The 111,412-nt window shown below is 59.0% G+C and carries 114 protein-coding genes, 2 tRNA genes and 4 pseudogenes (1 of these 120 cut by a window edge); 80 read left to right on the forward strand and 40 right to left on the reverse strand.

Going from position 1 to position 111,412, the window contains the following annotated elements:
• Positions 1–23: 23 nt before the first annotated feature.
• Together BHC62_RS06575 and gltX are read right to left on the reverse strand one after the other, a co-directional pair.
• Positions 24–99, reverse strand: a tRNA-Ala gene (locus tag BHC62_RS06575).
• Between the two features lie 147 nt (positions 100–246).
• A complete protein-coding gene (gltX, locus tag BHC62_RS06580) occupies positions 247–1,728 on the reverse strand; it encodes a glutamate--tRNA ligase (protein WP_070994530.1) in 1,482 nt (493 codons plus the stop codon).
• Between the two features lie 198 nt (positions 1,729–1,926).
• On the opposite strand from gltX, the gene BHC62_RS06585 reads away from it, so the two are divergent.
• Both BHC62_RS06585 and BHC62_RS06590 read left to right on the forward strand, forming a co-directional pair.
• Entirely contained in the window at positions 1,927–2,973 is a 1,047-nt protein-coding gene (locus tag BHC62_RS06585) for an HlyD family secretion protein (RefSeq protein WP_070994531.1), read from the forward strand.
• 49 nt (positions 2,974–3,022) lie between these two features.
• Positions 3,023–4,513, forward strand: coding sequence for an MDR family MFS transporter (locus BHC62_RS06590; protein WP_169851778.1), 1,491 nt, complete (start codon positions 3,023–3,025; stop codon positions 4,511–4,513).
• Positions 4,514–4,622: 109 nt separating this feature from the next.
• Here the strand turns inward: BHC62_RS06590 and uvrB are convergent, their stop codons facing one another.
• Positions 4,623–6,638, reverse strand: coding sequence for an excinuclease ABC subunit UvrB (gene uvrB, locus BHC62_RS06595; protein WP_029294101.1), 2,016 nt, complete (start codon positions 6,636–6,638; stop codon positions 4,623–4,625).
• A 343-nt stretch (positions 6,639–6,981) separates the two neighbouring features.
• On the opposite strand from uvrB, the gene BHC62_RS06600 reads away from it, so the two are divergent.
• On the forward strand, positions 6,982–8,178 hold the full coding sequence (locus BHC62_RS06600) for an amino acid aminotransferase (RefSeq protein ID WP_029294100.1): 1,197 nt from the start codon (positions 6,982–6,984) through the stop codon (positions 8,176–8,178).
• 152 nt (positions 8,179–8,330) lie between these two features.
• Positions 8,331–8,537: pseudogene (locus BHC62_RS06605) on the forward strand (hypothetical protein); the annotation flags it as partial.
• 85 nt (positions 8,538–8,622) lie between these two features.
• Here the strand turns inward: BHC62_RS06605 and BHC62_RS06610 are convergent.
• Positions 8,623–9,537 carry a LysR family transcriptional regulator gene (locus BHC62_RS06610; protein WP_070994532.1) on the reverse strand — a complete coding sequence of 305 codons (915 nt, stop codon included), beginning with the start codon at positions 9,535–9,537 and terminating at the stop codon, positions 8,623–8,625.
• Positions 9,538–9,641: 104 nt separating this feature from the next.
• Between BHC62_RS06610 and BHC62_RS06615 the strand changes: the two genes are divergently transcribed.
• Both BHC62_RS06615 and BHC62_RS06620 read left to right on the forward strand, forming a co-directional pair.
• A complete protein-coding gene (locus BHC62_RS06615) occupies positions 9,642–11,033 on the forward strand; it encodes an aldehyde dehydrogenase family protein (RefSeq protein WP_070994533.1) in 1,392 nt (463 codons plus the stop codon).
• 82 nt (positions 11,034–11,115) lie between these two features.
• Complete coding sequence (locus BHC62_RS06620) at positions 11,116–11,979, forward strand: sensor domain-containing diguanylate cyclase (protein WP_070994534.1); 864 nt, start codon at positions 11,116–11,118, stop codon at positions 11,977–11,979.
• Between the two features lie 46 nt (positions 11,980–12,025).
• On the opposite strand, the gene BHC62_RS06625 is transcribed toward BHC62_RS06620, so the two are convergent.
• From BHC62_RS06625 to BHC62_RS06640, 4 genes are all read right to left on the reverse strand, one after another.
• A complete protein-coding gene (locus tag BHC62_RS06625) occupies positions 12,026–12,973 on the reverse strand; it encodes an alpha/beta hydrolase fold domain-containing protein (protein ID WP_070994535.1) in 948 nt (315 codons plus the stop codon).
• Positions 12,973–13,413, reverse strand: coding sequence for a TspO/MBR family protein (locus tag BHC62_RS06630; RefSeq protein WP_029294087.1), 441 nt, complete (start codon positions 13,411–13,413; stop codon positions 12,973–12,975). The genes BHC62_RS06625 and BHC62_RS06630 overlap by 1 nt, the downstream gene beginning before the upstream one ends.
• A 262-nt stretch (positions 13,414–13,675) precedes the next feature.
• Positions 13,676–13,909, reverse strand: coding sequence for a hypothetical protein (locus tag BHC62_RS06635; RefSeq protein WP_029294085.1), 234 nt, complete (start codon positions 13,907–13,909; stop codon positions 13,676–13,678).
• A gap of 243 nt (positions 13,910–14,152) precedes the next feature.
• On the reverse strand, positions 14,153–14,854 hold the full coding sequence (locus BHC62_RS06640) for a hypothetical protein (RefSeq protein ID WP_070994536.1): 702 nt from the start codon (positions 14,852–14,854) through the stop codon (positions 14,153–14,155).
• A gap of 258 nt (positions 14,855–15,112) precedes the next feature.
• Between BHC62_RS06640 and BHC62_RS06645 the strand changes: the two genes are divergently transcribed.
• Complete coding sequence (locus BHC62_RS06645; RefSeq protein WP_070994537.1) at positions 15,113–15,931, forward strand: DUF2971 domain-containing protein; 819 nt, start codon at positions 15,113–15,115, stop codon at positions 15,929–15,931.
• Between the two features lie 1,360 nt (positions 15,932–17,291).
• On the opposite strand, the gene dapF is transcribed toward BHC62_RS06645, so the two are convergent.
• Together dapF and argC are read right to left on the reverse strand one after the other, a co-directional pair.
• A complete protein-coding gene (dapF, locus tag BHC62_RS06650; protein ID WP_070994538.1) occupies positions 17,292–18,107 on the reverse strand; it encodes a diaminopimelate epimerase in 816 nt (271 codons plus the stop codon).
• A gap of 114 nt (positions 18,108–18,221) precedes the next feature.
• A complete protein-coding gene (argC, locus tag BHC62_RS06655; protein ID WP_070994539.1) occupies positions 18,222–19,151 on the reverse strand; it encodes an N-acetyl-gamma-glutamyl-phosphate reductase in 930 nt (309 codons plus the stop codon).
• A 114-nt stretch (positions 19,152–19,265) separates the two neighbouring features.
• Between argC and BHC62_RS06660 the strand changes: the two genes are divergently transcribed.
• Positions 19,266–20,150: a LysR family transcriptional regulator gene (locus tag BHC62_RS06660; RefSeq protein ID WP_070994540.1), complete on the forward strand. Its 885-nt coding sequence runs from the start codon at positions 19,266–19,268 to the stop codon at positions 20,148–20,150.
• A gap of 114 nt (positions 20,151–20,264) precedes the next feature.
• Here BHC62_RS06660 and BHC62_RS06665 read toward each other — a convergent pair whose 3' ends face one another.
• The gene (locus BHC62_RS06665; protein WP_070994541.1) at positions 20,265–20,750 is read right to left on the reverse strand and encodes an ATP-binding protein; all 486 of its coding nucleotides are present in this window, start codon (positions 20,748–20,750) and stop codon (positions 20,265–20,267) included.
• Between the two features lie 201 nt (positions 20,751–20,951).
• On the opposite strand from BHC62_RS06665, the gene BHC62_RS06670 reads away from it, so the two are divergent.
• The 5 genes from BHC62_RS06670 (at position 20,952) to BHC62_RS06690 (ending at position 25,150) form a co-directional block, all read left to right on the forward strand.
• Entirely contained in the window at positions 20,952–22,007 is a 1,056-nt protein-coding gene (locus BHC62_RS06670) for an FAD-binding oxidoreductase (protein WP_070994542.1), read from the forward strand.
• A gap of 128 nt (positions 22,008–22,135) precedes the next feature.
• A complete protein-coding gene (locus BHC62_RS06675) occupies positions 22,136–22,822 on the forward strand; it encodes an MOSC domain-containing protein (RefSeq protein ID WP_070994543.1) in 687 nt (228 codons plus the stop codon).
• A gap of 90 nt (positions 22,823–22,912) precedes the next feature.
• The gene (locus BHC62_RS06680) at positions 22,913–24,172 is read left to right on the forward strand and encodes a hypothetical protein (RefSeq protein WP_070994544.1); all 1,260 of its coding nucleotides are present in this window, start codon (positions 22,913–22,915) and stop codon (positions 24,170–24,172) included.
• A gap of 114 nt (positions 24,173–24,286) precedes the next feature.
• Entirely contained in the window at positions 24,287–24,454 is a 168-nt protein-coding gene (locus tag BHC62_RS06685; RefSeq protein ID WP_070994545.1) for a DUF2986 domain-containing protein, read from the forward strand.
• 69 nt (positions 24,455–24,523) lie between these two features.
• On the forward strand, positions 24,524–25,150 hold the full coding sequence (locus BHC62_RS06690; RefSeq protein ID WP_070994546.1) for a glutathione S-transferase family protein: 627 nt from the start codon (positions 24,524–24,526) through the stop codon (positions 25,148–25,150).
• A 40-nt stretch (positions 25,151–25,190) separates the two neighbouring features.
• Here the strand turns inward: BHC62_RS06690 and BHC62_RS06695 are convergent, their stop codons facing one another.
• The 5 genes from BHC62_RS06695 to BHC62_RS06715 are packed head-to-tail and all read right to left on the reverse strand — an operon-like array spanning position 25,191 to position 31,880.
• Complete coding sequence (locus BHC62_RS06695; RefSeq protein WP_070994547.1) at positions 25,191–25,487, reverse strand: DUF3144 domain-containing protein; 297 nt, start codon at positions 25,485–25,487, stop codon at positions 25,191–25,193.
• A gap of 54 nt (positions 25,488–25,541) precedes the next feature.
• On the reverse strand, positions 25,542–26,237 hold the full coding sequence (locus BHC62_RS06700) for a tRNA (adenine(22)-N(1))-methyltransferase TrmK (RefSeq protein ID WP_029294044.1): 696 nt from the start codon (positions 26,235–26,237) through the stop codon (positions 25,542–25,544).
• Positions 26,234–27,691, reverse strand: coding sequence for an efflux transporter outer membrane subunit (locus BHC62_RS06705; protein ID WP_070994548.1), 1,458 nt, complete (start codon positions 27,689–27,691; stop codon positions 26,234–26,236). The genes BHC62_RS06700 and BHC62_RS06705 overlap by 4 nt, the downstream gene beginning before the upstream one ends.
• Positions 27,688–30,789, reverse strand: coding sequence for a MexW/MexI family multidrug efflux RND transporter permease subunit (locus BHC62_RS06710; RefSeq protein ID WP_070994549.1), 3,102 nt, complete (start codon positions 30,787–30,789; stop codon positions 27,688–27,690). The genes BHC62_RS06705 and BHC62_RS06710 overlap by 4 nt, the downstream gene beginning before the upstream one ends.
• Positions 30,786–31,880 carry an efflux RND transporter periplasmic adaptor subunit gene (locus BHC62_RS06715; RefSeq protein ID WP_070994550.1) on the reverse strand — a complete coding sequence of 365 codons (1,095 nt, stop codon included), beginning with the start codon at positions 31,878–31,880 and terminating at the stop codon, positions 30,786–30,788. Before BHC62_RS06715 ends, BHC62_RS06710 begins: the two co-directional genes overlap by 4 nt.
• Before the next feature lie 122 nt (positions 31,881–32,002).
• Here BHC62_RS06715 and soxR point away from each other — a divergent pair, with 122 nt between their 5' ends.
• From soxR to BHC62_RS06735, 4 genes are all read left to right on the forward strand, one after another.
• A complete protein-coding gene (gene soxR, locus BHC62_RS06720) occupies positions 32,003–32,476 on the forward strand; it encodes a redox-sensitive transcriptional activator SoxR (RefSeq protein ID WP_029294036.1) in 474 nt (157 codons plus the stop codon).
• 248 nt (positions 32,477–32,724) lie between these two features.
• Positions 32,725–34,023: an MFS transporter gene (locus tag BHC62_RS06725; protein ID WP_070994551.1), complete on the forward strand. Its 1,299-nt coding sequence runs from the start codon at positions 32,725–32,727 to the stop codon at positions 34,021–34,023.
• A 288-nt stretch (positions 34,024–34,311) separates the two neighbouring features.
• Positions 34,312–35,202, forward strand: coding sequence for a bestrophin family protein (locus tag BHC62_RS06730; protein ID WP_070994552.1), 891 nt, complete (start codon positions 34,312–34,314; stop codon positions 35,200–35,202).
• A gap of 137 nt (positions 35,203–35,339) precedes the next feature.
• Positions 35,340–37,199 (forward strand): DUF3857 and transglutaminase domain-containing protein, encoded by a 1,860-nt coding sequence (locus BHC62_RS06735; protein WP_029294030.1) that lies wholly within the window; start codon positions 35,340–35,342, stop codon positions 37,197–37,199.
• On the opposite strand, the gene BHC62_RS06740 is transcribed toward BHC62_RS06735, so the two are convergent.
• The gene (locus tag BHC62_RS06740) at positions 37,180–37,680 is read right to left on the reverse strand and encodes a DUF2938 domain-containing protein (protein ID WP_070994553.1); all 501 of its coding nucleotides are present in this window, start codon (positions 37,678–37,680) and stop codon (positions 37,180–37,182) included. The two genes, BHC62_RS06735 and BHC62_RS06740, sit on opposite strands and share 20 nt — an antisense overlap.
• Before the next feature lie 111 nt (positions 37,681–37,791).
• Here BHC62_RS06740 and BHC62_RS06745 point away from each other — a divergent pair, with 111 nt between their 5' ends.
• Positions 37,792–38,454 carry a metalloregulator ArsR/SmtB family transcription factor gene (locus BHC62_RS06745; RefSeq protein ID WP_070994554.1) on the forward strand — a complete coding sequence of 221 codons (663 nt, stop codon included), beginning with the start codon at positions 37,792–37,794 and terminating at the stop codon, positions 38,452–38,454.
• A gap of 20 nt (positions 38,455–38,474) precedes the next feature.
• Positions 38,475–38,912: an N-acetyltransferase gene (locus BHC62_RS06750; protein WP_029294024.1), complete on the forward strand. Its 438-nt coding sequence runs from the start codon at positions 38,475–38,477 to the stop codon at positions 38,910–38,912.
• Here BHC62_RS06750 and BHC62_RS06755 read toward each other — a convergent pair.
• On the reverse strand, positions 38,906–39,523 hold the full coding sequence (locus BHC62_RS06755) for a helix-turn-helix domain-containing protein (protein WP_029294022.1): 618 nt from the start codon (positions 39,521–39,523) through the stop codon (positions 38,906–38,908). The genes BHC62_RS06750 and BHC62_RS06755 overlap by 7 nt on opposite strands.
• A gap of 159 nt (positions 39,524–39,682) precedes the next feature.
• On the opposite strand from BHC62_RS06755, the gene BHC62_RS06760 reads away from it, so the two are divergent.
• From BHC62_RS06760 to BHC62_RS06775, 4 genes are all read left to right on the forward strand, one after another.
• Positions 39,683–40,819 carry an FAD-binding oxidoreductase gene (locus BHC62_RS06760; RefSeq protein WP_070994555.1) on the forward strand — a complete coding sequence of 379 codons (1,137 nt, stop codon included), beginning with the start codon at positions 39,683–39,685 and terminating at the stop codon, positions 40,817–40,819.
• 27 nt (positions 40,820–40,846) lie between these two features.
• Positions 40,847–41,230: a RidA family protein gene (locus BHC62_RS06765; protein ID WP_070994556.1), complete on the forward strand. Its 384-nt coding sequence runs from the start codon at positions 40,847–40,849 to the stop codon at positions 41,228–41,230.
• Between the two features lie 88 nt (positions 41,231–41,318).
• Positions 41,319–42,380: a hypothetical protein gene (locus BHC62_RS06770; RefSeq protein ID WP_070994557.1), complete on the forward strand. Its 1,062-nt coding sequence runs from the start codon at positions 41,319–41,321 to the stop codon at positions 42,378–42,380.
• A gap of 211 nt (positions 42,381–42,591) precedes the next feature.
• Positions 42,592–43,050 carry a GNAT family N-acetyltransferase gene (locus tag BHC62_RS06775; RefSeq protein WP_029294013.1) on the forward strand — a complete coding sequence of 153 codons (459 nt, stop codon included), beginning with the start codon at positions 42,592–42,594 and terminating at the stop codon, positions 43,048–43,050.
• Positions 43,051–43,142: 92 nt separating this feature from the next.
• Here BHC62_RS06775 and BHC62_RS28715 read toward each other — a convergent pair.
• Positions 43,143–43,504: pseudogene (locus tag BHC62_RS28715) on the reverse strand (integrase); the annotation flags it as partial.
• Positions 43,505–43,583: 79 nt separating this feature from the next.
• Here BHC62_RS28715 and BHC62_RS06785 point away from each other — a divergent pair.
• On the forward strand, positions 43,584–44,216 hold the full coding sequence (locus tag BHC62_RS06785; protein WP_070994558.1) for a hypothetical protein: 633 nt from the start codon (positions 43,584–43,586) through the stop codon (positions 44,214–44,216).
• A gap of 25 nt (positions 44,217–44,241) precedes the next feature.
• On the opposite strand, the gene BHC62_RS06790 is transcribed toward BHC62_RS06785, so the two are convergent.
• Positions 44,242–44,811, reverse strand: a complete 570-nt coding sequence (locus tag BHC62_RS06790) for a DJ-1/PfpI family protein (protein ID WP_029294009.1) — start codon at positions 44,809–44,811, stop codon at positions 44,242–44,244.
• A 15-nt stretch (positions 44,812–44,826) separates the two neighbouring features.
• Here BHC62_RS06790 and BHC62_RS28000 point away from each other — a divergent pair, with 15 nt between their 5' ends.
• Positions 44,827–45,087, forward strand: coding sequence for a hypothetical protein (locus tag BHC62_RS28000; RefSeq protein WP_143007497.1), 261 nt, complete (start codon positions 44,827–44,829; stop codon positions 45,085–45,087).
• A gap of 73 nt (positions 45,088–45,160) precedes the next feature.
• On the opposite strand, the gene BHC62_RS06795 is transcribed toward BHC62_RS28000, so the two are convergent.
• A complete protein-coding gene (locus BHC62_RS06795; RefSeq protein WP_070994559.1) occupies positions 45,161–45,646 on the reverse strand; it encodes an Lrp/AsnC family transcriptional regulator in 486 nt (161 codons plus the stop codon).
• Positions 45,647–45,970: 324 nt separating this feature from the next.
• Here BHC62_RS06795 and BHC62_RS06800 point away from each other — a divergent pair, with 324 nt between their 5' ends.
• Positions 45,971–46,393, forward strand: coding sequence for a DUF2000 domain-containing protein (locus BHC62_RS06800; protein ID WP_070994560.1), 423 nt, complete (start codon positions 45,971–45,973; stop codon positions 46,391–46,393).
• 197 nt (positions 46,394–46,590) lie between these two features.
• Complete coding sequence (locus BHC62_RS06805) at positions 46,591–47,211, forward strand: LysE family translocator (protein ID WP_029294003.1); 621 nt, start codon at positions 46,591–46,593, stop codon at positions 47,209–47,211.
• A 32-nt stretch (positions 47,212–47,243) separates the two neighbouring features.
• Here BHC62_RS06805 and BHC62_RS06810 read toward each other — a convergent pair whose 3' ends face one another.
• Positions 47,244–48,188 (reverse strand): LysR family transcriptional regulator, encoded by a 945-nt coding sequence (locus tag BHC62_RS06810; protein ID WP_070994561.1) that lies wholly within the window; start codon positions 48,186–48,188, stop codon positions 47,244–47,246.
• Between the two features lie 97 nt (positions 48,189–48,285).
• Here BHC62_RS06810 and BHC62_RS06815 point away from each other — a divergent pair, with 97 nt between their 5' ends.
• Positions 48,286–49,284: a cyclase family protein gene (locus tag BHC62_RS06815; protein WP_070994562.1), complete on the forward strand. Its 999-nt coding sequence runs from the start codon at positions 48,286–48,288 to the stop codon at positions 49,282–49,284.
• A 31-nt stretch (positions 49,285–49,315) separates the two neighbouring features.
• Entirely contained in the window at positions 49,316–49,735 is a 420-nt protein-coding gene (locus BHC62_RS06820; protein WP_070994563.1) for a RidA family protein, read from the forward strand.
• 39 nt (positions 49,736–49,774) lie between these two features.
• Here the strand turns inward: BHC62_RS06820 and BHC62_RS06825 are convergent, their stop codons facing one another.
• The 3 genes and pseudogenes from BHC62_RS06825 to BHC62_RS06835 all read right to left on the reverse strand — a co-directional run bounded on the left by BHC62_RS06825 (position 49,775) and on the right by BHC62_RS06835 (position 52,442).
• Complete coding sequence (locus BHC62_RS06825) at positions 49,775–51,910, reverse strand: TonB-dependent siderophore receptor (RefSeq protein ID WP_070994564.1); 2,136 nt, start codon at positions 51,908–51,910, stop codon at positions 49,775–49,777.
• Positions 51,911–52,024: 114 nt separating this feature from the next.
• Positions 52,025–52,243: pseudogene (locus BHC62_RS06830) on the reverse strand (ParA family protein); the annotation flags it as partial.
• A 123-nt stretch (positions 52,244–52,366) separates the two neighbouring features.
• A tRNA-Asn gene (locus BHC62_RS06835) sits at positions 52,367–52,442 on the reverse strand.
• A gap of 174 nt (positions 52,443–52,616) precedes the next feature.
• Between BHC62_RS06835 and BHC62_RS06840 the strand changes: the two genes are divergently transcribed.
• Positions 52,617–53,240: a hypothetical protein gene (locus BHC62_RS06840; RefSeq protein WP_070994566.1), complete on the forward strand. Its 624-nt coding sequence runs from the start codon at positions 52,617–52,619 to the stop codon at positions 53,238–53,240.
• 15 nt (positions 53,241–53,255) lie between these two features.
• Here BHC62_RS06840 and BHC62_RS06845 read toward each other — a convergent pair whose 3' ends face one another.
• Positions 53,256–54,488, reverse strand: coding sequence for a CaiB/BaiF CoA-transferase family protein (locus BHC62_RS06845; RefSeq protein ID WP_070994567.1), 1,233 nt, complete (start codon positions 54,486–54,488; stop codon positions 53,256–53,258).
• A gap of 281 nt (positions 54,489–54,769) precedes the next feature.
• Between BHC62_RS06845 and BHC62_RS06850 the strand changes: the two genes are divergently transcribed.
• The 4 genes from BHC62_RS06850 to BHC62_RS06865 all read left to right on the forward strand — a co-directional run bounded on the left by BHC62_RS06850 (position 54,770) and on the right by BHC62_RS06865 (position 59,201).
• The gene (locus BHC62_RS06850; RefSeq protein WP_070994568.1) at positions 54,770–55,627 is read left to right on the forward strand and encodes an IclR family transcriptional regulator; all 858 of its coding nucleotides are present in this window, start codon (positions 54,770–54,772) and stop codon (positions 55,625–55,627) included.
• A 67-nt stretch (positions 55,628–55,694) separates the two neighbouring features.
• Positions 55,695–56,849, forward strand: coding sequence for an acyl-CoA dehydrogenase family protein (locus BHC62_RS06855; RefSeq protein ID WP_070994569.1), 1,155 nt, complete (start codon positions 55,695–55,697; stop codon positions 56,847–56,849).
• Between the two features lie 206 nt (positions 56,850–57,055).
• Positions 57,056–58,330 carry an MFS transporter gene (locus BHC62_RS06860; protein ID WP_029293985.1) on the forward strand — a complete coding sequence of 425 codons (1,275 nt, stop codon included), beginning with the start codon at positions 57,056–57,058 and terminating at the stop codon, positions 58,328–58,330.
• A gap of 142 nt (positions 58,331–58,472) precedes the next feature.
• Complete coding sequence (locus BHC62_RS06865; RefSeq protein WP_070994570.1) at positions 58,473–59,201, forward strand: alpha/beta fold hydrolase; 729 nt, start codon at positions 58,473–58,475, stop codon at positions 59,199–59,201.
• A 141-nt stretch (positions 59,202–59,342) separates the two neighbouring features.
• On the opposite strand, the gene BHC62_RS06870 is transcribed toward BHC62_RS06865, so the two are convergent.
• On the reverse strand, positions 59,343–60,854 hold the full coding sequence (locus tag BHC62_RS06870) for a nucleobase:cation symporter-2 family protein (RefSeq protein WP_070994571.1): 1,512 nt from the start codon (positions 60,852–60,854) through the stop codon (positions 59,343–59,345).
• A 172-nt stretch (positions 60,855–61,026) separates the two neighbouring features.
• Between BHC62_RS06870 and BHC62_RS06875 the strand changes: the two genes are divergently transcribed.
• Together BHC62_RS06875 and BHC62_RS06880 are read left to right on the forward strand one after the other, a co-directional pair.
• Entirely contained in the window at positions 61,027–61,977 is a 951-nt protein-coding gene (locus BHC62_RS06875) for a LysR family transcriptional regulator (RefSeq protein WP_070994572.1), read from the forward strand.
• A 142-nt stretch (positions 61,978–62,119) separates the two neighbouring features.
• Positions 62,120–62,953: a nucleoside-binding protein gene (locus BHC62_RS06880; RefSeq protein ID WP_070994573.1), complete on the forward strand. Its 834-nt coding sequence runs from the start codon at positions 62,120–62,122 to the stop codon at positions 62,951–62,953.
• On the opposite strand, the gene punC is transcribed toward BHC62_RS06880, so the two are convergent.
• Positions 62,950–64,134, reverse strand: coding sequence for a purine nucleoside transporter PunC (gene punC, locus BHC62_RS06885; RefSeq protein WP_029293975.1), 1,185 nt, complete (start codon positions 64,132–64,134; stop codon positions 62,950–62,952). The genes BHC62_RS06880 and punC overlap by 4 nt on opposite strands.
• 122 nt (positions 64,135–64,256) lie before the next feature.
• Between punC and punR the strand changes: the two genes are divergently transcribed.
• Positions 64,257–65,174 (forward strand): DNA-binding transcriptional activator PunR, encoded by a 918-nt coding sequence (punR, locus tag BHC62_RS06890; protein WP_029293973.1) that lies wholly within the window; start codon positions 64,257–64,259, stop codon positions 65,172–65,174.
• Here the strand turns inward: punR and BHC62_RS06895 are convergent.
• Positions 65,166–66,332 carry an aspartate aminotransferase family protein gene (locus tag BHC62_RS06895; protein WP_070994574.1) on the reverse strand — a complete coding sequence of 389 codons (1,167 nt, stop codon included), beginning with the start codon at positions 66,330–66,332 and terminating at the stop codon, positions 65,166–65,168. The genes punR and BHC62_RS06895 overlap by 9 nt on opposite strands.
• 98 nt (positions 66,333–66,430) lie before the next feature.
• On the opposite strand from BHC62_RS06895, the gene BHC62_RS06900 reads away from it, so the two are divergent.
• The gene (locus BHC62_RS06900; protein WP_029293968.1) at positions 66,431–67,336 is read left to right on the forward strand and encodes a LysR family transcriptional regulator; all 906 of its coding nucleotides are present in this window, start codon (positions 66,431–66,433) and stop codon (positions 67,334–67,336) included.
• On the opposite strand, the gene BHC62_RS06905 is transcribed toward BHC62_RS06900, so the two are convergent.
• Positions 67,333–67,956, reverse strand: coding sequence for an HAD family phosphatase (locus BHC62_RS06905; protein WP_029293966.1), 624 nt, complete (start codon positions 67,954–67,956; stop codon positions 67,333–67,335). The genes BHC62_RS06900 and BHC62_RS06905 overlap by 4 nt on opposite strands.
• Before the next feature lie 209 nt (positions 67,957–68,165).
• Complete coding sequence (gene fabV, locus BHC62_RS06910; RefSeq protein WP_029293964.1) at positions 68,166–69,359, reverse strand: enoyl-ACP reductase FabV; 1,194 nt, start codon at positions 69,357–69,359, stop codon at positions 68,166–68,168.
• Between the two features lie 328 nt (positions 69,360–69,687).
• Between fabV and ppnN the strand changes: the two genes are divergently transcribed.
• The 4 genes from ppnN (at position 69,688) to BHC62_RS06930 (ending at position 72,331) form a co-directional block, all read left to right on the forward strand.
• Complete coding sequence (gene ppnN / locus BHC62_RS06915; RefSeq protein ID WP_029293962.1) at positions 69,688–71,061, forward strand: nucleotide 5'-monophosphate nucleosidase PpnN; 1,374 nt, start codon at positions 69,688–69,690, stop codon at positions 71,059–71,061.
• A gap of 173 nt (positions 71,062–71,234) precedes the next feature.
• Complete coding sequence (locus tag BHC62_RS06920; protein WP_029293960.1) at positions 71,235–71,492, forward strand: AbrB/MazE/SpoVT family DNA-binding domain-containing protein; 258 nt, start codon at positions 71,235–71,237, stop codon at positions 71,490–71,492.
• Positions 71,489–71,884 carry a PIN domain-containing protein gene (locus tag BHC62_RS06925; protein ID WP_070994575.1) on the forward strand — a complete coding sequence of 132 codons (396 nt, stop codon included), beginning with the start codon at positions 71,489–71,491 and terminating at the stop codon, positions 71,882–71,884. The genes BHC62_RS06920 and BHC62_RS06925 overlap by 4 nt, the downstream gene beginning before the upstream one ends.
• 72 nt (positions 71,885–71,956) lie before the next feature.
• Positions 71,957–72,331, forward strand: a complete 375-nt coding sequence (locus BHC62_RS06930; RefSeq protein WP_070994576.1) for a hypothetical protein — start codon at positions 71,957–71,959, stop codon at positions 72,329–72,331.
• A gap of 23 nt (positions 72,332–72,354) precedes the next feature.
• Here BHC62_RS06930 and BHC62_RS06935 read toward each other — a convergent pair whose 3' ends face one another.
• The 3 genes from BHC62_RS06935 to BHC62_RS06945 are packed head-to-tail and all read right to left on the reverse strand — an operon-like array spanning position 72,355 to position 75,241.
• On the reverse strand, positions 72,355–73,260 hold the full coding sequence (locus tag BHC62_RS06935; RefSeq protein ID WP_070994629.1) for a DMT family transporter: 906 nt from the start codon (positions 73,258–73,260) through the stop codon (positions 72,355–72,357).
• A 14-nt stretch (positions 73,261–73,274) separates the two neighbouring features.
• The gene (locus BHC62_RS06940; protein ID WP_070994577.1) at positions 73,275–74,246 is read right to left on the reverse strand and encodes a hypothetical protein; all 972 of its coding nucleotides are present in this window, start codon (positions 74,244–74,246) and stop codon (positions 73,275–73,277) included.
• Positions 74,247–74,248: 2 nt separating this feature from the next.
• Positions 74,249–75,241 (reverse strand): hypothetical protein, encoded by a 993-nt coding sequence (locus tag BHC62_RS06945; RefSeq protein ID WP_029293951.1) that lies wholly within the window; start codon positions 75,239–75,241, stop codon positions 74,249–74,251.
• Between the two features lie 123 nt (positions 75,242–75,364).
• On the opposite strand from BHC62_RS06945, the gene BHC62_RS06950 reads away from it, so the two are divergent.
• Positions 75,365–76,213 carry a LysR family transcriptional regulator gene (locus tag BHC62_RS06950; RefSeq protein WP_029293949.1) on the forward strand — a complete coding sequence of 283 codons (849 nt, stop codon included), beginning with the start codon at positions 75,365–75,367 and terminating at the stop codon, positions 76,211–76,213.
• 108 nt (positions 76,214–76,321) lie between these two features.
• Here the strand turns inward: BHC62_RS06950 and mqo are convergent, their stop codons facing one another.
• Complete coding sequence (mqo, locus tag BHC62_RS06955; protein ID WP_029293947.1) at positions 76,322–77,968, reverse strand: malate dehydrogenase (quinone); 1,647 nt, start codon at positions 77,966–77,968, stop codon at positions 76,322–76,324.
• Positions 77,969–78,458: 490 nt separating this feature from the next.
• Between mqo and BHC62_RS06960 the strand changes: the two genes are divergently transcribed.
• From BHC62_RS06960 to BHC62_RS06985, 7 genes are all read left to right on the forward strand, one after another.
• Positions 78,459–79,646: an MFS transporter gene (locus tag BHC62_RS06960; RefSeq protein WP_070994578.1), complete on the forward strand. Its 1,188-nt coding sequence runs from the start codon at positions 78,459–78,461 to the stop codon at positions 79,644–79,646.
• Positions 79,647–80,148: 502 nt separating this feature from the next.
• Positions 80,149–80,364: a hypothetical protein gene (locus BHC62_RS06965; protein WP_070994579.1), complete on the forward strand. Its 216-nt coding sequence runs from the start codon at positions 80,149–80,151 to the stop codon at positions 80,362–80,364.
• Positions 80,365–80,590: 226 nt separating this feature from the next.
• The gene (locus BHC62_RS27275; protein ID WP_071610005.1) at positions 80,591–81,847 is read left to right on the forward strand and encodes an N-6 DNA methylase; all 1,257 of its coding nucleotides are present in this window, start codon (positions 80,591–80,593) and stop codon (positions 81,845–81,847) included.
• Positions 81,848–83,530 (forward strand): zinc ribbon domain-containing protein, encoded by a 1,683-nt coding sequence (locus BHC62_RS06975; protein ID WP_070994581.1) that lies wholly within the window; start codon positions 81,848–81,850, stop codon positions 83,528–83,530. It abuts the gene before it with no gap.
• On the forward strand, positions 83,530–84,378 hold the full coding sequence (locus tag BHC62_RS27700) for a hypothetical protein (RefSeq protein ID WP_143007498.1): 849 nt from the start codon (positions 83,530–83,532) through the stop codon (positions 84,376–84,378). The genes BHC62_RS06975 and BHC62_RS27700 overlap by 1 nt, the downstream gene beginning before the upstream one ends.
• Before the next feature lie 1,143 nt (positions 84,379–85,521).
• On the forward strand, positions 85,522–85,860 hold the full coding sequence (locus tag BHC62_RS06980) for a hypothetical protein (RefSeq protein WP_070994582.1): 339 nt from the start codon (positions 85,522–85,524) through the stop codon (positions 85,858–85,860).
• 25 nt (positions 85,861–85,885) lie between these two features.
• Positions 85,886–86,566 carry an SOS response-associated peptidase family protein gene (locus BHC62_RS06985; protein WP_070994583.1) on the forward strand — a complete coding sequence of 227 codons (681 nt, stop codon included), beginning with the start codon at positions 85,886–85,888 and terminating at the stop codon, positions 86,564–86,566.
• A gap of 85 nt (positions 86,567–86,651) precedes the next feature.
• Here the strand turns inward: BHC62_RS06985 and BHC62_RS06990 are convergent, their stop codons facing one another.
• The 3 genes from BHC62_RS06990 to BHC62_RS07000 all read right to left on the reverse strand — a co-directional run bounded on the left by BHC62_RS06990 (position 86,652) and on the right by BHC62_RS07000 (position 90,501).
• Positions 86,652–87,632, reverse strand: a complete 981-nt coding sequence (locus BHC62_RS06990) for a hypothetical protein (RefSeq protein WP_070994584.1) — start codon at positions 87,630–87,632, stop codon at positions 86,652–86,654.
• Between the two features lie 62 nt (positions 87,633–87,694).
• Entirely contained in the window at positions 87,695–88,744 is a 1,050-nt protein-coding gene (locus BHC62_RS06995; RefSeq protein WP_070994585.1) for a phage portal protein, read from the reverse strand.
• Entirely contained in the window at positions 88,744–90,501 is a 1,758-nt protein-coding gene (locus BHC62_RS07000; RefSeq protein WP_070994630.1) for a terminase ATPase subunit family protein, read from the reverse strand. Before BHC62_RS07000 ends, BHC62_RS06995 begins: the two co-directional genes overlap by 1 nt.
• 155 nt (positions 90,502–90,656) lie before the next feature.
• Here BHC62_RS07000 and BHC62_RS07005 point away from each other — a divergent pair, with 155 nt between their 5' ends.
• The 28 genes and pseudogenes from BHC62_RS07005 (at position 90,657) to BHC62_RS07130 (ending at position 109,292) form a co-directional block, all read left to right on the forward strand.
• The gene (locus BHC62_RS07005) at positions 90,657–91,487 is read left to right on the forward strand and encodes a GPO family capsid scaffolding protein (protein ID WP_070994586.1); all 831 of its coding nucleotides are present in this window, start codon (positions 90,657–90,659) and stop codon (positions 91,485–91,487) included.
• Between the two features lie 40 nt (positions 91,488–91,527).
• A complete protein-coding gene (locus BHC62_RS07010) occupies positions 91,528–92,550 on the forward strand; it encodes a phage major capsid protein, P2 family (RefSeq protein WP_070994587.1) in 1,023 nt (340 codons plus the stop codon).
• 4 nt (positions 92,551–92,554) lie between these two features.
• Positions 92,555–93,256 (forward strand): terminase endonuclease subunit, encoded by a 702-nt coding sequence (locus tag BHC62_RS07015; RefSeq protein WP_070994588.1) that lies wholly within the window; start codon positions 92,555–92,557, stop codon positions 93,254–93,256.
• A gap of 98 nt (positions 93,257–93,354) precedes the next feature.
• A complete protein-coding gene (locus BHC62_RS07020) occupies positions 93,355–93,651 on the forward strand; it encodes a hypothetical protein (RefSeq protein WP_070994589.1) in 297 nt (98 codons plus the stop codon).
• Positions 93,648–94,109 carry a head completion/stabilization protein gene (locus tag BHC62_RS07025; protein WP_070994590.1) on the forward strand — a complete coding sequence of 154 codons (462 nt, stop codon included), beginning with the start codon at positions 93,648–93,650 and terminating at the stop codon, positions 94,107–94,109. Before BHC62_RS07020 ends, BHC62_RS07025 begins: the two co-directional genes overlap by 4 nt.
• Positions 94,109–94,315 (forward strand): hypothetical protein, encoded by a 207-nt coding sequence (locus BHC62_RS07030; RefSeq protein WP_070994591.1) that lies wholly within the window; start codon positions 94,109–94,111, stop codon positions 94,313–94,315. Before BHC62_RS07025 ends, BHC62_RS07030 begins: the two co-directional genes overlap by 1 nt.
• Positions 94,312–94,524, forward strand: coding sequence for a tail protein X (locus tag BHC62_RS07035; protein WP_070994592.1), 213 nt, complete (start codon positions 94,312–94,314; stop codon positions 94,522–94,524). Before BHC62_RS07030 ends, BHC62_RS07035 begins: the two co-directional genes overlap by 4 nt.
• Before the next feature lie 27 nt (positions 94,525–94,551).
• Entirely contained in the window at positions 94,552–94,905 is a 354-nt protein-coding gene (locus tag BHC62_RS07040) for a putative holin (RefSeq protein WP_070994593.1), read from the forward strand.
• Position 94,906: 1 nt separating this feature from the next.
• Positions 94,907–95,185, forward strand: a complete 279-nt coding sequence (locus tag BHC62_RS07045; RefSeq protein WP_070994594.1) for a phage holin family protein — start codon at positions 94,907–94,909, stop codon at positions 95,183–95,185.
• Entirely contained in the window at positions 95,182–96,027 is an 846-nt protein-coding gene (locus tag BHC62_RS07050; protein ID WP_070994595.1) for an N-acetylmuramidase family protein, read from the forward strand. Before BHC62_RS07045 ends, BHC62_RS07050 begins: the two co-directional genes overlap by 4 nt.
• Positions 96,024–96,227, forward strand: coding sequence for a hypothetical protein (locus BHC62_RS07055; RefSeq protein WP_070994596.1), 204 nt, complete (start codon positions 96,024–96,026; stop codon positions 96,225–96,227). Before BHC62_RS07050 ends, BHC62_RS07055 begins: the two co-directional genes overlap by 4 nt.
• Positions 96,224–96,667: an Rz-like lysis system protein LysB gene (gene lysB / locus BHC62_RS28880; RefSeq protein ID WP_070994597.1), complete on the forward strand. Its 444-nt coding sequence runs from the start codon at positions 96,224–96,226 to the stop codon at positions 96,665–96,667. Before BHC62_RS07055 ends, lysB begins: the two co-directional genes overlap by 4 nt.
• Positions 96,582–96,767: pseudogene (gene lysC, locus BHC62_RS28720) on the forward strand (Rz1-like lysis system protein LysC); the annotation flags it as partial. The gene lysB and the pseudogene lysC, both read left to right, overlap by 86 nt.
• Positions 96,764–97,246 (forward strand): phage tail protein, encoded by a 483-nt coding sequence (locus tag BHC62_RS07065; protein WP_070994598.1) that lies wholly within the window; start codon positions 96,764–96,766, stop codon positions 97,244–97,246. The pseudogene lysC and the gene BHC62_RS07065, both read left to right, overlap by 4 nt.
• Positions 97,236–97,694: a phage virion morphogenesis protein gene (locus BHC62_RS07070; RefSeq protein ID WP_070994599.1), complete on the forward strand. Its 459-nt coding sequence runs from the start codon at positions 97,236–97,238 to the stop codon at positions 97,692–97,694. Before BHC62_RS07065 ends, BHC62_RS07070 begins: the two co-directional genes overlap by 11 nt.
• A gap of 61 nt (positions 97,695–97,755) precedes the next feature.
• The gene (locus BHC62_RS07075) at positions 97,756–98,328 is read left to right on the forward strand and encodes a phage baseplate assembly protein V (RefSeq protein ID WP_070994600.1); all 573 of its coding nucleotides are present in this window, start codon (positions 97,756–97,758) and stop codon (positions 98,326–98,328) included.
• Complete coding sequence (locus BHC62_RS07080; protein WP_070994601.1) at positions 98,325–98,669, forward strand: GPW/gp25 family protein; 345 nt, start codon at positions 98,325–98,327, stop codon at positions 98,667–98,669. Before BHC62_RS07075 ends, BHC62_RS07080 begins: the two co-directional genes overlap by 4 nt.
• Positions 98,666–99,577 (forward strand): baseplate J/gp47 family protein, encoded by a 912-nt coding sequence (locus BHC62_RS07085; RefSeq protein WP_070994602.1) that lies wholly within the window; start codon positions 98,666–98,668, stop codon positions 99,575–99,577. Before BHC62_RS07080 ends, BHC62_RS07085 begins: the two co-directional genes overlap by 4 nt.
• Entirely contained in the window at positions 99,577–100,194 is a 618-nt protein-coding gene (locus tag BHC62_RS07090; RefSeq protein ID WP_070994603.1) for a phage tail protein I, read from the forward strand. The genes BHC62_RS07085 and BHC62_RS07090 overlap by 1 nt, the downstream gene beginning before the upstream one ends.
• Positions 100,191–102,116 (forward strand): phage tail protein, encoded by a 1,926-nt coding sequence (locus BHC62_RS28885; protein WP_083335414.1) that lies wholly within the window; start codon positions 100,191–100,193, stop codon positions 102,114–102,116. Before BHC62_RS07090 ends, BHC62_RS28885 begins: the two co-directional genes overlap by 4 nt.
• Before the next feature lie 3 nt (positions 102,117–102,119).
• A complete protein-coding gene (locus BHC62_RS07100; protein WP_083335415.1) occupies positions 102,120–102,572 on the forward strand; it encodes a phage tail assembly chaperone in 453 nt (150 codons plus the stop codon).
• Positions 102,573–102,703: 131 nt separating this feature from the next.
• Entirely contained in the window at positions 102,704–103,879 is a 1,176-nt protein-coding gene (locus BHC62_RS07105; protein ID WP_070994604.1) for a phage tail sheath protein, read from the forward strand.
• A gap of 57 nt (positions 103,880–103,936) precedes the next feature.
• On the forward strand, positions 103,937–104,452 hold the full coding sequence (locus BHC62_RS07110; protein ID WP_070994605.1) for a phage major tail tube protein: 516 nt from the start codon (positions 103,937–103,939) through the stop codon (positions 104,450–104,452).
• Positions 104,453–104,503: 51 nt separating this feature from the next.
• A complete protein-coding gene (locus tag BHC62_RS07115) occupies positions 104,504–104,839 on the forward strand; it encodes a phage tail assembly protein (protein WP_070994606.1) in 336 nt (111 codons plus the stop codon).
• Between the two features lie 8 nt (positions 104,840–104,847).
• Positions 104,848–104,967, forward strand: a complete 120-nt coding sequence (locus BHC62_RS27280) for a GpE family phage tail protein (protein ID WP_029293885.1) — start codon at positions 104,848–104,850, stop codon at positions 104,965–104,967.
• The gene (locus tag BHC62_RS07120; protein WP_070994607.1) at positions 104,957–107,578 is read left to right on the forward strand and encodes a phage tail tape measure protein; all 2,622 of its coding nucleotides are present in this window, start codon (positions 104,957–104,959) and stop codon (positions 107,576–107,578) included. Before BHC62_RS27280 ends, BHC62_RS07120 begins: the two co-directional genes overlap by 11 nt.
• Before the next feature lie 5 nt (positions 107,579–107,583).
• Positions 107,584–108,024, forward strand: a complete 441-nt coding sequence (locus tag BHC62_RS07125) for a phage tail protein (protein WP_070994608.1) — start codon at positions 107,584–107,586, stop codon at positions 108,022–108,024.
• On the forward strand, positions 108,021–109,292 hold the full coding sequence (locus BHC62_RS07130) for a phage late control D family protein (RefSeq protein WP_070994609.1): 1,272 nt from the start codon (positions 108,021–108,023) through the stop codon (positions 109,290–109,292). Before BHC62_RS07125 ends, BHC62_RS07130 begins: the two co-directional genes overlap by 4 nt.
• A gap of 328 nt (positions 109,293–109,620) precedes the next feature.
• Here the strand turns inward: BHC62_RS07130 and BHC62_RS07135 are convergent, their stop codons facing one another.
• Positions 109,621–110,400 carry a zinc ribbon domain-containing protein gene (locus BHC62_RS07135; RefSeq protein WP_070994610.1) on the reverse strand — a complete coding sequence of 260 codons (780 nt, stop codon included), beginning with the start codon at positions 110,398–110,400 and terminating at the stop codon, positions 109,621–109,623.
• Positions 110,401–110,481: 81 nt separating this feature from the next.
• Complete coding sequence (locus BHC62_RS27285) at positions 110,482–110,904, reverse strand: XRE family transcriptional regulator (RefSeq protein ID WP_256324280.1); 423 nt, start codon at positions 110,902–110,904, stop codon at positions 110,482–110,484.
• Between the two features lie 21 nt (positions 110,905–110,925).
• On the opposite strand from BHC62_RS27285, the gene BHC62_RS07145 reads away from it, so the two are divergent.
• Complete coding sequence (locus BHC62_RS07145) at positions 110,926–111,126, forward strand: DNA-binding protein (RefSeq protein ID WP_017477234.1); 201 nt, start codon at positions 110,926–110,928, stop codon at positions 111,124–111,126.
• A gap of 29 nt (positions 111,127–111,155) precedes the next feature.
• A protein-coding gene (locus BHC62_RS07150; RefSeq protein ID WP_070994612.1) for a YmfL family putative regulatory protein crosses the window boundary here: on the forward strand, positions 111,156–111,412 show its 5' portion. Its footprint extends 217 nt past the window's final position; 257 of the gene's 474 nt are visible here — the first part of the coding sequence; it begins with the start codon at positions 111,156–111,158; its stop codon lies off the right edge, out of view.

Below are 111,412 nucleotides of genomic sequence, written 5' to 3' on the forward strand. Positions count from 1 at the left end.
GGCCAGACCTTGAACCTGTAAATTGGTGGAGCTAAACGGGATCGAACCGTTGACCTCTTGCATGCCATGCAAGCGCTCTCCCAGCTGAGCTATAGCCCCTCATCGGTGAGGACGGGGCGAATCTTAATGGCGCTTTGAAAGGCTGTCAAATTTATTTTCAACAATTTCCAAAGTTTTTTGCCGGGATAACAATCACTTACCATCAAAACCCCGCAAAGCCGGGGTTTTGACCTCACCAACACCTGACTAGGCGATCGCGCCCAGCAGCTTTTCCCATTCCTTGTTTTCTTTCTTCGACACACCACCAAGCAAATCAAGGGCTTGGCGCAGACGGAAACGGGTCAGGTCCGGACCAAGGATTTCCATCGCATCAAGCACCGACACCGAACTGGCTTGCCCGGTAATCGCGGCAAACATCAGGGGCATCGCGTCGCGCAGCTTCAATTCCAGGGATTCGACCACGGCCTGGATAGTCGCGGTGATCGCATCCTTCTCCCACTGGCGCAGGCTTTCGAGCTTCCACAGGATCAACTGCATCAACTGGCGGACCTGGTCCCCCGAGAGCTTCTTGGACTCGAACAGCTTGGCATCCGGGTTCACGCCACCGGCAAAGAAGAAGCTGGCCAGAGGGGCGACCTGGCTGAACGTCTCCACCCTGCCCTGCACCAGCGGCGCGATCTTCATCATGTACTCGGGGTTCAACGCCCACTGCTGCACACGGCTGGCGAACTCTTGTACCGGCAGGTCACGCAACCATTGGCCGTTGAGCCACGACAGCTTCTCGATATCGAAGATCGGCCCGCCCAGCGACACGCGGGACAGGTCGAAGTTATCGACCATTTCCTGCAACGAGAACTTCTCGCGCTCGTCCGGCATCGACCAGCCCATGCGGCCCAAGTAGTTGAGCATCGCTTCAGGCATAAAGCCCATGCGCTCGTAGAACGTCACCGAAGTCGGGTTCTTGCGCTTGGACAGCTTGCTCTTGTCCGGGTTACGCAGCAGCGGCATGTAGCACAACTGCGGTTGTTCCCAGCCGAAGTATTCGTAGAGCAGGATCAGTTTCGGTGCCGACGGCAGCCACTCTTCGCCACGCAGCACGTGGGTGATGCCCATCAGGTGGTCATCGACCACATTGGCCAGGAAGTACGTCGGCAGGCCGTCGGTCTTCATCAGCACTTGCATGTCCATGCGATCCCACGGGATCTCCACGTCGCCACGCAGCATGTCCGGTACCACGCAAACGCCTTCGCTCGGCACCTTCATGCGGATCACATGAGGCTCGCCAGCGGCCAGGCGCGCGGCCACTTCTTCCTTGGACAGCAGCAGCGCGCGGCCGTCGTAGCGCGGGGTTTCGCCACGGGCCTGTTGCTCGGCGCGCATCTGGTCCAGCTCTTCAGCGGTGCAGAAGCACGGGAAGGCGTGGCCCATGTCGACCAGTTGCTGGGTGTACTTCTTGTAGATGTCGCTGCGTTCGCTCTGGCGATAAGGGCCGTGTGGGCCGCCCACATCCGGGCCTTCTGCCCAGGTAATGCCCAACCAGCGCAGGGCATCGAAAATCTGCTGTTCCGACTCACGGGTCGAACGCACTTGGTCCGTGTCTTCGATCCGCAGGATGAATTCACCGCCATGCTGCTTGGCAAAGCAGTAGTTGAACAAGGCGATGTAGGCAGTGCCGACGTGGGGATCCCCAGTAGGCGATGGCGCGATGCGCGTGCGGACGGTGGTCATGGCGGGTCTCGAATGGGCAATAAAGCTGAAAATAAAACAAGGGGCGAATGGTAACAGCCCCAAGCCCCCCGGCTCCAGCGTGGGCCGATCAACAAAGGGCATATAAGCCAAGGTTGGGGCTGGAACCTCGACATAGCTATTTGCCAGATCGTTAGCTGGCTATATTCCATTACCTTTTGTAACTGACACTGCGCCGCCATGCCTGCCCAACTCAAACGCCGCCTGTTTATCTTCCTGTTTATCGTCGCCTTGATCGCCGCGGGCTTCTTTGCCCATTGGTTCTTCAAGGGGCGCTTTTATGAAAGCACCGACAACGCCTACGTGCAGGGCGAAATCACCCGGATCTCCAGCCAGCTCGGCGCGCGCATCGCCGAGGTCAAGGTGGGCGATAACGAGCACGTGGAAAAAGGCCAGTTGCTGGTCATTCTGGAACAGGACGACTTCCTGCTGGCCATCGACCGCGCCAACGCGACCCTCGCCACCCGCGAGGCCGAACGCCTGCAGGCCACGAGCAAACTGACCCAGCAGGCCAGCCTGATCGCCGCCGCCGATGCCCAGGTGTCGTCCAGCCAGGCGACCCTGGGCCGCGCGCAGATCGACTTGTCCCGCGCGCAAACCCTGCGCAAACCCGGTTATGTATCGGAAGAACGCGTCACTACCCTGTCTGCCGACAACCACATCGCCCGCTCCCAGGTCGCCAAGGCCCAGGCCGACCTGCAAGGCCAGCGCCAACAGGTCAGCGCCCTGAACGCCGAGATCAAGCGCCTCGACGCGCAGATCGCCAATGCCCGCGCCGACCTGGCCCAAGCCGAGTTGAACCTGACCCGCAGCGAAATCCACGCCCCCATCAGTGGCCTGGTCGGTCAGCGCGCCGCGCGCAACGGCCAATATGTGCAGACCGGCGCGTATCTGCTGTCCATCGTTCCAGACCAAGACATCTGGATCCAGGCCAACTTCAAGGAAACCCAGATCGGCCATATGGCCCCAGGGCAAAAAGCCGAACTGATCTTCGATGCCTATGGCGACACCCCTATCGAAGCCCGCGTCGACAGTTTGTTCGCGGCTTCCGGCGCGCAGTTCAGCCTATTGCCGCCAGACAATGCCACCGGCAACTTCACCAAAGTCGTACAACGGATCCCGGTAAAACTTACGTTTGCCGCCGACAACCCGTTGCAGGGCAAGATCCGCCCCGGCATGTCGGTAACCGTCAAAGTGCAGATCCAAGACCCTGACCATGGCCGGTGATCAACTGCTGCGCCCGGTCGGCGAACCGACCCGGCGCGACTGGATCGCGGTGATGAGCGTGATGCTCGGCGCCTTTATGGCGGTGCTCGACATCCAGATCACCAACTCCTCGCTCAAGGATATCCAGGGCGCGCTGTCGGCCACCCTGGAAGAAGGCTCGTGGATTTCCACCTCCTACCTTGTCGCCGAAATCATCATGATCCCCCTCACCGCCTGGCTGGTGCAGTTGCTGTCGGCACGGCGCCTGGCGGTGTGGGTCTCGGTGGGTTTCCTGATCGCCTCGCTGATGTGCTCCATGGCCTGGAGCCTGGAAAGCATGATTGTATTCCGTGCCCTGCAAGGCTTTACCGGCGGCGCGCTGATCCCGCTGGCCTTCACCCTGACCCTGATCAAACTGCCCGAACACCATCGCGCCAAGGGCATGGCGATGTTCGCCATGACCGCCACCTTTGCGCCATCCATCGGCCCGACCATCGGCGGCTGGCTCACGGAAAACTGGGGCTGGGAATACATCTTCTATATCAACGTACCGCCAGGGCTGTTGATGATCGCCGGCCTGCTCTACGGCCTGGAGAAAAAGGCCGCGCACTGGGAGCTACTCAAAAGCACCGACTACATGGGCATCCTGACCCTGGCCGTGGGCCTCGGTTGTTTGCAGGTGTTTCTTGAAGAGGGGCATCGCAAGGACTGGCTGGAGTCGAGCCTGATCGTCAGCCTGGGCAGCATCGCGCTGTTGAGCCTGATCACTTTCGTCATCGTGCAACTGTCCAAGCCCAACCCGCTGATCAACCTGGGTATCCTGGCCAACCGCAACTTCGGCCTGTCGAGTATTTCCAGCCTGGGCATGGGCGTGGGGCTGTATGGCTCGATCTACCTGCTGCCGTTGTACCTGGCGCAGATCCAGAACTACAACGCCCTGCAAATCGGCGAAGTGATCATGTGGATGGGCGTGCCGCAGCTGTTCCTGATCCCGCTGGTGCCGAAATTGATGAAATACGTGTCACCGAAATGGCTTTGCGCGGTGGGATTCGGCCTGTTTGGTTTCGCGAGTTTTTCCTCGGGCGTGCTCAATCCAGACTTTGCCGGCAGCCAGTTCAACCAGATCCAGATCATCCGTGCCCTTGGCCAGCCGCTGATCATGGTCACCATTTCGTTGATCGCCACGGCGTACATCCTGCCTCAGGACGCGGGCTCGGCGTCGAGCCTGTTCAACATCCTGCGCAACCTGGGCGGGGCCATCGGCATTGCGCTGCTGGCAACCCTGCTGGATGCACGGACCAAGACCTACTTTGATTACTTGCGCGAGGCGATTGTCCCGACCAACCCGCAAGTGGCCGAGCGCATGGCGACACTGACGCAGACGTTTGGCAATGAAACGGCGGCGCTGGCCAAGCTCAGTGAAATCGCCCACCAACAGGCACAGATCATGGCCTATAACGATGCGTTTCACTTTGTCGGGTTGGCGTTGGCGGTGAGTATGCTGGCGATCTTTTTGACCAAGGCGTTGCCGGCTGGGCTCAAGGCGGGGGAAGCCCATTAGACCGAGGCGCCGCCATCGCAGGCAAGCCAGCCCCCACATTTGAATGTATTCACACATCCCAATGTGAGAGCTGGCTTGCCTGCGATGAGGCCCCAACAGTCAGCGCAAATCAGACCGCCAGCAACCGCTCACGCAACTTGCCAATCTCGTCACGCATCTGCGCCGCCGCTTCAAACTCCAGGTCCCGCGCCAACTGGTACATTTTCTCTTCCAACTGGCGGATCCGCTTGGTGATTTCACTCGGCGAACGCAGTTCGTTTTCGTACTTGGCGCTTTCTTCGGCGGCCTTGGCCATGCCTTTGCGCTTCTTGCTGCGCGAACCGGGCACGGTGGCGCCTTCCATGATGTCGGCCACGTCCTTGAACACACCTTTAGGGGTGATGCCATTGGCCAGGTTGAAGGCAATCTGCTTTTCGCGACGACGCTCGGTCTCACCAATGGCGCGCTCCATGGAGCCGGTGATGCGGTCGGCATACAGGATGGCGCGGCCATTGAGGTTACGCGCGGCACGGCCGATGGTCTGGATCAGCGAGCGCTCGGAGCGCAGGAAACCTTCCTTGTCGGCATCGAGAATCGCCACCAGCGACACCTCGGGCATGTCCAGGCCTTCACGCAGCAGGTTGATCCCCACCAGCACATCGAAGGTACCCAGACGCAGGTCGCGGATGATCTCTACACGTTCCACGGTATCGATGTCCGAGTGCAGGTAACGCACACGCACACCGTGGTCGGCCAGGTAATCGGTAAGGTCTTCGGACATGCGCTTGGTCAGCGTGGTGACCAGCACCCGCTCTTCCAGGGCCACGCGCTTGGTGATTTCCGACAGCAGGTCATCGACCTGGGTCAGGGCCGGGCGGATTTCGATTTGCGGGTCGACCAGGCCGGTGGGGCGCACCAGTTGCTCGATCACCCGCCCAGCATGCTCGGCCTCGTAGTTGCCCGGCGTGGCAGAAACAAAGATGGTCTGCGGGCTGATGCTTTCCCATTCGTCAAAGCGCATCGGCCGGTTATCCAGTGCCGAAGGCAGGCGGAAGCCGTACTCCACCAGGGTTTCCTTGCGCGAGCGGTCGCCTTTATACATGGCGCCGACTTGCGGCACGCTGACGTGGGATTCGTCGATCACCAGCAACGCATCTGCCGGCAGGTAGTCGTAGAGGGTCGGCGGCGGCGCGCCGGACTCACGACCCGACAGGTAGCGCGAGTAGTTTTCGATGCCGTTGCAGTAACCCAGCTCCAGGATCATCTCCAGGTCAAAACGCGTGCGCTGCTCCAACCGCTGGGCTTCCACCAGTTTATTGTTGGCGCGCAGGTATTCGAGGCGCTCGGCAAGCTCGGCCTTGATCCCTTCCATGGCATCCAAAAGGGTTTCACGCGGGGTCACGTAGTGGCTTTTTGGATAGAAGGTGAAGCGCGGCAGTTTGCGGATCACTTCGCCGGTCAACGGGTCGAAGGCCGACAGGCTCTCGACTTCATCATCGAACAGCTCGATACGGATCGCTTCGAGGTCCGATTCGGCCGGGTAAATATCGATCACATCACCCCGCACCCGGAAGGTCGCGCGGGCGAAGTCCATGTCGTTGCGGGTGTACTGCAAATCCGCCAGGCGCCGCAGCAAGGCGCGCTGGTCGAGTTTGTCGCCGCGATCGACGTGCAGCACCATCTTCAGATAGGTTTCCGGGCTGCCCAGGCCGTAGATGCACGACACCGTGGTGACGATGATCGCATCCTTGCGCTCCAGCAGGGCCTTGGTCGCCGACAGTCGCATCTGCTCGATATGGTCGTTGATCGAGGCATCCTTCTCGATAAAGGTATCGGAAGACGGCACATAGGCTTCGGGCTGGTAGTAGTCGTAATAGGAAACGAAGTACTCCACCGCGTTGTTTGGGAAGAACGCCTTGAACTCACCGTACAGCTGCGCGGCCAGGGTCTTGTTCGGCGCCAGCACCAGGGTCGGGCGGTTGATCTGTGCAATCACGTTGGCGATGCTGAAGGTCTTGCCCGAACCGGTCACCCCGAGCAGCGTCTGGTGCGCCAGGCCGGCCTCGATGCCTTCGACCATCAGGCGAATAGCTTCGGGCTGGTCGCCAGCAGGTTCAAAGCGGGTGACTAGTTGGAAATCCGACATAACGTACCTCTTGAAGTCACCCCAGACTGTAAACCCGTCGGGGACGAAAAAGACCACAGCCCGCAAAACTTCAGAGCAGGCAGTAGGAAAAAACCATGATAGCTGTAGAAGTGGAGGCGAATGTGACGGGTTTCAAGGCAAGCGCCCTACATGCCTGAGGCCATCAATGTTGCAATAAGACTAACGGTCGATAAATAAACCGAAAAACTTGGCTGAAAAGCCGTTTCGGCTGTCGCCGCGAGCGGTGTTGGCCTCTATACTAGCTCCCCGTTTGTGCACCGCTCTAGTGCATTCGGCTGGAGCGCGACACGTCCCTCCATTCCCCCATAGAGCTGCCGCAAAAATGAGCCTGTTCTCCGCTGTCGAAATGGCACCACGCGATCCTATCCTGGGCCTCAACGAAGCATTCAACGCCGATACCCGTACTACCAAGGTCAACCTTGGCGTAGGCGTTTACTGCAACGAGGAGGGGAAGATTCCACTCCTGCGTGCCGTTGCCGAAGCGGAAGCCATTCGCGTGGCGCAACACGCCGCCCGTGGCTACTTGCCGATCGATGGCATTGCCGCCTACGACCTGGCCGTGCAAAAGCTGCTGTTCGGCGAGCAATCACCGTTGTTGAGCGCTGGCCGTGTGATCACCGCCCAAGCCGTTGGTGGCACCGGCGCACTGAAAATCGGCGCCGACTTCCTCAAGCAACTGCTGCCCAACGCCGTCGTCGCCATCAGCGACCCAAGCTGGGAAAACCACCAGGCGCTGTTTGAAAAAGCCGGCTTCCCGGTGCAGACCTACCGCTACTACGACGCTGCCACCCACGACGTAAACCGTGCCGGCCTGCTGGAAGACCTCAACGCCCTGCCCGCCCAGTCCATCGTCGTGCTGCACGCCTGCTGCCACAACCCGACCGGCGTCGACCTGAGCCCGGCCGACTGGAAAGACGTACTGGAAGTGGTCAAGGCCAAGAACCTGGTGCCGTTCCTCGACATGGCCTACCAGGGCTTTGGCGACGGTATCGACGAAGACGCCGCGGCGGTGCGCTTGTTCGCCGAGTCCGGCCTGACCTTCTTTGTGTCCAGCTCGTTCTCCAAATCGTTCTCGCTGTACGGCGAGCGCGTGGGTGCACTGTCCATCGTCAGCGAATCAAAAGAAGAAAGCGCGCGCATCCTGTCCCAGGTCAAGCGCGTGATCCGCACCAACTACTCCAACCCGCCGACCCACGGCGCGGCGATCGTGGCGGCGGTGCTCAACAACCCGCAACTGCGCGCCCAGTGGGAAGCCGAACTGGCCGAAATGCGCCTGCGCATTCGTGGCATGCGCGAGCAGATGGTCAGCGAACTGGCCAAGGCTGCTCCGGGCCACGACTTCAGCTTCGTCGGTCGCCAGCGCGGGATGTTCTCCTACTCGGGCCTGACCGTAGAGCAAGTCACCCGCCTGCGCAGCGAATTCGGCATCTACGCCCTCGACACCGGCCGCATCTGCGTGGCCGCGTTGAACCAGGCGAACATCGATGCCGTGACCAAGGCGATTGTGCAGGTGCTGTAAGCCTGATCGCGAGGTACAAAGGGGAAGCCAGCGGCTTCCCCTTTTTTGTGCCTTGCCCCTGTAGGAGCGAGCTCGCTCCTACAAAAAGCTCAGCGCTGGCAAGGCAAGCCCCTTAGACTGAAGCACGACTGCCCTTTGCGATGAGACTTTCTATGAGAAACGACGACCTGGACCTGCGTGCCGACCGCGACGAACTGGACCACTTCACCCCGCGCACGCCTCAAGCCAAGCGGCAAAAAAGCCTGGTCCTGCAAGTCGCCCTGGGCGTCTTCCTCGGCGGTCTGGCCTTGTGGCTCGTGCAATTGGGCGCCACAGCGCTGATGGCCAAATTGGCGATGGGCACCCTGCAGTTCGGTGGCTGCCCCCCCACCCTGTGGCGAGCGGGCTTGCCCCGCGTTGGGCTGCGCAGCAGCCCCACTACTTAATTCAGGCAAAAACACCGCGCTAGGGGTTTAGGGCCGCTTCGCAGCCCAACGCGGGGCTAGCCCGCTCGCCACAATGGGTCCGCTCTTGGAGCAGTTGTACAAAACTGTCCAGGCTCTGTGACACCGTGCCCCGACGCCAGATCAACCAAGTGTTCAGCAGGCGGAACTCGTCCGCCAACGGCCACACGCTCACCGTGGTAAACCCCGGCATGCTCTCGAGCATGCTGCGTGGCATCAGCGCCAAACCCGCGCCGGCGCTGACGCAGGCGAGCATGCCGTGGTACGACTCCATCTCGAAAATCTTCCCCGGCACCGCGCCATCCTGGGAAAACCAGCGCTCAAAGTGGTGCCGGTACGAACAGTTGGAACGGAAGGTGTAGATGCTCTCCCCGGTCACATCCTGCCCACGGGTGATCGGCCCATGATGCAACGGCGCAATCACCACCATCTCTTCTTCAAACACCGCCACCCCCTCCAGGGTCGGATGCAGCACCGGGCCATCGACAAACGCGGCCGCCAGTCGGCCCGATAGCACGCCTTCGATCATCGTCCCCGAGGGCCCGGTGCTCAGGTCCAGTTCGACCTTGGCGTGTTTCTGGTTATAGGCGGCGAGCAACGCCGGGATACGCACGGCAGCGGTGCTCTCCAGCGAACCCAGGGCAAATGGCCCCTGGGGTTCCTCCCCCGCCACAGTGGCGCGGGCCTCTTGCACCAGATCGAGAATGCGCCGCGCGTAGCCCAAAAAATTCCAGCCGGCAGGCGACAGGCGCAGTCGACTTTTCTCACGGATAAACAGCTCGACTCCCAGGTCCTGCTCCAGTTGCTTGATGCGCGTGGTCAGGTTCGACGGCACACGGTGAATCAACTGCGCGGCGGCACTGATGCTGCCTTGCTCGGCTACGGCCTTGAAAATCTCCAGTTGCACCAGATCCAATTCATTCTCCAATCGTGAACGTATTGCTTAATATTATTCAGTTCACGGAAAAGATACAGCCCCGTACGCTGGGCACCTTCCCCAATGCTGCGCAGGACGGTGCCATGAACGCTATTTCTCACCAGACCCATGCCTTGTCGATCAACCCCGCCAATGGCCAAACCGTGGGCAGCTACCCCTACGAGTCCGCCGCGCAACTGGACGCCGCCCTCACCCGCGCCAGCACCGCCTTTGCCAATGGTCGCAACACGCCCGTGGCGCAACGCGCCCAATTGCTGCTGGCCCTGGCCGGCGCCCTGCGCGAGCAAGCCGAGCAGATGGCGCAAATGATCACCCTGGAAATGGGCAAGCCCATCGCCCAGGCCCGTGGCGAAATCGAGAAATGCGCCTTGCTGGCCGAGTGGTACGCCGCCCATGGCCCCGCCATGCTTGCACCGGAGCCGACGCTGGTGGACAACGGCAGCGCCCAGATTGAGTACCGCCCACTGGGCCCGATCCTCGCCGTGATGCCGTGGAACTTCCCGGTCTGGCAGGTACTGCGCGGCGCGGTGCCGACCATGCTCAGCGGCAATACCTACGTGCTCAAGCATGCGCCCAACGTGATGGGCAGCGCCTACCTGATGAAACAAGCCTTCCATAAAGCCGGTTTTGCCGAGGGGTTGTTCGAAGTGATCAACGTCACCCCGGACGGCGTATCCAAGGCCATCGCCGACCCACGCATCGCCGCCGTAACCCTTACCGGCAGCGTGCGCGCAGGTATCGCCATTGGCTCCCAGGCCGGCGCCGCGTTGAAAAAGTGCGTGTTGGAACTGGGCGGCTCCGACCCGTTCATCGTGCTCGACGACGCCGACCTCGACGCCGCCGTGCAAGCCGCGGTGATCGGCCGCTTCCAGAACTCCGGACAGGTCTGCGCCGCCGCCAAGCGCCTGATTATCGAGCAAGGCGTGGTCGAAGCCTTCACCGCCAAGTTCCTCGAAGCCAGCCGCCAACTGGTGATGGGCGACCCGACAGCGAGCGACACCTACATCGGCCCCATGGCCCGTTTCGACCTGCGTGACGAACTGCACGGCCAGGTCCAGGCCACCCTGGAAGAAGGCGCCACCCTGTTGCTCGGCGGCCATCCCGTCGAAGGAACGGGTAACTACTACGCCCCCACCGTACTGGCCAATGTCACCGACCAAATGACCTCGTTCAAACAGGAACTGTTTGGCCCCGTCGCCTCGATCATCACCGCCCGCGACGCCGACCACGCGGTCGCCCTGGCCAACGACAGCGAGTTCGGCCTGACCGCGAGCATCTTCAGCAGGGATCCGGCCAAAGCGCAGAAAATCGCCAACCAGTTGGAAACCGGCGGCATCTTTATCAACGCGTACAGCGTGTCCGATCCTCGAGTGGCGTTTGGCGGGGTGAAAAAGAGTGGGTTTGGCCGCGAACTGTCACATTTTGGCGTGCGGGAATTCTGCAATGCGCAGACGGTATGGGTAGATCGGCGGTAGGCCGATCGTCAAGATTCCTCATTGTCAGCTGGCGGGTTCAGGATATGATCAGGCCGGTATTTGAACCGGATTGCACTGACCTATGCCCGTGGACCTGCAAGCGCTCTATCCCAAACTGATCCATCTGATGCTGGATACGGTTTTCGTGGTCGACAGGGACAGCCAGATTGCATTTGTCAGTGACGCCTGCGAGGCGCTGCTCGGCTACCGTGCCGACGAGCTGACAGGGACTGTGATCACCGACTATATGCACCCTGAGGACCTGGCGGCCACCCGAGCCTCGATTATCCGGGTGATGAACGGCCAGCCCCATGTCGACTTCCGCAACCGCTATATCCGCAAGGATGGCGGCATCGTCCATATTCTGTGGGCAGCATTCTGGTCCGAGGACGTCGGCGCGCGGATCGGCGTGGCACGGGATATAACGGCCCTCACCCAGGCCGAGGAGGAACTGCGCTTCCTCGCCCATCACGACCCGCTGACCGCCCTGACCAACCGCTCGCTGTTCAATGATCGGCTGGACTCGGCCTTGCGCAATGCACGCCGACAGAACAGCACCCTGGCCTTGCTGTTCCTGGATATCAATGACTTCAAGGGCATCAACGATGTACACGGGCACGCCGCGGGCGACCGCGTGCTGTGCACCATTGCGCGGCGCCTGGAAAGCTGCGTGCGTGAGACCGACACGGTGGCGCGAATGGGTGGCGATGAGTTCACCGTGTTGTTGACCGACCTTCATTCAGAAGACGCCGTGGCCGAGAAGGTGCAGCAGATTCTCGCCATCATGGCCGCCCCCCTTGGCCCTGAATTTGGCCCGGTGAAGATGCCATCATGCAGTATCGGCGTGGCGCGCTACCCGGCTGAAGGGGAAGATGCCGACACCCTGCTCAGCTATGCCGATGGCGATATGTACCGGGTGAAAAAGCTCCACCGCGCAGCAGGCTGAAGCCAAGCCGCCCCGCCCTGCCAGGTCTCAGGACCGGCGTACACGCTTAACGATCCGACGCCTGGATCCTGGCGGTTATCCACGCGCGACCATGCGCAAGCACGCGCTCGGCCAACGCCACCGGAAAATGAATAAAGCCATGTGCCGACTCCGGCAAGAGATACGCCTGCACCTGCGCGGCCGCCCCCCAGCGCTCGGCGATGTCCAGGGTGTCATCCTTGAGCGGGTCCAACTCGCCGACAAACATCAACGCAGCCGGCAAGCCGGTAAAATCGCCATACAGCGGCGACAACGGCGGCTGCCGACGCGCCTCATCGCTCAAGCCCGGGGTCAGCAGGCGCAGTGCGTCGACCATCCCCGGACCATCGAGTAACAGCGTCTGCGGCCCGGCTGCGTGTACGCTCGGCGTGCCGGCCAAATCGTAGACGCCGTAATACAACAGCGTCCCGCTGACCCGCGCGAGCAGTTGCGGCCACTGCTTCAACGCCAGCAACGTCGCCGCGGCCAGATGGGCACCGGCCGATTCGCCCACAACAATCACCGGCAGGCCGGCAAACTCGTGCTCAGTGAGCAACCAGCGCGCGGCGCTCAGGCAGTCGTCCATCAGCCCTTCAATCGGTGTGTCCACGGCGAGCCGATAATCCACCGAAACCACCGCCACCTCGCACGCCCGCACCATGCCCAGGTTCAACTCATCATCCATCTGCGCATTGCCAATCACCCAGCCGCCACCGTGGATATCCAGGACCACGCCTTTGATTCTGCCGCTGGGCCGCAGAATGCGCACGGGCACTTGAACGCCATCTACACCCACCAACCGAGCCTCAGCCGCGGGCCCCTTCTTGATGTGTTGACTGACGCGCAATAACGCCTGGATTAATCGAGGGGTGACCCGATTGCGGATTTTAAAGCGCGGCAGCCAGGCAAGCTTTTTATTGAAGCGGCGCATTTGTGCCAGTTCAGGCGCACTGGCGGGCCAAGGCTCGTAGGCCATCAACGGTTACTGCGCAGGATCGAGAAATTCAACGCCGCGGCCACACACAGCCACGCCAGGTACGGGAACAGGATCAATCCAGTGATCAGGTCCAGGCGCACCGCCAACACCACCATGGTTGCCACGGTGAGCCAAAGCAGGGTGATAACCACCATCGCGGCGAAGATCCGATGCGCGCCGAAAAACACCGGGGTCCACAGCGTGTTCAATGCAATCTGCGCCGCCCACAAGGCCAGTACCGTTTGACTGCCAGGGATCAGGCTCAAGCGATAACCGGCCCAGGCCAGCAGCAGGTAGATCAGTGTCCAGGCCACCGGGAACAACCAGTTGGGCGGGGTAAAACGCGGCTTGACCAGGGATTCATACCAGGCACCAGGCTTGAACATGATGCCGGTGCTGGCGGCGGTGGCGCAGGCGAGCAGGAAGATAAAGAAGGTCATTGGCGGTCCCTATGTAGATGGCGCTCGCAAGTGGTGCCGAGCCTTTACCAATGACTCAAACCCGCCACCAAAAATTCAATGAACTGTAGAAACTCGTCCACCGTGCGCTCCCGGTTCCCGCTCGTAGGAGCTGACTTGCCAGCGATAACGCAGGACATCAGGTGTTCTGCGTCGCTCTCCGGTTTTTCGCTGGCAAGCCAGCTCCTACAAAAAGCGTCTGCCCACACAGGCGAGTGCGGGGGCTACGCATGCCCTGTATTGGCTAGCCCTTCAGTTCGCTGGCCCGATGACTCGCGGCGTCGTCATATGCCACATACAACGACTCGGCGATCTGGCTCTTGATGGCTTTGCTGGCCTCCAGCCCCAACACAAAGCCTTCGGCCTTGCCGCCAGCGCGGTTAAGGTCGTCGAGGGTGCTGGCGCCGGTAATCGCGTCCAACAACTTGCTAGCGTGCGGGCCTACGCCCTTGGGCAGGCTGATCTGGTCGATGCTCATTGCGCCGCCTTCGATGAGGTTGAGGATGGGCTGTTACGGGTAAACGAGGTCATTGGCGATACCTTGAGGGCTTGGGGCCGATAGCGCGTTTGGCCACTGTCGGGGTGGCATGGTAGACCGGTATGGGGATGAGGGGGCAGCTTTTGGCCGTTTTCAGTCGGTTGTCACCGGCAGAAATCGGCCAGAAGCGGACGCTCGCGACGGAACAAGCAGCATGCATCGGAGCCAGTATCACGCGTGAGGTTACTTGCGATCCCCCATGCGCCTTTTCACGCTGTAACAGTCATTAATATCGAGAGCCTTTTGATAGTATTTCGAGCGTTGTGCGCGGTTACTGTCCCCCTGTAACCGGTAAATCTCCGCTTGGTAGTCACGACTGCTGCCCCACTGCATAGCAAGGCCCACAGGTTGTTCCCGCTTGCACTCAAGCCTCACAACAGGCTGTGGAAAGTATTTTTCATAGATTGGCATGCTGGTCTCTGTGGCCTGCAATGCTGTTTGGTACAGGGTCGTGTCGGTGTACGCCAAACACCAGGATGAAATCTCAAGTGCCGGTGGAGCAAAGCCGTGAGCAAGGCTTTTTTCAAACAAGGGGCAAGCTTTCTCTTTTATGACTTCGCTCGGATACAGCATCACATAGATCAGTCCGAGACGATATTGGGCCACGGGATGATCAAGGGCGGCTGCCTGCTCAAGAAGAGTGATCGCTGGCTTTAACAGTGCGCCACCTTCATCGATCAGGGCCCAGGAGCGCGTCTTCTCTTCTGCGCTTGCTGTAGGAGTGTTAGCCGGTACTGCTTCGAGCTTGCTATTCGCCTGTTGTAGATACGGGACGGCCTGCTGATATAGGCTCTCACTGCGAGGATCGATATGAAACGTGCCGGCCATGCACAACTGTGATAGTAGGCACCCTGCTAGGGTGTAGCTCCAGCGATTAAGAAACATAGTTTTCTTCCTTGCGGCACACTATTTGAGAGCCGCGTAGCGTACTGATGATTTTCGCTAAAGACTACTTCCCGGCTTTTGATTCCCTTGTCTGATGGTGAAGAGCAATAGCGCGGTCTGGTCGTTTTACGCCGCCACGAGCGACTGCTCTTGGCCGATTTCTGCCGGTGACAACCGACTGAAAACGGCCAGAAGCGGACAGTGGACAGACTGATGGCTAAATAGTAGCGTCAGGTTTTTATCCAGGAAGTTAGACCCATGTCATTGCCGCTGCACCTCTACAAATACGAGCGTTTTACCGCACAGTCGCTTCAGAACCTGAAGGACCAAATAATCTATTTCGGTTCCCCGCTCGCTTTCAATGACCCTTACGACTGCGCGCTTTCACCGCTCATCAAGGAGCCAACTGACGCCGATGTTGAGAAATTGCGAAGCCATTACTTAGCGAAGCCCGAAATCGAAAATGGGATTCGGCGAGAGTTCGAGAAGGCATCTCCTGCTGAGCTTCGGAATATGCTCCTTCGCACAGGTCAAAAAACCTTAGATGACATGATCAAAAGGTTTCTGTCACAACGTGGGGTCAGTTGCTTTTCAGAGAAGAAGGACAACTTGTTGATGTGGTCCCACTACGGGGATCATTGCAAAGGGTTCTGCCTGCAGTTTTCAACCTTGGCCGATCCATTTCACAAGATTAAGAAGGTCCGCTACACACAAGACATGCCTATTCTCGACATCGTTCCAATCCTGTGCGGTGAAGACTCCGATCCTGTGTCCGATCTATATTGTACCAAAGCGATTGATTGGGCTTACGAGCACGAGTGGCGTGCTATTCATAGCCAAGCCGGCACGGCCTATCGGTATCCTTCCGAAGCACTTACCGGCATCTATTTCGGCCCAGACATGCCCCTCACTGCGATTGAGATCATCGCGTTAGTTCTCGCAGGACAAAATGAACACGTCCAGCTCTGGCAAGGTTCTCGTAGCAAGTCTAACTTCTCGGTTGAATTTCAGCCCATGAAATACATGTCACATCTGGAAGCAAAGCGGCTAGGACTGTTGGGGACAGCAGGTACTTAATCAGCCACTCAAATTGCACCTTCGAACCACGATATCTCCTACCCGCCCAACACATCAGTCTTCTTTCGCCAGAAGCAGTCCTTAAATCTCGGGGTGCCAGCGGCTTGACAGCGAAATTTCGTGGTGGACGAGTACATACCTGACCCCATTTTCCCTCACACCACTATAGTCCTTTTAACTAATATGACTTTCCGTGAACATCAGGTGGGCCTGCCGATACCCATGTCAGGAGGCCTTGGTCTGGTTGTCTCAGACCGTGCACAATTTCACATGGACTCATAGGTATCACCGACGACATGATGGCCTCCGCATTGACCGGGCCAGAGGTGGCTGAGCAATATGCGGCTATCGCCGCGGGGTGAATGGTCGTGGCTTACAGCGTCTCCTTAGATCGGCGCCTATTGTCGCTGACCCGCCGGCGCCACGGACTAACCACCCCCCCCAGCTGACTACCGCCTGCGCAATGCCGCTGTATGCCTCATGGAATGGTGAATGGGTAGAAGGGCGCCAGGGCTTCCAATGGCGCTGGATCATGCTGATCAAGGCCACCAGCGAATGCGGGGCCGGAGGTCGGCGCCCACCGCGCCCGAGGCGATGCTCGAATGACTCTGGGCGTGCTGTGCTACCTGCAACGTCGCACCAATGGGCGTAAATCAACAAACAGGTCTATCTTTAGATAACAAGTATATGCTGCCAAAGCTAATTCAATTTTTCACATAGCTAAAATTAAGCGTCTTATGTCTATTGAAAGTATTCATCAGAACCAATAAGCTGATTCTGCAACAACCAAAATAAATATTAACATCAAGGAGAAACGTTATGGCTCTTAAACCAGGCCCAAAGCCAATTGCCAAGTCAACCGGTGAACTTGATCAGCGTCGCCGTGATAACAAAGACACACCGGGAAACAAACCCGACTTAAAACCTAGCAAGTCCTCAAAAAAATAGGTTGTCGCTGGCAGAGGCTACTTTAATGGTAGCTTTTGTCATTGGAGCTTGTAGGGGGTGAATGCATAGCCTGTAATTTCGCCTTAGCTGATGATCATTACCCGCTCTATGAGCGCTATAACAAAATATCAAATATCATCATTGCTGCATAACCCGAGAGTTAAAATAACCGGGTTTTCTTAAGTATCCTCCAGGCTCGCTACGGACAATTTTTTCAACTCTACCGGTGACTAAATTACCCCTGATTCGCAAAGAAACTGAGAGACCGCTTTTTGCCGACTGTAGCCGGTCGAGAAAGACCGAAACCAACCAATAACAGACATTTAAAGCAGGGGGCAATAAATCTGTCCCGTCCCGTCTGTGCCTTGGCTTTCCCTCGGTCCCGTTCCCTCAGATAGCGGCCCACCTAAACTCAGATTTTCAACAGCGTATCCGTGATTATTCCTGAAAAGGTCGTCTCCACCGGCCCGGTGAGAAAGACTGGTCCCACGCCATCCCATTGAACCGTTACAGCTCCCCCGTCACATTCGACCTCAACGCAATTGTCTAAAAAGCCACGACGAATTCCATTGACCGCGGCGCCACAACAGCAGGAACCTGACCCCAGCGCAATGCCCCCTCCGCGCTCCCAAATACGCAACCGGATGTGCTCTGGGTCAATGATCTGGACGAAATGCACGTTCGTCCTGAGGGGAAACAAAGGGTTGGTTTCAATTACTGGCCCAATCGTCGCTATCTCAACGGCTGACAGGTCATCCACAAAATAGGTGCAGTGCGGATTTCCCATGCTACAAGCTGCTGGGTCACCGGCAAGTGGCAACACCGAAGTATCCATTTCAAGAGCCAGAGGAATATCCGACCAGTTGAAAAGCGGCTTTCCCATATTGACGGAAATGGCGCCGGTTGAAGTGCGTTCACAAGTCAGCAGGCCACGGTTGGTTCGCAGGGCTACCGACGTAATATCGGATTCGCGCATCAATATATCCGCCGCCCCCCGCGTTGCGCTGCCGCAAGCGTCCAGCGATGAGCCATCCGCATTCCAGAACATCAAGCGCGCATCTGCATCATCGCAATCGAGCATCACCGCGATTTGATTGAAGCCGATTCCTCGATTGCGATCGCCCAATAGCCCAGCCAAATTGCTTGCGATTGGATTGGGGGAAGTTCGCGAGTCTACGACAACGAAATCATCGCCATTGGCGTGCATTTTATGAAAACCCAGCGGCATAAATAGACCTGGCAGCGAGACATGATGCATTGAGGTTTTAGAGCGATCTATCCCTGGAGGAACACCCGCTCGAACATTCCAGCCGTAGACTCGAGAGCCCGTGGGTAGTCGCAGTCATGTTGCGGCAAGCATCAGATCCAGATTCTGCACCGCCGCTCCAGCGGCTCCCTTCCCGAGATTGTCAAACACCGCAGCCAACACAACCTGCCCTGTTTCATCATTTGCACACACCACCAATCGCAAACTATCAGTCCCGTTGAGCGCCTGAGGATCAAGGTGCGTCAACCCTTTGGCCTCCTGCATCGACATCACCTGTACATGGTGTGCATCGATGTAGTGCTGCGTAAGGCACGCATGCAGCCGCACCGCATCCACGCCCGGCGCCAACAACCGAAGTTGCAACGGTATGGTCAGCACGATCCCCTGCCGAAAAGCCCCATAGGCCGGCACAAACATCGGCCGTTCCATCAGACCGCTTTGCTGCTCAATCTCCGGAATATGTTTGTGTGCCAGCCCCAGGCCATAAACCTGAAACGCCGGCGCCTGCGATGCGCCCTCTCCCTCATGCTCTTGCACTCCGGCGCGCCCTTTTCCGGAATAGCCCGACACCGCATGAATGTTCGTCGGGAAGTCCCTGGGCAGTAGCCCGGCCTGCAGCAATGGGCGCAGCAGCCCTATCGCCCCCGTGGGATAGCAACCGGGATTGCTGACCCGCCGCGCCGTGGCGATGCGTTGGGCCTGCTGCGCGTCCATCTCGGCAAAACCATAGGTCCAGTCTGGATGAGTGCGGTGCGCCGAACTCGCATCGATCACCCGAACGGCGGGGTTTTCGATGCTCGCTACAGCGTCGCGGGCGGCTTCGTCGGGCAAGCAGAGAATCGCGATGTCGCAGGCGTTGATGATTTCGGCACGACGTTGCGGATCCTTGCGGTGTTCGGGGCTGAGGGTGATGAGCCGCAGATCGGTCCTGCCGCTTAAACGTTGGTGGATTTGCAACCCGGTGGTGCCTTGGTCGCCGTCGATGAATACAAGGGGGCTTGCCATGGAATGCTCTCGCACATAGGAAATCAGGAGCTGCAATCTTCAATCCGGGGCTAAGATAGGAAAAGTTGAATTTCCAAACGATGAAATTCAGTTTTTCTGAACAAGGAATGACTCATGCGCGAAATCAGCCTGGACCGTCTGCGCACGTTGGTGGCCATTGCCGACCTGGGTTCGTTTGCCGAGGCGGCCCGTGTGCTACACCTCGCGCCACCCACGGTCAGTTTGCATATCGCCGACCTGGAGTCGCGGGTTGGCGGCAAGCTGTTGTCGCGCACGCGTGGGCGCGTTCAGCCGTCGGCGATTGGAGAAACGCTGGTGGAACGCGCGCGGCGCCTGTTGGCGGATGCAGAGCAAGCGCTTGAGGACGTGCAGCGTCAGGTGCAGGGCTTGGCCGGGCGTGTGCGACTGGGTGCCTCCACCGGGGCGATCGCACAGCTGATGCCGCAAGCGTTGGAGACATTGAGCCAACGCCATCCCGCGATCGATGTGCAGGTCGCGGTGCTCACGTCGCAGGAAACATTGAAGAAGCTTGCCGAGGGCTCTTTGGAGATCGGTCTGGTCGCGCTGCCACAGACCCCGGTGAAGGGATTGCGGATCGAGCCCTGGCGGCGGGACCCGGTCATGGCTTTCTTGCCGGCACGCTGGGATTGCCCGGATGTGGTGAACCCTGGTTGGCTGGCCGCTCAGCCATTGATTCTGAATGACAACACCACTCGGCTTTCGCGCTTGACCTCGGAGTGGTTCGCCAGTGATGGACGACAGCCCACGCCGCGCATTCAACTGAACTACAACGATGCGATCAAAAGCCTGGTCGCGGCCGGTTATGGCGCGACGCTGTTGCCCCATGAAGCCTCAACGCCATTGCCCGATACCAGGATCGCCATGCGGCCATTACAGCCCTTGTTGTGGCGTGAACTCGGTATTGCCCACCGTGGTGGGGACGTCGAGCGGCCGACGCAACATGTGCTGGATGTGTTGTGGGGGTTGAGCGCGGGCTAGAGCAATGTTGTCGCTCTCGAACGTTGCAGCCCTGAGATGTCCACGAAAGCCCGGTCGATTCACGCTGGGGCAGAAGCGGACACTTCGGATGTCCTCTCCAGGCGCTGCTGCCCGTCAAAGGCGGTGGGTTTTAATCTGGAGTCCTTCATCCTCGTCCGGCGCCCGAAAGTAGCGAGTGATCAGATCGAACTGCGCATCTGTCGCAGAAAACTCATGTTCGGCGCGGCGGTTGCGCCTATGCAACCGGCCTCGACATATGTCCTCGTCCACCTCAAGGTAGTGGACACAATGGGGAACCTCGGCTGAGTCAGCGAGGCTGCGCAACCATCGTCGATCTTCAGGTGTGTTGGCGGGAAAATCCAAGACCACCGTCACGCCCGTATTGAGCATATCGATGACGAGCGGGCCCAGCACCTCTCTAATCTGACGTGACAGACGCACGTAATCGGTGACTGACTTGATCTGATCAGGGTAAAGCCGCGACAGCCAATTATCCTCACTCAGCAGGATCGCCGACTGTTCGGCTGCCAAGTTTTTGGCCAGCGTTGATTTACCGGATGCAATCTTGCCTGACATCAGATGAAGCACGGGTTTTGGCATAGGGGCGTCTCCTTGTCGAAGCCTGATGATGCTCATACAAAAGCATCGAAGCAACCGCAGATACCTCACCTTCCGCTCCGGGTCGTTTTCAGCCGGTCGCGCTCGGCATTGCAGGCGCCCTGTGCCCATTGTCAGTCAGTAAGCGTACTCCCCAACTGCCCACTGTCGTACCCTTCCCATGTCGACAAACCCGAGGTTGCCATGGAAAACAGCCCAGTCCACACAATCATCGTCATCGGTGCCGGTATCGTCGGCGCTTCCCTGGCCTATCACCTGGCCACCAGGGGCGCAAAGGTCACCCTGATCGAGGCCCAGGATATCGCCTGCGGCGTAACCAAAACCTCATTCGCCTGGATCAACACCACCCACCCAGCCCCCGACCCGATCGGGCAATTACGCGATGCAGCCATCCAGGAATATCATCGCCTCCAGGCCCAGCTCCCAGGGCTGGAGATCCGTTGGACTGGCGCCCTGACTTACGGTGCAGCACCTGTGCCTTCAGCCCGTCGCGTATGCCGTTCGCAGATTCTCGACCTTGAGCCCAACCTCAAGCATCCACCCGAACAAGCAACCTATGCCGCTGAAGAGGGTGCCCTGGATGCCGTGGCCGCCACCCACGCGTTGGTCAAAGGTGCCCAGGCCCATGGGGCCACGGTGCTCACCCAGACTCAGGTGCTGGGCTTTGCCACTCAAGGTGATCAGGTAACGGGGGTCGAGACGCCAAGGGGGTTTATTGCGGCCGATGTGGTCGTGCTGGCCGCGGGCACAGGCACTGCGAAGCTGGCTGAGATGCTCGGCGCCGAGCTCCCAATCAACGCCTCCCCGGCGATTTTCATCCGCTACAAGACCCACACCAGCCTGGTAAAAACCTTGATCTCCAGCCCTGAAATGGAAGTTCGGCACGCTGCGGACGGTACGTTGCTGGCGGCAGAGGATTACCTGGACGACACCCTGGACAACCCGCCAATGGCGATTGCACGACGCACGGCGCAAGCGATCCAGAATGAACTCCAAGGCGTGGTCAGCATTGAGCCTGAACTGGCCTGCGTCGGGCTTAGGCCAATGCCGGCCGACGGCATTCCCATCATCGGTTACCTGCCCCAGGTCGGCGGTGTGTACGTGTGCGCCATGCACCCTGGGGTGATGTTGGCGGCGGTGGTGGGACGTCTTGCTAGTGAAGAGATCATCGACGGCAAGGTATCCTCTGCGCTTGCTCCATGCCGTCCTGATCGATTTGTCCGTTGCCCTACCACCTAGGGCAACACCGCATTCTTGAAGATCGGTTCGCTGTGCAGCACGCGAACGCCTTCCGGGCCGCTTTCAAGCAGCCGGCGCTCGCCACCCGCGTTGATCTGTCGTGAACATCAAATACCGGAGGTCCCTGCATGAGTCTGCCCACTATCCGCCTCGACACCTTGCTCACCGGCCGCGTGCAGCCATTCACCCGCCCAGGCACCCAGAGCGCCATCGATAAACAGCCGCAACAGGGCCAACTGAAGGTCTCCACCCTGGGCCTTCACGGCGACGAACAGGGCGACCTGCGCGTACATGGCGGGGTGGAAAAAGCCATTCACCACTACCCGCTCGAGCACTACGCCCGTTGGGCCGACGAATTGGGCGCTCATCCCTTGCTCACGCAGCCGGGGGCCTTTGGCGAGAACTTCAGTACCACCGGCTGGAGCGAGCATGACGTCTGCCTGGGCGATCGGATTCGGGTCGGGACGGCATTGCTCGAGGTGTCCCAGGGACGCATGCCGTGCTGGAAGCTCAGCGACCGCTTCGCCGTCGCCAACCTGGCCCTGCGCGTGCAGCAATCGGGCCGCACCGGCTGGTACTACCGGGTGCTGGAGGAAGGCGTGGTGAGCGCGGGCGATAGCCTGCAACGGGTCGAACGGCCCTTTGCCGAGTGGTCACTGGCTCGTTTGTCCGCCGTGCTGTTCGACAAGCAAGTAGAGACCGAGTTGTTGCGCGAATGCCTGGCGCTGCCGCTGGTGCCGTCATGGCGGCGTACCCTGGAACGGCGCCTGGAAAAAGGCATGACCGAGGACTGGGGCCCGCGCCTGCAAGGTTGAAACGCAGCGCAAACACTGAGCTGCGTTGCCCCAGGCCAATAAATGTCTGGATAATGCCCAGCTCCCACGCCGATAAGGACATCCCCGCCAATGAAGTTGCCCACGCCTACGCTGCTGCTCGCCTCTGCCCTGCTGCTGCCGTCCCTGGCCCATGCCAGCGACGCCGCCTTGACCGACACGCTCAAGGCGTTCACCCAGTGTGACGCCCGTTTCTTCACCAGCCTGCACGCCCACGGCGACGCCTGGCAGGCCTATGCGCCGCTGGTGCGGGAGAAGAACACCACGTGGATCGCGGTTAAAAATCGCGCCAACGGCGAGGAAAATTCAGTGCTGGTCAGCGCCCCGCCGATCGCCGGCTTGAAGCTGTTGTCCTACTTTGACGAGAGCACCGACCTCGGCAAGTTGGGGCTCTACTATTACTGGGGCTTTGTGGTTGAAGGCGGTGTCGACGACGTCGCCAAACGCATCGCGCCACTGCTGGAACAACCTGGGTCGTTGCAAAAAAACAGCCCGGTGTACGTTCGCAGCGAGCTCAAGGTCGGCGACCAGTGGCAGGCCATGCCGCCCCAACCCGGCTCCGCGCCCGGCACGCGGCGGGTAGAGCGGGTGCTGCTGGTCGAGCCGGAAGGCAAACAGGGCACGCAATCGCGGGTCAGTTGTTCGCTGCAGGGTGGCGTGGACGGTACGTTGCTCGCCCGCTTGCGTCCGGACATTGCGCCGGCTGACTATCCTCGAACCGTGGCCGAAACTCATATCGACGATGTCGAGGTGCCGACCAGCGTGCTCCAGCGCCTTGATTCGCCGCTGCTGCAACCGAAGTTCAAGACGCTGACCTACACGTCCCAGTCCACCAAGGATGACGGCAGCAAGGATAGCCCGGTTTCCGAGACGTTCACCGCCCAGGGTGGCTTGCTGAAGAAGAAGGAGATCTACAGCGAGCGCTTCAACGTCGACCGCCTCACCCAGGCCGACCTGATCCAGTTGAAGTCGAAGATGAATGGCATAGGCGATGGGCGCGTACTGCTGACCCACGAAATCACGCTGGATATTCCGCCAACCTGGACCCCAGGCCAAACGCTGAGCGCGCGCATGACCATGGCTGATGTGCCGGCCAAGCCGACCGACACATCCCGCATCACGCCCTTGAACTGCGTGGTGGGCCAACGTTTTCCAGCGCGGCAGGTGTTTGCCAGCTTGACGGGCGACGCGATCAAACTGGAATGCGACCAGGGCGACTATAAAACCACACGCGCGTTTATCGAGGACTTGGGGCTCGCCATGACCCTGGAGTCAACGTCGGACAAAATCCATTACGTGTATGAATACACCGCGCTGGATGTAGTGCGTTAACCAACACATCAAACCCTTTGTGGCGAGCGGGCTTGCCCCGCGCTGGATAAATGGCAGCGCGAGCCCGCTCGCCATACTGATATCATCCAGGCATTAACGCGCTGAGTAGAAAGCATGAACCGTCGTAAGAAACTCAACCAGATTTTGAAAGCCAACGCCAAGAAGGCCAATGCCAAATTGGCCCCCAAGAGCAAAGACAAGTACATCAGCAAGGCCGACCGGTTGAAACTGGAGGCCGAAGCTGCCCAGGACACGCCGATTGCCTCTGACACGCCCAACTGATTCAGGGCACTCTAGGCCCGCGCAGCAGTCTGTTCCCAGACACCCCACTCTCGCCCGGCGGAGCCTCCCATGATGATTGTTCACCACCTCAACAACTCACGCTCGCAGCGCATTCTCTGGCTGCTCGAAGAACTCGGCCTGCCCTACGCACTCAAGTGCTACCAGCGCGACCCAAAAACCAACCTCGCGCCACCAGAGCTCAAGGCGATCAATGCGCTGGGCAAATCGCCGGTGCTTGAAGATGGCTCGCGTGTGGTGATCGAGTCCGGCGCCATTGTCGACTACCTGATCCGCCGCCATGGCCAGGGCCGCCTGCAACCGGACCCCGCCACAGACGCCTACGACACCTACGTGCAATGGCTGCACTTCGCCGAAGGCTCGGCGATGCTGCCGCTGATGCTCAACCTGTATGTCGGCCGCCTGGGTGAAGCCGGCGCGCCATTGCATCCGCGGATCGAGTCGGAACTGGCCAATTACCTGGGTTACCTGAACAACGCCCTGGCGCAGTCGCCGTACCTGCTGGGTGAGGAACTGAGCGGCGCGGATATCCAGATGAGCTTTATTGGCGAAATCGCCAAGGCCCAGGGCAAGTTGCAGGCCTACCCGAACCTCGCGGCATGGGTCCAGCGGTTCCAGGCCCGGCCGGCCTATCGCAAGGCGCTGGAACAGGGTGGGGAATATGCGTTTGCCAAGTAAACAGCCGGGTATTGAGTAAACGCCCGCCCTTAAATGACGGTCAGTTGTCTGGGGCCGTCATGTACTGGCTGAAATTGTTGATGTGATCATCCAGATTGTCTTCCAGCATCATCCGGTACTGGTCGCAGAAATACTTCAGCATCGCTTCCCGCGACTCGGCCATTTGTGCGCCGGACTTGAAGTTGCGCGCGCTCGCCCAGGCATTGAAACGGGTCGTGCCGAACATCATCGAGGCGCTGACCTGGCCAAGGTTCTCGAGGGTTTTCAGTTGCTCGTTCGACAGCTCGATATGCGCATCGGCACGGTCGTAGAAGGCTTGGTCTGTAGCGTCTGGCATGCGGGTCACCTGGGTCGGAGGATGGCGTATTGGAGCATTTCTGATGGTGGCGATCTACACCAGCAACTCGGTGATCCAGCGCACCTCCTGCGTCAGCTCCGCAACCTTCTGCTCAGGTAGCGCCTGTCGCGCCTCGGCCAATTGGTCCAGGGTCCGTTGCTTGTAGCGCAACAGGCGCTGCCACTTGCCCAGGAACGCCTCGCTGCGGGCCTGCATCTGCAGCGGGCCGAAGTACAGTTGCTCGGCGCTGTAGCTCACCGGCCCACTGCGCTCGGCGACGATGATTTCATAGTCGAAGCGATTTTCCCGCAGCAGCTCCTCGCAGAGGATGCGGTAACCGTTGTCCATCAGCCACAGGCGCAGCGGTTGTTCGCCGCCGTTGGGTTGCAGGATCAGACGCTCCTGGCCGCTGAGGTACAGCTTGCCGCGCTCAAGAATGTCGCGGATGGTCTCGCCGCCCATGCCGCAGATGCTGACCGTGTCGATCCGGTCTGCCGGCTCGATGGCCGCCAGGCCATCTGCCAGGCGCACGTGGATGTGCGATTCCTGGCCGTTGTCGCACACGGTCCGCTGGGCCGCGCGGAACGGGGTCAGCGCCACCTCGCCGGCCACTGCCGCGACGATGGCGCCCCGGTTCATCAACGCCACCGGCAGGTAGCCGTGATCCGAGCCGATATCAGCCAGGCGCGCACCGGCGGGTACCTGCGCCGCCACGCGTTCCAGGCGCATGGACAATGTGTTTTGGTTCAACTGCTGTTCCTTTTCAAGGCACCGTTGGCCTCGCTGAGGGCCGCAGGGTAAAGCCTCGGCGCCCGCCAGGCCAGCGCCTTGTACAAGTCCACCGCATTGCCATAGGACGCGGCCTGCGCCTGGGCAATGGCCTGGCGCAGGGTGAGCAGGTCGCGCTGGCTCTGCTGCACCGACAAGTAACTGCCGGAACCTGCGCTGTAACGCCGCTGCGCGATATCCAGCGCCGTCTCCACATGCCGGGCCGATTGCACCAGGTTGAGCAGATGCCGCTGGTGTTCGGCCAGTTGGGTAATGGCGCCCTCCACTTCTTCCACGGCCACCAACAGCACCTGTTCGAAGTGTGCGGTCTCCCGTTGCGATAGGGCCTGGGCGCCGCGCAGGCGTGCACGCACGGTGCCCAGGTTGAGTGCCGGCCAGGTCAAGCCCGGGGTCAATTCGAATGCCCGGGATGCGCTGCCCAGATCCCCATCGCGCAAGGCGAAGAAGCCGATAAACCCACCCAGGTTCAAGCGCGGATACAGGTCGGCGGTGGCGGCGCCCACGTCCTCGACGCGCGCCGCCAGCAGCCGTTCGGCCTGCAGCACATCCGGTCGATTGCGGATCAACCGGTCGACATCCCCCAGCGGCAATTGCCGCGCCAGTGGCCCCGGCGCCAAGGGGTCGAGGTCGACGCTGAAACTGCCCGGGCGCTGCCCCGACAACACTTGCAGCCGGTAAAGGCTACGTTGCAGCTGGCTCTGCAAGGGCGCAATCGTCGCCTGGGCGCGCAGCGCATTGCCCCGGGCACTCTCCAACTCTTCTGGCAGGCCACTCCCGGCCTGGCTTTGCGCCTCGGTCAGGCCCACGGTCACTTGCCAACTGCGCACGGCATCATGTGCCAGTTGCAGTTGCTGGCGCTGGCCCTGCGCCGCGTAATAGGCATGGGCCACTTGTGCGGCGATGCTCAGTTGCACCTGTTCAAGGTCGGCCTGCGAGGCCTCGGCCCGTGATTGCGCGGCGCGGTTCAAGTGGTCGAGGCGACCGAACAGGTCCAGCTCCCACTGCAGGTCCAGGCCGGCACGCCACGACTCGGACAAGCTGCGGCTCGGCCGCGCGCCCGTCACCGGCTGCTGCTCCAGGCTGCGCTGGTACGCCGCCGTGCTGGTGATGGTCGGCAGGCGCTGCAACGCTTGCTCGTCGACATACGCACGGGCCAACAGCAGGTTTGCCCGCGCTTGGCGCACATCGTGGTTGTGGGCCACGGCGCTCTCGATCAAGCGCGCCAGTTGGGCGTCGTCGAAGAAGGTCCACCAGGCGGCCAGCGGCTGCGCGGTTCCCTGGGCGAAGTCCTCAGCCTGCGGGCTGGCCAGCTGAATCGGCGCGATCTCGGGGGCGCGGTATTGCGGCCCCACCGAGCAGGCACCCAGGCAGGCCAGCGCCCCCAGCAACAACGGGTAATGGATAAATGTGTTCATGGGCGCACCTCGACATGCCCTGGCGCCAGGTGGCGTTCGGCATCCGCCAGTTGCCGCTGGCGCAGGCCCTGCACCCGATGATCGCGCGCCAGCCAGGCATAGATAGTGGGAAGGACAAACAGCGTAAACAGCGTGCCAACCAGCATCCCGCAGACGATCACCACGCCCAGGCCAAAGCGACTATTGGCCCCGGCACCGTCGGCGAACAGCAGCGGCAATACGCCGAAGGTCATCGCCGCCGTGGTCATCAGCACCGGCCGTAGGCGGATCTGCGCGGCGCGGATGATTGCTTCGGCGCGGTCGAGGTGCTCGCGCACCTGGATCTCATTGGCGAACTCCACCATCAGGATCCCGTGTTTGCTGATCAGGCCAATCAAGGTCACGAGCCCGATCTGCGTGTAGATATTCAGCGTGGCCCAGCCCAGTGCCAGCGGGATCAGCGCGCCGCAAATGGATAACGGCACGGTGACCAGAATGATCAATGGATCGACCAGGCTTTCGTACTGCGCCGCGAGCACCAGATAGATCACCACCATCGCGGCGAGAAACGCCCATACCAGCGCACTGCCCTCCTGCACGTATTGGCGTGACTCGGACTGCCAGTCATGACTGAACCCCGGCGGCAGTTCGCCGGCCAGTTGCTCCAGCAGAGCCACCGCCTGCCCCTGGGAAACGCCGGGCGCCGGGATGGCCTGCAGGGTGCTGGCGTTCTGCTGATCGAACTGCAACAGGCGGTTCGGCGCCACCGTGATATCCAGATGCACCAGGGCCGACAGCGGGATCAACTGGCCGTCTTCGGTCCGCACATACTGGCGGGCCAGGGCCTGGGGGGTCAGGCGCTGTTCTTCGGTGCTTTGCGTAATCACATCATACGAGCGCCCATACAAGGCGAAGCGGTTGATGTACTGCTCGCCCACCAGCACCGCCAGCGAGTCACCGATATCGCGCATGCCAATGCCCAGGCTCGCCGCCTTGGCCCGATCGACGCTGACTTTGACTACCGGGTTGTTGTAGTCCAGGTCGCTGTCGACCACGGCAAACAGGCCGCTGTCACGGGCCCGCTGCTTGAGGGTTTCCATGGTCTGGTACAGCACCGGGTAATCCAGGGCGCTGCGCAGCACCATCTGCACCGGCAGGCCACCGCTGGAGCCGGGCAGCGAGGCGACCTGGAAGGCAAAGATGCTGCTGCCTTCGACCTCGCCCACGGCCTGCTGCAACTGGGCCTGGACCTGCTCGGCCGAACGCTCGCGGGCCTGCCAGGCGCTGAGGTTGATCCCGCCGAAACTGGCCGCCGGCCCGTCGGTGCCATTGATGATCCAGGTGTCGGTGGTTTCCGGCAGGCTCTCCATGATCCGGTTGAGCTTGCTCGCAAAGCGTTCCGCGTAGTCGAGGCTGGCGTATTGCGGGGCCTTGATGGCGGTCAATATCGCCGCCTGGTCCTCGGGAGGCGCCAGCTCGCGCTGGGGCAAGGTGTACAACCACGGCAGGCTCAGGCACACCAGCAAGGCAACGCCGCCGCTGATCCAGCGCCGCGCCAGGGAGTAACCCAGCACCCGGCCATAGGTCGCGGCCAGCCCGCCAAACACCCGTTCAGCCCACTTGGCCATGCGCCCTTCTTGCTGCCCAGGCTTGAGCAGCAGCGAGCTCATCACCGGCGACAAGGTCAAGGCGACCACGCCCGAGACCATCACCGCCCCCGCCAGGGTCAGGGCAAATTCGCGGAACAACGTGCCGGTCAGGCCGCCGATCAGGCCGATGGGCGCGTACACCGCCGCCAGCGTCAGGGTCATGGCAACCACCGGCCCGGCGATTTCGCGGGCGCCAACCAACGCCGCGGCCACCGGGGTCAGGCCTTCTTCGATATGCCGGTGGACGTTTTCCACCACCACAATGGCGTCGTCCACCACCAGGCCGATGGCCAATACCATCGCCAGCAGGGTCAGCAGGTTGAGGCTGAAGCCGAAGAACAGCATCAAGGCCGCCGCCCCGAGCATCGACAACGGAATCGCCAGCACCGGGATCGCTACGCTGCGCAGCGAACCCAGGCACAGCCAGATCACCAGCACCACGATCAGCATGGCCTCCAGCAAGGTGTGCAGCACCTCCTCGATGGACGCCTCGATAAAGCGTGCGGTCTCGTAGGCCAGGGCGACGTTGACCCCAGGTGGCAGCGTCTGCTGGATTTGCGGCAGTAGTTGACGAATCCCATCGACGATCACCAGGGGGTTGCCCGACGGTGTGGGAAACAGCCCCAGATGCACCGCCGGACGACCATTCATGGTGGCGCTGGTCTGGGTCGCCGCTGCGCCCAATTCCACGGTGCCCACATCGCGCAGGCGGACCAGGGCCGTGCCGTCATTGCGGATCACCAGGTCACGGAAGGCCTCGACACTGGTCAGGTCCGTGTCGATATGGATATCGGCCAGCACGAATTGGCCACGGATCTGCCCCGGCGTGGCCTGGTAGTTGTTGCTGCGCACCGCTTGTGCCACATCGGCGGCGGTCACCCCGCGCCCGGCCATGCGATCGCTGTCCAGCCACAGGCGCATCGCCAGGTTCTGGCCGCCGAAGGTTTGCACCTTGGCGACCCCGTCGATCCCGGACAACTGCGGTTCGACCACCCGCGACAGGTAGTCGCTGAGCTCGGGAATCGACAGCGTGTCACTGGCAAACCCCACGTAGGCCACGGCGGTGGAGTCGCCGGCCGAGAGTTCGACCACCGGGTCGTAGGCATCATCGGGCAAGCGGTAACGCACTTGATTGACCTTGGCCATGGTCTCGGCCAACGCCAGGGTCGAGTCGCGGTTGAGGGTCATGCGCAGGGTGATCACGCTACGCCCCTGGACCGACGACGACGCCAGGTAATCGATACCCTCCACCGACGACACGGCCTGGGTGAGCGGTTGGGTGACAAAGCCTTGCATCAATTCGGCCGAGGCACCGGGGTATTCGGTGCTGACGGTGATGGTCGAGCTTTCCAGCAACGGGTACTGGCGCACCGGTAATTTGCCGAGGGCAAACAGGCCGGCGAGGACGATCAGGCTGCTGACGACCAGGGCCAATACCGGGCGCCGTACAAAACTGTCGGTGAAGCTCATGAGGCGCGATTCCCTTCAACGTCCAACGTGTTTTGCTCGACCGCTTCGACGGGCATGCCGTCGCTGAGCTTGAGCTGCCCGGAAACCACCACCTGGTCGCCCAGTGCCAGGCCCGAGGTGATTTCCACCAGGCCCTGCCAGCGCTCCCCGGTGGTCACCTGCACGCGGCGCACACTCAAGGCGCCGGCCGGATCGGCGCTGGCGATAAACACCGTCTGCCCGTAGGCGGTGTAGGTGATGGCGGTTTCCGGCACCACCAGCACCGTGGGAGATTGCACCGCCGATAGACGCACGCTGGCGTACATCCCAGCCTGCAACTGCCCGCCCGGATTGGCCAGGGTGGCTTGCACCCGCACCGAGCGCGACTGGCCGATCAGCGGGTCGATGGCATTGATCTGCGCCAGGAAATGCTCGCCCGGCAAGGCATCCACCGTGAGCTGGGCGCTCTGGCCGACGCGCAAGCCAGGGGCCGCCTGTTCAGCCAGGGCAAAGTTCACATGCAGGCGCTGGGCATCCACCAGGCTGGCGATGGCTTCCCCGGTCTGCAGGTACTGGCCTTGGTGCACGCGGCGGATCCCCACCTGCCCGGCGAATGGCGCACGGATAGCTTTTTGCGCAATCAGCGCATCGACCTGTTGCAGCTCACCCTTGGCCATGTCGAGGGCGGCGGTGGCGTTGTCCAGTTGTTCCTGGGTCGCAACATTCACGGCCGCAAGCTTTTTAATGCGCAGGAACAGCGTCTGGGCATTGCGCAGTTGGGCGTGCAGGCGCAAACGGTCGGCCTGTTCGGGGGCGTCATTGAGCTGGACCAACAACTGCCCGGCCTTGACCGCTTGCCCAGATTCAAAGGCGATCCGCGTGATACGCCCGGCGGTTTCCGCCGCCACCTCTACCTGGTTGGCCGCCTCCAGTTCCCCGGCGGCAAAGGCCTGCCTCGGCGCCTCACCCTGGCGCACCTTGGCCAGCGCCACCTTGGCCACCGGCCACGCCGCTGCGGCCTGGGTTGAGGGTTGATTACCCCATAACGTGATAACCAGGGCCAGCACCGCTACCGCTGCCACGCCCCCGCCCACTAGCATCCTTCTGCCCATGCCCTGCTCCGCTCATTTGTGGTGTGTTCGCTGCCGCCCCACCCCGCACTGGCGATGGAAAGCGGTTGCAGCAAAGATCGGGCAGGACTATAAAACCTCAACTTAACTTGAGGGCAACACCCATGGCAGCAGAAAAGAACCCCGACGGTGTGCGCTCCCTCACCATCGGCGAGGTTGCCAGGCGCAGCGGCGTACCGATCTCCACCCTGCACTTCTACGAATCCAAGGGCTTGATCGCCAGCACGCGCAACGCTGGCAACCAACGACGCTTCCCGTCGCTGGTGCTGCGCAGCATCGCGATCATCAAGGTGGCGCAACGCACCGGCATCCCCCTGGAAGAGATCAAGCGCGCCATGGGCCGCTACCCACCGAACAGCAAACTGACGGCCGCACAATGGGGAGAAATGTCCTCGGCCTGGCGCGACAACCTCAACGAACGCATCCGCACCCTGGAAGCCCTGCGTGACAGCCTGGACAACTGCATCGGTTGCGGCTGCCTGTCACTCAACGACTGCCCCTTGCGCAACCCTGGCGACACCTTGGCCCAGGAAGGCCCGGGCCCAAGGATCCTCGAACGCGCCAGCCAGCGGATCTGAAATGCAATCTTCCAATCCCTGAAGATCAAGGTGGGAGCTGTCTCGCCCTGCGAGGCTGCGCTGGCGGCGGCATTGCTGGGATTGATGTTGGCTGACCTGCCGCTATCGCCGGCCTGCCAGCTCCCACATTTGATCTTCATTGCCTTGGCAGGTCGGTGCTGACTACGCCGATGACACTTTTGAAGTAAGTCGCTGCGGGCTCTTTCCTGATAATCGAGCGATCACTGACGAAATGCCGAGGCCCCGCCATGACGCGCGCATCTACTGAACAGGTCCCGCCGCAAACCCTGAGAAAAGTCATCGTCGCCGCCGGTATCGGCAATTTTGTCGAATGGTTCGACTTTGCCGTGTATGGCTTTCTCGCCACCACCATCGCCCAGCAGTTTTTCCCCAGTGGCGATGCCAGCGCGGCGTTGCTCAAGACGTTCGCGGTATTTGCCGTGGCCTTTGCGTTCAGGCCCCTGGGCGGGATCTTTTTCGGCATGCTGGGTGATCGCATCGGCCGCAAGCGCACCCTGGCAATGACGATTTTGCTGATGGCGGGTGCGACTACGTTGATCGGCTTGTTGCCCACCTATGCTGCGATTGGCGTTACGGCGCCGATCCTGTTGTCGCTGATCCGCTGCGCCCAGGGCTTTTCCGCCGGGGGTGAATACGCCGGGGCCTGTGCCTATCTGATGGAGCACGCGCCCAGCGACAAACGGGCGTGGTACGGCAGCTTTATCCCGGTGTCGACCTTTGCCGCCTTCGCCTCGGCGGCGGTGGTGGCCTATGCGCTGGAAGCCTCGCTGTCAGCCGAGGCCATGGGCAGTTGGGGCTGGCGCCTGCCGTTCCTGATCGCCGCGCCGCTGGGCCTGGTGGGGCTGTACCTGCGCTGGCGGCTGGATGAAACACCGGCGTTCCAGGCGGTGAAACAAGAGCATGCCGTGGCCCACTCGCCACTCAAGGAAACCCTGCGCAACCATGGCGCGGCGATCTGCTGCCTGGGCGCGTTTGTGTCGCTGACGGCGCTGTCGTTCTATATGTTCACCACCTACTTTGCGACGTACCTGCAAGTGGCCGGTGGCCTGAGTCGGGCGACGGCGCTGCTGGTGTCGCTGATTGCGCTGATCTTCGCCGCGGCGATGTGCCCGGCGGCGGGCTGGTACTCCGACCGCGTCGGGCGACGCGTCACGGTGATGACCGCCTGCGGGCTGTTGATGGTGGTGGTGTATCCGTCGTTTTTGATGGCCAGCTCCGGCTCGTTCGTTGCGTCGATCGTCGGCGTGATGCTGCTGGCGGTGGGTGCGGTGTTGTGCGGTGTGGTCACGGCCGCCCTGCTCTCGGAAACCTTCCCGACCCGCACGCGCTACACCGCTTCGGCGATTACCTACAACATGGCCTACACGATCTTTGGCGGCACTGCGCCACTGGTGGCCACGTGGTTGATCAGCACAACCGGCAGCAACCTGTCGCCAGCGTTTTACCTGATTGCCGTGGCCTTGCTGGCCCTGGCCGGTGGCCTGGCCCTGCCGGAAACCTCGCGTATTTCCCTGCACGACGCCTGAGTTTGGCTGTAGAGAGCAGCCGTAAAAGAGCGGGTAGTGGCGAGGGGGCTTGTCCGTTGGGCTGCGCAGCAGCCCCATTTCAATAAGACCATTGAGTTTCTTCAGGTGGGCTGAGGGGGTGGTTTTGGGGCTGCTGCGCAGCCCAACGGGGGACAAGCCCCCTCGCCACGGCAACCCTGTTCACCACTACCAGTCTGCTCACCAAGGCAGCCCCCCAGCGAACCTTTCTTGCACATATACCGTCCGAGCTAGGGCATTGATGCTTTTCGCCCGCTCGGAGGTTTGTGTTTGAAAGCTGCCATCGTCAAAAAGTACCGCCTGATTATCAAGACCATGGGTTATGTAGGCTGGGCATTGTTCTGGCTGCTGCTTTGGGATATTGCGGTCACCGTGGACTTCATGCTGTTCCTCAACGCCAAGATCAACCTGCCGCTGATGCCCCTGACGCTGCTCGGTTCGGCGCTGGTGGTGCTGATCAGTTTTCGCAACACCAGCGCCTATAACCGCTGGTGGGAAGCACGCACGCTGTGGGGCGCGATGGTGAATAATTCGCGTAGCTTTGCGCGCCAGGTGCTGACGTTGCTGGACGACCCCGACAACGAGGTCAACCCGATCAAGTCGACCCTGCTGCGCCGCCATGTGGCGTATGTGAATTGCCTGGCGGCGCACCTGCGGGGCGAACCGTGCCCCGAAGAAGTACGGGCGTTTATTCCCACGGACGAGTTCGCGCGCAACGGTGCCACCAACAACTTTGCCAACGACATCCTCACCGGCTCCGCCGCCCTGCTGGCCCGGGAATACAAGGCCGGGCGCCTGGACAGCATTCGCCTGGCGCGGATCGAATCCACCATGGTCGACCTGTCCAACAGCCAGGGCGGTATGGAGCGCATCGCCAATACGCCGTTGCCCTACCCGTATGTGTATTTTCCACGGCTGTTTATTTCGCTGTTCTGCCTGATTGTGCCGGTGGGGTTGGTGGAGTCCCTGGGCTGGTTCACCCCGCTGGCATCGACGGTGGTGGGGTTTATGCTGCTGGCCATCGAACGGATCGGCACCGACCTGCAAAGCCCGTTTCGCTCCAGTGAACACCAGATCCAGACCGAAGCCATCTGCGAAACCATCGAAAAAAACCTGCAGTCGATGCAGCGTGATTCGTTGGGCGATGTGCACAACCGCTGACCCGCTGCCACGTGGTTGCCATTAAAAAGCCTGCTTTGTCCGAGCATCTATATAATAATGCGTCGCATTAAACACTTTGTTTATCGCAATGCGCTCGCCCTCGCCGGGTGAGCGTCGCATTAGTCAGAAGGATCTCTATGCAAGGCTTTTACCTGCCCTCCCTGCGCCTGCTGGGCGTACTGTTTTTGGCGGCTTGTTCACTGACGGCCCAGGCCGCCACCGATGAAACCGACCACTCGGCCACCTTCGAAAAAAATCAACAGTCCTACGTGATCAATGCCGATGGCAGTTTCGTCCAGACCATTGAACTGGTTACGCGGATCAACGAAGAGCGCGCGATCAAGAGCAACGCGCAACGTTCGTTGAGCTACAACCGTTCTCTGGAAACCCTCGAAGTGCTTGAAGCCTTCACCCGTAAACCCGACGGCCGCCAGGTAAAGGTGAGCGCCGAGCAGATCAAGGAACAACAGGAGACGGCCTCTTCGCAGGCGCCGATGTTCCAGGACTCGCGGGTCAAGGTGGTGATTTTCCCGCAGGTGACGGTCGGTGACCGGCTGGTCCTGCGTTACCAGCGCCAGCGCACTACGGCACTGTTCCCCCAGCAGTTCGAAGACTTCTTCGTGCCGGACTTTTATGACGCCGAGCAGTTGAGCCTGAGCTACGACTTGCCGGCCGACAAGCCGCTGTTTGTCGACGCCCGGGGCTTCAAGGCCAGTACCCCGGCCGCCGCCGCTGGGCGCAAGGTGTACCGTTGGGACTACGTACCGCAGGCCAAGGCGCGCATTGAAAACGGCGCCGTGTCCTATGTCGATTACGGGCAATTCCTCGCGGTCTCGACCTTCGCCAGCTACAAGGACTTTGCCCAGGCCTATGAGGCCAGGGCCCAGGTAGAAGTGACACCGGCCATTGCCGCCCTGGCCAAGCAACTCACGGCCAACCTGACCACCCCGCGCAGCAAAGCCCTGGCCCTGAGCGACTGGGTGCGCAAGAACATTCGTTATGTCGCGGTGTATGTTGGCGCGGGCGGCGTAGTGCCGCATCCGGCCCAGGCCGTGCTGGATAACCGCTATGGCGACTGCAAGGACCACGTGGCCCTGCTTGAAGCCATGCTGCGCGCGGTGGCAATCGAAAGCTCACCGGTGCTGGTCAACCAGGGTAACAGCTACACCCTGGCCAAAGTGCCTACCCTGGGTGTGCTCAACCATGCGATCACCTACGTGCCGGCCCTGGATCTGTACCTGGACTCGACTGCCGCGGCCATCGCCGCGGGCTACCTGCCGATTCCGGTGCTGGGCAAACCGGTGCTGTTGACGCAGTCCGGCGAACTGGCCAAGACCCCGGCCGGGCAAACCGGCAAGGTCAGCAACGACCTGCTGTTCAAGGTCGACAGCAACGGTGCGGCGGACTTTGTGCACGCCACCACCGTGGAAGGCTGGGGCTCGGAGTTCAATCGCTACCTGCTCAATGCCATGAAACCAGCAGACCGCGACTCGATGATCCGCAATGTCCTCGGCTGGTACGGGCAAACGGGCCAGGGCACGTTCAAAAGCGACTCGCTGCAAGATGAAGTCAACCCGTTCAAGAACACCCTTGAAGGGCGCACCGACAACCTGGTCAACCTGCCAGGCCCGACCGGTGTACCAGCACTCAGCAGCCTGGTGGGCGGTATTGCGCAGAACGTGTTTGCCTTCGCCTCGGAAAAAGACCGCACCCAGGGCTTCGGTTGCCTCTCGGGAGAAACCCAGGAGCAGGCCCGCTTCGAGTTTCCCAAGGAAGTCACGGTCCTCGCCGTGCCCAAGCCGCAGTCCCTGCAACAGGCCGGCTTTGACTACCAGGCCACCTACGCCAAGGAAGGCAATACGGTCCTGATCACCCGCTACTTCAAGTTTGCCCATGCCAACACGGTGTGCAGCCCCGAGGACTTCAAAGCGATGAAGCCGGTGATCGAAAGCATGGTCAACGACCTCAAGGGCCAGATCATCGTGCAGACCCTGTAAGCAGGACCAGCGCCCAGGCGGCCAGGTACAGACCCACCCCAAACACCCCATGGGCCAGCGTGCTGCGCAACCGCGCAGTATTGGGCCTGGAGGTTCTGGACGCGGCGATGCCGGCGCCCATCGCCGGTTGCAAGACGAAGAACGGCGCGACCACCGACAGCACACCAAAGGCCAGGGCCGGCAGCAACGTCGGCTGTCGCGCCCATTCAAGCCCCACCATCAGCAGCAGCAACGCCGCAAAGAACACCCCGATCAGGTAATGGGTGACCCAACCCAGCAGCCCCTCCCCCGGCACCGGTGATGATTGGGCGATACCGGCATGCATCCAGCGCCCACGGGGAAGGTGGCCGACCCAGCGACCGACCATGGAGAAATCCAGGGACGGCACGCCCAGGCAGCGCTTGAGCAACAACGCCCAAAGATCCATGACCAGGGTCGCACCAGCCCCGATAACCACCGAATACCCAAGAAACTCAAGCACGTCCCTACTCCTTTTGATCGTTGGCGGTGAAAGCAACAGACAGACTTAGATGCCTCCAGACAAACATTCAATTAATTGATTGAATGTTTGTCCGATGCTAGGATCTTTGCCATGAAACCGTCAACCCCCCTATTCCCCGCTGATCGTTTCACCGCCCTGGCCGACATCGCCCGGACCTTGGGCCACGCCCATCGTTTGGCGCTGCTGGAACACATTGCCCAGGAAGAGCGCTCTGTCGAACAACTGGCGCAACTGTCCGGCGTGTCTGTTGCCAATGCTTCGCAGCATTTGCAGCAACTCAAGCGCGCGGGCATCGTGCAGACGCGCCGCGATGGCAAACGGGTGCTCTATAGCCTGGGAGCCGGTCCGGTGGCGCCCTTGCTGGAAGCATTGCGTGGCTACCTGGCGTTCCAGCATGCCGAGATACGCGAGGTCGCCCTCGACAGCCTGTCGCGACGTGAGCGCCTGGAGGGTATCTCCATCGAGGAGTTACTGTTGCAGATGCAAAGCCAGAGCGTAGTGCTGCTGGATGTGCGCCCCGAAGATGAGTTCGCATCAGGGCACTTGCCCGGTGCGCTGAACATCCCGGCGCAGGCTCTGCAACAGCGTTTGGCAGAGCTGCCAAAAGGCAAGCACGTGGTCGCCTACTGCCGCGGGCCTTATTGCGTGCTGTCCACCGATGCCATCAACACCTTGCACGCCCATGGCTTGCCCGCGCGTCGGCTGCGCGCCGGGTTTGACGAGTGGAAAGCGGCCGGCCTGAGTGTCGAATAACCCATCGCAAGACTGGAAAAATGATCAGACTCCTGCAACCCAAAGACCTCGATAGCGTCCTGCAAATCTGGCTGGATGCCTCGCTCATCGCCCACGACTTTATCGACGCCGCCTTCTGGCAGTCGCAGGTCGAGAACATGCGCAACCTGTATATCCCGGCCTCGGAAACCTACGTCATGGAACGCGACTCAAGGGTCGTGGGGTTCTACTCGCTGCTCGACAACCAGATGGCCGCGCTGTTTGTCGCTCCCGACTGCCAGGGCCAGGGCATCGGTAAACGCTTGATGGCTCACGCCAGGACGCAGCGGCCCGTGCTGACCCTGGCGGTGTATAAAAACAACACCGCCAGTTGCCAGTTCTATCTGTCGCAAGGGTTTGTGGTGACCCATGAACAGGTCGATGAACACAGCGGCCAGGCGGAGTACTGGATGAGCAGTGGCGCCAGCGCGCCTCAGTAATCCGTCATCACCACCATCACTTCAGCGTCTGCCTCGCTTTCCGCCAGGTAGATATGGCCGATGCCACTGTTGAAATAGGCGGTTTCGCGGCAGCCAATGCTGATGGACTCGCCCGTTTCGAATTGAATCCGCACCCGCCCGGACAGCACCACCGCAAACTCCTGGCCGGGGTGGCGGATGTAGTCGTCAAACTGGGTCAGCTCCCGGGCGAAAATGCGCGCGTACATCGGTGTCATGCGCCGCCCGGGGAAATCCCCTGCCATCGGGTGGTAATCGTAATTGCCCGTGCTGTAGCCCGCCGCGCTATCAATGGCGGTGCTGACCACCGTGGGCTGGACCAGATTCAGCGCAGTCTTCACCGGGCTGAATAACTGCGCAATGTCCACGCCCAGCGCCCGCGCTGCCGCCGCCAGCTTTTCGTAGCTGACCGAGACCTGCGCCAACTCCATCTTCGACAGGGTCGACAGCGCCACGCCCGAACGCTCGGACAACTGCTTGAGCGTCAGCTTCTGGTCTTTGCGAATCCCCCGCAAACGGGCACCTACCTGGCTGCGATCTATCAGCGGATGGGCCGTGGAACACGAAGCGGGCGCTGTCTGATCGGAACTCATACGGACTCTCTGTCGCACAAAAAACGGGGTAAGGACTAGGGCCGGAATATTAACCCACGACGAAGGCTTGACTGGAAAATTCTCATATCCTACATTTCTCTTATGTGAGAATTATCAAAAACGAGAAAAACCTCATTCGCACACAGAAGGGACTTCGGCATGCAGGACAGTGACTGTTTCGATTTTGCCATCATTGGCGGCGGCATTGCGGGGGCGTCCCTGGCCTATCGCCTGGCCGGCGAAGCCAGTGTGGTGGTGCTCGAACGTGAGAGCCAGCCGGGCTACCACGCTACCGGACGCTCTGCCGCCATGTTCATGGAAGCCTACGGCACTGCGCAGATTCAAGCGCTGACCCGCGCCAGTCGGGCCTTCTACGAGCAACCACCGGCAGGCTTTACCGAGCACGCGCTGCTCGAGCCACGCGGCTGCCTGTATGTGGCCAGTCACGAGCAGCAAGCGTTGCTACACAAAACCTTCGACAGCCATCAGGCCAGCGCGGCCAATGTTTCGCTGATTGACCGCGAACAGGCGTTGGCATTGGTGCCTTGCCTGCGCCCGGAAGTCATCGCCGGCGCCATGCTTGAAACCGAGGCCCGCGACCTCGATGTGCATGCGCTGCACCAGGGTTTCCTGCGGGCCATGCGTCGTGCCGGAGGGGTCTTGCAGTGTGACGCGCAGTTGAGCAGCGCCACCCGCCAGGGCCGGCATTGGCTGCTGACACTGGCCGACGGCCGACAACTGCGCGCGCGCAACCTGGTCAACGCCGCTGGCGCCTGGGCCGATGAGGTGGCACAGCAATGCGGCGTAGCACCGATCGGCCTGCAACCCTGTCGGCGTACCGCCTTCACCTTCGACGGCCCCGAAGGCCTGGACTTTGCAAACTGGCCCGCCGTTATCGGCATCGACGAAAGTTTTTACTTCAAACCCGACGCCGGCCAACTGCTGGGCTCACCGGCCAACGCCGATCCGGTTCCGCCACAGGACGTGATGCCCGAAGAGCTGGACATCGCCACGGGGATTTATCACATCGAAGCCGCCACCTCCCTGAGCATTCGGCGGCCACGTCACAGCTGGGCCGGCCTGCGTTCTTTCGTCCCCGATGGCGACCTGGTGGTCGGTTGGGATGAGCGCTGTGAAGGCTTCTTCTGGCTCGCCGCCCAGGGCGGTTATGGCATCCAGTCGGCGGCCGGAGTCTCGCAACTGGCCTGTTCCCTATTGCTCGATCAACCCTTGCCCGAAGCGCTGCGGCGCCAGGGCGTCGAACCACAGCGCATGGCTCCCGCCCGCTTGCGCTGATCATTCACTCTGCAGAGGTTCCCTGTCATGCCAGAAAGTCTCCAGCGTTACCCCAGCCACCTGCCCTACCCGTTTTCCAAAGCCATTCGGGTGGGCGATTTGCTGTACCTCTCCGGGCAGGTGCCCATGGATCCGAAAGGCGAAGTGGTACGCGGTGATATCCAGCAGCAAACCGAAGCCGTCATGAGCCGCATCGGCGAAACCCTGGCCGAATGCGGCGTGGGGTTTGATCAAGTGGTCAAGGCCACGGTGTGGCTGTCGGATATGCAGCACTTCGCCGGTTTCAACGAGGTGTATGCGCGCTACTTCAAACAAGGTTTCCCGGTGCGCTCCACCGTCGGGGCGCAACTGGCGCTGGGGGTCGATGTAGAAATCGAAGTCCAGGCCTGGGTCGGCCCGCCAACCCGCTGATACCTGGCGAGGACAGCCCGTTGTCGTCACGGTGTTTCACAAGCAAGCTCGCACGCCCCTTAACAACAACAATTCAAGGGAAGTCGTCATGAAAGAAAGTCTGAAGATTGCCGGTGCATTTGTCGGTGTGATCGTCGGTGCGGGGTTCGCCTCGGGCCGGGAACTGTTGCTGATGTTCGTCGATTTCGGCGTATGGGGGTTGCTCGGTGCGGTGCTCAGCGCCGCACTGTTCACCTTCCTCGGCATGGCGCTGGCGGGCATGGGCAACCGCCTGCGCGCCACCTCCCATAAAGACGTGGTGTATGCATTGTGCGGGCGCCACCTGGGGGTACTGGTCGACCTGATGATCACCTTTTTCATGTTTGCGGTCACCGTGGTCATGCTGGCAGGCGGCGGTGCGTTGCTGGAGCAGCAGTTCGGCATCCCGGCCACATTGGGCAGCGTGGCGGTCACCCTGGTGGTAATCGCTATCGTGTGCCTGGACGTGCATAAAGTCATCGGCCTGATCGGTTCGGTCACGCCGTTTCTGATCCTCACTGCCGTCGGCGTAGCGCTCTACGGCGCAGCCACCCGGGGCCTGAGCTTCGCCGAGCTGGATCAGGTGGCCAGCCGCCAGAGCGCCGGCGCCAGCCATTGGCTGCTCGGTGCATTGCTGTACGTGTCCTATAACATCGTGGCCGGCGTACCGATCCTGGCGATCATGGGCGGCGCGGCGAAAAGCGAAAAACAGGCGGTCTGGGGCGGGATTCTCGGCGGCGCCATCTTGGGCCTGCTGATGCTGGTGATGAGCCTGGGACTGTTGTCGCGCCTGGACAGCGTGGCAGACCTGCCGATGCCCATGCTGTCCATCGCCAGCGAAGCCTCGCCAGCCCTCGGGCTGCTGATGGCGGTGATTATCTTCCTGATGATCCTCAACACCGCAGTCGGCACCTTGTACTCCTTCTCGGCGCGCCTGCTGCCACCCGGCACCCGTAAATTCCGTGTCGGGTCGGCGGCCTTTGCCGCGCTGGCTTTTGCCGGCAGCCTGATCGGCTTTATCAGCCTGGTCGGCCAGGTGTATCCGCTGTTTGGCTACCTGGGGTTCTTGCTGATCGCCGCCGTATTGATTGGCTGGCTGCGGCTCGGGCGCCTTGCCGGCGCAACGGGCTAAACCCAAGGCGGGTGGCTGGTCACGCAGTGTCCGCCACCGCCGCCTGCGGCGATGGCGTCGATATCCAGTTGCAGCAACTTGCGCCCCTTATGCCTGGCAACCAGATGGTCTTGCAATACCACTGCGGCCTGACAACAGTTGTGGAACGGCAGACGGCTGTATGATTGTCCCGCCCCCTAACGGCGTGACAAATACATAAGGAGCGTTTCAGATGCTACGAGTGGATTGGCTCGATAAACAAATGGACAAGTGCGGCGTTATGGCCGAATGGCTTTACCGGGAATTCAGTTATGAGTTTACGCAGCAATCTCTTTCGAGCTGGAAACACGAGTTCTCTGAGGGACAGCGTGATGGCAGTTGGAAGTGTCTGATCGCAACGGAACGAGACCAGTTGCTAGGTGGCGCGACGCTTGCCAATAACGACCTATCTGACCGACCGGATCTAGGCCCGTGGCTTGCGTGCGTGTTCATCGCACCTGAAGCTCGCAGGAGAGGGCTCGCGGCGCAGTTAATCGAAGGCATCTGTGTCCATGCAAGAGACGCTGGGTTCACTACCTTGTACTTGCACACCCATAACCAGAGCAACTATTACACCCAACTTGGCTGGAAAGTGTTGGAGCGCTTTGAGGCTTGGGGGAAGGAGCAATACCTCATGTCACGGAGTTTATAGTCAACGCCGACTTCAAATTTCCGGCGCTTTTTTATAAGTAGCAAAGCTCTGATCTGACGTCTGCGTTTTCACACAGCCTGGGCCGGTTAGCGACGGTCTGACTTCGTCCTGCGATAGATCAGTGATGCCTTCGTACGTCTCATTGTGTGTGTGCCATACATGGCTCTATCAAGGCCCCGAGAGCAGATAGTGTTTGCTCAGTGATCTCAAACTGCACAGGCCGCTGCGTTTTCTGCTGCATCACCATGGCTCGTGATGATAAGTGCTCCCCATGAGCAACATCGCGCACGCGGAGCTTGGTTAAGTCGCAGGCTCGAAGCTTGCTGTCGATGGCCAGATCGAAGAGAGCCAGATCCCGGGTTCTTTCCGCCATTTGAAGCCTTACTCGGTTGGCCCAGGTATCTCTCAGTCGGAGTGGGGTTTTCTGCCCGACTAGTTTTCCTTTGTTCCACGGCTATTAGATAAACTTACAACTCTATCGTGCACTGATTAAAATAAAGTAAACTTTAAAAAACCATGCTTCAGGTGAGCTCATGAAAAATATTCATATTGCATATATCTTGTTCGGCTCCGCGCTTTCATTAAAGGTCATGGCGAGCGGGCTAGACGTCGAGCACACACTAATTGAGCATCGCTGGTATACTTTCGAAGACGTGATAGAAAAGAGAACAAAATACAACAGGGTGGATATTTCGCGAGGATACATCGAATACTATTTCGAGGGTGATGAATATACACCCAAGCAGCCAGAAGAGAAATTGTCGCCGCGACAAAAATTCTATTCCAACCATGGTAGCGTTGGAACATACGCGGCGGCTGATTATGAGACCGCGCTAGACAGGGAGTGCATAGATGTTGTCTCTGGTTCTTTAGGATCATTTATAGGCGACTATGAAAACTCCAAAAGACCTGATAGACAAAAATATAAGCGCACCGTTGTTGGCATAAAGTCTTTAACGTACAAAGGCCCTGAGCATAACTTCAAGAGCCCTTCATCTTGGTCGCCTGTAGTGTTACCCAAGAACAACAAAAGTCTTCTTTGTGAAATTTATGAAGTCAAGAGTAAAGAAAGTGATGTGAAATACATTGTTTATGCTGCTTCAGTGGCAACCGCTATGTTTGACGAAATTCATACGGCCCCATTGCCAGATAACAAGGTCGAGTAATTAAAAGTCTTCGCACTCATAGGGGTCACCGATGTTCCGCTGCCAACATTGACCGGAACTGAGAAATGATCGCTGAAGATAGCCCGGCACCTTTGAACACTTCGCAGGTGAAGCTAACGGGTGCAGGGCCCGGTGCCGTTATGATGCGGTCTGCAACCACAGCTACTGGGCTGTTTCGATAAAGCGTGCGCCCTTCATAACCTACGGCATTTTGCGTTAAGAAGTCAGCGCTGTTCGAGGTATGAGCAACCGTGTCGAGAAGCCCGGCCCTAGCAAGTGCCAGCGTTCCGCCACAAATACCGGCAATTGTCGCTCCACTTGCACGACTGGCATGAAGAAAGTCGCGAATATCCGGTGCATCTGCACTTTCCCAGATCATTCCTCCAATGACGACAACGACGTCCGGTTTCCAGTCCAGACATTGTTGCAAACTGCTATCGACCGTTACAGCCAATCCACCCTGCGAGCAGAACTGCCCCGTAGTAGAAGCGAAAAACCTGGCATCGATCCCGTAAAACGGGGACGCAGTTCCAGCAATCAACGCGTATTCCCAATCCGCAAAACCGGGGGTCAGTATCAATCCCACACGTGCCATCAGTCAGAATCCTCCATGAATGCCAATAACGTTTGGCGGCGACAAACATACATCAAAAGTACCCAGGGCTGCGCAGAGCCAGTTGATACCGTGGTTTTACCTGGTCCGCCCTTGGTTGACACGATTGCTGCGATTTTCTTACTGCTTGGCTCTGAATCGAAGGCTTGGAGACAGCTTCATAAAAGTCAGGCTAATAAGATGGCGCTCAGGAAAACCGCCCTGAACGAAAAAAGCCTGCATCTCTGCAGGCTTTTCTCAATATTTCTTGGTCTGTAGGAAAAGTGGACAGCAGCAGCCAGCCACCGCATCTCCTACAGCGCATAACCAACCGAAACCTGGATAGTTGTCCTCAGGCTTCTGGGGAGCGCTTGACCGGGAACGACACAAAGGGCTTGATCTCCTTGAGCACAAACATACTCTGCATCTCTTTGATACCAGGCAGCTGTCGGACTACCGACATCGCGAAATCAGAAAAAGAGTCAAGATCGCGCGCCACTACTTGTATTAGGAAGTCAGCGTCGCCACCGATGCTGTAGCACGCCACCACATCCTCAAGCTGCATCACTTCCTGCTCGAACTTCTTGGCCTCGGCCGCGCTGTGATGGTCGATTCTGACCCTTACAAACACCATCACCCCCAACCCGATCTTGCGTCGGTCCAACACCGCCCGGTAGCCCTGAATATAACGATGCTCTTCCAACTGGCGAACTCTGCGCCAGCATGGCGAGGCCGACATGCCGATCTGGTCGGCCAGGGTCTGGTTGGTGATCCTACCGTCCTGCTGCAAGGCTGTAAGGATTTTAACATCTGTCAGACTGAGCACCTGATCGGTCATAACTTCCCACCATTCGTAATAAACAGGTAAATCCTACCAGAACCAATCCTTCTACGGATCAAAGTAGAAAAAAAATACCGCTCTGAAGGGGATAGTATTTCTTCAGTACCTGACATCGGGTTTACAGGGCCTCAGCCTCTCAGGCACAAATCGATAGACAAATCCAAGGCGGACTGAGGTTTAAGCATGAATGCAAGCAACTTAAAGTGCGTTAAGAATGCAATTAATCGGAAAAATGACTGTGGGTAAGTGATCGCGACCTTGGTCTGAAGTCATTGATAAAGTCAACACAACCAAAGCTTTATAGATGGAATCGAGGTGTATATGAATTTCGATGCTGCCGTTCACAAATGTGTAATTGTTGTCGACAACGCGCTGGGGTTGGGACATGCAGTAAATGCCGTAAGCGTCATAGGTGTCAGTCTAGGACGTTCGGTAGAGGGTCTGGTTGGACCTGCCCTGCAAAGCAGTGACGAGGTTGATTACCCTGGAGTTATATACGCACCTTTGCCAGTTTTGCGATCCAACAGTGATTACTTGCGGGAACTTCATAAGAAAGCGCTGCTGGATAATGAAATTCACACCATGCCCTTCAGCGCCCTGGCGCAATCCTGCAAGACGTATGAGGAATATGAGGCGCGTATCTCCGAGGCCGATAGTTCAGGCATAGAGTTGGTTGCCATTGGTTTGGTTGGACCACAGAAAAGCATCAGCAAATTGACGGGCAATCTTTCGCTATTTAAATGAACTGCTGATCGTCGTGCGACCTTTATTGAAGTTCGATTTTGCGCTGAGGCAACATTCAGCTTATTGAACTCACGATGCCGTGTTTGTAGAACACTGCCATGGCGTAGATTAAAGACTCAGGCGAACTCGTTTCAATCTTGACTTCCGAGCATGCAAGAAACCAGCAACCGAATAATAAATAATCCGAGAAAAGCCATATGCTCAACTTATCACAAGCACTTACCTATACGGCAGCGCTGGGCATCGCGGCGGCCATTCCCGGTCCCGGCATGGCCGCGCTGGTAGCGCGGAGCGTCAGCGGTGGCACACTGTCGGGCTTTTGCCTGCTATTTGGGTTGATACTCGGCGATCTGACTTACTTGTCATTTGCCATCTTTGGACTGGCGATGGTCGCCGCGCACTTCGATGCATTGTTCCATTTGGTGCGCTGGGCGGCTGCGCTGTACTTGTGCTATCTGGCTTGGCAATTCTGGTTCGCCAACCATCAGGCTATCGAAATGGGGCACCCAGCGAAGAAAAAAGAACTGCTGTCGGCGGCGATATCTGGCCTGACCATTACCTTGGGCAACCCGAAGACCATAGGCTTCTATCTGGCGTTGTTACCGCTCGTGATCAACCTTGAAACAGTCTCGCTACAGACTTGGGGGCTGGTGCTGGTGCCATTGACCATTCTCGTTCTGTTGGGCGTTGGTGCAGTGTTCATTGTCGGCGCGGTGCGCATCCGGCACCTGCTGTCGAGCCTCAGAGCCCAACAGTGGCTGTTCCGCGGCGCGGCGGCGATTATGGTGGCCGCCGCCGCGGCCATGCTGATCACTTGAAACACTCAGAGGTATCCGGTCTCGCAACAGCTTCATTCGCGCCCAAGTCCAGCAGTGCCCGCGGCAACTGTGGGCGCGCTCATCAGCGGTAGCGTTTCCAGTGCATGGGCGAGGAAGTCGACAAACACCCGCACTTTCTGCGGCACATGCCTATGGCTCGTGTAAAGCGCGTAGATCGAGCGCCGAGGCATTGACTGCCCGGGGAGCACCTGCACCAACTGGCCGCTGTCGAGCAAAGGCTGGGCGATGAACGAAGGCAGAGCGCCAATACCCAGGCCAGCCTGCAACATGTCGCTCAGCATTAAGCTGTTGTCCACCGCAAGGCGCACCGGCAGTTCCAGGCGGCTACTGCCTTGCGGGCCTTGAAGGTGCCAACTGTCGGGGTATTCGGCCAGGCGATAAGCCAGGCAACTGTGTTCACGCAGATCATCAACGTTATGGGGAGTGCCTTTGGCTTGCAGATAAGCCGGAGCGGCGCAGATCATCTGCTGAACTTCGCCCAGGCGTCGGGCGATCAGCGAGGAGTCGGGTAGACGGCTGCGGATCCTCAGCGACACATCGAAGCCCTCGCTGATGACGTCTAGCAGGCGATCGTTGAGGGTGAGTTCGACCTTGAGTTCTGGGTAGCGCTGCATGAACGCCACCAAGATCGGCGACAGCACCTTGAGGCCGAACGACAGCGGCGCGTTGACCCGTAGACGGCCGCTGGGCTCGCTGGCGCCGACCTGGGTCGCACGTTCCAGGGCGTCCAGTTCATCGAGCAGGTGGCAGCATTCACTGAAATACGCCTGGCCAGCCTCCGACAGGCTCATGCGGCGGGTTGTGCGCAGCAGTAGCAGGCTGCCCAGACGCGCCTCCAACTGCCGTACCTGTTTGCTCACTGCGGCTGTGGATTGCCCCAGGTCAACGGCGGCAAGGCTGAAGCTATCGCGCTCAACCACGCGGCGAAAGGTACGCATGGCCACCAACACATCCATATTGTTTCTCCTGGGTTGAATATCAATCAATTAAAGGCCTGATTATCTATGAATTTACAACCCATAACATGGCCGCTCCCCTTACAGGAGTCATGGCATGTTGTTGAGTTCGTGGATCAAAAACCTTACCGGGCTGGCCGTCTTGTCGGTGCTCAGCTCACTGTGCAGCGCTGGCGCGCCGGTCAAGCCCGAAGTGGGTATCAGCCCCTGGGGCGAGAAGGATGAGATCGGGCGTCTGAATCTGATGACCCCGCAGTCGCAGGCGGCGATCATGGCTCGGGTAAATGGGGCCCAGGCCTACGATCTAGCAGTGGAGTACTTTGTCGGCATGCCCAGTTGGCAAGCGGCGGGTGATCCGCCTTACCAGATGTGGATGACCCACACCCCACACGGCAATGTCATCGCCGACCCGATGCAGGTCGGCGATCCTATGAACAAGCACGTCAGCTACAGCGGCTCGGCGGTGTCGATGTATGCCCATATGGGTACTCATATCGACGCCCTCAATCACTTTGGCCTCGATGGCAAGATCTGGAACGGCTTTCGTGCCGACCAGCACTTGGGCGACCGAGGCTGGAATGTCACTGGAGCAGAAAAGCTGCCACCGATCATCGCCCGCGGAGTCATGATCGATGTCGCCGCAGCCAAGGGCCTGGATCAACTGGCTGATAACTACCGCATCACCCGCAGTGATCTACAGCAAGCGCTGGCCAAGCAGCGAGTGGCGCTGGAACAGGGCGATGTGGTGCTGATTCGCACCGGGCGCATGCGTGACTATGAGCACGCCCAGGTCTACATGGCCAACCCGCCGGGCCTGAGCCTGGATGCGGCAAAGTTTCTGGTGGAGGTCAGCGGTGCCATGGTGGTCGGTGCCGACAATCTGAGTTTTGAGACCTTCCCTTCCGAGGTTGAGGGTAATTATCTGCCGCTGCACACCTATCTGTTGGCCATGCAGGGCGCGCCGATCATTGAGTTGGTGAACTTGGAAGGTTTGTCCAAGGATCAAGTTTATCAATTCGCCTTTGTGGGAGCGTCTTTGAAGCTGCGCGGAGCGGATGCGGCGCCGATGCGTCCGATAGCCTTGCCCGTCCACTGAGGATGCGGCACTACTTTTTCAGGAGATCACTATGTCAATACCTTCCCGAACGCTGACCTTGTCCAACCCGCCAGGGTTATATGACCCCAGCGCCAACGGCTACTCCCATGTTGCCGAGGTGGCTGCCGGTGCCCGGCTAGTCTTTATCGCCGGCCAAGGCGGTGAGACTGCCGACGGTGAGCTCTCGGCCGACTTTACCGATCAGGTTCGCCAAGCCTTGGCCAACTTGCAGGTGGCCTTGCGTTCAGTCGGCGCCGAGGTCAGCCATGTGGCCAAACTCACGGTATTAATCGTCGATCACAGCCAGGCGCGCCTTGAGATTTTCGGCGCGCAATTGCAGCAACTTTGGAGCGCCTCGCCGACACCGGCCTGTACCTTGATACCTGTGCCGCGTCTGGCGCTGGATGGCATGTTGTTCGAAATCGAGGCAGTGGCTGTGCTGCCCGACTGATATTTCGAGCAAGGCACAGCGAGCCGTACTCTGATCAGGCTACAGGGTATAAGAAATGCCCACTTGCACCGTACGCGGCTCACCGGGGTAAGCGTAGAAGTTCAGGAACGAGCCTTCTTCGTACTCGCGATTGAACAGGTTCTTCACGTCGAGGTTGAGCCTGAGCTTTTCGTTGACCTTGTAATAGCTGAGCACGTCGATGACGGTGTAGGCCTCCATCGAGAACGTGTTATTGGCGGTCTGCCCGGCACGCTCGGCTACGTATTTTCCACCTGCGCCAAGGCCCAATCCTTTGAGCGCGCCATCCTGAAACTCATACATGTTGAGCAGGCTGAAGCTGTTGCGCGGAATATTCGCCAGACGCGTTCCGGTGCGCACAGAAGTGTCCTTGGTCACAGCGGCATCCACATAGCCATAGCCGCCGATTATCCGCCACTCGGGCGTCAGGTTGCCGGCCACGTTCAGATCGAAGCCGCGGCTGCGGACCTGCCCCGTGGCGACACTGAAGGCCGAGTCAACGGGGTCAACCCCCTGAACATTTTTCTTCTCGATCTGATATATCGCCGCGTCGACGCTCAACTGCCGGTCAAGCGCTTCCCACTTCACGCCCACCTCGTAGGACTTGCCCTTCTCCGGCTCGAAACCGCCGCCTTGACGACTGGCGCCCGTGTTGGGCTTGAACGAGCGCGCGGCATCCGCGTAGATCGCGACAGTGTCAGTGAGGTCATACATCACACCAACGCGCGGAGTGACGGCGTTGTCGGCAGCGTTCCAGGGTTTCACGCCGGGCACGTAGGATTCGTACTCGTGCTCGAAACGCTCAAAGCGCGCACCGGCGAGCACTTTTAAACGCTCGGTCAGCGCCACTTGATCCTGGACGAAGGCCGCGTAAGTCTTGAGGTTTTCTTTGTCGTGGGTAGGCGTACGAGTCAGCGCCGGACGTGGCTGGCCATACACCGGGTTGAAGATATCGATTGGAAAAACCCCCAGCTCTGCGCTGGAGCGTTGGATGATGGACTTGTAGTCATAATCTTCGTACTCGACGCCAGTCAGCAACGTGTGATCAAGGCCTCCCGTGGAAAAGTGCCCGGTCAGGTTCAGTTGATAGTCTTTGTCGGTCCAGTCCAACTTGCGGTAGTTGAAGTTGCGCTGGAGTGTTCGCCCATCGGCATTCATGCTGGCAGCACCGTTGGCCTCAACAGCATTACCCTTCATCGTACCGTCCAGCCACTGGAAACCACCGCCCAGGCTCCAGTTGTCGTTGAGCATATGCTCGAACCGCAACTGGGCCATGTTGTTATCGTTGTGCAGATTACCGGCGTATTTTTCACCCCAGAAGGTGTCGCGGGATGCGGTACCGCGTTGGTTGGCAAAGCGAGTCAGGCCTCGATCAAGTGGATGATTGTTACGCATGAAGTCGCCTTCGAAAGTCACCTTGGTGTCGTCACTGACCTGCCAGCTCAGTACAGGCGTTACGCCATAGCGTTCGGTTGAGACATGGTCGCGGAAGGTGTCGCCGCCCTCTCCTACCACGTTGAGGCGATAGGCCAGGCGACCTTGCTCATCCAGCGGGCCGGAAGCATCAAGGGTGCCACGCTTCATACCCTGATCATCCAGCTGGCTACCCAATGTGACCGTCCGCTCAGGCAAAGGCTGTTTGGAAACTATGTTGAAGGTACCGCCGGGATCGCCACGTCCATAGAGCATCGTCGCTGGTCCGCGAAGCACTTCAAGCCGCTCAATGCTGTTGGCGTCCGGCATGTTTGGGTAGCCCCGGTTAATCGGAAAACCGTTGCGGTAGAACTCGGCGGTTGTAAAGCCTCGAACAGTGAAGTTGGTAAGCCCTTGGCCGCCGAAGTTGTTCGCGCGGCCAACACCGCCGGCATAGTCCAGGGCCTCCTGCAAGCGAGTGGCACCAATGTCCTCGACCACGTCTTTGGGCACTACGCTGATGGACTGCGGCGTCTCATGAATTGCTGTGTCAGTGCGCGTCGCGCTGGCCGAACGTGTGGCGCGATACCCCTTGACCGGCCCTTGAGCCGTCTCAGTGTCTGATTCGCCCGTGACATTGATGGCTTGCAGTTCAAGGCTGGCATTTTCGGTGCCGGCAACCTGCGCCCAAGCAAAAGGGGAAAACGCCTGAAGCACGCAGAGAGAAAGCAGGGTACGACGCATGGATGTTTGACCTGATGGATGAGCGGACGGAAGGTGAACCTGCCTGGAAATCGCGAGGCATGATATACCAGCAGTTCCCATTTGCCACTAATTCTCATTTGCGCTTTTTTCGGGTATGAGCTGGTCTGCCCGAATCTCATTATTCGCGATCAGTTGATAGGTGCCGCCTGGCGCTTCATGCGATAGCGCGTAGAACGACGACAGCGATGGCTGGTTATCCAGATCAATAAGTAGGGTTCGAAGACCTGCATCGGCGCAGAACGCGCCTAGATTGGCGCCCACCGTGGTTTTACCCGGTCCGCCCTTGGTTGAAACGATTGCTGCGATTTTCATACTGCTTGCCTCTGAATCGAAGGATTAGAGACAGCTTCATAAAAGTCGGGCTATTAAGATGGCGCTCAGGAAAACCGCCCTGAACGAAAAAAGCCTGCATCTCTGCAGGCTTTTTTCAATGTCTGGCTCCACGACCTGGACTCGAACCAGGGACCCAATGATTAACAGTCATTTGCTCTACCAACTGAGCTATCGCGGAATGCGGCGTATCTTACTGATTGAAAAGGATAAGTCAACCATTTAATGCGCTTTTACGTGTGTACAAGGCGCTGTTTGGGTGCGCTATCATCGCTCGGCTGTCTACAGCAAGCCGCAACGCTCTACAGCATGAACCCAAGAAAAGTGGCAAACCAAACCGACAGGAAGTCGCTCCGTGAAAAAAATGCATCACCACCCCTTTTTCAAGCCCCGCCGCGCCGCCGCCACACCGACACCGAAAAAGCCCAGGTTTTCCTCCGGCACGCTCCTGTCACTGGCAGCGGTGGTGATTTCCATTGCCGCCGCGTCGATTTCCTTCTGGCAACTGGACTTGATGCGCGAGCACAATCGCCTCTCCGTACGGCCCTACCTGGGGATTACACCGCATTTGACGGCGGAAAAAAGCGGGCTGTATTTGTCCAACGAAGGGATCGGGCCGGGCATCATCACCTCGTTCACTGTTCGCGTCGGCGACGAGCAGTTCAACGGGCTGGGGGACAGTCGCTGGCCCGCCGTGCTGGAGAAGGCGCGATTGAATCCCGAGTGCTTCGCCAAAGGCTGGCCCACCGAAGGTGCTGCGGTCAGGCCTGGTAATGACATCGCGATTCTGGAGCCGACTAAAAGCACACAGTTCGGCCCCTTGTGCCTGCTGCAAATGAGCTTTTTCCTGCAAAGGAATGACGTATTTGTAGAGATGCACTATGAATCGCTCTACAAGGAAACCTTCACCTTTTCCGGCCCGTTGAGCATGAATGAGGCCATGGACATGGGTGCGTTAGGCAAAATATTGCAGCGCTGACCCAGAGGCCCCTCGTTACGGCAACTGCTCAATCACCCCACTACGCTTCAACTGCCCCAACTGCTCACTGGACAACCCCAACCGCCCAGCCAACACCTCATCCGTATGCTGGCCCAACATCGGCGCTGGCCGTACGTACTCCACCGGGGTGCCGGACATCTTGATCGGGCTGCCGACCATGGCGAAATCCGGGTTTTGCGGGTGGGGAATCTTCACCATCAGTTCGCGGGCGATTACCTGCGGTTCTTCCAGCGATTGCGCGATGTTGTTGATCGCGCCCACCGGCACTTTCGAGGCGTGGATGCAGTTGACCCACTCGTCTGCCGTGCGGCCGAGGAAATGCGCCGACAGCAACTCGACGATTTCGCCCCGATGGGCAACGCGATCGGCATTGCGCCGAAAGCGCGGATCATCCGGCAGATGTGGCAAGCCGATGCTCTGGCACAAGGCGATAAATTGGCTGTCGTTGCCGCAGGCGATGATGAAGTCGCGGTCTGCCGCACGGAACACCTGGTACGGCACGATATTGGCGTGGGCGTTGCCAAAGCGCTGGGGCACTTTGCCGGAGGCCAGGTAGTTCATGCTCTGGTTGGCCAGGGTCGCGACTTGCACGTCCAGCAGGGCCATATCGATATGCTGGCCGACGCCCGTGCGTTCACGGCTGAGCAGCGCGCCCTGGATCGCCACGGTGGAATACAGCCCGGTCATCAGGTCGGAAAAGGCCACGCCGACTTTCTGCGGGCCGCCCCCTGGTAAGTCATCGCGCTCGCCGGTGATGCTCATCAGGCCGCCAATGCCTTGGATGATGAAGTCGTAGCCAGGCTCTTCGGCACGCGGGCCGGTCTGGCCGAAGCCCGTGATGGAGCAATACACCAGGCGCGGGTTGAGCGCGGCCAGGGTCGCGTAGTCCAGGCCATATCGGGCCAAGGAGCCGGCCTTGTAGTTCTCGATCAGCACATCGGAACTGGCCGCCAGCGCCCGCACCAGTTCCTGGCCTTCGGCGCTGGCCAGATCGATGGCCACCGACAACTTGCCGCGGTTGGTGGACTGGTAATACGAAGCCTGCCCGGATGACTCGCCAGCGGCAGTCTGCATCCACGGCGGCCCCCAGCCGCGCGTGTCATCGCCACTGTGCGGGCGCTCGATCTTGATCACTTCCGCGCCCAGGTCCGCCAACACCTGACCACACCATGGGCCGGCCAAGACCCGGCTCAAATCCAGTACGCGCAAACCTGTTAATGCACCCATTGTTGTTATTCCTGAAGGTCTGTGTCGCCGACTGCCGAGCTTTCTAGCGCAGCCAGCTATTGTTTTGCTGTGCGAAATAGTATTTCGTAATTACACAAAATAGTATGTTCCGATATGGAAGATGTAAATGCAAAAGCACGGCAAACCATCGAATAAAACCATAAGCTATTGTTTTAAAAAGACTAATTAGAGAGCAGCGATAAAAAATCAACACAACCAACAATTCCGCACAGCGAAATCATGTTCTGTTTTGTTGATTTTACAAAAAAAGGATGATTACCATGCACCGTCGCAACCCGGACCCAAGTCCATCCCAGACACCTGCAGGCCCCCATGGTTTTGAACACGTGAGGCTGGATCCGATGAGCAACGATGAGGAGGAAGACAAGGATCGGCAGTTCATCACCGCGCTGGCCCGAGGCCTGGAACTGCTGCGCTGTTTTACCCCCAGCGAAAGCGTGCTGGGTAACCAGGAACTGGCGCGCAAGACCGGCCTGCCGAAACCGACGGTGACGCGCATGACCCACACCCTGACCCGCCTGGGCTACCTCAAGCACCTGCCGCAGTCTGGCCGGTACCAGTTGAATGTGGGGGTGATGGCGTTTGGTTACGCGATGCTATCCAACCTGTCGGTGCGGGCCGCCGCCCACCCGCTGATGGAGACCATGGCCAAGTACGCCCAGGCTGCCGTCGCGATGGCCTCCCGCGATCGCCTGGACATGGTGTACCTGGACGTGGTCCAGGGCGAAGCGAACATGACCATGCGCCGCCAGATCGGTACGCGCCTGCCGCTGCACTTGAGTTCGGCGGGCCGCGCCTGCCTGGCGGCGATGCCGGAGAGTGAGCGGGAGTTCATGCTCGAACATATCCGCCAGCGCCATCTGGAGGATTGGCCGACGATTCGCAAAGGGCTGGAACGCGCATTCAGGGATTACACCGACTTCGGCTATTGCATGTCGATCGGTGAGTGGCACCGCGATGTCAACGCCATCGCCGTGCCCATGCTGCACACACAACATGGGCTGTTGACGTTCAACTGTGGCGGGCCGAGTTTTCACCTTTCCCGGGAAAAACTCGAAGACGACATCGGGCCGCGTCTCAAGCACATGGTCAATAACATCGAGGCCGCCGCCCGCTAGCCAGATCGGTGCGCGGCCCGCAGATCCAATACAAACGGCTCGCCGAACGGGCCGCCGAGGAATGTACATGATCCGAGATTCGCAAACGCTTCATATCCTGCTGGACTCCATTCGCCAGTTCGTCAACGAAGCGCTGATCCCACGGGAAAACGAAGTCGCCGAGACGGATGAAATCCCGGCGGACATCGTCCAGCAATTCCAGGACATGGGCCTGTTCGGCCTGACCCTGCCCGAAGCCTACGGTGGCCTGGGCGTGACCATGGAAGAAGAAGTGCATATCGCCTTCGAGCTGGGCCGCACCTCGCCAGCATTCCGCTCCTACTTCGGCACCAACAACGGCATCGGCTCCCTCGGCATCCTGTTGGACGGTACCGAGGCGCAGAAACAACACTACTTGCCCAAGCTTGCCAGCGGCGAGCTGCTCAGTTCGTTCTGCCTGACCGAACCGGATTCCGGCTCCGATGCCGCCTCGCTGAAAACCACCGCCGTGCGCGATGGCGAGCATTACGTGATCAATGGCACCAAGCGCTTTATCACCAATGCGCCCCACGCCGGGATTTTCACAGTGATGGCCCGTACCAACCCGCACATCAAGGGCTCCGGTGGCATCAGCGCCTTTATCATCGAGCGCAATACACCGGGCGTGTCCCTGGGCAAGCGCGACCATAAGATGGGCCAGCAAGGCGCCCATACCAGCGACGTGATATTCGACAATGTGCGGGTGCCCGCCGAGCAACTGATCGGCGGCGTCGAAGGCGTGGGTTTCAAGACCGCAATGAAAGTACTCGACAAGGGCCGCCTGCACATCGCCGCCGTCAGCGTGGGCGCCGCCGAACGCATGCTCGACGATGCCCTGCGCTACGCCATCGACCGCAAGCAATTCGGCCAGCCGATTGCCGAATTCCAGTTGATCCAAGCCATGCTCGCCGACAGCAAGGCCGAGATCTATGCGGCCCACTGCATGGTGCTGGACGCGGCGCGCAAGCGTGACGAGGGCCTGGATATCGGTACCCAAGCTTCCTGCGCGAAGATGTTTGCCACGGAAATGTGCGGCCGGGTGGCTGACCGTTGCGTGCAGATCCACGGCGGCGCGGGCTATGTGAGCGAATACGCGATCGAGCGGTTCTACCGCGATGTGCGCCTGTTCCGGTTGTATGAAGGCACCACGCAGATCCAGCAGTTGGTGATCGCACGCAACATGATTCGCGAGGCCCAGCACTAAACCCCACACAACCCTTTGGGGGGAACCGGGCTTGTGTGGGAGCGGGCTTGCCCGCGATGACGGTGCATCATTCGATATTAAAGTTGACTGACACGCCGCTATCGCGGGCAAGCCCGCTCCCACAGTAGATCTTCTTTGTTCATGCAACAGCGTTCCAACCTGCAACACCCATAACCTGTGCCCTACAACTACAACAAGGTATCGCTATGGAAGTCGCCACATCGACGGGTGCGTTGTCGCCCGCAAAAAACAACCTGTGGATCATTGTCTTCATCTTCTGCTTCCTCGGTCTTCTGATCGATGGCGCAGACTTGATGCTCCTGTCCTACAGCCTCAGCAGCCTGAAGGCCGAGTTCGGCCTGACCAGTGTCGAGGCCGGCAGCCTGGGCAGTTTCACCCTGGCCGGGATGGCGGTCGGCGGGATTTACGGAGGCTGGGCCTGCGACCGCTTTGGTCGGGTCAAGACCGTGGTGTGGAGCATCATGCTGTTCTCGGTAGGCACTGCGATTCTCGGTCTGACCCACAGCTACTGGCAGTTTGCAGCCACCCGCTTCTTCGCTTCCCTCGGGCTGGGCGCGCTGTATGTCGCCTGCAACACCCTGATGGCCGAATACGTACCGACCCGCTACCGCACCACCGTGCTCGGCACCCTGCAGGCCGGCTGGTCGGTGGGCTATATCGTCGCCACCTTGTTGGCCGGCTGGATCCTGCCGGACCACGGCTGGCGCTGGCTGTTCTACGTGGCGATCATCCCGGTGATCCTCGCCGTGCTGATGCAGCGCCTGGTGCCGGAACCCCAGGCCTGGCTCAACGCCCAGGCCGCCCGCGCGCGGGAAAAAGCCGAAGGCATCCAGCACGTCTCGGCGAAAAAGCCCGATGGCATGTTCAAGCTGATCTTCAGCGACCCCAAGGCCAGCCGCATGTTCCTGCTCTGGGCGCTGACCGCAGGCTTCCTGCAGTTCGGCTACTACGGGGTCAACAACTGGATGCCGTCCTACCTGGAAGGCGAACTGGGGATGAACTTCAAGTCGATGACCAGCTACATGGTCGGTACCTACGCGGCGATGATTTTCGGCAAGATCCTCGCCGGCCTCGCGGCTGATCGCCTGGGCCGGCGCGTGGTGTTTGCCTTCGGCGCCTTGGGCACGGCGGTGTTCCTGCCGGTGATCGTGCTGTATCAGAGCCCGGACAACATCCTCTGGCTGCTGATTACCTTCGGCTTTTTGTATGGCATTCCCTACGGCGTGAATGCGACCTACATGACCGAGAGCTTCGAAGCAAAATTCCGCGGCTCGGCGGTGGGCGGTGCCTACAACATCGGCCGCATTGGCGCGGCAGTAGCGCCGGCGGCCATTGGCTTCCTGGCGTCCCATGGCTCGATTGGCGTGGGCTTTTTGGTGATGGGCGCGGCGTACTTTATCTGCGGGGTGATCCCGGCGCTGTTCATCCGTGACAAGCAGTTTGATCCGCAAAAGCAATAACCCCCTGTAGGAGCCGGCAAGCCGGCTCCTACAAAGGGCGCTAGTGCAGGTCCCGCTGAAAAACCTAGCCGTTTTGCCAGTTACTTAAACGCTTTGTTCAAATTATCGTGTACCTGACCAATTGTTGATGGCAGGGCCGGAAATGGAATTCATCGAACAGACCCGCCAGGGCTACGCAGCCTTTCGCGGCTATCAGACCTGGTATCGCGTGACCGGGAACCTCGACAGCGGCAAGACCCCATTGGTCATCCTCCACGGTGGCCCCGGCGGTACCCATGACTATCTGGACGCCTTCAAGGACGTGGCTGCCAGTGGCCATGCGGTGATTCACTACGATCAACTGGGCAATGGCCACTCCACCCACCTGCCCCACCAGCCCGGCGAGTTCTGGACGGTTGAACTGTTTCTCGACGAACTGGACAACCTGCTCGACCACCTGCACATCAGCGGGCATTACGCGATCCTCGGGCATGCCTGGGGCGCCAGGCTCGGCAGTGAACACGCGACTCGCCAACCCGAGGGCCTGCGCGCGTTTATCGCCGCCAACCTGGCTGCCGGCTTCGATGATCAGCCCCTGTGCCGAATCAACCCGTGGCCCGCAGAAGTGGCACGCACCTTCGCCCAGATGGCGGCCGATCCTACGGTGTACAACGCCTTGCACGGGCCGATCAGCATTGGCCGGTTAAGGCAGATCCAAGTACCGACCCTGATGATTTGCGGGCGGCACGACCAGGCCACACCGCTGGAGATCAAGGGTGCGCGCCGGGCGCTGTTCGAAGACTCCAACCATATGCCCCATGTCGAAGAACGCCAGGCCTGCATGGGCACCGTGGTGAAGTTTTTGGATGAAGCCTGTCGCCCCCGATTTTGAAACCACACAAATCAAATGTGGGAGCGGCGGTGCGACGATTCGACTTGCTCGCGAAAGCGGTTTTTCAGTCGCCGGATGTACCGACTGATCCACCGCTTTCGCGAGCAAGCCCGCTCCCACATTTAGTGCGTGGTATTCGGGCTAAACCTCGCTGGTTTCAGCCCTGCCCGGCGCCGTCGCTTTGTGCTGCGAGTCCGCTATCACCGGTATCTCCTTGCCCTCGGCGTCAAACAATTTGCCTTTGCTGAAGTAATCCCCATCCCGCAGTGCCGCCACATCCTGGAAGCACAGGCTGCGCTCGGTGCCGGCGACGAACACCGATTGCTGGTCCGAGTTACCGGCGGTGAAGTGGTTGAACGCCAGGTTCAGCAGGATCGCCATGATCGCCGAGGAACTGATCCCCGAGTGGAAGATGGTGGCGAACCAGCTGGGGAACTGATCGTAGAAGCTCGGCGCGGCAATGGGGATCATGCCGAAACCGATGGAGGTGGCGACAATGATCAGGTTCATGTTGTTGCGGTAATCGACCTTGGACAGTGTGCGGATCCCGCTGGCCGCCACGGTGCCGAACAACACGATCCCGGCGCCGCCCAGTACCGAGGTTGGTACTGCTGCAATCACCCGGCCCATAAAGGGCAACAGGCCAAGGATCACCAAGAACAGGCCGCCTGTGGCCACCACGTAGCGACTCTTGACCCCGGTCACCGCCACCAGGCCGACGTTCTGGGCGAAGGCGCTTTGGGTGAACGAACCGAAGATCGGCGCGAACATGCTCGACAACATGTCTGCACGCAGGCCGTTGCCCAGGCGCTTGGAGTCAACCTTGGTGTCGATGATCTCGCCCACCGCGAGGATATCCGCCGAGGTTTCCACCAATGTCACCATGACCACGATGCACATGGAAAGGATCGCGGCCACATGGAAAGTCGGCATGCCGAAGTGGAACGGCGTGGGGAAGCCGATCATCGGGCCTTGGGTCACGGTGGAGAAGTCCGCCATGCCCAGAAATACCGCGATCAACGTACCAAACACCATCGCCAGCAGGATCGACAGGCGCGAGATAGTGGCGCTGCCCACCTTGCTCAACAACAGCACCAGCACCAGGGTGATGGCCGCCAGGCCAATGTTCGGCATGCTGCCAAAATCGGCGGCGCGGCTGTTACCGCCCATGGCCCAACGGGCGGCGACCGGCATCAGCGTAAGGCCGATGGTGGTAATCACGATCCCCGTGACCAGGGGCGGGAAGAACTTGGTAATTCGCGAAAAGATCGGGGTGATCAGCAACCCGATCAGCGACGCGGCCATCACCGCGCCAAGGATCGCCGGCACACCGCCCGCACCGTCGCTGCCGACAATCGCCACCATGGTTGCCACACCGGCAAACGACACCCCTTGCACCAAGGGCAGCTGGCAGCCAAAAAACGGTAGGCCCAGGGTTTGCAGCAACGTGGCCAGGCCACCGGCAAACAGTGACGCGGCGATCAACAGGCCAATATCGGCCGGGGACAACCCGGCCGCCTGACCGACGATCAACGGCACGGCCACGATACCGCCGTACATGGTCAGTACATGCTGCAGGCCGTAAGCCATGTTGGCAGCGACGCCAAGATTCTCATCTTCTGGCCGTTGCGGTGACGCCTTCGGGATAGTCATGGTGAGGGGATCTCTGTTTTTGTTGTGCGCTCACTGTATGCAATAGAAAGATTGGATGTCCATAGAGTTGTATACAATCATTTCCACAAGATGCCTGGCATCGACGTTACAAAAATCCATTCAGCCGCCCTGCCCCAAGGCTTGAAGCCGTGCCCACAAGGATCAGAAAAAAATGCTCAACCGCACGCTGCGCATCCACTCTGCGGCCATTGGCTACTTCGATATGGTCCGCCGCTGCCATTCGATCCGTGAAGCCGCGCGCCGATTGAACGTCGCCTCGTCGGCGGTGAACCGGCAGATTCTCAAACTCGAAGACGAAGTGGGCGCGACCCTGTTCGAGCGCCTGCCCGGCGGGCTGCGCCTGACCGCTGCCGGGGAAATCCTGACCCGCCATGTGACCCTGGTGCTGCAGGATGTGGAGCGGGTACGCGGCGAACTGGAAGGCCTGAACCAGGTACAGACCGGGCATGTGGAAATCGCCACGGTGGAAGGCGCGACGGTGGAGTTGCTGCCCGCCGTGCTCAGGCGCATGCGCCAGCGCTATCCGGCGGTGACCATCGGTGTGACCGTGCAGGGTTCACAATCGATTCCGGCAGCGGTGATCAACGGCCAGGCAGACCTGGGGTTGGCCTTTGCCCTGCCGCGCAGTGCGGAAACCACGCAACTGTGTGTCGGCCATTTCCGCCTTGGTGCGTTGGTGGCACCGGGACATCCACTGGCCGCCCATGCCAGCGTCAGCTACACCCTGTGCGCTGAACACGGGGTGATCCAGGCCAACAGTGAACTGTCGATCCATCACTTGATCGCCCCACTGCACAAGCGTTCGCCGGCCGCGTACAAACCGTTGCTGCAAAGCAATTCCATGGAACTGGCACGGCAGTTGGCGCGCCAGCAGCTAGGGGTGGCATTCCAGACACGGATCGGGATCGAGGCCGACTTGGCCAGGGGTGAACTGCTGCATATCCCCTTGAGCGATCAAGGCGGGATGTTCAGCGACCTGGGCCTGTATGCGCGCAAGGGCCGGGATTTGCCTACGGCGGTCGAGTCGATGGCCCACCTGATCAGCGAGGAAATCGCTTTGCGCGAACGCGAAGAATCCGCCTGTACCCCCCGTATTTCCTGACCTTCGGGCCAGCTTGCGCGCTGCCGATTCGGCAGCAGGCCAGTCGATATTCTGTTCTTTGAGCATCACAGCGATTGTGCCGATACTGCGCCCGGCGGCCCGGCACGGCTGCCATGAGCCAAACGCCAAAGGAACTAAAACAATGAAAAAGGCACTGCACGGCGCAACCGTTTTACTCACACTCCTCGGCGGCGGGGAGGCTGTCGCGGTGGAATGGATGAACAACAGCGTAGGATTTCGCTACGGGCAACAGTTCACCAATCCGAACAACCCCAACGAATTCAGCAAACGCATCTACAGCTTCACCCACGCCAGTGGCTATCAGTACGGCAGCAACTTTCTCCATCTCGACGTATTCCTGTCCGACAGCCGCGACCCGCGCAAAGGCACCGACCACGGTGGCAGCGAAGTGTATGCGGTCTATCGGCACCAACTGTATGCATCACGGGTATTCGACAGGCCACTGGGCACCGGGCTGATCAAGGATTACGCGCTGACCCTGGGCTTCGATGCCAACCGCAACAACAACCTGGCGTCGGCCAAAAAACGCGCCCTGGTGCTCGGGCCGACCCTGAAGTTCAATACCGTTGGGGTGCTGGACCTGAGCCTGATGTACTACAAGGAAAACAACCATTCCGGTATCCCTGGCGCGAAGGATCCGAACCATACCTTCGACGACACCTACATGCTCAACCTGACGTGGATGCGCCCGTTCGAAATCGGCAACCATGGCGCGAAGTTCCAGGGGTTCATCAACCATATCGGTGACAAGGGCCACGATTACAACAGCCGCGACACCGCCGCCGAGACCCTGGTGCGCACCGCGCTAATGGTTGCGGTACGGCCGGGTAAAAGCGTCAAGCCCAACCTGTACCTGGGGGTGGGCTACGAATACTGGCATAACAAGTTCGGTGTAGATGGCGGCCGAGGCAGCCGCACCTCGACGCCAACCGTGAACATGGAAGTGACGTTTTAAGCGGCCGCCAACTGCGACTCATCCGACTTGGGCCGCGCCAGCCAGTAACCCAACACCGCCAGCGGCGCGGTCGCCAGCATCACGATTGCGGTGATCTGCAAGGGCTCTTCGATCAGCGACGACACCAGCAGGCTGGCGACGAAGCACAAACCCAATTGCAGAGTGTTTTGCAGCGCGGCAGCCTTGCCGGAGTTTTCCGAAAAAGGCATCAGCGCATTCGCCACCACAATCGGGTAGCTGGCGCCGTTGACCAGGGCCATCAGGCAGAACGGAATCAGCAAAGTGGTCAGTGTCGGCACCGTCAGGGTCGCCACCAGATACAGCGCCACCATGCTGATGCAGTACGCCACCAGCAACCAGGGCAACAGGACTTTGCCCTGGAATCGTTGCAAGGCACTGCGGCAACTGTAGCCACCCACCAGAAACGCCAGGGTCGGCAAGACGTAGCTCAGGCCTATGTCATTGGGGCTGTAGCCCATGCCACCGAGAATAAATGGCGATGCGGTCAGCCAGGCGAAGAAACTGGCGGAGCACGCGGCAAAGATCATCACATTGCCGGTGAACACCCGCGACTTGAACAGTTGCCCGTAGCCCAGCCGGGCTTTTTCGCCATCGGCGGCCAGGCGCTTGGGCATAGGTTTGAGTAACAGCGTGGGTACCAGCAATAACAGCGAGACGCCCAGCAACACGGCGAAGATCGCCTGCCAGCCCCAGTGATTCAACACCACCGCGCCCAACAGCGGTGCCAGCGCCGGTGACAGGGACATCAGCGGCATGATGCTGGCGAAGACCCGATGCGCCTTGTCGGCCGGATAACGGTCAATCACCAGCGCCTGCCAACTGACGGCAGCGCTGCACACCCCAATCGACTGCACAAAGCGCAAGGCCAGCAGTTGCGGCGCGGTCTCGACCCAGAACATCCCCAGGCAGCCGAGCACAAACAGGCTCAGGCCGGCCAGCAGGATTGGCTTGCGCCCCAGGCGATCAGACAGTGGCCCCCAGAGCAGTTGCCCCACGGCAAAACCGGCGAGGAAAATGCTCAGACTGGCGCCCACCGCACCGGGTGAAATCTGCAGGTGCTCGCCCATGGCGCCGAACGCGGGCAAGTACATATCCATGGCCAGGTAGCCGAGCATGCTCAGCCCCGCCAGGTACCAGGTAAAACCAAAAGAATTTTTCATTGAAGCCTTGTAGGTACTGCCATCAAACAATTTGCTGACTGGCGCCTATTATGAAGCTGACAGTTGCGCTGTGAAGCGATAATAATTGAACACTCTTATCAATATTTTTGAAGGCAACGCCCATGTGGTCCGAATACTCCCTGGATGTGGTGGATGCGGTAGCCCGCCATGGCAGCTTCAGCGCCGCCGCCCAGGAACTGCACCGCGTACCCTCGGCCATCAGCTACACCGTACGGCAAATCGAGGAATGGCTGGCGGTGCCGTTGTTTGTCCGCCGCCACCGTGATGTGGAACTGACACCTGCCGGCCGCCTGTTCATCGACGAAGCCCGTGGCGTGATGAAAACCATGCTCGGCACCCGCCGCCTGTGCCAGCAGGTGGCCAATGGCTGGAGCGGCCAGTTGAAAGTGGCGGTGGACTCCATCGTCAAACAACAGCGCTGCCGGCAGTTGGTCCTGGACTTCTATCGCCAGTTCCCCGACGTGGAACTGCTGCTGGAGTACGAGGTGTACAACGGCGTGTGGGACGCCCTGGCAGACGAACGCACCGATATCGTGATCGGCGCCACCAGCGCGGTGCCGGTGGCCAGCCACTTCACCTTTCGTGACATGGGGCTATTGAACTGGTTATGCGTGGTCAGCGCCCGGCATCCGCTGGCGCAGGTCGAGGGCTTGCTCAGTGACGATCAACTGCGGCCCTTTGCGTCGCTGTGCATGACCGACACCTCACGCAACCTGCCCAAGCGCGACACCTGGACCCTGGACAACCAACGGCGCCTGGTGGTCCCCAACTGGGCATCGGCCATGGATTGCCTGCAGGATGGGCTCTGCGTCGGCATGGTTCCGGCGCATCTGGTGCAACCCTTGATCGACAGTGGCGAGTTGGCGGCGCTGCAACTGTCACGGCCCTTCCCGGCCAGCCCGTCCTGCGTGGCCTGGGCGCAGAACAAATTGTCCCCGGCCATGACCTGGCTGCTGGAGTACCTGGGGGACAGCCAGACGATGAACCAGGAGTGGCTGAACGGGCCAGATTTACAGTAATCGAGCGATGGCCCGCACAATCATCTCCACCTCCTTGCTATCCAGGGTCAGGGGCGGCAGCAGGCGAATGACCTTGCCCCGTGTGACATTGAGCAGCAACCCCTGCTCCCGTGCGGCCCGCTCGGTCAGGTCGCGCTGCGGCGTGGCCAGTTCAATGCCAATCATCAAGCCGCGCCCACGGATCGCCAGCACTTGCGGGTGCTCGCTCAGTTCCACCCGGAGCCGCGCCAGCAGCCGCTCGCCTTGATGCGCGGCGTTCTCCAGCAGGCCTTGTTCCTCGATGATATCCAGCACCGTACAGCCCACGCGACACGCCAGCGGGTTACCGCCAAAGGTGCTGCCATGGCTGCCGGGGGTGAAGAGCTTGGCCACCGCGGCGCGCGCCAGGCAGGCGCCAATCGGGATACCGTTGCCCAGGCCCTTGGCCAGGGTCATGACGTCCGGGACGATTCCCTCCTGCTGGAAAGCAAACCAGGTGCCGGTACGCCCGATGCCGGTCTGGATCTCATCGAGCATCAATAGCCAACCATGCTGACTGCAGTGCGCGCGCAGCGCTTTCAGGTAACCCGGCGCCGCCAGTTGTACACCACTTTCGCCTTGGATCGGCTCCAGCAATACGGCAACTATCCTGGGGCCGAACTCACGCGTCACCGCCTCCAATGCCAGCAAATCACCAAAGCCCACCTTGATGAAATCCCCCGGCAAACGCTGGAACCCCAGGCGCACCGACGGTCCATCACTGGCGGCCATGGTGCCCAGGGTGCGGCCGTGAAAGGCGTTCTCCATGACCACCACCAGCGGCTGCTCGATGCCTTTTTTCCAGCCATGCAGGCGCGCCAGTTTCAACGCGGTTTCATTGGCTTCGGCGCCGGAATTGTTGAAGAACGCCTGATCCAGGCCAGACAACTGGGCTAACCGTTGGGCCAGGCGCTGCTGCCAGTCAATGCCGTACAAATTGGAGGTATGCAACAGCAACCCGGCTTGCTCGCTGATTGCCGTCACCAGCCGCGGGTGGGAGTGACCGACATTGGTCACAGCGACTCCGGCCACGGCGTCCAGGTACTCACGGCCCTGCTGGTCCCACAGGCGCGTGCCCAAGCCACGGGTAAAACTCAGGGCCAGGGGTTGATAGGTGGTCATCAGGCAAGCGGCGGTCATGGCATCGGGCTCCTTAGGGGTCAGGGCCTTAGTATCGTTAGCCACTCAGGCTGGATAAACTGCGCACATCTGCAATGACTTTGAATCAAGGGTTGATAATGGATTTGTTCCAGGCAATGACCGTCTACGTCAAAGTGGTAGAGGCCGGCAGCATGACCGCGGCGGCCCAGGCTTGCGGCCTGTCGACCACCATGGTCGGCAATCACCTGCGCGCCCTGGAGCAACGCCTGGGCGTCAGCCTGCTTAAACGCACCACCCGTAAGCAAAGCCTGACCGAGTTCGGCGGCCTCTATTACCAGCGCTGCCTGGAGGTACTGGGGTTGGTGGCCAACTCCGAGCAGTTGGCTGAGCAAATCCACAGCGAGGCGCCACAAGGGTTGCTGCGTATCACCGCCCCGCCCGCGTTCGGTGCCGAGCGCCTGGCACCGGCGCTCAGTGAGTTTTCCCGACGCTACCCAAAGATCCAGCTGTACGTGGTCCTGAGCAATCAAGCCATGGACCTGATCGATAGCGGCTTCGACGTGGCGATCCGCCTGGGTGAGCTGCAACCTTCCAGCCTGATCGCCCGGCCATTGCAGGACTACACCATGACCCTGTGCGCGTCGCCGGACTACCTGGCGCGCCGGGGTACGCCCCAGCAGCCCATGGATTTACAGGCCCATGACTGCCTGGCGTTCGCCTACCCGTCGACCGATGACTGGCGCAACGCCGACAAACTCTGGCGCCTGCGCGCAGCCGAGGGTGAAGTGGAAGTCGCCGTGTCCGGGCCCATGACCATCAACAGCTCCCAGGCGCTGCACCGTGCCGCTGTCGAAGGCATGGGCATCGTGATGCTGCCCGACGCCCTGGTCGGCGCCGATCTACTGGCGGGGCGGCTGGTGGCGCTACTGCCAAGCTACCAGTCACCTTCGCGCTCGATGCACCTTTTATATGCGCAGGACCGCTATCGCCTGCCCAAGCTGCGGGCGTTTGTCGACTTCGTGATCGAACAATGGGCGCGCTAGACGCTCACCCCCAAGGCCTGCAACTGGCGCCGGGTCTGCTCGGGTGATACGTGGTGAATACCCTGCCAGCCCAGGGCACTGGCGGCATTGGCGTTTTCGGCCACATCGTCGATAAACACCAGTTCTTCGGCCCGGATATCCGGCAGATGGGCACGCACCTGATCGAGGCTGGCGCGGTAGATCGCCGGGTCAGGCTTGATCAGCTTCACCTCGCCGGACACCACGATGTTGCGAAAGTATTTGAGAAACGGGTAGTTGGCGCGGGCATAGGGGAAGGTTTCTGCGGACCAGTTGGTCAAGCCGAACAACGGTACTTTGGCTTCATGCAGGTCTTCAAGAATCGCCACGCCGTCGGCGAGCGGGCCGCGCAGCATTTCATGCCAGCGGTCGTAGTAGGCCCGGATCAAGGCCTCATGTTGCGGGTGTTCGGCGATCAGGCTGTGGGTAGCCTCAGCCAGGGTGCGCCCAGCGTCTTGTTCAGTGTTCCAGGCCTGGGTACAGATGTTCTCGAGGAACCATTGGCGCTCCTCGTCACCGGTAATCAGCTTGCGGTACAGATGCTGCGGGCTCCAGTCAAACAGGACACCGCCGAAATCAAAAACTACTGCACGAATCGTCATGAAGATCCTCCGTTAGCCTAGTGTGATAACGGACGCAGTCTGGCACACCAAGGTCAAGAAGGGGCAAGCAAGGAAAGGTAGGACGGTTCCCAAATGTGAGCTTTTGTAGGAACCGGCTTGTCGGCGAAAAACCCGAGAACGCCACGGGGCGCCAGGCACCCCGCGTAATCGTTGACGATTTTCGCCGGCAAGCTGGCTCCTACAAGGGCTTAAGCCTGGACCAGGCCTTCGATCTTCACGGTCGGATTGACGTCAGCGTCGTAATCCACGCCATCAATCTCAAAACCGAACAGACGCAGGAACTCGGCCTTGTAGCCGGCGAAATCGCTGATCTCGTTGACGTTGTCGTCGGTGACCTGGTTCCACAGCGCCGCGACGGCGTCCTGGACCTTTGGCTCCAGCTCAGCCAGGTCGGCACGCAGGCGGCCATCGGCGTCAAGCTTCGGCTCGCTGCCGTACAGGCTGTCCTTGAACAGGCCGTAGACCTGCTCGATGCAGCCTTCGTGGGTGCCCTGCTCTTTCATCACTTTGAACAGCAGCGACAGGTACAGCGGCATGATCGGGATTGCCGAGCTGGCCTGGGTGACCACGGCCTTGAGCACCGATACACGGGCATCGCCCTTGAGTGCGGCAAGGTTGTCGCGCAGGGTCAGGACTTTCTTGTCGAGGTCTTTCTTGGCCTCGCCGATGGAGCCGTTCCAGTAGATATCCTGGGTCAGCTTTTCGCCCAGGTAAGTGAACGCGGTAGTCTTGGCGCCTTCTGCCAACACGTCGGCGTCACGCAGGGCGTCGATCCACAGCTGCCAGTCTTCGCCGCCCATCACTTTGACGGTACCGTCGATTTCTTCCTGGGTCGCCGGCTCCAGCGTGGTGTCGACCACAACGCCCTTGTCGGTGTTGATCCCGCGCAGGGTCACAGCCTTGCCAATCGGCTTGAGGGTAGAGTTATGCACGACGCCTTGCGGGTCGGTGCGGCGTGGCGCGGCCAGGCTGTAGACCACCAGGTCGATCTTGCCCAGGTCTTTCTTGATGGTTTCGATGGTCAGGCGCTTGATCTCGTCAGAGAACGCATCGCCATTGATGCTCTTGGCGTACAGGCCTTTTTCGGCGGCAAACTTGTGGAAAGCGGCGCTGTTGTACCAGCCGGCAGAACTGAGCTTGCCTTCTTCGCCTTCTTTTTCAAAAAACACGCCAAGGGTGTCGGCGCCACAACCAAAAGCGGCACTGATACGTGCTGCCAGGCCGTAGCCGGTGGACGCACCGAGCACCAGGACTTTCTTCGGGCCGCCTTCGATGGCACCGTGCTCGGTCACGTAGTCGATCTGCTCTTTGACGTTCGCTTCGCAGCCAACAGGGTGGGCGGTCACACAGATAAAGCCACGAACCCGCGGTTTGATGATCATAAAATTTCTGCCTCTTCCAAGGTGCCGATGGCCAATGGTGGCCATTACGGCGTCAATCGTACTGGTCTATGACGTCCGAAAAACCGAAGCGTCACGATAGTCGCAATTCTTCTGTTCTCAAAATCCAATCCACAGCGGGGAAAGGCACTATATTTTTCCAACAAGGACGCGAATTCAGCAAATTGTGCGGCATGATGAAGCTGTACGGAGTTTGCGTCCTGCCTGTAGGGCAGGGAAAATGCCCGTCCTGTGCGACCGTATTCGGCGCTCGTCATCCTCATGCCACTGGCTGTTCATCGCCCGGTGGCTGCGCTTTCAGGGAATAAGAATGCCTCAACGCCAAGTCATCAATGCCTCCGTCAGCCCCAAGGGCAGTCTCGAAACGCTGTCGCAACGTGAAGTCCAACAACTGAGCGAAGCCGGTTCCGGCAGCATCTATACGCTTTTCCGCCAATGCGCCCTGGCAATCCTCAACACCGGCGCACATATCGACAATGCCAAGACCATCCTCGACGCCTACAAGGATTTTGAAGTCCGTATCCATCAACAGGATCGCGGCGTACGCCTGGAACTGTTGAACGCGCCCGCCGACGCATTCGTCGATGGTGAAATGATCGCCAGCACCCGCGAAATGCTGTTCAGCGCCCTGCGCGATATCGTCTACACCGAAAACGAACTCGATAGCCAACGCATCGACCTGAGCACCTCCCAGGGCATCACCGACTACGTGTTCCACCTGCTGCGCAACGCGCGCACGTTGCGGCCCGGGGTCGAGCCAAAGATCGTGGTGTGCTGGGGTGGGCACTCGATCAATACCGAAGAATACAAATACACCAAGAAAGTCGGGCACGAACTGGGCCTGCGCAGCCTCGACGTGTGCACCGGTTGCGGCCCGGGCGTGATGAAAGGCCCGATGAAGGGCGCGACCATTTCCCACGCCAAGCAACGCATCACCGGCGGGCGCTACCTGGGCCTCACCGAGCCGGGCATCATCGCCGCCGAGGCACCGAACCCGATCGTCAACGAGCTGGTGATCCTGCCGGATATCGAAAAACGCCTGGAAGCCTTCGTGCGCGTCGGCCACGGCATCATCATCTTCCCGGGTGGCGCTGGCACGGCCGAAGAGTTCCTGTACCTGCTGGGCATCCTGATGCACCCGGACAACCGTGATGTGCCGTTCCCGGTCATCCTCACCGGGCCCAAACAAGCGGCGCCGTACCTGCAACAGCTGCATGCGTTTGTCGGTGCGACCCTCGGTGAAGCGGCCCAGGCCCACTACCAGATCATCATCGATGACCCCGCCGAAGTCGCCCGGCAGATGACCGCGGGCCTGAAGTCGGTCAAACAGTTCCGCCGCGAGCGCAACGACGCCTTCCACTTCAACTGGCTGCTGAAGATCGACGAAGGCTTCCAGCGCCCGTTCGACCCGACCCACGCCAACATGGCCAGCCTGCAACTGAGCCACGCCCTGCCCCCCCATGAACTGGCGGCCAACCTGCGCCGGGCGTTCTCGGGGATCGTGGCGGGTAACGTCAAGGACAAGGGCATCCGCCTGATCGAACAGAACGGGCCCTATGAGATCCACGGCGACCCGACCATCATGAAGCCGCTGGATGAGTTGTTGAAAGCGTTCGTGGAGCAGCACCGGATGAAGCTGCCCGGCGGCGCGGCGTATGTGCCGTGCTATCGAGTCGTGCAATAAGGCAAATTGCCAGGTCATAGGTTGTATTGCTTTAGGGCTGTCTGTGGGGTGTCGAGGGAACGAAAGCGGACTAGGTTTTAACTATTCCGATCACTGACCCCACAGAAGAGCAACCTATGGACCAACGGATCTTGTCCTCCATTATTCCTTACCCTAAGGTAAGGAATATCTCGATGGAGACCTTCATTATGGCCACCGCCACACTCACCTCAAAAGGGCAAATCACCATCCCCGTTCAAGTCCGGACCGCATTGGGCCTGGACACCGGAGACCGGGTGGAGTTTGTCGAAATGGAAGACGGCAAGTTCGCCATCATCGCCGCCAACCACAGCATCCAGGACCTCAAGGGGCTGATCCGCAAACCCGCCAAGGCCGTCAGCATTGAACACATGAACCAGGCAATCGCCGCGCAGGGAGCGAAGGCTGGATGATTGGCCTGGATACCAATGTGCTGGTGCGCTACGTCACCCAGGATGATCCGGCGCAATCGGCCAAAGCCTCGCACCTGATCGAATCCCTGACCGTTGCTGCGCCCGGTTTCGTCAGCCTGGTTTCGGTGGTGGAACTGGTCTGGGTACTACAGAGCTGCTACCCCTGCACCAAGACGCAAGTGGTAGCCGTTCTGGAAACCCTGTTGCGTACCCGCGAACTGATCATCGAACATGCCGAAGTCATCTGGCAGGCCGTGCGCCGATTTACCACAACCAAGGCGGATTTCGCCGACTGCCTGATCGAACGCTGTGCCCACGCCGCCGGGTGTGAATACACCGCCACCTTTGATCTAGACGCCGCGAAAGCCGCTGGTATGCGGCGCCTGGGCTGAACCCTGGCGTTGCTGCAACGGGCCTGCTTTGGTAAAACCTGTGTTCCATTGCCCCTTGAGAGACTGCCCAACGTGCGTACGCTTCTGCTCGCTGCCCTGCTCCTGACACCCGCCCTGGCCTTGGCGCAAACCATCGCCTGGCCCGACCTGCCGCAGACCTGCTTTGTCAGCGGGCGGTCCGCCACCAACGAGGATGTAGACAGTGGTTGCGCGGCGTTTCTGATCAATGTGAAGGGCAAGGCAGCCGGTACACCGATCAAAATGGACATTCCCCAATACGCCATGCACATCGAGGCAGGTACGCTTAAGGAGACCCCGGTGGTCATCATCCAGGCGGAACAGAATGGCAAGATCAAGGCTGTGGGGTACAAGGAGGTGGGCACCGAACAACTGGGGGCAGCGTTGCTCAAGGAACTGCGGTTGCTGGGAACGAAAAAGCCGACCTAGTGGGGCAAAAAAGCGCTCCCGGCTTATGGCGTACACACCATGGTTTGTCGTTTCAAACGCACCAGAATCAGCCCCGCCACCACCACCACGATGCCCACATAAGTCGACGTATAAATCACATCGCCAAACATAAGTGCTGCCCAGACCAACGTCACGGGTGGCTCCAGATAAACCAGGACCGCCACATGGGTGGCCGTCATTACCCTTAGCAGCATCCAAAGGCTCAGATACGCGATAAACGTTGAAAAAACCGTCAACCAAACGATCGAGATCAACACGCCAGCCCCCTGCGGAACACTCAACGTATCGGTGTAGAGCACTGCAGCGGTAAAGCCGATCAAGGTAACCAGCGACTGAATGAACAGCGACAGGCTCAGCGTACTGCGATGAGTTTGCGTCAGTGCTGCGCGGCGCTCATACAGCGTTGCCATCGTCAGCCCCAATGCCGAAACAAGCGGCAGTAAATACATGACCAGCCCGACCTCGGCACCGCTATTGCGGTATTGCCCAGCGATCACAATCGACACGCCACAAAAACCGATCATCAACCCCAACCACTGCCAGCCCCCGCTGCGCTCCTCGGTACTGCCTGACGAAAGGGCCGCTGTCATCAGCGGCTGTAGGGCAGCGATGATCGCCGCAATGCCTGGAGGCAAACCATTTTGAATGGCCACATAGACGCAACTCAAATAGAGAAACTGCGACAAGAAACCAATCACCGCATGATGGCGGATTTGCGCCCAGGAAATCTTCAGCAGTGCGACATTCAAAAACAGCGCCAGGCACACTGACACCAGCAAGAAACGCCAGAACAGCAAGTTGAACGCGCCTGCATCCTGGGCGCCCATCTTGGCCCCAATGAAACCGGAACTCCAAGACAGGACAAATACAACCTGCAATAGCAGTAGCTTCAGCGCATCCAGGCGCATGAGTTTGAGAAACCTCATAGGCGAACCGCAAGGTCGGCAAAGGTAATAGGCTCAATATCGAGCCGCCGGTATTGCTCATCGGCAGGTAAGGCCAAGTCGCGCTTAAGTTGAAGCCATGGCCTGATCGTCCTCAACACACCGTCATCGGAAGCAAGGTGCCAGAACTTGTTCACATCGGCTGTGCTGTAAGGACAATGGAATGAAAGCACCAGCGACATGCGCCTACCGGAGATGAGTGGGCGAACCCCATGAAACACACGACTGCCGTAGATATAAACAGCATCACCGCAGGCCTTGGCCACACTGGTGCAAAGACGTTCACCCAAGTCATTCACATCAAAGAGCTCGTTTGGCCCCTCAAAAAAGACAAACTCCCCACCCTCATACTCGTCAGGGCCCGATAGCAGGATATTCAAGACGAAACTCGTACCATCGGTATGCCACATGCCGACTTGTGCCTTAGCCTCGGGGGCCTGGGGCGGGTAAAAATAGTTAACCTGCGAACGCGCCCGCAAAAACGGATGAGGCACCAAGGGAACGCCTGCAATCCGTGACACCGCTAACAAGAAGGCGCGACTGCCCATCATTTCCCGCAGCAGGGTCGAAGATTCGGTAGCCGCCCGGGTACGATTGGAAATAATCCAATCACTGGTGGTAGAGCCTGCTTCCAATTGATAACAGGCCCGGCGTAATTGCACGACGCCTTCTTCACTGAACAACCCCGAAACCCGTGCCACTGCTGTCAACTGTTCAGCCGCGGCAATATCCACCGACGAACTGGCATAGCCCAGTTCGGCTAGGCTTCGCTGGTACCCAAGCACAGGCGCCGTCTTGTTCAAGTAGCCATCATTCCAATGCTGCAAGGTATCCAGCAATGCACCAGGATGCTTGCAGCGCAACGATGATGGCGAAAGCGATGCCTGCAATGCCAACTTCAGCCGTCCGGCCCCCTGTGCAAAGACGGGTAGGTCACTGTCTCGCCTCATCGTTACAAACCTCCCTCGTGGTCCAGGCAGTACTCAGCCAACTGATACATGACACTGCCATCACCACTGCAATACTCGCCAATGACCCGGCAACTGCCGTATTCCTGCCGCACACGGATGAATTGTTCACGGGTGTATTTCAGGCAGACATTCGTCAACAGATAGCCGTCATTGTGACCATCATTGACCGGGAGCAACGTTGCGGCGACGCGGTAGCAGTGGTCGTGGTGCTCAATCTGGGAAATGACGACTCGATGGTCATCCGTTTTCTTCAAGCCCAGTTTCAAACCGATCAGGTCAGAAAACCGGCTCATGCAATCGTGCCCATAAAAACGATGGATATGCGCGTCCCCCTCAGCGGTGGACAGCTGCATTTCTGATAAGACGTACGTTCGCGTACCGCCCACCCGGCGGATGATCTCGCCAATGGTATCGGGCAACTCGTTGCCCTCTTGAAACCCCAGCATTGTGATCAGCGTTACATCCTGCCCCCGTTCGAGCTGATGCCTGTGCAGGTCACGAAAGTCAGTGGCCAGGTAGGAAAACCCTTGGGGAGTTGGCAGCAGCGGTTCTACCACTCGACGCATGACCGCCTGCGAAGCGCTATTGATATCCACTGCTGTGTAGTGTTGCGGTTCGCTGCCGCAGTCAAGCAAATAGCCCATCAGCGCAGACGTCTTCACCGGTTCCGGACCCAGCTCAACGTAATGCAAGCTCCCCGGTCCCAGAAGATCAACCAAGTCAGAGGCAACCGAATACAGGATTTCGCCCAAGGAGCCCGACCCACAAGGCGCGGCACACAAACCTGCACCGCTTATGCCCTCAGTGTTCAACGTTGTCATAAGTGCCAGTATTTCTTCACTGACCTGTTGATTCAGGGCCGAGGTATACCCAGGCAATGTCGAATATTTCTCAGCGTTTTCAATCGTCCAAATGTGCCCGCCAAACTCATGATGACTCTGCAAAGATGCGACAACCAGCGTGTTGATATCCATATGTACGCTCCGACTCTTTTTATTCGATATGCAGGCGCGCTCCTGTTTGACCCAAAGACTAGGATGAAGGCATGATTTTGTATATTTGAATAATCCGCATAACTAATCCCGAAAAGAGGGATCATGAACAAGCAACTGAACATTGACCTCTTGCGTACCTTTCATGCCGTTGCCCGCTTCAGGCGTTTCAACGAAGCCGCCAACCATGTGCATCGCAGCGCCTCGACCGTCACGACACAAATTCACAAGCTGGAGAACCTGGTAGGCCAGAGGCTCTTCAGTCGCAACAACCAGGGTGTGGAGCTGACGATGTATGGCAAGAAATTGCTGAGTGAGACCACTGATTTCCTGAAAAGCCATGACCGTTTACTCGCCTCGCTAACCCCACAGCGCATGCAGGGCAAAATCCGCCTGGGTTTACCTGACTCCTACGCGCCGGCGTTTATGCGTGACTTCCTTCCGCAACTGATTGCAGACAACCCTCTGCTCGAACTGGAAGTGGAGGCAAGGTCCAGCGGCGAACTGTCCATGATGTTCAGTCGTGAGCAAGTTGACCTGGCATTGATCGTCAGCGCGCAACCGCTGGAACAAGGCGAGCGGCTGGGTGCAATACAGCCGGTGTGGGTCGTGGCCGAGCACTTCCAGAGACCTGAACAGGCACCGCTTCCCATCGCCGTCCAGTTGAGCGGGTGCCCATACCGGGAGTCGGCCCTGCGTGTGCTGAAAGAGCACGGGGTGTATTACCGAATCCTGCTTGAGAGCGCCAGTTCAACAGCCGTAGAAGCCGCCATCATGTGTGGGTTGGCGGTGGGGCTGATCGAGGAGGAACGTATGGTCGCAGGGCTGACCCAAGTCATTCCTGGCGTTCAGTTACCGGGGTTGTCGCCGCATCAGGTTTATCTACTGTCTGATAGCGGCAATCACCTGGCGCTTCATCTGCATGAACAGGTCAAAAAAGGTTTCCGTATTTGATCGGTGTAGATACATCGAAACGCCACAACCAAAAAACCCGCTGACCGTTTCCGGTTCAGCGGGTTTTCAAGTATCGATGCAGCCCTGGATCAGGACTGCCTCAACCGCTTACAGCGCGATATCAGCCGCCGGCTTGCTCGGCTCGGCCGCAGGCTTGGCAGCCTCGGTCGCTTGAGGCGCTGCCATTTCAGGAATGGCTGGCGGAGGCGTCAGCTGCAGAACCTTGGCGGTGTAGGCCCATTCTTGCGCAACGCGCTCAGGGCTGCCGTTCAGCTTGGTGCCATAGCTTGGCACGATCTGCTTCAGCTTTTCCTGCCAGGCCGGGGTAGCGACCTTGTCCTTGAACACTTTTTCCATCACGGTCAGCATGATCGGCGCTGCGGTGGACGCACCTGGCGATGCACCCAACAGGCCTGCGATGGTGTTGTCGGCAGAGCTGACCACTTCGGTACCGAGTTTCAGGACGCCGCCCTGCTCTTCGTCACGCTTGATGATCTGCACACGCTGACCGGCCTGCCACAGGCGCCAGTCTTCTTTCTTGGCGTTCGGGAAGTACTCTTGCAGCGCCTTGAAGCGGTCGTCATCCGACTGCATCAGTTGGCCGGCAAGGTACTCGACCAGTGGGTATTCACGAATACCGACTTTGGTCATTGGCCAGATGTTGTGGGTCGTGGTGCTGGTCAGCAGGTCCAGGTACGAGCCTTCTTTCAGGAACTTGGTGGAGAAGGTCGCGAATGGGCCAAACAGGATCACGCGCTTGCCATCCAGCACACGGGTGTCCAGGTGCGGCACCGACATCGGCGGCGAACCCACCGAAGCCTTGCCGTAGGCCTTGGCCAGATGCTGCTCGGCAATCGTTGGGTTCTCGGTTACCAGGAACGAGCCGCCAACCGGGAAGCCGGCGTATTCCTTGCCTTCAGGAATGCCCGACTTTTGCAGCAGGTGCAGGGCACCGCCGCCCGCGCCGATGAACACGAACTTGGCGTCGGTCTCGGTCTTGGTGCCGTCTTTCAGGTTTTTGTAGCTGACGCGCCACGAACCGTCGGCGTTCTTGGTGATGTCCTGCACTTCGCTCGACAGTTTCAGGTCGAACTTGGGCGTGGTCTGCAGGTGAGCGACGAACTGGCGGGTGATCTCGCCGAAGTTCACATCGGTACCGATCGGAGACCAGGTAGCGGCGATTTTCTGGTTCGGGTCACGCCCTTCCATCATCAGCGGAACCCACTTCTTGATCTGTACCGGATCTTCGGAGTATTCCATGCCGGCAAACAGCGGGCTCGCCTGCAGCGCTTCGTAACGTTTCTTCAGGAACTTGATGTTGTCATCGCCCCACACAAAGCTCATGTGCGGCGTGGAGTTGATGAACGAGCGAGGGTTCTTCAGAACGCCTTGCTGAACCTGCCACGACCAGAACTGGCGGGAGATCTGGAACGCTTCGTTGATCTCGACCGCTTTCGGGATCTCAACGATGCCGTCCTTGTTTTCCGGGGTGTAGTTCAGCTCAGCCAACGCGGAGTGACCGGTACCGGCGTTGTTCCAACCGTTGGAGCTTTCTTCGGCGACGCCGTCCAGGCGCTCGACCATCTCCATCGACCATTGCGGCTCCAGCTCATTGAGCCAGACACCCAGGGTCGCGCTCATGATGCCGCCGCCGATCAGCAGCACATCAACTTTCTTTGCCTCTTCCGCCTGAACGGAAGTAATCCCCATCGACAAAGCCAACCCCAGCAGGGCGGTGTTCACTTTTTTAAACATCGTAGCACCTATGATAAAACGCCTTCCGCCCGACCGCCCTCGACCTTCCGGCAACCGTGGTGCGCAAAACATCAGGCAATGTTTTGCTGGTTCCCGTACTCGCAAGAACTGCAGGGTGGGCACACAAGGCCGACGTATCGACCTCACTTTTATGTCCCTTCTGCGCTGACTTCTTATCATTATTGGCTTCAGCTACCTCGGCGACAGCCAATCGCTGGGACGTATGCGGATGTACGCACCAGAGAAAGACTAGACCAAGACGGCGCGCAGAATATCACGGCAAAAGGCGTTTATGCGCCGTTTGGCCAATTGACAGCTCTAAATCGAGGGTTTTAACGCGCCAGTGTCAAGCGCGGGAGACGCGACGTGGAGTCACAGGGCCGCCATCCACATGGAACTCTGTGAAAAAAGCCTGTTCTAGACACTTTCGCCGCTGCTTGCGTAGGATCGGCGGCGTTCCTTCGTGCAATCCACTCAAACAGAGCGATCCATGTCTATCCACCAAACACCCGGGCACGTACTGCCCGCGCGCAGCGCCGCCAAAATGGAAGCTGCCATGGCCGTGGGCGCTTTCGCGATCGGCACCGGCGAATTCGCCATCATGGGCCTGATGCCCGACATCGCCGGCAATCTGGGTTTAAGCGAACCTCAGGTTGGCCACGCCATTAGCGCTTACGCCCTGGGCGTAATGGTCGGTGCTCCGCTACTGGCCATCCTCGGCGCCAAGCTGCTGCGCAAGCATATGTTGCTGTTGCTGATGGGGCTGTATGCCCTGGGCAACCTGGCCACCGCGTTCACCCCGACCTTTGGCTCGCTGGTGGCATTCCGCTTTATCAGCGGCCTGCCCCACGGCGCCTACTTCGGCATTGCCGCCGTAGTGGCATCGAGTATGGTGCCTAACGACAAACGCGCCGGTGCCGTCGCCCGCGTGATGATGGGCCTGACCCTGGCGATGCTGCTCGGCAACCCCATCGCCACCTTCCTCGGCCAGCATCTGGGCTGGCGTTCAGCGTTTGCCCTGGTCAGCGTGATCGCCCTCTTCACCATCGCCCTGGTCTGGCAATTCGTCCCCCACCGCCATGATGAACAACGTAGCGACCCGCGCAAGGAACTGCGCGCCTTCACCAAGCCGCAGGTGTGGATGGCGCTGTCCATTGGCGCTATTGGCTTTGCGGGAATGTTCTGCGTATTCAGCTACCTTGCCCCGACCATGCTGGAAGTGACCAAAGTGTCGCCGCAGTGGATCCCATTCGGCCTCGCCGCGTTTGGCGTGGGCGGCATTATCGGCAACATCGCGGGCGGCAAATTGTTTGATCGCATGCAGTTTCGCGCAGTCGGCTTGATTCTGGTGTGGTCGATGGCGGTGTTGCTGTTTTTCCCCTTCGCGGCGTCCTCGCTATGGGGCGTGCTGCTGAGCATGGGCCTGGTCGGCACCATGGTGGCCTTGGCCGCACCGTTGCAGATCCGCCTGATGGACATCGCCCATGAAGCACCGAGCTTGGCCGCGGCTTCCAACCATGCCGCGTTCAACCTGGCGAATGCCCTGGGACCGTGGTTTGGCGGAATGGCAATTACCGCAGGGTATGGCTGGACCAGCACCGGCTACATAGGCGCAGCGACAGCACTGGTCGGTTTAAGCCTCTACCTGATCGCCCGCCGCATGAAGGGCGGGCACTAACGCCCACGCCCTTGAACCCACCGGCGCGCCAATATGGGAACGCCGGTCCTCACCACGCTCTGCAGCTGATGACGTGCCTATCACGCAGGGTTTTCTCCCACACTTCCAGGGACTCTCGACCAGCGAAATCCGTACAACCGCATTAATACTCCAGACCTGCGTGCGCCATGAAAGCACTCGCCTCTCCCGACACCCAAGATCCATCCCTGATAAACTGCGCGCCACTCGCCTTGTTGACTCAGATTTCCAATGTCCTTACACACTGCTGCACTCTCACGCCGTTTCTCTGTCGCGCCGATGATGGATTGGAACGCCTAAAGCTACAGGCCTTACATCACGCGCTTCTCAGCTCCATTCCAAACCATAAGTACCACTTTCGTACCACCGCTTCATCTGTGCTCCTATGAACTGAAACTTCTGTCCTTTTTCTCGTTTCCCCGTCTGAAGCGGTCCCAACCTTCGTTACTGCTATGCTGGAGTCTTTCTAAACGAGCCGAAAACGATGGCGAGCGAATACTCACTGGCGGATGTGCTGGAAAGGATCTATCACAACCAACTGGCCCTAGAAGCGGCCATAATGGAGCTGACATTATGGGTGGAAACCCAGGACGCATCGCAGGCTGGAGAAAATGTTCGCGGATCGCTGGAATCCATCGGAGAAAATGCGGGGTTTATTAACCAAGGCCTGGCTCGTCTCAAGAAACTAGATATCGGCTAGCCGATCTGTGCCTCGACCGGTTGATAGCGCATGCTCGCCAAGGTCCACCTATGCGTAGGGGCTTGACGTAGGCAGTCCTTGACCAGAGGGGCTGGTCACGTTTCGTCGATGATACACGCCGATAAAGCCTGCCCCCGACCGCAGAGACCTTTCTTCCATAGACCTAGGGATAGCTGTAGAATCGCGCGTTAGCTTTTTGCAATGAAAATGAGACTTAAAATTGCCGATGATCACTACCAATTCTGGCTCAGACATTTTAGGTCGATATTATACTAGAAGCGACATTAGCTCTTTTTTGGTAGAGCAATTCGATATTATTTCTCCCGTTAGGCTGCTCGATCTAGGAGCAGGTTCTGGATCATTAAGTGGCGCCGCAAAAACACGCTGGCCTGATCTAAAAATACTAACTGTCGACATCGATCCAAAAGTAGACGTCCCTAGCGTTTCGACTAGGAAAAAATCAAATGATTCATCTCATGAACATTTCGTAATTGACGCCTTGTGTGAAAACCTATCGGCCGTGCTTGACTGCACTAATGCACCCATTGATGTAGCCGTCTGCAACCCCCCATTTATTACTCCGAAATGGCGCAATGAATTTCGCGCAATTTTAGAAGATGCTGGCTTTCTTGACTGCCTCCCTTTCCCTGCGGATGTTGATGCGGGCTTGCTTTTTTTAGCGCAAAATCTCAGATTGATGAGTGAGAACGCGACCTTGGGAATCATACTTCCCGATAGCTTAATTACAGCAAGCAAATACAGAAAGTTTAGAGCAACATTGCTAAATGCGTACGTGATCACGAAGGTGATACAGCTTCCACGCGGCTCTTTTCATCATACAGACGCCTTGGCAAGCATAGTAATTTTGCAAAAAACAAAAAAACACCAGGACACCATCCCTATTTACTGCCTAACTAGAGAAAAGACTCTTAGCGCCCCGATTCTCGTAGATCTTTTATCTGCGAGCGAGCGGCTAGACTACTCTTTTCACTTCCATCGCTTGCATACTTCCAATGCGACTCGTAGTAAAACATCGATGCTGTATGAACTCGCCGTTGAGATAAAGCGTGGCAGCATAACTAGCTCTCAAATTAAAACTGCCGGTTTCCCTGTTCTTCACATCACAAACATGATGGAGAAAGACATAGGTCAGTGGTTGGACTTCAGCTCTTTTGACGCAAAGCTCCCGGATGATGGTGCGACTATTATAAAAGCACAGCCAGGGGATATATTGATTTCAAGGGTTGGCAGAAATCTCGACAGTAAAATTGTAGGCGTGATGAGGGGCACATTTGCGGTTAGCGATTGTGTTTATGTAATCAGATGCGCTCCCAACATTCGCGAATCCGTTTTAGCTCAGATGGCTAGCAAAGAAGGTCGGGCTTGGCTATCGGCGCATGCATATGGTGTAGCAGCAAAACAACTAGCAAAAAAAGAACTAATAACTTTTCCAATCCTTCTCAACCAATACAAGGATGTTTAAATGGAGTTTGAAGAAAGAGCCGACCAGCTCTCAACCGAAGAAATTTCCACCTCATTAGCCGACGGGGAGATTTTAAAGAAAGCTAGACAGAAGCTGTTGGCCACTGGGGCGAAGCTATTAATAGGGCCAAGAGGGACCGGAAAAACGCATCTCATGCGTTATACTTATTCACAATCTCTTCTCAATAAATCTTCACCTTTGGTTCTTTACTCTAGCTTCAACAGATACCTTCATCTAGAACCTTTACTAAAAAAGACACCGGATGCGCTCAAAAGATTTCACTCATGGGTGCTCGCACGCATCCTGCTGAGCGCTTTTGACTACATAAATGACCTAAGTAGCACTAGCGACTTCCTTAAAGACCTCGACCCGCTCTATGACGAACAAAAGCTGCGCGATCTTATTTCCCTTCTGGAAAGAGGGTCAGGAGTTGAGCTTTATGAAAGCTTTGGTCAGCTTATAACGGTAGATCATGTTATTAGAGCTGTTCGATCACTTAGCGCTAGATTCAACAGAAGTCGTGCCGTTTTGTTATTGGATGACGCAGCGCTAAGCCTCTCCGATCAATATTTAGTAGCTTTTTTCGAAATCTTCAGAGTATTAAAAGTTGAGGGTATCGCACCAAAGGCTTCAGTCTACCCGGGTACGACTCAATATGGTCCTACTTTCCACGCTTCCCATGAGGTTGAAGAAGTTCCTCTCTGGTTGTCAGTAGAGGATCCGGCATATTCCACCATAATGGGCGATATCGCTAACAGAAGATTATCATCCGAGCAACAAAAAAGTATTTCCCCCGACATACTTGAGCTCTTTAAGTACACAGCATTCGGAATACCGCGCGTTTTTTTAAGATTACTTCGAGAGTTTTTTTCAGAGAGAGCAGGCACCTCACAATCTAAAGTCAATAAAATCATTGACCAACAGGTCGAACTCATAGGAGCCGAGTATGATTCTATTGCATTAAAACTAAAACAGTTCTCCTCAGTCATTCAAATTGGCCGGTCGTTTTTTTCCAACGCCGTGGTGGAAATATCTGACCTTCAAAACAAAGATCTCTCTCGACGCAACATTGTTTTAGGCCTACTTCAGAGTGACGATCGAACACCTCTAGCTGATCGAATGATCAAATTCTTGATTGAAGTTGGAATGCTTTTTCCGTTGCAGTCTGTATCGCATGGCCAAAATAGAAAATATGATAGATATATCCCTCATCTAGCCTTTCTCTATCAAGCTGGCGCATTTAAGGAGGGGAAACGCAATACATTTCGCGGGCTTCCTGAATTGATGCTGGCTAGCGCAGCAAAACACCCTCTAAGACGCGAGTTTAAATCGCTGCTTTCTCATATTGAACTGAGGGACCTCAAGCTTGATTTACCACCATGCCAAAAATGCGGCACGCAACGCTTTAACGACTCGCAACAGTTTTGCCATAACTGCGGAGAGCCTCTAGTTGGATCTTCGCTATTTGAAGAGTGCATGAAGCTCCCACTAAGCGAAGTCCCTGGCATCAGTAAAAGGCTTATCGGCAGAATCAACAAGGACACTAATATCCGCAGTGTTTCTGACGTGGTCATTTCGCAGAATGCTTCCAGCGAGCTCCAGAAAGCTAATTATGTTGGACCTAGACGCGCAGAAGAGATAATCAAAAAAGTTGAGCTAACTGTCGAGGAGTTTCTTTCATAATGGCTACTCCCTTCAAAACACAACTCATAACCTGCCTAGTACCTGCACCACCGCGGCTGAGCACTCACTTACTATTTGACAATAACCACTTAGAACCTACGACTTCGCCAATCGACCAGTTTCTCGAGCGCTTACACTCAATTAACAGACTGTCTCCAGACCCTGCCAGCTTTGATCCTTTGCAAGGGCAGCTCGTCCTACTAGGTGTAATCGCAGCCGTAGAAAGCTATCTCAGAACATTACTCAGAAAAATTATCTCCATTGACGAACTTTCACGGGATGCTTCCTACAAAAGAGATATTTCATTTGGAGCCGCAGTTCACCTACATAGAGATATGATGCCGGAAGCAATTCTAGAGCGCGTCTCATTCATTAGCAAAGAAAGCATTACAAGTACGATAAAAGAGTGTCTTGGAATAAAAGGACATTCCCCTTCGTACCTTGAATCTTCAATTGATGACTATGTAAAAATTTGCCATTTACGGCATTGCGCCGTGCATAGATTCGGTCGACTTGGCGCTTCAAACGCTTTGGCTCTAGGAATTCAAGATCATAGAGAACTTTTGGAAAAGCCGCTTCTACTAGACTACCTATCTCTTCAGACCGCCATATCAATATCAACAAATTTAGTAAAGACTATAAATAACTTTTTATTCAATGAAATTATATCCCGCCTACCCGATCATAGTTGGCAGGGAACATACACAAAGGACAAAAAACAATTCTTACTTTACTATCGTATTTTTGCCGACAGTATAAGTTCAGCTGGTTCAACAGCTGACGCCAAATCTCTGTACGCTGAATTCCAATTGCAGCGAAGAAATTATCTAGCGGGGCAGGTCCGGTAAACCCACGACACCCACACGCGCTGACAGCGCCGTGTCCAGGGGGGGCGCTGTTGGGATAATGGCAGCTTGTGACCCCAATAGAGGCCGCTCGAACAACCGCTGTAAGCCCCCTCCCTTTCCGCCTGAAACCTCGTTAGAAGCCCCCAAGCTGATAACGAGGGTTAGATCCCTCCTCACGCGCCAGTCTTCAAGACCTCAAGCCGTGCATATATTTGACTGCAATCAGTTGGGTCTGTCTCCGTGTTTGTACGCATAAATAACAGATGGACCTTTGCCAGCGCTCCCTATAGGTACTTTCGGCTTTTCATGTTGACCCACGGGAAAGAGGTAAGGAAGGTTAGTTTTTTGCAAATCGCTCTGAAAGCCTTGCCGTACGCAGCTTTGCGGTCCATGACATGAGTTAGCTTTAGGGTTATGAGAGGTAATTTCCTAACCTTTATACCTGTTAAAAAACCCAAAAATAAAATTGTTATAAATCAGTAGCTTATGAATTACTAACCTCCAACCTAACCATAACTAACCTCCCAAAGTTAGCACTCAACCCCAGTAAATACGGGGTCTACGCAACACCTCCCTCCCCTTTTTTTAAAACTAACCCTTTTCCCGAGCCACCTCTCAGAATTGCTCTCAGACTGTGCTTCAGTCGCCATCTCCAAACAGGCTACCTTCGCAGGGATTCGCAGGCGTTTTTCCTCTCAGCAACGCCAGATTAAGCCCCGCCAGGCACAGGCTGCAGCGACTGCAGGAGTGCAGAAAAAACGACGCATTTAGCCCGCAGGCGAGGTGGGGGGACGACGGCGCGCGCCGGGTGGTGAAGCACGTCACTACCCCGTTATGGCACGTCTGTAGCCCGACATGTGGCACGCCAACTCCCCGAACGGTCAGCAGATCCCTGGGTGCCAACCACGCAGCCCCCCGAAACCCCGTGTTTATTGGCCCGCGCAGCCGCTTTGGCTTGCCGTGACACCCTGCAAATGCTATGTTGGACTGGGTTTTTTCATACTGTTGAAGGGCAATCTTTCATCTATCCCAGCTGACTTTTTCTGAACCAAAGCCCCCCTCCCTCCTACAGTTCGTCGCCTCAAATCGCGTCATGGAGAAATCTAGATTACTGTATGTCTATACAGCACTGGATTCGCCCCCATGAATAACGATGAAGACACCCTCGGCTGGCTTGGCCTCCCTCCCCCATTGCAAATGTACCGGCAGCACTGCCGACTCCTGGAGAACGAGATTCAGGACCTGAACGTGCAACTGCGCAAAGCGCGGGAGGATGTCTTCGGAATCAGTCAGATGCTGCTGGCTACACAGGCAAAGAACGCCGAGTTCGCTGGATACCTCCGTCAGAGAGGCGGCGAAGCGGCTGAGATGCGCAAACAGATCGACACCCTGAGGACGTCACTGAGCGTAAGTAAGCGTGAAGCCGAAGGCCTGAAGCGAATCGTCAACGAGATGCGACCTCGGCCGACCACGATTGTCTAAGATCAAACGGAAGGAGGGCTTGGCTGTGTGCGGAAGGCTGTCGCAGTACAGGGGAATCCACGACTTCGTTGCGGCGCTGAGCATGCCTAACGCCCTGGCAAACTCGGTGGGTGACCAACCTATCGAGCGGTACAACGTTGCTCCGACGACCCAGGTGGCATTGTTGCACCTGCAAGGTGAACTGCTGCACGCTGATCCTGTTCGCTGGGGGTGGCGACCGCATTGGGCGAAAGACCGCGCCGCACCGATCAACGCACGCGTTGAGAAGGTCGCCCACGGTCCATTCTTCCAGGCGATCTGGCCGCACCGTGCGATCACGCCTATCGACAATTGGTTTGAGTGGGTGGATGAAGGTGGACCAAAGAAACAGCCCTACCTGATCCGCAGGCGGGACGGCGCGCCGATCTTGTGCGCGGCTATCGGCCAATTACCAGACGCCGATGAAGGCCCAGGCGAGCATGACGGCTTTGTGATCATCACCGCCGACAGTGCCGGCGGCATGGTGGATATTCACGACCGAAGGCCCGTGGTCCTGACGCCGGAACTTGCCCGCGAATGGCTGGACCCGGCGACACCAAGAGAGCGTGCCGAGCAGATGGTATTGCACCAAGGCGAGCCGGCCGAAGCCTTTGAATGGTTTAAAGTCGATATTGCCGTTGGCAATGTGAGGAACAAGGATTCCAGTTTGATTGAACCCGCACCCTAGAACTATTTACCTCATATGCCAACTCTCAAATCATCATAAAAATTCTGCCAATACAAAAATCGAAATCGTATCTAGGGTTCCGTCCTCATTTTACTGCGTTGATGAAGTAACACCTCCAAATCCCACCTTTATAAAAAGGAGAACGCCAGTCAGTTTTGGCAAGCCTTGCAATCGGTACAACCTCATCCGACGCTGGATCATAATATTTCGAATAATAACCGGCCAACTCCATCAAGGACTTAACATCTTTAATTTTCGGCGGCGGCACCTTTGCAAAAATATCAACTGACGATGCGAAAGGCACTACAGACAAGAAACCATACTTACCACTACTGTATTTTTCTTTATAAACTCTAGCAAGACCGTCTAACGCAGCCAAAAGATCTTCCAACCCATCATCCAAAGCACCTATCAATCCCTCTCCCGTTGTATACAGCTGTGCAATCATTGCACCACCGACAATTTTCGTTTTGAAGGACAGCGATGAAATATCAAACTGATCGACGCCTCCATCACTTAATCTTTGAGAATACTCCTTGGAAAGCCGATGATGCGACTGCTGCAACTCAAGAGTATTTAGATAAGTTTTTTCGGCAAACTGCACCCTCAACAACAGGTCTGCCTCATTCAATCTAATCAGGGGAATGGCGACATCCTGATCAATCCTTTCCAACACTCCGAGAGAGCCAATAGTTACAGGCATACTCAGCGATCTCAGAGCGTCATCTTGATACGGAAGCACCATTGCTCTCTTTATTCCGGCCAAATCATTGAGCTGGGACTGTAAAGCTAAACTGGCATGGCGCAACAAATATACTTCCCGCTGAATTTCCTCTTGCGCTTTGGTTCGAACTTGCAGCCTATATGTATAATAAGAACCTGCCATCGCGCCGAAAAAAGTTGATAACAATGGCAAAACAACAGTAGTTAACAAATCTAGTTCTTGTCCACCACTACCGCCCAAGACCAAATCAATATCATGGTCAAATGCGCGAAAAACGAGTACCAAAATCAGTACCGATAACAAGCCACCAACTGCGCTACCTAAGAAAATTGAGACCTTCAATTTTTTACTCCCTCGCCTGCCTAGATAGGCAAGGGCACCCTAGCAAAGCAATTGCGTTTCTACTAACTATCCTTCGGGATTTCATAAGGTTTAAAGCGCACAACCTCCTCCCCTAACCAGTCATTCACCTGCGCCATACGCGCCTGAATCGGCTCCAGTTCATTGGCTGCATAAATCTGCGCCGCCTCCCTGATCGACCCAAACCCACCCGCGTTCTGCGGCACGATGCCCATCAACTGCGGCGGAATCCGCAAGCTGGCCAGCACATCATCGCGAGTCTGGTTTTTGATCGAGTTGAATTCGTCCTTGGCCGTCACTTCGCTGACCGGGATGATCTGCAACCCGTCCTTCTTGCCGTTCGGCGAATACACGAACAGATTGCGGAAGTTGCCAGGCCCCTTGGAGTCCTTCAGTGCCTTGCGCAGGGAGTCGACATCCGCTTCGTTCTGCGCGGCATCAGTCATGTAGAGGATGAAGCCAGCATGACTGCCGTTCTCGTAATACTTGCGGCGAAACAGCGTGGCCGACTCATTCAGCAACGCCGACTGCAACGCGCTGATCCACTCAGGCAGCCCGTACACCTCCTGATGCAGATCCGCCTCCCGCAGATGAAAGACCGTTCCCGGTTCGAATTCATGCTCCTCCTTCCAGCCCTGGACCATGAACTGCCGCCCGTCCTTGCCCGAGCGCATGTACTTCGCCAATGGCGGTACCAACTCACGCACAGGGCCAAGCATTGAGCGTCGCCCTTCCAGATAGCCATTGCCCAAGCAAAGGAAGTCCAGGGCGAACTGCTCAAACGCCGCGCGCGACAGCAGCCGGTGCGGGATAAAGGTCTTGCTCAACAAATTGCGCTTAAACATCAGCCCCGAATGCAGATGCACGCTAGACCCCACCGACCGCGCTAAACCATCCAGCGACAGCGGCGGCTCATACCACCGCCCGTTAAACCAGCACTCCAGATAATCAAACACCTCCCGGCCGCTCAGCACCGGTGACGGATCGCCAAAGCTGAACGCCTCCATCTTGCTGTCACTGCGCGGAATGAACTCCTGCGTTGCAACCGTGGCGGCCTGGGCCAACTGCTTGGTATTTCTGCGGCGGTTCGACATCAAAAAATCTCCATCCGCCCGGTGTTGGCAGTGGTCTGCCCCTCCAGCGGTTCGTTGTGCAATGCATGAAAGAGAGCCCACGCCAGGTCAGCGTGGCCGGTGTTGTCGTTGCGGCCGGCGGTGTAAGTGAATTGGCGACCGCCTGCGGTGATGGTCTTGCGGATCGCCATCAGCGATTGCGCCATGTCGGTCCAGCCGGCGTCGAACTCCAGCCGGCCACGGTGGATTACGTCGTAAGCCTTCAGCACCAGGCGGGTCTTGACCTCGGGCGAGTAGCTGAAGGTGGTCACGTTGGGGAAGAATTGGCGCACCAGCTGCGCCACGCCGCTACCCAGGCCGGTGACGTCGATACCGATGTACGTCACCCAGTAGCGATCGCATACGGCTTTGATCACGCTTGCCTGGGCCGCGAAGTCCATGCCTCGGAACTGGTGACGCTCCAGCACCCGGAACTTGCCCCCTGGCACCATCGGCGGCGCGACCACCACCAAGCCCGAGCAGTCGCCGGTTTCCGCTGGGTCATAACCCACCCACACCTGGCGATCACCGAACGGCCGCATGGCAAACGGCTTGTAGTCCTCGGCCCACTCAACCCAGCTATCAACCATGCACGGCTGCAACACCGTGAGCGGGAAGATGCTCGCGCCGTCGTCAACAAACTCACACATCAGCAAGTTGGCGAACGCCTCGGGGCTGTACTCCCGGCGTAGCTCCTCGATGTCGAACAGGTCGCAGCCGCCCTCCTCCGCGTCCAGGATGGTGACGATCTGGCGCCACAACCGGTCCTCGCAGAAACGGCCCTGCTGAAGCGCACCGTGGGAAACATCGACCTTGGTGTGTTGCGCCGCCGGCTTGCCCTTGTTGAAGCGCTCGCCCGTCCAGAAGGTGTAGGCCTCGTGGGCCATGGTCGAGGGCGTCGAGAAGTAGGTTTTGCGCCACTTCTTGTGCATCGCCATACCCGACGCAACCTTGTTCAGCTCCTCAAATTTGAACGTCCAAAAGAATTCGTCGAAGTAAAAATTGCCGTGGTAGCCCTGGGCAGTGCGCGCATTGGTGCCGAGGAAAAACAGTTCGGCGCCGTTCGGCAGCACGATGGGATCACCGGTCAGCTCGACGCCGATAACCTCGCGAGCAAACGCCTGGATGTAGCCTCGGAACAGATAGGCCTGGTTCTTCGAAGCCGACAGGAAGATCTGATTGCGCCCAGTCTCCAGCGCATCAATAAACGCCTCGCGGGCAAAGTAGTAGGTAGCGCCGATCTGCCGGCTCTTGAGGATGACGCGGGTGCGCTGATTGCCAGCCCGGTGCCAGTCTTTCTGATAGTCGAAGCAGCCGTCGATAAACGCTTCGCGCAGTAGCTCGATCTGCTCTTCGCTGATGTCGTTTTTCGGGGTCTTTTTCTTCGGACCTTCGTTGCGCTTGGCAAGGTTGGGGTTGAGTTCGGTTTCGGTACCGCCGCCCTGAAAACGCTGAATGCGTGCCTGCCGCTCCAACTGGCGGTGCAGCAGGTCAATCTCTTTGAAGTCGCCGCCGCTCTTGCCTTCCTTGAGGATCAACTGCACCAGCCGCGCTTCCAACGCCCCGCCGATGCGCTCGACGTTATCCGCCCGGTCCCACTCGTCGCGAGCCTTCCAGCTGTGTAGCGTTTTTTCCTTTTCGCCCGTAGCCTCGGCAATCTCGCAGATACGCCAACCCATCCAATATAGAAACTTGGATTGGCGTCGGGGATCGATCGGGAGCAGTTCAGTCATAGTCATGGCCGCGATGCTGCCGCCCACGCCGGCGAGTCAGTAGCGCCGCCCCTTGTAGCACCGCCCTTTACAATCCCGCCCCGTTGCCGCAACTCGCGCGCGTCACGACCATGCCCCTCATTGCAACGCATTAAGCGCCCTATGCATTGAGGATTCCCAACATGAAGAAATTTCGCAGCAACTGGTTCCGCGTCGCCGTCGAGGGCGCTACTTCCGACAAGCGCACCATCAAACGCAGCTGGCTGGAACAGTCCGCGAAGAACTTCAACCCGTCCACCTACGGCGCCCGCATCTGGCTGGAGCACTTCCGCAGCGTGATGCCGGACAGTCCGTTCAAAGCCTACGGTGATGTGCTCGCGGTCAAGACCGAAGAAGTAGAAATCCACGGCCAGAAAAAGCTGGCCTTGTTCGTCCAGGTCGAACCGACACCTGAGCTGATCGCCATGAACAAGGCCAAACAGAAGATCTACACCTCGATCGAGATCGACGACAGCTTCGCCGACACCGGCGAAGCCTACATCGTCGGCCTGGCAGTGACCGATTCACCGGCCAGTCTCGGCACAGACGTGCTGGCGTTCTCCGCGCAAAAGCCTGAATCCAGCCCGTTCAAGGATCGCCATTACTCCACCACTTCGATGTTCACCGAGGCCGTGGAAACCGAGCTGCAATTTGAAGAAATCGAAGACAAGCCCGGCCTCGGCGCTCAGCTCTTCAGCAAAGTGCAGGCGCTCCTGGGTGGCAAGCAGGCAAAGGACGATGCCGAGTTCGCCCAGATCGGCCAGGCCGTCGAAGCGATCGCCGACCACGTCAAGGATCTGCCCGATCAGCTGGCTGCCGAGAAGAAATTCTCCGGCGAACTGAACACCAAGGTTGAGCAGCTCAGCAAAGACCTGGTCGAGCTGAAAACCACCCTCGGCAAAACCCAAGACCACTCCCAAACCCAGCGCCCACCGGTAACCGGCGGCGGCAACCAAGCCCTGGCTGAGTTCTGACCTGCGGCCTACACCGCCCAGCCCACTATCGGAGACACCCATGCGTAACGACACTCGAAAACTCTTTGCCGGCTACCTCAGCCAGGTCGCGCAGCTCAACGGCGTCGAATCGGCCACCGCTACGTTCAGCGTCGACCCAACCATCCAGCAGCGCCTGGAAACCAAGATTCAGGAATCGAGCGAGTTCCTGACCAAAGTCAACGTCATCGGCGTCGATGAACAGGAAGGCGAAAAGGTCGGCCTGGGCGTGGGCGGCACCGTTGCCAGCCGCACCAACACCAACGTCAAGAAGCGGGAGCCACGTAGCATCGGCACCCTATCGAGCGACAAGTACAAGGCCGAGCAGACCGACTTTGACACCTTCGTTAGCTACAAGCAGCTCGACGCCTGGGCCAAGTTCCCGGACTTCCAGACCCGCCTGTCCAGCGCCATTGCTCAACGCCAGGCACTCGACCGCATCCAGATCGGTTTCTACGGCGTCTCGGCCGCAGAGCAAACCGACCGCACCACGCACCCGCTGTTGGAAGACGTCAACATCGGCTGGCTCCAGCAGTACCGCACCCACGCCCCCGACCGCGTGCTGAGGGAAGGTGCTGTCGCCGGCAAAATCACCATCGGCAAAACCGGTGATTTCAAAAACATCGACGCCCTGGTCTACGACGCTATCCAGCTGCTCGACCCTTGGTATCGCCGCAACCCTGGCCTGGTGGTGCTGACCGGCCGCGAACTGGTCCACGACAAGTTCCTGGCCCTGGTCAACAAGGACCAGGACGCGACCAACACCCTGGCGAGCGACCTGATCATCTCGCAACGCCGCGTCGGCGGTCTGCCGCTGTACGAGGTGCCGTACATCCCCGAAGGCACGATCCTCATCACCACATTCGCCAACCTGTCGGTGTACTGGCAGATCGGCGGGCGCCGCCGCTACCTCAAGGAAGAGCCGGAGTGGAACCGCGTCAGCAACTTCGAATCGTCGAACGAGGCGTACGTGGTCGAGGAATATGGCCTGGGTTGCCTGCTGGAAAACATCACCCCAGTCGAAGACGCCGGCGGCGAGGGTTAATCCCATGGCACTCAGCATTGCCCAAGCCCACCAACGCCGCGCTCGCGCGGCCATGGAAGCAGCGAAAACAGCACCGCAGCAATCCATGGCCGGTGCCACCGCTTACGAGCACCAGTTGAATCAGCTGCTACAGGATCGGCTACGCCTGAAGGCGATCCAGTCCACTGCCGCCAAGGAAGCGCTTAAGCCGCAGCTGTTGCCTCAGTACGTCCCTTATGTCGAGGGCGTACTTGCGGGCGGCAACGGCGCTCAGGATGACGTTCTGACCACCATCATGGTTTGGCGGATCGACGCCGGTGAATACGCCGGTGCGTTGGACATCGCCGACTACGTGCTCAAGCACAAGCTGATCATGCCCGACCGTTTCGAGCGCACTACCGGTTGCCTGGTAGCGGAAGAAATCGCCACCGCAGCACTGAAAGCGCAAAAAACCAACGGCACGTTCGACCTGAGCATCTTGCATCGCACCATTGAGCTGACCGACGAAGAGGATATGCCTGACCAGGCCCGCGCCAAGCTCTACCTGGCAACAGGCCGTGCCACGGTGCATGGCATCACGGCAGAGGAACCCGGCCAGCCGGGGCAGATTCAGGCCGGTATAGACCTGCTCAAGCGCGCCATCGAGCTGCACGATAGCTGCGGCGGCAAGAAGGATTTGGACGGCGCCGAGCGCCTCCTGAAAAAACACGCTGCACCAAGCAGCTAACCGAGCGTCCCCACGCACCCCGCCGGCTCGGGGCGGATCGGCCAGGCCGCTCCTCCTGAACGTGAAGCCCCGACCACCGGCGACCTATCGGAGCAGTCATGAACACTGCCTTTGCCAACCTCTATCAGAGTGAATTCACTCCTACGGAATCCGAACGGCGCCTGTCAGCTGCGGCTGAACAGTACGTTGCCGAGACAGAGGCTTACGACCGCACCGTTTGCACTGGCCCCATCAAGCACGGCGCCATCATGCCGGCCAACGGGCGCGAACTCAGCCTTGTGAATCGCAACTCGAGGCGGGCAATGGACCTTCTCTGTACACAACACCCCGAATTCACCAGGCAGCAGATCCTGCGCGAAATTTCCCGCGCAGACCTCCGAGGCCCTTCCCTGTGAGTGCATTTGTAGCCAGCGGCCCCGTCGCAGGCGGTCATATCAACACCGACCCCTTCTGGCCGTCGATTGACCTGGACCAATTGCGCGCCACCCTGCGTATCGACTCCAGCGTCACCCCTGCCCGCCTGGAAACCGCCATTATTTCTGCCGCCATCAACCTGAACCGCGAGCTTGCCGAATGGCGGGAAGCCCAGCAAGCAGCCGGCCACGCCACTCTGGACGACGTACCAGGTGATCGTATCAATGAAGTGTCGGTAAAGGCCCACCTCTACCGGCGCGCCATCGAAGCCGCTACCGGTGCTGAAGTCTGCGAGCGTTACCGCGATTACAGTGCCACCAACACTGGCAGCCAGAAGGCCGAAGAAATCACCCCCACCATCGACGACTACCGCCGCGATCTGCGCTGGGCCGTGCGCGACTTCCTCGGACGAACCCGCACCACTGTGGAGTTGATCTGATGAGCGATATGAAAATCATAGACTGGAATGAAATCAGTCGCCTTGGCCTGCACGAACGCATCAACCGGGAAATCATGCACCCGCTTGGTCTAGCGATTTTCAGGGTAGTCGAAACAGGTGCATCCCCTGGCGCGTACGTGTCGCCCGACGGTGTTTTTGAGTACGCCAGCCCGATAACGCCAGAAGAGCCCGAGGGCGAGCAATGACCGTTGCCGTCCGTGCCAATCAAAACGACACGGTCGACGTCCTGTGCTGGCGTTTCTACGGCCGCACCGCAGGCGTCACCGAGGCCGTCCTTGAAGCCAACCCGGGCCTGGCTGATCACGGCCCAATTCTGCCGCAAGGCCTTGTCGTCAACATGCCCGAAGCTCAAGCCAGTGCCCAGCAGCGGCAAATGGTGCAGCTATGGGACTGATCCCCTGTAACCAAGGAAACCCACACCATGGCTGATCCGACTTCCAGCGCCGTGACCGGCCTGCTCATGGGCCTGGGCCTGGCAACCATCACGCCCATAATCGACGGGGAAGCGTTGTTCGGCGCGATCCTCGGCGCTTGGCTGGTGACCAGTACCAAGCACGACCTCAAGGTCTGGCAGCGCCTTGGCTCTCTGTTCCTGTCGGCCGGTGTGGGCTACCTCTTTGCCCCCATGGCGCTGCAAGCCCTGCCATTTATCACCAGCGGCGGCGCCGCGTTCGGCTGCGCCCTGGTGATCATCCCCATCAGCATCAAGCTCATGGTCTGGGTTGAGAAAGCTGACTTTTGGGAAATCGTCCGCCGCATCAGAGGGGGCAGCTGACATGCCAAACATCGAATTGATCGTGCAGTTGATCACGGCCGTGGCCTATCTGCTCAGCGCCTTGCGCCTGGCCTGCTACACCCGAGGCGCTGCGCGGTACCGGCGCAGCATCTCGCTACTCGCCAGCCTGTTTGGATCCGCGCTGTGCATCTGCGGTCTGGAAATCCTCCTGTACCGCCAGCCCACTAGCCTCTGGCAAGCCGTCTCCATCGTGCTGCTCTGCACCCTGATATTCCGTTCTCGCGGCAACGTCGCCGCCCTGTTGAGGCCCAGCGCATGACCACCACCCTACGCCACGGCGACCGCTCACAGGCCGTCCGCACCCTGCAAAAGAACCTCAACAACCACGGCGCCAAGCTGGACGTGGACGGCAGCTACGGCGACGACACCGAAGCTGCTGTCCGTGCCTATCAGCTCAAGGTCGGCCTGGTAGCTGATGGCGTGGCCGGCAATAAGACCCAAACCAGCCTGGCCGGTGGTGACTGCACCAAGCTGCTGCGCAACAACGACCTGACCGCTGCCGCCGAACACCTCGGCGTGCCGCTGGCAAGCATCTACGCCATCAACGAGGTGGAATCCAAGGGCAAGGGCTTCCTCGAAAACGGCAAGCCAGTGATCCTGTTCGAACGGCATGTCATGTACCGCCAACTCGCCAAGGTGCGGCACGAAGGCGATGACCCGGCCGAACTCAAACGCCACGCCGACCAGCTCGCCGCCGTCAATCCCGCCCTGGTCAACCCAAAGTCGGGCGGATACTCCGGCGGTACCGCCGAACACCAGCGCCTGGCCATGGCCCGCCTGATCGACGACACGGCCGCCCTTGAATCTGCATCCTGGGGGGCATTCCAGATCATGGGCTTCCACTGGCAGCGTCTGGGCTACACCAGCGTGCAGGACTTCGTGGCGGCCATGAGTGCCAGCGAATCGCAACAGTTCGACGCCTTCACCCGCTTCATTGAAACCGACCCTGTGTTGCACAAGGCGCTAAAAGCCCGCAAATGGGCCGAATTCGCCAAGCTCTACAACGGCCCGGACTATCAGCGAAACCTCTACGACGTGAAGCTACAGCGCGCCTACGAACGGCACGCCGACTGCGGTTGCGGGCAAGGGGTAGCAGCATGATCGACTTCGAAGCGGTGCAAAAACTGCGAGTGCAGGACGGCGATCTGCTGGTGGTGCCGGAATCCACCGAACAGGACGATATGCAGGTGCTGGCCGAGGCCATTCAGTTGATGAGCGGTGCCAGGGCAGTGATCGTTCGCGGCCCTATTAAACAACTCGATACCGAAGCCATGAATAAGCTCGGCTGGTACCGCGTATGAGCACCCTGCGCCAGGCCCTGTACGGCATTGCCCTGCTCGGCGCCCTGGCGCTGCTGATCTGGGGTCAGCAACAGCGCATCAACATCGCCGAGGGCAACACAGAGCTGGCAAAAGCGGCGGCCAAGACCGCCCGCGCAGACGCCGACCGCAACCTGACCACCGCAAACACGCTCACGAACACACTGAAGCAGGAGCGAGACGCCCAGAGCGCCCTGCGCACCCAACAGGATCAGTTGCGCCAGGGCCTGGCAAAGCGCGAGCGAACCATAGAGGAGCTGAAACTTGAAAACACCGAACTACGCACTTGGGCTACTCAGCCTTTGCCTGATGTTGCTCGCCGGTTGCGGGAGCGCCCCGCCCTTACCGGCGCCGACGCTTACCGTCAGTGGATGTCCGGCCGTAGTGCCGTGCCAGTTGCCGGCGACCAACCCACGCAATAACGGCGACCAGCTCACCGATATGGACCGCGTCGAAGCCGCCTGGGCTGACTGTGCCGCGCAGGTCGACATGATTTATCAACATCAGCAGGCAGCGCCATGAACAAAGCCGAAAGCCTACGCGCCCACCTCCTCGCCACCGTTGCAGAGTTCAAGCACGACCCTGATCGGATGATGATCTTCATCGACAACGGAAAGGTCCGCTGCACAGCAGCGAAGAGCCTGTCTTTTGAGTACAGCTTTGACCTGCAGATCGTTCTCGCCGCGTTCGCTGGGCACCCCGACAGCATCATGCTCCCGTTGCTTGGCTGGCTCAGCGTCAACCAGTCCGAACTGCTGGAAAACCTCGACAAGGTGAAGAACGGATTCAAATTTGAAGCCGAGATTCTCAGCAAAGAGCTTGTAGACCTCAGCATTACCCTGCCGCTCACGGAAAAAGTGATCGTCGGCCAAGATGACCAGGGCAATACCACCGTCAAGCACCCAAACGAGCCGCAGCGTGTAGCGGGCTACCTCGACCCGAACTGGAAGCCTGGCGCCCAGGGCAACACCAGCGAATGGTTTGTGCCCGATGGCAAATGATCTGGAAGCACTGGAGACCTGGGCGGCCACGCTACTGGAACGGCTGGAGCCTGGGGCACGCAATCAACTGGCCCGCAGCATCGGCCAGGAGCTGCGTCGCAGCCAACAAAAGCGGGTTATTGCCCAGCAGAATCCGGACGGCAGCAAGTTTGCCCCCCGTAAACAGCGCAATCTGCGTGGTAAGCAGGGGCATATCCGCCGCAAGTTGGAAATGTTCAAGAAGCTGAAGAACGCCACCTATCTCAAGGCCCGAGGCGACAGCAACGCCATTTCAGTGGGCTTTACCGGGCGAATCGCCCGTATTGCCAGGGTTCACCAATACGGTTTGAAGGACCGCGCAGAGCGTGGCGCTCCCGACGTGCAATACGAACAACGTGAAGTGCTGGGATTCACCGAGGCGGATCTTGATGTGATCCGTGACAGTTTGCTCGCGCACCTGACACTGTAAAGCCCCTCCCTACAAGGCAGCGAAGCTGCACCCGCGCACGCGTGGCGCCACCATCGGCGCCATGAACAATTTCGCCGCCCTCTCCCGCATGCTCGAAAACCTCATCCGCCTCGGCGTCATCGCCGAAGTCCAGATGGTGCCCCCGCGCGTGAAGGTAAAGACCGGCGAATTGACCACCGCCTGGCTGCCATGGCTGGCCCTGCGTGCGGGATCTGACCGTGAGTGGGACCCGCCCACCGTCGACGAACAGGTCATCCTGATCAGCCCGTCCGGCCAACTCGCCAATGGCGTCGTCATCACCGGCTTACCCAGCGATCACATCCCCGCCAACGGCGACCGCCCAGGCCTGCACCGTCGCACCTACGCCGACGGCACGGTGATCGAATACGACAGCGTCGCCCATCACCTGAACGCCACGCTGCCCGAAGGCGGCACCACCAACCTGACCAGCACGGGCGGCATCAACATCGTCGGCCCGATCACGCACCACGGCGACTACACCCAAACCGGCAACCAGAACGTCACCGGCACTGTGACCGTCACCGAAGACGTAGTCGCGGCCAGTATCAGCCTGGTCAAGCACTTGCACGGCGACGTCATGCCAGGCAGCGGCAAGACGGGGAAACCAGAATGAACCGAGAAACCGGCGGCTCCATCGGCGATCTGGACCTCATCAGCCAGTCGATTACCGACATCCTCACCACCCGGATCGGCACCCGCGTCATGCGCCGCGAATACGGCAGCCTGCTGCCCGAGTTGGTGGACCATCCCTTCAACGATGCCACCCGCCTGCGCGTGTATGCAGCCACGGTCATGGCGTTAATGCGCTGGGAACCGCGTATCAGCCTGAATCGGGTGCAGTTCCTCGGCGCCAATCTGCAAGGCCAATCGGTACTGGACCTGGACGGCACCCTGGTCGACACCAATGAGCCGTTGAGTATGAGCCTGCCGCTGCAACTGGGGGCCAGTGTATGAACACATTCGCCGCCATCGACCTCAGCCTGTTGCCCGCGCCGCAGATCGTCGAGCAGATCGACTATGAGCAGATCCTTGCCGAGCGCAAGGCCTACGCCATCAGCCTGTGGCCGGCAGAGGAACAGCCAAAAATCGCCGCCCGCCTTGAGCTGGAGTCGGAGCCGCTGACCAAGCTGCTGCAAGAGAACGCTTACCGCGAAACAATCTGGCGCCAACGGGTCAACGAAGCGGCAACCGCCAATCTACTGCCCTTTGCCAAAAGCTCCGACCTGGACAACCTGGCCGCAAACTTCAACGTCAAGCGCCTGGTGATTCAGGAGGGCAATGCATCAGCATCCCCGCCCGTGGCGCGCGTCATGGAAGATGACGACAGCCTGCGCGAACGCACGCAGATGGCCTGGGAAGGCCTCAGCACCGCCGGCCCGCGCAACAGCTACATCTTCCACGCCCGCGCAGCTGACGGGCGGGTTGCCGACGCCACCGCAGAAAGCCCTTCCCCGGCCGTGGTCGTGGTTACGGTCCAGGGCATGCTGGCCGACGGCAGCGCCGAGCCTGGGCTGCTGGCCGTGGTGGAAGCCTATCTCAGCGAGGATGACCGCCGCCCAGTCGCCGACCGGCTCACCGTCCAGGCCGCGCAGATCCTGCGCTACCAGGTCAAAGCCAAGCTCTACCTGAAAACCAGTGGGCCAGAAACTGAACCTGCCCGAGCTGCTGCCGAACAGCGCCTGAATGAATATGTCCACCAGCGCCGCCGGCTGGGCATGGAAGTCTCAGAATCGGCGATCCACGCCGCGCTGCACGTCGAGGGCGTGCGTAAGGTCGAGCTTTTGAACTGGGTAGACGTTGTCGCGACGCCCTACCAGGCGCCGTACTGCTCCGAGATTCAACTATCGGTAGGAGTCGAGTGATGGGCGCCCAGCACCTGCTACCCAGCAACTCGACGCAGTTGGAGCGTGACGCGGCCGTGGCACTGGCGCAGATCCAGCGGGTGCCTATTCCGATTCGTCTGCTGTGGAACCCTGACCTGTGCCCCCTCGCGGTATTGCCGTACCTGGCGTGGTCGTTTTCGGTCGACCGTTGGGACAGCACCTGGTCGGAGTCCACCAAGCGCGCGGCGATACGGGCCGCGTACTACCTGCACTCCCACAAGGGCACCATCGGCGCTTTGCGCCGAGTGGTCGAGCCCCTGGGCTATCTGATCGAGATTATCGAGTGGTGGCAGGACGTGCCGGTCGGCGTACCGGGTACCTTCAAGCTCAAGGTCGGCGTGCTGGACACCGGCATCACCGAAGAGATGTATCAGGAACTGACCTTCCTGATCGATGACGCCAAACCCCGTAGCCGCCACCTCACCGGCCTGGCCATCAGCCTGGAAACCACCGGCAGTTTCTATATCGGCGCCTGCGTCAGCGAAGGCGATGAACTCAGCGTTTACCCACCGACCCAACGCGACATCGAAGTCAGCGGCTATCTGCGCCTGGGCGGTCGCGAACATCACATTGATACGATGGACATCCTCCCATGATCGACCAGAACAGCCAGTTTCAAGCCATTCTTACGGCCATCGGCGAGGCCAAGCAGGCAAACGCGGATGCCCTGGGCACCCCTTGGACGTTCGCGCAAATGGGTGTGGGTGATGCCAACGGCACCGACCCGTTCCCTGACCGCCTGCAAACCAAGCTGATCAATGAGCGACGCCGCGCGCCGCTCAACCAGCTCAAGCCAGACCCGAAAAACGCCGGCATCATCATTGCCGAGCAGGTTATCCCGGAAAACGTCGGCGGTTTCTGGATTCGGGAAATCGGCCTCTACGACACGGACGGCGATCTCGTGGCCGTCGCCAACTGCGCGCCAACCTTCAAGCCGCTGCTGACCCAGGGATCTGGCCGGACGCAGATTATTCGGATGAATCTGATCGTTTCCAGCCTAGCCAACATCGTGCTGAAGATTGATCCGGCGGTGGTGCTCGCCACCCGCGAATACGTTGATTTAAGTATTGACGCTGTGCTGCCTGGCAACAAAACCCCAGGCACTTACCGGCAAGTAATCATCAACAAATATGGGATTGTCGTGTCGGGTAGCAACCCCACGACTCTCGCAGGCTATGGCATCACCAACGGTCTCACCTCTACGCCACAATCGGGCATTGTGGGAGCCATCGCCGACATACCAGTAACCACTTTGGGAACCTATATCCCCGCAACTACCGACAAGCCGTCAGTCTCCAGCAATGGTTTATTTCTGCGGATGAAATGGCCGGGTGGAAATACTGCATTCGATATTTTCGGTCACACAGGCGGCGGTGCCGATGTTTTAGCTTTCCGCCGAGTTATTGGTGATGGCTCGTATACGATTAGGTACGTGTGGCACGACGGGAATTTTGACCCTGCGTCAAAAGCCAACCTCGCGAGCCCTAACTTTACCGGTGTACCTACCGCGCCAACCGCGCCCCCTGGAAGCAATTTCGGCGAGCTGGCAAATTGTGCGTTCGTCTGGACTGCGGTCAATACCTACGCGACCACCGTAACCGCCTCGTTAGCGGCCAAGGCCAACTTGAACAGTCCGGCGCTGACGGGCATTCCTACGGTGCCTACTGCTGCGCCAGGAACAAACTCGCTCCAAGCGGCCAACACCGCTTTCGTTGCTGCCGCCGTCGCCAGGCTGGTCGATTCATCGCCGGGCGCATTGGACACGTTGAACGAGCTGGCAAAGGCACTGGGTAACGATCCGAACTTTGCCACCACCATAATGGGATTGTTAGCCGGCAAGGCTTCCAATGCCACGACATTGGCTGGTTACGGTATTACGGATGCGTACCGTGTCGTCGATGTTGATTACAGGCTGAATGCCAAGGCTAACAAGGGAAACTCTCTGGCCTCTTATGGGATTACGGATGCAATTCGCAATCACAACCCGCTGCCAGGCGAAAGCATTGATGTTCATGGCGGAACCTATGCGTTCCTCTCATCCCCGTTAGAGTCAACTGTGGCTCAGAACTGCTATTGGGACGGGGCGGACTGGGTGCGTCATGACGGGACAAAAAATGCGGTATGTATCAGTGCTAATAATGGTGTGGCGCATATTCGAACGGCGCTACCTGGAGCTGGCCCGATTCGTTGGGCTACAAGCGATCCGTTATGGACGTCTTCAAACGCGACCGTTTCGAGTTCATCTGGTACCGGAACTCTGAAACTCCCGAACGGCTGGATACAGCAGGTGTTTGATGTGACAGAAAGCACGGGAGCGAATGACCTTCGCTACTTCCCTGTTTCTTTTCCAAACGAATGCTTCGGCGTATTTCCTGTCCTTCTCAGCGCCACAGCAGGCGGATATGGAAACAACCTCGGCTTCGTCGTCGGTGACGTCACCAAAGATCGTTTCGTAATCAGTGCCGGCGGGAACTTCTCCCCCGAAGGTCGTTTCCGTGTATTCGCAATAGGGAGGTAACGCATGAAATTTTATTTCAGTCCTTCAGTGACTGCCTTTTATCGGTCTGATATCAGTGGCGATCTGGGCGGCGATGATTGTTCGATGCCTGATGATGCCCTAGAGGTGTCTAGGGAGGTATACGAGCGGATGTCGCGAGTCCGGGAGGAAGGTGGCCGAGTTGTCCCGGATGAAGACGGGATACCGATTGCGGCACCGGCCTTGCTCCCAACCAGCGAGGAACTGGCCGAAAAGGCGCGGCGCTGGCGTGACGGGGTGATATCCGCCAGTGAGTGGATAGTGGCCCGCCATCGTGACGAAATCGATATGGCCCAGGAAACCATGATTACGCCTGAGCAATTTTCAGAGCTGCTGAGGTACAGGCAGGCCTTGCGGGATTGGCCGACAGCAGAAGGCTTTCCAGCCGCCGACCTGCGCCCGACTCCACCGGACTGGCTTGCTGACCAAGCAGAATAGGCGCGGAGAAATTCCGCGCACGCCGTCTTAGACTTTGTAATCCCCGTCCCTACAACCCGCCGCGCTCGCCCAACCGGCGCGCGCGCGGCAGCCTGTGCACTGTCATTCCATCACAGCGCAGGCAACCACCCATGGCCGGTTCAGACTATCTCCACGGCGTGCGGGTCATCGAACTCAACGACGGCACCCGCCCTATTCGCACCATCTCCACCGCAGTCATCGGCCTGGTTTGCACGGCTGAGGATGCAGACCCCCTGATGTTTCCGCTGGACACCCCGGTCCTGCTGACCAATGTGCAAAGCGCCATTGCCAAAGCCGGTGTCAAAGGCACCCTGGCGAGCAGCCTGCAAGCCATCGCCGACCAGACCAAGCCCTACACCATCGTGGTGCGGGTCAAGGAAGGCGCCGACGAAGCCGCCACCACCAGCGCCCTGATCGGCACCACCACCGCCGATGGCAAGTACACCGGCATGAAAGCCTTGCTCGCTGCCAAAGCCCGTGTGGGCATGACGCCGCGCATTCTCGGCGTGCCAGGCCTCGACAGCCAGCCGGTAGCCACCGCCCTTGTATCGATTGCCAAGGACCTGCGCGCCTTCGCTTACGTCAGTGCTTGGGACTGCAAAACCAAGGAAGAAGTGGTCGCCTACCGCGAAAGCTTCGGCGCCCGTGAAGTGATGGTGATCTGGCCGGAGTTCCAGAACTGGAGCACCGTCACCAATGCGACCGTCACCGCCTCCGCCGTGGCACGCGCCCTGGGCCTGCGGGCCAAGATCGATCAGGAAATCGGCTGGCATAAGACCATCTCCAACGTCGCCGTCAATGGCGTGACCGGCATCAGCGCCGACGTGTTCTGGGATCTGCAGAACCCGGCCACCGATGCCAACTACCTGAACAGCAATGAGGTCACCACGCTGATCAACGAAGGCGGCTTCCGATTCTGGGGCAGCCGTACGTGCAGCGACGATCCGCTGTTCGCTTTTGAAAACTACACCCGCACCGCGCAGATCCTCGCCGACACCATGGCCGAGGCGCACATGTGGGCGGTCGACAAGCCCATGCACGCCTCCCTGGTGCGGGACATCATCGAGGGTGTTAACGCCAAGTTCCGCGAATGGATCGCCCAGGGCTACCTGATCGGCGGCAGTTGCTGGTACCCCGAAGACATCAACGACAAGGACACCCTCAAGGCCGGCAAGCTGACCTTGGACTACGACTACACCCCAGTGCCGCCCCTTGAAGACCTCACGCTTCGCCAGCGCATCACCGACCGCTACCTGATGCAGTTCGCCAGCCAGATCAACAGCTAAACCGGGCCTCCCCGCGAGGGGAGTTAACCCTGTGCCATACCCCCGGAGAACACCGCCATGGCCCTGCCCCACAAGCTCAAAAACCTCATGTTGTTCAACGACGCCAACATCTACCGTGCCTTGGTGAAGTCCGTCACCCTGCCCGCCCTCGGCCGCAAGATGGAAGCCTATCGCGGCGGCGGCATGAACGGCCCGGTCAAGGCAGACCTGGGCTTCTCCGATGACGGCATCCAGTTGGAATGGAAAACCGGTGGCCTCGATCTGATCAGCCTCAAACAGTTCGGCGCAGTCAACGCCTCGGGTGTGGCACTGCGCTTTTCCGGCGCCTATGAGCAGGACGACACTGGCGACGTCAGTGCGGTGGAAATTGTGGTGCGCGGCCGTCACGAAACCATCGAAATGGGTGACGCGCAGCCAGGCGAGGACACCGAGCATTCCATCACCACCACCTGCACCTACTACAAGCTGACGGTCGACAACGAAGAAATCATCGAAATCGACCTGCTCAACTTCATCGAGAAGGTGGGTGGCAAGGACATGCTGGAGAAACAGCGCAAGGCCATCGGGTACTGATCCCCACCCTCGATCGACAACCCCACACGTTCATCACCAGGAGCTTTTCCAATGAAACCAGCAGCCACCGAACAACCCGACATCCAGCCACTGGCCGACGAAAATACCGTCGTCCTCGACTCCCCGATCCGTCGTGGCGTCACCACCATCGACAGCATCACCTTGCGCAAGCCCAGCTCGGGCGAGCTGCGCGGCGTGAGCCTGGTGGAGCTGCTGCAAATGGACGTCGCCAGCCTGATCAAGGTCGTACCGCGCATCAGCAGCCCAACCCTCACCGCCATTGAGGTCTCCGGCATGGACCCTGCCGATCTGCTCGCCCTCAGCAGCAAGATCAGCGGTTTTTTGTTGCAGAAGTCGGCGAAGACGGATGCATCCCTCGTCGCGTAGAGGACGCCATGGCCGATCTGGCCGTGGTTTTTCACTGGGCACCGGCTGATATGGATCAGTTGGGCCTGCAAGACCTGATGGACTGGCGCGAGCGTGCCAGGGTGCGGAGTTCCACCGATGGCAAATAATCTGAAACTTCAGGTGCTGCTCAGTGCCATCGACAAAGCCACCCGCCCGCTGAAGCAAATCAACAACGGCAGCCTGGAGACCGCCCGCGCACTCAAGGCTGCCCGCGACCGCCTGAAGGAACTCAACACCCAGCAGAAAGACGTCACCGCCTGGCGGTCGCAACGCGCAGCTGTCGAGCAGACCAACGAGGCGTTGAATGCTGCGCAGGCCAAAGTCAAAACCCTCAGCCAGCAGTTTGCCGCGACCGGCGTGCCGACCAGGGCAATGGCGAAGGATTTTCGAACGGCCGTGCGCGAGGCCCAGCGGCTGAAACAGCAGCACCAACAGCAGAGCGAGCAGCTCCAGGGGCTGCGCTCACGACTGTATGACGCGGGGATCAGCACCAAGAACCTGGGCACACACGAACGCCAGCTGCGCGAGCAAATCAGCGCCACCAACGCCAGCATCAGCGCGCAGGGTAAGCGGATGGCCGAGCTGACCGCCCAGCACAAGCGCGCAGCGACGGCCCGCAGTGCGTATGACAAGGGGCAGCAGTTCGCCGGCAGCGCGGCTGTCGCAGGTGGTGCCAGCCTGGGTGTGGCATATGCGGCCAGCCGGCCAGTCGTCAGCGTAGTTAAGGAATACGTCGACTTCGAAACCGCCATGATGGGTGTGGCAAAGCAGGTCGACGGTGCGCGAGATGACAACGGCAAGCTCACCAGCACCTACTACGAATTTGCAGACGCGATCAAAGCAGCCAGCAACGAAATGCCCATCGCCACGACCGAATTTGCGGCCCTGGTCGAAGCCCAGGCCCGGGCCGGTATCCAGGGCAAAGAAAACCTCCTGACCATGGCAAAGGTTTCGGCGACCGCAGCCGTGGCCTTCGACTTGCCCGCCGAACAGGTCGGCGAAGACATGGGCCGGATCGCCGGTTTGTACAAAGTGCCGATCAAGAACATCGCCGAGCTGGGTGACGCACTCAACTACCTGGACGACAACACCCGCTCCAAGGGTGGCGACATCATCGAGACGTTGACTCGTATGAGCGACGTGGCCGACAAACTCGACTACCGCAAGGCAGCAGCGCTGGGGAGTACGTTCTTGTCCCTGGGCTCTGCGCCCGAGGTCGCCGCCAGCGCCTCCCGGGCAATGGTGCGTGAGCTGGCTATCGCCACCATGCAGGGCAAAAAGTTCCAAGAAGGCATGGCAATGGTCGGTCTCGACTCAAAAGCTGTGCAGACCGGCATGACCAAAGACGCCATGGGCACGATGATGGGCGTACTTGAACGCATCAAAAAGCTGTCTCCGGAGCAGCAAACTGAAGCCTCCACACGGCTATTCGGTAAAGAGTTCGGCAAGGACGCAGGCAAGTTGGTCAACAACCTGGAAGAACTGCGGCGCCAACTCACACTGGTGAATGACGCTGCGGCCGACGGCTCCATGCAAAAAGAAATGGACATCCGCGCCGACGCTATCGAAGGTCGTTGGCAGGTGTTACAGAACAAGCTGTTCAACACCAAGAGCGGCGCAGGCGAAGCTGTACGGGCCACGATGGTCGATGTCATGGATGCAATCGGCGGTGTGCTGGACAAAGTCAATGGATGGGTCAAGGAAAACCCCGTCCTAACCGCATCCCTGTTGAAGATTGTCGCCAGCGTGGCTGTACTGTCCGCAGTGTTCGGCGGTCTCGCCCTAATGCTCGCGAGCATTCTCGGGCCGTTCCTGATGCTGCGTTTCGGCCTGGCAATGTTCGGTATCAAACTGCCAGGCATCATCGGGATCTTCAAAGTTTTTGGCACAGTCCTGCGCACGCTGGGCGGCATTCTGATAGGCCCACTTGTGACCGCCCTGCGCACCGTCGGCATCGCGCTATGGGGGCTTTCGGCCAACCCGATTGTCCTGGTCATCGCCGCCGTTGTCGCCGCCCTGGCCGCAGGCGCCTACCTGATCTACACCAACTGGGACGCGGTGAAGAACTACTTCGCCAGCGCCTGGACGGAGATCAAAGCAGGCTTCAGCGGTGGGATCGTCGGCATCATCAACACCCTGGCCAACTTCAGCCCCATCGGCCTGATTTACCAGGCCTTCGCCGGCGTGCTGAGTTACCTGGGCGTGGACCTGCCCAGCCGCTTTACCGAGTTCGGCAACATGATCGTCAATGGCCTGGTCAACGGGCTACTGGCCGGACTGGGCAGCGTCAAAACTGCCATCAGTTCAATCGGCGACGCCAGCATCGGTTGGTTCAAGGAAAAGCTCGGCATCCACAGCCCGTCGCGGGTGTTCGCCGAGTTGGGAGGGTTCACCATGGCGGGCCTGACCAAAGGCCTGGAGGGTGGTCAGAAAGGCCCCCTCGACGCACTGAGCAGCATGGGCAAGCAACTCACAGCGGCCGGCACCCTGGCCCTGAGCGCGACCGCCATGCCCGCACGGGCCGTGGATGACCGCCCGCCCATCAGCAGCTCACCGGCCGCTGCTGTGTACGACAGCCACGACACCTATGAATTCACCATAACAGCGGCGCCAGGCATGGACCTGCAGGGCATGGAAAAAACCCTGCGCGCCATGCTCAACAAGATCGAAAACGAAAAAAAGGCGCGACAGCGCAGCAAACTCTCTGACCGGGAATAATCACCATGATGTGCGCCCTCGGCATGTTCGTGTTCAGCCTCTCCACCGCCGCCTACCAGGAGCTGCAGCGCCAAACTGATTGGCGACACGCCAGCAACAACCGCGTCGGCGCCGCTCCCGCGCGGCAGTTCGTGGGCCGTGGCGACGACTCCATCACCCTCCCCGGCATCATTTTCCCGGAACTGGCCGGCAGCGCCCTCAGCCTGGACGCCCTGCGCCTGATGGCAAACACCGGCAAGGCCTGGCCCATGGTCGAAGGCAGTGGCCGGATCTACGGCCTGTGGGTGATCGAAAGTCTCAGCGAAACCAAAACCATATTCTTCAGCAATGGCACGCCACGGCGCATTGAGTTCACCCTGAGCCTTAAACGTACCGACGATGACCGCATCGATCTGATCGGTGCTGCCACCAACATCGGTGTCAACATCCTGCGGGGGCTGCTGTGATCGAGGCCGCTCTGTCCAAGGTCACCGGCTACCTCAAGGACACCGCACAGCGCTTCATCCGCGACGCGGCCTACCCGGTGCCGGCGTTCCGTCTGTCCGTGGACGGCCTCGATATCGCCCAGAAGATCAGCCCGCGGCTGATGAGCATGGATCTGACCGACAACCGCGGCGTCGAGGCCGATCAACTCACGATCACCCTCAGCGACCACGACGGCCTGCTGACCATCCCGCCCAAAGGCGCAGTGTTGCGGCTGTGGCTGGGTTGGAGTGACACAGGCCTGGTAGACAAAGGCACCTACACCGTCGACGAAACCGAACACAGCGGCGCGCCGGACGTCCTGAGCATCCGCGCCCGCTCGGCGGACCTGCGCAAGGGCCTGAAGACCAAACGCGAACGCAGCTGGAGCAACACCACCCTCGGCGAGGTCCTGGGCGATATCGCCATGGGCAACAACCTCACCGCCACCATTGCCGGCACCCTGGACGGGTTGCCCATCCTGCAGCTCGACCAGGCCAACGAGTCCGACGCCAACCTGATCAGCCGCCTGGGCGAAGAATTCGACGCGGTAGCCAGCGTCAAAGCCGGCTGCCTGCTATGCCTGCCGGCCGGTGGCGGCAAGACCGCCAGCGGCCTGGATCTGCCACACATCACCCTGACCCGCATCGACGGTGACCAGCATCGCTACCTGCAAGCCGACCGCGACAGCTACGACGGCGTGCGCGCCTATTACTACGACGTCAACAGTGCAAAGAAACAGGAAGCCATTGCCGGCGGCGGCGACAACCTCAAAGACCTGCGCCACACCTACAGCGACCAACAATCAGCCCTGCGTGCTGCCCGTGCCGAATTCCGGCGCCTACAACGCGGCAGCGCCACCCTCAGCTATACCCTCGCCATGGGCCGGCCGGACCTGATTCCCGAATTGACCTACACGCTCCAGGGCGTGAAGGCGGAAATCGACGAGATCATCTGGTACGGCGGGAATGTGCAACACAGCCTCACTGCTGACGGAGGCTATACCGTGAGCCTGGAGCTGGAGAGCAAGTTGCCCGAGGACAATGTGGAGGATCTGGCAGAGGACAACGCAGGGGATTACACGGGGATCATTGCGTACTACCGGGATGAAAAAAGCGGTAAGGAGAAGACGATAACGGCGGGCGATCAGGCAAAGCCGAGACGCTTAAGGTGGTTGTATGCCAGTGAGAAGACGGCTAAGCGGGCTGTGGATCGGGAGTGGAGAAAGGCACAAGCCGACAAGTTGGCTTAAACCCCGGCACTCGGCCGGGGCCCGTGGGCACTATTCAGGAGCTTGCAAGAACACTTCCAAAAGTCGCATCACATCATTTTGCCGCTGGACACTTATGGCCCGAAACAGCGCCAACAACATGCCTTCTTGCTCACTCAGGCAGTCCGAATTTACGACTGACGACTGATTGTTCGAGACGCTATTGTTCCCCATCATGCGATTACTCCTTTCACATGCAACGGGAGCCCGGTGCCAACACGGCACCGTTAAGGTCTCCCGGAGAACAACGGATGTTCATCACAAAGTTGGTGTGTCATCAGCCCACGATCAAAAAAACTGTGAACCTCTGTTACAGCTCGGACTTGTGGGGTTGCAACGTCATGTACATACCGTTCTCGCCCCACCCTTGCAAATTGCCCTTCGCGTCGACAACGTAGTACTCGCCAAAGTCTTGCTCAGGATCTTCCAGACGCAATCCCCCATCAGGGAGCTTTTTGGCGGTGAAGGTCTCTGTGTTTTTGCCACCGCTGGGGAACACAGAGTCAATGAAGTACTTACCATCCCGCTTGTACAACACCATCACATGGCCCAGCGCCCCATCCTGCAGCCAACTACCAATCATGTCCGGGTAGGCCTTGAGGTCCATCGTTTTCAGGGTTTGGTAGTCCTGAGCGCTAGTACCGATGAGAGACGCTCTGTAGTCAGGATCGAAACTAGCGTTGGCCCAATATGCTTTGTCAATCTGCCCTTCCACCCGGAATCCGATGAAGGTTTTTTCGGCCTTAACATTGGTATCAGCGCGAACAGCTTTGGCTACTTCGGCAAGCTCTGCGTCACTCAGACGCTGGGTCAGCATGACCTCAACTTTTCGAGGCCTGCCCTCTCGATAATCGTCTTTGGTAATTGAGTAAGACGGCAAAGCAGCGCTTTGTGCAGCCTTCTCAACGGCTTTTTCCTTGCCGCCACCCGAACACATTGAAAATGTCACAGCGATGATGACCAGGAGAATCACAAGTCCGAACACCTGCTGCCCTGCCGTAACACCAGGGTTTTTAACGCCACAGCTTGGGCAGATTTTTGCCGTGGTATCCACGGTGTGCTTACAAGACTTACAAGGCTTCAGCGCCATTTAAATAGCTCCTTTCTATTACACGAAAAAAACCGACCCTCTTGGTCGGCATGTTATTTCCTGTCTCCAACTGCACCTTGCTTAGTTGTGGCCGTTCGCCCCCTCCAAACTGGCTGCACCCGCAAATGCCGATGCGGTACGTAATAGGACATTACGGTCTGCTTCAGCCATTTGCCGAAGATGCCCCAATACCGCCACCTCGACATCGCTGAGGTTGTTGAGATCTGTGTCAACCCGAGAACCGGTCAGCACGTAATGCACATCAACTCCAAGCTCTTGGAGCCCAGAGAGATAGCGTACATCGGGGGAACTGGTCTCAAGTTCATAGGCCTTTTGAGTCCCACGACTCACCCCTGCGGAAACACCAAAGTCGGTCTGATTTTTACCCAGCCGCTCGCGTTCCTCTCTCAGGCGCTCGCCTACCCCTAAAGAAATGAGCATTTTTTTGATCAAAATAAGTTGACTTGAGCAGAAATCTGACCAAGAATCCTTGTCGTCGAACACGATTAAACACGGACGAACACTATGCATGCCCTACAGACCCCCGAGCAAGCCCGCGCGGTTCTTGATCGCGAGGGTAAAAGCATTGCCGAATTTAGCCGCCAGCATGGGTTGAACAAAAATCTGGTCAGCGACCTGCTGAACGGCCGTAAGAAGGGCCGTCGTGGGGAAGCACATCGAGCAGCTGTGCTGCTCGGTATCAAAGACGGCCAGATCACAAACTAGGGCCTCTGGCTCCAAGGGGAAACCAGAAAATGAAACGCCCAGTTCTAGCGACCAAGCGGCAAGTCATGAGCGCTGTCATCAACGACTACAAAGGTGGCCGTGAATGCGCTTCGGCGCGCCTCGGTTACGAACTCAAAAAGTTCGATAACCACATCTACGAAAACGCCGGCAGCCGGCCTTTGAGTGATGAGCAGATCCACATGCTGGAGCAGGACGCCGGCACTACACATCTGCCTGAATACATTGCAGCCATGTACGGAGGCATGTTTGTGCCCCTGGCCAAACC

Source organism: Pseudomonas sp. 06C 126, assembly GCF_001855215.1.
GTDB classification, from domain to species: Bacteria; Pseudomonadota; Gammaproteobacteria; order Pseudomonadales; family Pseudomonadaceae; genus Aquipseudomonas; species Aquipseudomonas proteolytica.

Excerpts from the sequence above, each read along its gene's own strand:
- BHC62_RS06680 (WP_070994544.1), top strand. The coding sequence starts at position 22,913 with ATGAAGTTGCCCACGCCTACGCTGCTGCTCGCCTCTGCCCTGCTGCTG.
- BHC62_RS06675 (WP_070994543.1), top strand. The coding sequence starts at position 22,136 with ATGAGTCTGCCCACTATCCGCCTCGACACCTTGCTCACCGGCCGCGTG.
- BHC62_RS07105 (WP_070994604.1), top strand. The coding sequence starts at position 102,704 with ATGGCCGGTTCAGACTATCTCCACGGCGTGCGGGTCATCGAACTCAAC.
- BHC62_RS06945 (WP_029293951.1), bottom strand. The coding sequence starts at position 75,241 with ATGGATATCAACACGCTGGTTGTCGCATCTTTGCAGAGTCATCATGAG.
- BHC62_RS28885 (WP_083335414.1), top strand. The coding sequence starts at position 100,191 with ATGATCGACCAGAACAGCCAGTTTCAAGCCATTCTTACGGCCATCGGC.
- BHC62_RS06715 (WP_070994550.1), bottom strand. The coding sequence starts at position 31,880 with ATGGGCAGAAGGATGCTAGTGGGCGGGGGCGTGGCAGCGGTAGCGGTG.
- BHC62_RS06725 (WP_070994551.1), top strand. The coding sequence starts at position 32,725 with ATGACGCGCGCATCTACTGAACAGGTCCCGCCGCAAACCCTGAGAAAA.
- BHC62_RS07115 (WP_070994606.1), top strand. The coding sequence starts at position 104,504 with ATGAAACCAGCAGCCACCGAACAACCCGACATCCAGCCACTGGCCGAC.
- BHC62_RS07000 (WP_070994630.1), bottom strand. The coding sequence starts at position 90,501 with ATGACTATGACTGAACTGCTCCCGATCGATCCCCGACGCCAATCCAAG.
- BHC62_RS06845 (WP_070994567.1), bottom strand. The coding sequence starts at position 54,488 with ATGGGTGCATTAACAGGTTTGCGCGTACTGGATTTGAGCCGGGTCTTG.
- argC (WP_070994539.1), bottom strand. The coding sequence starts at position 19,151 with ATGGCAAGCCCCCTTGTATTCATCGACGGCGACCAAGGCACCACCGGG.
- BHC62_RS06805 (WP_029294003.1), top strand. The coding sequence starts at position 46,591 with ATGCTCAACTTATCACAAGCACTTACCTATACGGCAGCGCTGGGCATC.
- fabV (WP_029293964.1), bottom strand. The coding sequence starts at position 69,359 with ATGATCATCAAACCGCGGGTTCGTGGCTTTATCTGTGTGACCGCCCAC.
- BHC62_RS07035 (WP_070994592.1), top strand. The coding sequence starts at position 94,312 with ATGACCGTTGCCGTCCGTGCCAATCAAAACGACACGGTCGACGTCCTG.
- BHC62_RS06710 (WP_070994549.1), bottom strand. The coding sequence starts at position 30,789 with ATGAGCTTCACCGACAGTTTTGTACGGCGCCCGGTATTGGCCCTGGTC.
- BHC62_RS06950 (WP_029293949.1), top strand. The coding sequence starts at position 75,365 with ATGAACAAGCAACTGAACATTGACCTCTTGCGTACCTTTCATGCCGTT.
- uvrB (WP_029294101.1), bottom strand. The coding sequence starts at position 6,638 with ATGTCGGATTTCCAACTAGTCACCCGCTTTGAACCTGCTGGCGACCAG.
- BHC62_RS06625 (WP_070994535.1), bottom strand. The coding sequence starts at position 12,973 with ATGGCCTACGAGCCTTGGCCCGCCAGTGCGCCTGAACTGGCACAAATG.
- BHC62_RS27275 (WP_071610005.1), top strand. The coding sequence starts at position 80,591 with ATGATCACTACCAATTCTGGCTCAGACATTTTAGGTCGATATTATACT.
- BHC62_RS06940 (WP_070994577.1), bottom strand. The coding sequence starts at position 74,246 with ATGAGGCGAGACAGTGACCTACCCGTCTTTGCACAGGGGGCCGGACGG.
- dapF (WP_070994538.1), bottom strand. The coding sequence starts at position 18,107 with ATGCCGCTGGGTTTTCATAAAATGCACGCCAATGGCGATGATTTCGTT.
- BHC62_RS06815 (WP_070994562.1), top strand. The coding sequence starts at position 48,286 with ATGTTGTTGAGTTCGTGGATCAAAAACCTTACCGGGCTGGCCGTCTTG.
- BHC62_RS07015 (WP_070994588.1), top strand. The coding sequence starts at position 92,555 with ATGGCACTCAGCATTGCCCAAGCCCACCAACGCCGCGCTCGCGCGGCC.
- BHC62_RS06750 (WP_029294024.1), top strand. The coding sequence starts at position 38,475 with ATGATCAGACTCCTGCAACCCAAAGACCTCGATAGCGTCCTGCAAATC.
- BHC62_RS07065 (WP_070994598.1), top strand. The coding sequence starts at position 96,764 with ATGAACAAAGCCGAAAGCCTACGCGCCCACCTCCTCGCCACCGTTGCA.
- BHC62_RS06895 (WP_070994574.1), bottom strand. The coding sequence starts at position 66,332 with ATGACCGCCGCTTGCCTGATGACCACCTATCAACCCCTGGCCCTGAGT.
- BHC62_RS06690 (WP_070994546.1), top strand. The coding sequence starts at position 24,524 with ATGATGATTGTTCACCACCTCAACAACTCACGCTCGCAGCGCATTCTC.
- BHC62_RS07125 (WP_070994608.1), top strand. The coding sequence starts at position 107,584 with ATGATGTGCGCCCTCGGCATGTTCGTGTTCAGCCTCTCCACCGCCGCC.
- BHC62_RS06960 (WP_070994578.1), top strand. The coding sequence starts at position 78,459 with ATGTCTATCCACCAAACACCCGGGCACGTACTGCCCGCGCGCAGCGCC.
- BHC62_RS07055 (WP_070994596.1), top strand. The coding sequence starts at position 96,024 with ATGATCGACTTCGAAGCGGTGCAAAAACTGCGAGTGCAGGACGGCGAT.
- BHC62_RS06870 (WP_070994571.1), bottom strand. The coding sequence starts at position 60,854 with ATGACTATCCCGAAGGCGTCACCGCAACGGCCAGAAGATGAGAATCTT.
- BHC62_RS06760 (WP_070994555.1), top strand. The coding sequence starts at position 39,683 with ATGCAGGACAGTGACTGTTTCGATTTTGCCATCATTGGCGGCGGCATT.
- BHC62_RS06980 (WP_070994582.1), top strand. The coding sequence starts at position 85,522 with ATGAATAACGATGAAGACACCCTCGGCTGGCTTGGCCTCCCTCCCCCA.
- BHC62_RS06790 (WP_029294009.1), bottom strand. The coding sequence starts at position 44,811 with ATGGCACGTGTGGGATTGATACTGACCCCCGGTTTTGCGGATTGGGAA.
- BHC62_RS06875 (WP_070994572.1), top strand. The coding sequence starts at position 61,027 with ATGCTCAACCGCACGCTGCGCATCCACTCTGCGGCCATTGGCTACTTC.
- BHC62_RS06600 (WP_029294100.1), top strand. The coding sequence starts at position 6,982 with ATGAGCCTGTTCTCCGCTGTCGAAATGGCACCACGCGATCCTATCCTG.
- BHC62_RS06800 (WP_070994560.1), top strand. The coding sequence starts at position 45,971 with ATGAATTTCGATGCTGCCGTTCACAAATGTGTAATTGTTGTCGACAAC.
- BHC62_RS27700 (WP_143007498.1), top strand. The coding sequence starts at position 83,530 with ATGGCTACTCCCTTCAAAACACAACTCATAACCTGCCTAGTACCTGCA.
- BHC62_RS06880 (WP_070994573.1), top strand. The coding sequence starts at position 62,120 with ATGAAAAAGGCACTGCACGGCGCAACCGTTTTACTCACACTCCTCGGC.
- lysB (WP_070994597.1), top strand. The coding sequence starts at position 96,224 with ATGAGCACCCTGCGCCAGGCCCTGTACGGCATTGCCCTGCTCGGCGCC.
- BHC62_RS06665 (WP_070994541.1), bottom strand. The coding sequence starts at position 20,750 with ATGCCAAAACCCGTGCTTCATCTGATGTCAGGCAAGATTGCATCCGGT.
- BHC62_RS06810 (WP_070994561.1), bottom strand. The coding sequence starts at position 48,188 with ATGGATGTGTTGGTGGCCATGCGTACCTTTCGCCGCGTGGTTGAGCGC.
- BHC62_RS06900 (WP_029293968.1), top strand. The coding sequence starts at position 66,431 with ATGGATTTGTTCCAGGCAATGACCGTCTACGTCAAAGTGGTAGAGGCC.
- BHC62_RS07005 (WP_070994586.1), top strand. The coding sequence starts at position 90,657 with ATGAAGAAATTTCGCAGCAACTGGTTCCGCGTCGCCGTCGAGGGCGCT.
- BHC62_RS07145 (WP_017477234.1), top strand. The coding sequence starts at position 110,926 with ATGCATGCCCTACAGACCCCCGAGCAAGCCCGCGCGGTTCTTGATCGC.
- BHC62_RS28000 (WP_143007497.1), top strand. The coding sequence starts at position 44,827 with ATGAATGCCAATAACGTTTGGCGGCGACAAACATACATCAAAAGTACC.
- BHC62_RS27280 (WP_029293885.1), top strand. The coding sequence starts at position 104,848 with ATGGCCGATCTGGCCGTGGTTTTTCACTGGGCACCGGCTGATATGGAT.
- BHC62_RS06735 (WP_029294030.1), top strand. The coding sequence starts at position 35,340 with ATGCAAGGCTTTTACCTGCCCTCCCTGCGCCTGCTGGGCGTACTGTTT.
- BHC62_RS06745 (WP_070994554.1), top strand. The coding sequence starts at position 37,792 with ATGAAACCGTCAACCCCCCTATTCCCCGCTGATCGTTTCACCGCCCTG.
- BHC62_RS06995 (WP_070994585.1), bottom strand. The coding sequence starts at position 88,744 with ATGTCGAACCGCCGCAGAAATACCAAGCAGTTGGCCCAGGCCGCCACG.
- BHC62_RS06660 (WP_070994540.1), top strand. The coding sequence starts at position 19,266 with ATGCGCGAAATCAGCCTGGACCGTCTGCGCACGTTGGTGGCCATTGCC.
- BHC62_RS06965 (WP_070994579.1), top strand. The coding sequence starts at position 80,149 with ATGGCGAGCGAATACTCACTGGCGGATGTGCTGGAAAGGATCTATCAC.
- BHC62_RS06585 (WP_070994531.1), top strand. The coding sequence starts at position 1,927 with ATGCCTGCCCAACTCAAACGCCGCCTGTTTATCTTCCTGTTTATCGTC.
- BHC62_RS06795 (WP_070994559.1), bottom strand. The coding sequence starts at position 45,646 with ATGACCGATCAGGTGCTCAGTCTGACAGATGTTAAAATCCTTACAGCC.
- BHC62_RS07085 (WP_070994602.1), top strand. The coding sequence starts at position 98,666 with ATGAACACATTCGCCGCCATCGACCTCAGCCTGTTGCCCGCGCCGCAG.
- BHC62_RS06645 (WP_070994537.1), top strand. The coding sequence starts at position 15,113 with ATGTCATTGCCGCTGCACCTCTACAAATACGAGCGTTTTACCGCACAG.
- BHC62_RS07075 (WP_070994600.1), top strand. The coding sequence starts at position 97,756 with ATGAACAATTTCGCCGCCCTCTCCCGCATGCTCGAAAACCTCATCCGC.
- BHC62_RS06770 (WP_070994557.1), top strand. The coding sequence starts at position 41,319 with ATGAAAGAAAGTCTGAAGATTGCCGGTGCATTTGTCGGTGTGATCGTC.
- BHC62_RS06775 (WP_029294013.1), top strand. The coding sequence starts at position 42,592 with ATGCTACGAGTGGATTGGCTCGATAAACAAATGGACAAGTGCGGCGTT.
- BHC62_RS06850 (WP_070994568.1), top strand. The coding sequence starts at position 54,770 with ATGCACCGTCGCAACCCGGACCCAAGTCCATCCCAGACACCTGCAGGC.
- BHC62_RS07010 (WP_070994587.1), top strand. The coding sequence starts at position 91,528 with ATGCGTAACGACACTCGAAAACTCTTTGCCGGCTACCTCAGCCAGGTC.
- ppnN (WP_029293962.1), top strand. The coding sequence starts at position 69,688 with ATGCCTCAACGCCAAGTCATCAATGCCTCCGTCAGCCCCAAGGGCAGT.
- BHC62_RS07050 (WP_070994595.1), top strand. The coding sequence starts at position 95,182 with ATGACCACCACCCTACGCCACGGCGACCGCTCACAGGCCGTCCGCACC.
- mqo (WP_029293947.1), bottom strand. The coding sequence starts at position 77,968 with ATGTTTAAAAAAGTGAACACCGCCCTGCTGGGGTTGGCTTTGTCGATG.
- BHC62_RS06920 (WP_029293960.1), top strand. The coding sequence starts at position 71,235 with ATGGAGACCTTCATTATGGCCACCGCCACACTCACCTCAAAAGGGCAA.
- BHC62_RS07040 (WP_070994593.1), top strand. The coding sequence starts at position 94,552 with ATGGCTGATCCGACTTCCAGCGCCGTGACCGGCCTGCTCATGGGCCTG.
- BHC62_RS06860 (WP_029293985.1), top strand. The coding sequence starts at position 57,056 with ATGGAAGTCGCCACATCGACGGGTGCGTTGTCGCCCGCAAAAAACAAC.
- BHC62_RS06620 (WP_070994534.1), top strand. The coding sequence starts at position 11,116 with ATGCCCGTGGACCTGCAAGCGCTCTATCCCAAACTGATCCATCTGATG.
- BHC62_RS07100 (WP_083335415.1), top strand. The coding sequence starts at position 102,120 with ATGAAATTTTATTTCAGTCCTTCAGTGACTGCCTTTTATCGGTCTGAT.
- BHC62_RS06925 (WP_070994575.1), top strand. The coding sequence starts at position 71,489 with ATGATTGGCCTGGATACCAATGTGCTGGTGCGCTACGTCACCCAGGAT.
- BHC62_RS06785 (WP_070994558.1), top strand. The coding sequence starts at position 43,584 with ATGAAAAATATTCATATTGCATATATCTTGTTCGGCTCCGCGCTTTCA.
- BHC62_RS06820 (WP_070994563.1), top strand. The coding sequence starts at position 49,316 with ATGTCAATACCTTCCCGAACGCTGACCTTGTCCAACCCGCCAGGGTTA.
- BHC62_RS07120 (WP_070994607.1), top strand. The coding sequence starts at position 104,957 with ATGGCAAATAATCTGAAACTTCAGGTGCTGCTCAGTGCCATCGACAAA.
- BHC62_RS06630 (WP_029294087.1), bottom strand. The coding sequence starts at position 13,413 with ATGACCTTCTTTATCTTCCTGCTCGCCTGCGCCACCGCCGCCAGCACC.
- punC (WP_029293975.1), bottom strand. The coding sequence starts at position 64,134 with ATGAAAAATTCTTTTGGTTTTACCTGGTACCTGGCGGGGCTGAGCATG.
- BHC62_RS07020 (WP_070994589.1), top strand. The coding sequence starts at position 93,355 with ATGAACACTGCCTTTGCCAACCTCTATCAGAGTGAATTCACTCCTACG.
- BHC62_RS06695 (WP_070994547.1), bottom strand. The coding sequence starts at position 25,487 with ATGCCAGACGCTACAGACCAAGCCTTCTACGACCGTGCCGATGCGCAT.
- soxR (WP_029294036.1), top strand. The coding sequence starts at position 32,003 with ATGGCAGCAGAAAAGAACCCCGACGGTGTGCGCTCCCTCACCATCGGC.
- BHC62_RS06935 (WP_070994629.1), bottom strand. The coding sequence starts at position 73,260 with ATGCGCCTGGATGCGCTGAAGCTACTGCTATTGCAGGTTGTATTTGTC.
- BHC62_RS06765 (WP_070994556.1), top strand. The coding sequence starts at position 40,847 with ATGCCAGAAAGTCTCCAGCGTTACCCCAGCCACCTGCCCTACCCGTTT.
- BHC62_RS06615 (WP_070994533.1), top strand. The coding sequence starts at position 9,642 with ATGAACGCTATTTCTCACCAGACCCATGCCTTGTCGATCAACCCCGCC.
- BHC62_RS07070 (WP_070994599.1), top strand. The coding sequence starts at position 97,236 with ATGGCAAATGATCTGGAAGCACTGGAGACCTGGGCGGCCACGCTACTG.
- BHC62_RS06865 (WP_070994570.1), top strand. The coding sequence starts at position 58,473 with ATGGAATTCATCGAACAGACCCGCCAGGGCTACGCAGCCTTTCGCGGC.
- BHC62_RS06670 (WP_070994542.1), top strand. The coding sequence starts at position 20,952 with ATGGAAAACAGCCCAGTCCACACAATCATCGTCATCGGTGCCGGTATC.
- BHC62_RS07090 (WP_070994603.1), top strand. The coding sequence starts at position 99,577 with ATGGGCGCCCAGCACCTGCTACCCAGCAACTCGACGCAGTTGGAGCGT.
- BHC62_RS06685 (WP_070994545.1), top strand. The coding sequence starts at position 24,287 with ATGAACCGTCGTAAGAAACTCAACCAGATTTTGAAAGCCAACGCCAAG.
- BHC62_RS06855 (WP_070994569.1), top strand. The coding sequence starts at position 55,695 with ATGATCCGAGATTCGCAAACGCTTCATATCCTGCTGGACTCCATTCGC.
- BHC62_RS06825 (WP_070994564.1), bottom strand. The coding sequence starts at position 51,910 with ATGCGTCGTACCCTGCTTTCTCTCTGCGTGCTTCAGGCGTTTTCCCCT.
- BHC62_RS06705 (WP_070994548.1), bottom strand. The coding sequence starts at position 27,691 with ATGAACACATTTATCCATTACCCGTTGTTGCTGGGGGCGCTGGCCTGC.
- BHC62_RS07045 (WP_070994594.1), top strand. The coding sequence starts at position 94,907 with ATGCCAAACATCGAATTGATCGTGCAGTTGATCACGGCCGTGGCCTAT.
- punR (WP_029293973.1), top strand. The coding sequence starts at position 64,257 with ATGTGGTCCGAATACTCCCTGGATGTGGTGGATGCGGTAGCCCGCCAT.
- BHC62_RS06635 (WP_029294085.1), bottom strand. The coding sequence starts at position 13,909 with ATGAGCATCGACCAGATCAGCCTGCCCAAGGGCGTAGGCCCGCACGCT.
- BHC62_RS06640 (WP_070994536.1), bottom strand. The coding sequence starts at position 14,854 with ATGTTTCTTAATCGCTGGAGCTACACCCTAGCAGGGTGCCTACTATCA.
- BHC62_RS06905 (WP_029293966.1), bottom strand. The coding sequence starts at position 67,956 with ATGACGATTCGTGCAGTAGTTTTTGATTTCGGCGGTGTCCTGTTTGAC.
- BHC62_RS06755 (WP_029294022.1), bottom strand. The coding sequence starts at position 39,523 with ATGAGTTCCGATCAGACAGCGCCCGCTTCGTGTTCCACGGCCCATCCG.
- BHC62_RS06975 (WP_070994581.1), top strand. The coding sequence starts at position 81,848 with ATGGAGTTTGAAGAAAGAGCCGACCAGCTCTCAACCGAAGAAATTTCC.
- gltX (WP_070994530.1), bottom strand. The coding sequence starts at position 1,728 with ATGACCACCGTCCGCACGCGCATCGCGCCATCGCCTACTGGGGATCCC.
- BHC62_RS07110 (WP_070994605.1), top strand. The coding sequence starts at position 103,937 with ATGGCCCTGCCCCACAAGCTCAAAAACCTCATGTTGTTCAACGACGCC.
- BHC62_RS07030 (WP_070994591.1), top strand. The coding sequence starts at position 94,109 with ATGAGCGATATGAAAATCATAGACTGGAATGAAATCAGTCGCCTTGGC.
- BHC62_RS07080 (WP_070994601.1), top strand. The coding sequence starts at position 98,325 with ATGAACCGAGAAACCGGCGGCTCCATCGGCGATCTGGACCTCATCAGC.
- BHC62_RS07135 (WP_070994610.1), bottom strand. The coding sequence starts at position 110,400 with ATGGCGCTGAAGCCTTGTAAGTCTTGTAAGCACACCGTGGATACCACG.